Origin of the sequence: Pedobacter alluvionis (assembly GCF_003664035.1) — a bacterium.
In the GTDB taxonomy this organism is placed as follows: Bacteria; Bacteroidota; Bacteroidia; order Sphingobacteriales; family Sphingobacteriaceae; genus Pedobacter; species Pedobacter alluvionis.
Genome location: NZ_RCCK01000012.1, coordinates 519,044 through 634,386, shown reverse-complemented (window position 1 = coordinate 634,386; position 115,343 = coordinate 519,044). Strand labels below are relative to the sequence as shown.

General features: G+C 38.8%; 88 protein-coding genes (2 of these 88 running past the window's edge). 35 read left to right on the top strand and 53 right to left on the bottom strand.

Annotated features, from left to right (window positions below):
• Together BCL90_RS16580 and BCL90_RS16575 are read left to right on the top strand one after the other, a co-directional pair.
• A protein-coding gene (locus BCL90_RS16580) for a DUF262 domain-containing protein (protein WP_121285106.1) crosses the window boundary here: on the top strand, positions 1–1,585 show its 3' portion. Its footprint begins 1,514 nt before the window's first position; 1,585 of the gene's 3,099 nt are visible here — the last part of the coding sequence; its start codon lies beyond the left edge, outside the window; its stop codon occupies positions 1,583–1,585.
• A gap of 42 nt (positions 1,586–1,627) precedes the next feature.
• On the top strand, positions 1,628–3,523 hold the full coding sequence (locus BCL90_RS16575) for an AAA family ATPase (protein WP_166792229.1): 1,896 nt from the start codon (positions 1,628–1,630) through the stop codon (positions 3,521–3,523).
• A gap of 88 nt (positions 3,524–3,611) precedes the next feature.
• Here BCL90_RS16575 and BCL90_RS16570 read toward each other — a convergent pair whose 3' ends face one another.
• Both BCL90_RS16570 and dinB read right to left on the bottom strand, forming a co-directional pair.
• Positions 3,612–6,665, bottom strand: a complete 3,054-nt coding sequence (locus BCL90_RS16570) for a DNA polymerase III subunit alpha (protein ID WP_121285104.1) — start codon at positions 6,663–6,665, stop codon at positions 3,612–3,614.
• A gap of 2 nt (positions 6,666–6,667) precedes the next feature.
• Positions 6,668–7,825, bottom strand: a complete 1,158-nt coding sequence (gene dinB, locus BCL90_RS16565; protein ID WP_121285103.1) for a DNA polymerase IV — start codon at positions 7,823–7,825, stop codon at positions 6,668–6,670.
• 75 nt (positions 7,826–7,900) lie between these two features.
• On the opposite strand from dinB, the gene BCL90_RS16560 reads away from it, so the two are divergent.
• From BCL90_RS16560 to BCL90_RS16550, 3 genes are read left to right on the top strand one after another with little or no spacing between them, the layout of a single operon-like run.
• Positions 7,901–8,686, top strand: a complete 786-nt coding sequence (locus BCL90_RS16560) for an XRE family transcriptional regulator (protein ID WP_121285102.1) — start codon at positions 7,901–7,903, stop codon at positions 8,684–8,686.
• 56 nt (positions 8,687–8,742) lie between these two features.
• On the top strand, positions 8,743–8,982 hold the full coding sequence (locus tag BCL90_RS16555; protein ID WP_121285101.1) for a hypothetical protein: 240 nt from the start codon (positions 8,743–8,745) through the stop codon (positions 8,980–8,982).
• Between the two features lie 18 nt (positions 8,983–9,000).
• A complete protein-coding gene (locus tag BCL90_RS16550; protein ID WP_121285100.1) occupies positions 9,001–9,426 on the top strand; it encodes a MerC domain-containing protein in 426 nt (141 codons plus the stop codon).
• A 238-nt stretch (positions 9,427–9,664) separates the two neighbouring features.
• On the opposite strand, the gene BCL90_RS16545 is transcribed toward BCL90_RS16550, so the two are convergent.
• Complete coding sequence (locus BCL90_RS16545; protein WP_121285099.1) at positions 9,665–10,450, bottom strand: hypothetical protein; 786 nt, start codon at positions 10,448–10,450, stop codon at positions 9,665–9,667.
• A gap of 582 nt (positions 10,451–11,032) precedes the next feature.
• On the opposite strand from BCL90_RS16545, the gene BCL90_RS16535 reads away from it, so the two are divergent.
• Positions 11,033–17,089: an NACHT domain-containing protein gene (locus BCL90_RS16535; RefSeq protein WP_121285097.1), complete on the top strand. Its 6,057-nt coding sequence runs from the start codon at positions 11,033–11,035 to the stop codon at positions 17,087–17,089.
• Positions 17,090–18,422: 1,333 nt separating this feature from the next.
• Here the strand turns inward: BCL90_RS16535 and BCL90_RS16530 are convergent.
• Positions 18,423–22,703, bottom strand: a complete 4,281-nt coding sequence (locus BCL90_RS16530; protein WP_121285096.1) for an NACHT domain-containing protein — start codon at positions 22,701–22,703, stop codon at positions 18,423–18,425.
• A gap of 331 nt (positions 22,704–23,034) precedes the next feature.
• Positions 23,035–23,286 carry a hypothetical protein gene (locus BCL90_RS16525; RefSeq protein ID WP_134380685.1) on the bottom strand — a complete coding sequence of 84 codons (252 nt, stop codon included), beginning with the start codon at positions 23,284–23,286 and terminating at the stop codon, positions 23,035–23,037.
• Between the two features lie 304 nt (positions 23,287–23,590).
• On the opposite strand from BCL90_RS16525, the gene BCL90_RS16520 reads away from it, so the two are divergent.
• The 5 genes from BCL90_RS16520 to BCL90_RS16500 all read left to right on the top strand — a co-directional run bounded on the left by BCL90_RS16520 (position 23,591) and on the right by BCL90_RS16500 (position 32,184).
• On the top strand, positions 23,591–24,112 hold the full coding sequence (locus BCL90_RS16520; protein WP_121285094.1) for an RNA polymerase sigma factor: 522 nt from the start codon (positions 23,591–23,593) through the stop codon (positions 24,110–24,112).
• Between the two features lie 96 nt (positions 24,113–24,208).
• Positions 24,209–25,033 (top strand): FecR family protein, encoded by an 825-nt coding sequence (locus BCL90_RS16515; RefSeq protein ID WP_121285093.1) that lies wholly within the window; start codon positions 24,209–24,211, stop codon positions 25,031–25,033.
• Between the two features lie 146 nt (positions 25,034–25,179).
• Positions 25,180–28,287: a SusC/RagA family TonB-linked outer membrane protein gene (locus BCL90_RS16510; RefSeq protein ID WP_121285092.1), complete on the top strand. Its 3,108-nt coding sequence runs from the start codon at positions 25,180–25,182 to the stop codon at positions 28,285–28,287.
• 13 nt (positions 28,288–28,300) lie between these two features.
• Entirely contained in the window at positions 28,301–29,677 is a 1,377-nt protein-coding gene (locus BCL90_RS16505) for a RagB/SusD family nutrient uptake outer membrane protein (protein WP_121285091.1), read from the top strand.
• 239 nt (positions 29,678–29,916) lie between these two features.
• Positions 29,917–32,184, top strand: coding sequence for an alpha/beta hydrolase family protein (locus tag BCL90_RS16500; RefSeq protein ID WP_244214196.1), 2,268 nt, complete (start codon positions 29,917–29,919; stop codon positions 32,182–32,184).
• 20 nt (positions 32,185–32,204) lie between these two features.
• Here the strand turns inward: BCL90_RS16500 and BCL90_RS16495 are convergent, their stop codons facing one another.
• The 17 genes from BCL90_RS16495 to BCL90_RS16410 form a co-directional block, all read right to left on the bottom strand.
• Positions 32,205–32,462 carry a hypothetical protein gene (locus BCL90_RS16495; protein WP_121285089.1) on the bottom strand — a complete coding sequence of 86 codons (258 nt, stop codon included), beginning with the start codon at positions 32,460–32,462 and terminating at the stop codon, positions 32,205–32,207.
• Between the two features lie 13 nt (positions 32,463–32,475).
• Entirely contained in the window at positions 32,476–33,999 is a 1,524-nt protein-coding gene (locus tag BCL90_RS16490; protein WP_121285088.1) for a MauE/DoxX family redox-associated membrane protein, read from the bottom strand.
• A gap of 155 nt (positions 34,000–34,154) precedes the next feature.
• Positions 34,155–34,928, bottom strand: coding sequence for a helix-turn-helix domain-containing protein (locus BCL90_RS16485; RefSeq protein ID WP_121285087.1), 774 nt, complete (start codon positions 34,926–34,928; stop codon positions 34,155–34,157).
• Between the two features lie 157 nt (positions 34,929–35,085).
• Complete coding sequence (locus BCL90_RS16480; RefSeq protein ID WP_121285086.1) at positions 35,086–35,931, bottom strand: hypothetical protein; 846 nt, start codon at positions 35,929–35,931, stop codon at positions 35,086–35,088.
• Positions 35,932–35,934: 3 nt separating this feature from the next.
• The gene (locus tag BCL90_RS16475) at positions 35,935–36,357 is read right to left on the bottom strand and encodes a DUF3805 domain-containing protein (protein WP_121285085.1); all 423 of its coding nucleotides are present in this window, start codon (positions 36,355–36,357) and stop codon (positions 35,935–35,937) included.
• 38 nt (positions 36,358–36,395) lie between these two features.
• A complete protein-coding gene (locus tag BCL90_RS16470; protein WP_121285084.1) occupies positions 36,396–39,806 on the bottom strand; it encodes a DUF6443 domain-containing protein in 3,411 nt (1,136 codons plus the stop codon).
• 473 nt (positions 39,807–40,279) lie between these two features.
• Positions 40,280–40,747, bottom strand: a complete 468-nt coding sequence (locus tag BCL90_RS16465; protein WP_121285083.1) for a TraQ conjugal transfer family protein — start codon at positions 40,745–40,747, stop codon at positions 40,280–40,282.
• A 15-nt stretch (positions 40,748–40,762) separates the two neighbouring features.
• Complete coding sequence (locus tag BCL90_RS16460) at positions 40,763–41,326, bottom strand: conjugal transfer protein TraO (RefSeq protein WP_121285082.1); 564 nt, start codon at positions 41,324–41,326, stop codon at positions 40,763–40,765.
• Between the two features lie 19 nt (positions 41,327–41,345).
• The gene (gene traN / locus BCL90_RS16455; RefSeq protein WP_121285081.1) at positions 41,346–42,272 is read right to left on the bottom strand and encodes a conjugative transposon protein TraN; all 927 of its coding nucleotides are present in this window, start codon (positions 42,270–42,272) and stop codon (positions 41,346–41,348) included.
• 24 nt (positions 42,273–42,296) lie between these two features.
• Complete coding sequence (traM, locus tag BCL90_RS16450; protein ID WP_121285080.1) at positions 42,297–43,607, bottom strand: conjugative transposon protein TraM; 1,311 nt, start codon at positions 43,605–43,607, stop codon at positions 42,297–42,299.
• 278 nt (positions 43,608–43,885) lie between these two features.
• Positions 43,886–44,314, bottom strand: coding sequence for a hypothetical protein (locus BCL90_RS16440; RefSeq protein WP_121285078.1), 429 nt, complete (start codon positions 44,312–44,314; stop codon positions 43,886–43,888).
• Between the two features lie 10 nt (positions 44,315–44,324).
• Positions 44,325–44,948 (bottom strand): conjugative transposon protein TraK, encoded by a 624-nt coding sequence (traK, locus tag BCL90_RS16435; RefSeq protein WP_121285077.1) that lies wholly within the window; start codon positions 44,946–44,948, stop codon positions 44,325–44,327.
• Between the two features lie 25 nt (positions 44,949–44,973).
• Positions 44,974–45,966 carry a conjugative transposon protein TraJ gene (gene traJ, locus BCL90_RS16430; RefSeq protein WP_121285076.1) on the bottom strand — a complete coding sequence of 331 codons (993 nt, stop codon included), beginning with the start codon at positions 45,964–45,966 and terminating at the stop codon, positions 44,974–44,976.
• A 26-nt stretch (positions 45,967–45,992) separates the two neighbouring features.
• The gene (locus BCL90_RS16425) at positions 45,993–46,616 is read right to left on the bottom strand and encodes a DUF4141 domain-containing protein (RefSeq protein ID WP_121285075.1); all 624 of its coding nucleotides are present in this window, start codon (positions 46,614–46,616) and stop codon (positions 45,993–45,995) included.
• Positions 46,617–46,652: 36 nt separating this feature from the next.
• Positions 46,653–49,151 (bottom strand): TraG family conjugative transposon ATPase, encoded by a 2,499-nt coding sequence (locus BCL90_RS16420; protein ID WP_121285074.1) that lies wholly within the window; start codon positions 49,149–49,151, stop codon positions 46,653–46,655.
• Entirely contained in the window at positions 49,148–49,480 is a 333-nt protein-coding gene (locus BCL90_RS16415) for a DUF4133 domain-containing protein (RefSeq protein WP_121285073.1), read from the bottom strand. Before BCL90_RS16415 ends, BCL90_RS16420 begins: the two co-directional genes overlap by 4 nt.
• Before the next feature lie 11 nt (positions 49,481–49,491).
• Positions 49,492–49,797 carry a DUF4134 domain-containing protein gene (locus BCL90_RS16410; protein WP_121285072.1) on the bottom strand — a complete coding sequence of 102 codons (306 nt, stop codon included), beginning with the start codon at positions 49,795–49,797 and terminating at the stop codon, positions 49,492–49,494.
• Between the two features lie 209 nt (positions 49,798–50,006).
• Here BCL90_RS16410 and BCL90_RS16405 point away from each other — a divergent pair, with 209 nt between their 5' ends.
• Positions 50,007–50,813 carry a hypothetical protein gene (locus BCL90_RS16405; RefSeq protein ID WP_121285071.1) on the top strand — a complete coding sequence of 269 codons (807 nt, stop codon included), beginning with the start codon at positions 50,007–50,009 and terminating at the stop codon, positions 50,811–50,813.
• 306 nt (positions 50,814–51,119) lie between these two features.
• Here BCL90_RS16405 and BCL90_RS16400 read toward each other — a convergent pair whose 3' ends face one another.
• The 4 genes from BCL90_RS16400 to BCL90_RS16385 all read right to left on the bottom strand — a co-directional run bounded on the left by BCL90_RS16400 (position 51,120) and on the right by BCL90_RS16385 (position 53,916).
• A complete protein-coding gene (locus tag BCL90_RS16400) occupies positions 51,120–51,932 on the bottom strand; it encodes a hypothetical protein (RefSeq protein ID WP_121285070.1) in 813 nt (270 codons plus the stop codon).
• A 56-nt stretch (positions 51,933–51,988) separates the two neighbouring features.
• Positions 51,989–52,621, bottom strand: coding sequence for a conjugal transfer protein TraD (locus tag BCL90_RS16395; RefSeq protein ID WP_121285069.1), 633 nt, complete (start codon positions 52,619–52,621; stop codon positions 51,989–51,991).
• Between the two features lie 112 nt (positions 52,622–52,733).
• On the bottom strand, positions 52,734–53,138 hold the full coding sequence (locus BCL90_RS16390) for a DUF3408 domain-containing protein (RefSeq protein WP_121285068.1): 405 nt from the start codon (positions 53,136–53,138) through the stop codon (positions 52,734–52,736).
• A 10-nt stretch (positions 53,139–53,148) separates the two neighbouring features.
• Positions 53,149–53,916, bottom strand: a complete 768-nt coding sequence (locus BCL90_RS16385; RefSeq protein WP_121285067.1) for a ParA family protein — start codon at positions 53,914–53,916, stop codon at positions 53,149–53,151.
• Between the two features lie 695 nt (positions 53,917–54,611).
• Between BCL90_RS16385 and mobA the strand changes: the two genes are divergently transcribed.
• Together mobA and mobB are read left to right on the top strand one after the other, a co-directional pair.
• Positions 54,612–55,049, top strand: a complete 438-nt coding sequence (gene mobA / locus BCL90_RS16380; protein WP_121285175.1) for a conjugal transfer protein MobA — start codon at positions 54,612–54,614, stop codon at positions 55,047–55,049.
• Between the two features lies 1 nt (position 55,050).
• Entirely contained in the window at positions 55,051–56,358 is a 1,308-nt protein-coding gene (gene mobB / locus BCL90_RS16375) for a conjugal transfer protein MobB (protein ID WP_121285066.1), read from the top strand.
• A gap of 41 nt (positions 56,359–56,399) precedes the next feature.
• On the opposite strand, the gene BCL90_RS16370 is transcribed toward mobB, so the two are convergent.
• Positions 56,400–57,059: an SMI1/KNR4 family protein gene (locus BCL90_RS16370; RefSeq protein WP_208529888.1), complete on the bottom strand. Its 660-nt coding sequence runs from the start codon at positions 57,057–57,059 to the stop codon at positions 56,400–56,402.
• A gap of 146 nt (positions 57,060–57,205) precedes the next feature.
• On the opposite strand from BCL90_RS16370, the gene mobC reads away from it, so the two are divergent.
• On the top strand, positions 57,206–59,206 hold the full coding sequence (gene mobC, locus BCL90_RS16365; protein ID WP_121285065.1) for a conjugal transfer protein MobC: 2,001 nt from the start codon (positions 57,206–57,208) through the stop codon (positions 59,204–59,206).
• 44 nt (positions 59,207–59,250) lie between these two features.
• Here the strand turns inward: mobC and BCL90_RS16360 are convergent, their stop codons facing one another.
• From BCL90_RS16360 to BCL90_RS16345, 4 genes are all read right to left on the bottom strand, one after another.
• Positions 59,251–60,171: a WG repeat-containing protein gene (locus BCL90_RS16360; protein WP_121285064.1), complete on the bottom strand. Its 921-nt coding sequence runs from the start codon at positions 60,169–60,171 to the stop codon at positions 59,251–59,253.
• A gap of 143 nt (positions 60,172–60,314) precedes the next feature.
• Entirely contained in the window at positions 60,315–60,821 is a 507-nt protein-coding gene (locus tag BCL90_RS16355) for a hypothetical protein (protein WP_121285063.1), read from the bottom strand.
• 171 nt (positions 60,822–60,992) lie between these two features.
• Positions 60,993–66,404 carry an N-6 DNA methylase gene (locus BCL90_RS16350; protein WP_121285062.1) on the bottom strand — a complete coding sequence of 1,804 codons (5,412 nt, stop codon included), beginning with the start codon at positions 66,402–66,404 and terminating at the stop codon, positions 60,993–60,995.
• Entirely contained in the window at positions 66,391–66,828 is a 438-nt protein-coding gene (locus tag BCL90_RS16345; protein WP_121285061.1) for a DUF1896 family protein, read from the bottom strand. Before BCL90_RS16345 ends, BCL90_RS16350 begins: the two co-directional genes overlap by 14 nt.
• A 62-nt stretch (positions 66,829–66,890) precedes the next feature.
• Here BCL90_RS16345 and BCL90_RS16340 point away from each other — a divergent pair, with 62 nt between their 5' ends.
• Positions 66,891–67,787 carry a hypothetical protein gene (locus BCL90_RS16340; RefSeq protein WP_134380682.1) on the top strand — a complete coding sequence of 299 codons (897 nt, stop codon included), beginning with the start codon at positions 66,891–66,893 and terminating at the stop codon, positions 67,785–67,787.
• A gap of 175 nt (positions 67,788–67,962) precedes the next feature.
• Here the strand turns inward: BCL90_RS16340 and BCL90_RS16335 are convergent, their stop codons facing one another.
• The 10 genes from BCL90_RS16335 to mnmE form a co-directional block, all read right to left on the bottom strand.
• Positions 67,963–68,835, bottom strand: coding sequence for a helix-turn-helix domain-containing protein (locus tag BCL90_RS16335; RefSeq protein ID WP_121285059.1), 873 nt, complete (start codon positions 68,833–68,835; stop codon positions 67,963–67,965).
• 117 nt (positions 68,836–68,952) lie between these two features.
• A complete protein-coding gene (locus BCL90_RS16330; RefSeq protein ID WP_208529887.1) occupies positions 68,953–69,927 on the bottom strand; it encodes an alpha/beta hydrolase in 975 nt (324 codons plus the stop codon).
• Between the two features lie 193 nt (positions 69,928–70,120).
• Entirely contained in the window at positions 70,121–72,205 is a 2,085-nt protein-coding gene (locus BCL90_RS16325) for a type IA DNA topoisomerase (protein WP_121285172.1), read from the bottom strand.
• A 67-nt stretch (positions 72,206–72,272) separates the two neighbouring features.
• Positions 72,273–73,766, bottom strand: coding sequence for a DUF3945 domain-containing protein (locus BCL90_RS16320; protein WP_121285058.1), 1,494 nt, complete (start codon positions 73,764–73,766; stop codon positions 72,273–72,275).
• Between the two features lie 75 nt (positions 73,767–73,841).
• Complete coding sequence (locus BCL90_RS16315; protein ID WP_121285057.1) at positions 73,842–74,156, bottom strand: helix-turn-helix domain-containing protein; 315 nt, start codon at positions 74,154–74,156, stop codon at positions 73,842–73,844.
• Positions 74,157–74,436: 280 nt separating this feature from the next.
• Positions 74,437–75,270, bottom strand: coding sequence for an RteC domain-containing protein (locus BCL90_RS16310; RefSeq protein WP_121285056.1), 834 nt, complete (start codon positions 75,268–75,270; stop codon positions 74,437–74,439).
• 450 nt (positions 75,271–75,720) lie between these two features.
• Complete coding sequence (locus BCL90_RS16305) at positions 75,721–76,062, bottom strand: helix-turn-helix domain-containing protein (protein ID WP_121285055.1); 342 nt, start codon at positions 76,060–76,062, stop codon at positions 75,721–75,723.
• Positions 76,063–76,095: 33 nt separating this feature from the next.
• Complete coding sequence (locus BCL90_RS16300) at positions 76,096–77,292, bottom strand: site-specific integrase (protein ID WP_121285054.1); 1,197 nt, start codon at positions 77,290–77,292, stop codon at positions 76,096–76,098.
• A 154-nt stretch (positions 77,293–77,446) separates the two neighbouring features.
• Positions 77,447–78,034, bottom strand: a complete 588-nt coding sequence (locus tag BCL90_RS16295) for a helix-turn-helix domain-containing protein (RefSeq protein ID WP_121285053.1) — start codon at positions 78,032–78,034, stop codon at positions 77,447–77,449.
• A 249-nt stretch (positions 78,035–78,283) separates the two neighbouring features.
• A complete protein-coding gene (gene mnmE, locus BCL90_RS16290) occupies positions 78,284–79,642 on the bottom strand; it encodes a tRNA uridine-5-carboxymethylaminomethyl(34) synthesis GTPase MnmE (RefSeq protein WP_121285052.1) in 1,359 nt (452 codons plus the stop codon).
• A 541-nt stretch (positions 79,643–80,183) separates the two neighbouring features.
• Between mnmE and BCL90_RS16285 the strand changes: the two genes are divergently transcribed.
• Positions 80,184–81,308, top strand: coding sequence for an AI-2E family transporter (locus tag BCL90_RS16285; protein ID WP_121285051.1), 1,125 nt, complete (start codon positions 80,184–80,186; stop codon positions 81,306–81,308).
• A 259-nt stretch (positions 81,309–81,567) separates the two neighbouring features.
• Here the strand turns inward: BCL90_RS16285 and BCL90_RS16280 are convergent, their stop codons facing one another.
• Positions 81,568–84,186 (bottom strand): outer membrane beta-barrel protein, encoded by a 2,619-nt coding sequence (locus tag BCL90_RS16280; protein WP_166792227.1) that lies wholly within the window; start codon positions 84,184–84,186, stop codon positions 81,568–81,570.
• A 301-nt stretch (positions 84,187–84,487) separates the two neighbouring features.
• Here BCL90_RS16280 and BCL90_RS16275 point away from each other — a divergent pair, with 301 nt between their 5' ends.
• Together BCL90_RS16275 and BCL90_RS16270 are read left to right on the top strand one after the other, a co-directional pair.
• The gene (locus tag BCL90_RS16275) at positions 84,488–87,235 is read left to right on the top strand and encodes a glycoside hydrolase family 2 protein (RefSeq protein ID WP_121285049.1); all 2,748 of its coding nucleotides are present in this window, start codon (positions 84,488–84,490) and stop codon (positions 87,233–87,235) included.
• 63 nt (positions 87,236–87,298) lie between these two features.
• On the top strand, positions 87,299–88,303 hold the full coding sequence (locus tag BCL90_RS16270; RefSeq protein WP_121285048.1) for a 2-hydroxyacid dehydrogenase: 1,005 nt from the start codon (positions 87,299–87,301) through the stop codon (positions 88,301–88,303).
• A 75-nt stretch (positions 88,304–88,378) separates the two neighbouring features.
• On the opposite strand, the gene map is transcribed toward BCL90_RS16270, so the two are convergent.
• The 3 genes from map to BCL90_RS16255 all read right to left on the bottom strand — a co-directional run bounded on the left by map (position 88,379) and on the right by BCL90_RS16255 (position 90,961).
• Positions 88,379–89,179 (bottom strand): type I methionyl aminopeptidase, encoded by an 801-nt coding sequence (map, locus tag BCL90_RS16265; RefSeq protein WP_121285047.1) that lies wholly within the window; start codon positions 89,177–89,179, stop codon positions 88,379–88,381.
• Between the two features lie 87 nt (positions 89,180–89,266).
• Complete coding sequence (locus tag BCL90_RS16260) at positions 89,267–89,878, bottom strand: Crp/Fnr family transcriptional regulator (RefSeq protein ID WP_121285046.1); 612 nt, start codon at positions 89,876–89,878, stop codon at positions 89,267–89,269.
• A 174-nt stretch (positions 89,879–90,052) separates the two neighbouring features.
• Positions 90,053–90,961 carry a helix-turn-helix domain-containing protein gene (locus BCL90_RS16255; RefSeq protein WP_166792226.1) on the bottom strand — a complete coding sequence of 303 codons (909 nt, stop codon included), beginning with the start codon at positions 90,959–90,961 and terminating at the stop codon, positions 90,053–90,055.
• 581 nt (positions 90,962–91,542) lie between these two features.
• Here BCL90_RS16255 and BCL90_RS16250 point away from each other — a divergent pair.
• Positions 91,543–91,722, top strand: a complete 180-nt coding sequence (locus tag BCL90_RS16250) for a histone H1 (protein ID WP_121285044.1) — start codon at positions 91,543–91,545, stop codon at positions 91,720–91,722.
• An 84-nt stretch (positions 91,723–91,806) separates the two neighbouring features.
• On the opposite strand, the gene BCL90_RS16245 is transcribed toward BCL90_RS16250, so the two are convergent.
• Positions 91,807–92,532 carry a LytR/AlgR family response regulator transcription factor gene (locus BCL90_RS16245; protein ID WP_121285043.1) on the bottom strand — a complete coding sequence of 242 codons (726 nt, stop codon included), beginning with the start codon at positions 92,530–92,532 and terminating at the stop codon, positions 91,807–91,809.
• A gap of 123 nt (positions 92,533–92,655) precedes the next feature.
• Between BCL90_RS16245 and BCL90_RS16240 the strand changes: the two genes are divergently transcribed.
• The gene (locus tag BCL90_RS16240) at positions 92,656–92,877 is read left to right on the top strand and encodes a cold-shock protein (RefSeq protein ID WP_166792225.1); all 222 of its coding nucleotides are present in this window, start codon (positions 92,656–92,658) and stop codon (positions 92,875–92,877) included.
• A gap of 765 nt (positions 92,878–93,642) precedes the next feature.
• Here the strand turns inward: BCL90_RS16240 and BCL90_RS16235 are convergent.
• Both BCL90_RS16235 and BCL90_RS16230 read right to left on the bottom strand, forming a co-directional pair.
• The gene (locus tag BCL90_RS16235; protein ID WP_121285041.1) at positions 93,643–93,900 is read right to left on the bottom strand and encodes a hypothetical protein; all 258 of its coding nucleotides are present in this window, start codon (positions 93,898–93,900) and stop codon (positions 93,643–93,645) included.
• Positions 93,901–93,915: 15 nt separating this feature from the next.
• Positions 93,916–94,911: a C45 family peptidase gene (locus BCL90_RS16230; RefSeq protein ID WP_121285040.1), complete on the bottom strand. Its 996-nt coding sequence runs from the start codon at positions 94,909–94,911 to the stop codon at positions 93,916–93,918.
• 257 nt (positions 94,912–95,168) lie between these two features.
• On the opposite strand from BCL90_RS16230, the gene BCL90_RS16225 reads away from it, so the two are divergent.
• Positions 95,169–96,149, top strand: a complete 981-nt coding sequence (locus BCL90_RS16225; protein ID WP_121285039.1) for a helix-turn-helix transcriptional regulator — start codon at positions 95,169–95,171, stop codon at positions 96,147–96,149.
• Here BCL90_RS16225 and BCL90_RS16220 read toward each other — a convergent pair.
• Genes BCL90_RS16220 through BCL90_RS16205 form a run of 4 tightly spaced genes read right to left on the bottom strand, consistent with a single transcriptional unit; the run spans position 96,130 to position 99,278 of the window.
• Positions 96,130–96,480, bottom strand: coding sequence for a transcriptional repressor (locus BCL90_RS16220; protein ID WP_121285038.1), 351 nt, complete (start codon positions 96,478–96,480; stop codon positions 96,130–96,132). The two genes, BCL90_RS16225 and BCL90_RS16220, sit on opposite strands and share 20 nt — an antisense overlap.
• Before the next feature lie 13 nt (positions 96,481–96,493).
• Entirely contained in the window at positions 96,494–97,381 is an 888-nt protein-coding gene (locus tag BCL90_RS16215) for a heme ABC transporter ATP-binding protein (protein ID WP_121285037.1), read from the bottom strand.
• An 11-nt stretch (positions 97,382–97,392) separates the two neighbouring features.
• On the bottom strand, positions 97,393–98,436 hold the full coding sequence (locus BCL90_RS16210) for a FecCD family ABC transporter permease (protein ID WP_121285036.1): 1,044 nt from the start codon (positions 98,434–98,436) through the stop codon (positions 97,393–97,395).
• The gene (locus BCL90_RS16205; protein WP_121285035.1) at positions 98,436–99,278 is read right to left on the bottom strand and encodes a heme/hemin ABC transporter substrate-binding protein; all 843 of its coding nucleotides are present in this window, start codon (positions 99,276–99,278) and stop codon (positions 98,436–98,438) included. The genes BCL90_RS16210 and BCL90_RS16205 overlap by 1 nt, the downstream gene beginning before the upstream one ends.
• Before the next feature lie 325 nt (positions 99,279–99,603).
• Between BCL90_RS16205 and BCL90_RS16200 the strand changes: the two genes are divergently transcribed.
• From BCL90_RS16200 to BCL90_RS16160, 9 genes are all read left to right on the top strand, one after another.
• Positions 99,604–100,332, top strand: coding sequence for an HmuY family protein (locus BCL90_RS16200; protein WP_121285034.1), 729 nt, complete (start codon positions 99,604–99,606; stop codon positions 100,330–100,332).
• 7 nt (positions 100,333–100,339) lie between these two features.
• Complete coding sequence (locus tag BCL90_RS16195) at positions 100,340–101,098, top strand: HmuY family protein (RefSeq protein WP_121285033.1); 759 nt, start codon at positions 100,340–100,342, stop codon at positions 101,096–101,098.
• A 30-nt stretch (positions 101,099–101,128) separates the two neighbouring features.
• On the top strand, positions 101,129–102,094 hold the full coding sequence (locus BCL90_RS16190) for a hypothetical protein (RefSeq protein WP_121285032.1): 966 nt from the start codon (positions 101,129–101,131) through the stop codon (positions 102,092–102,094).
• Positions 102,095–102,184: 90 nt separating this feature from the next.
• Entirely contained in the window at positions 102,185–102,772 is a 588-nt protein-coding gene (locus tag BCL90_RS16185) for a hypothetical protein (RefSeq protein WP_134380679.1), read from the top strand.
• Between the two features lie 186 nt (positions 102,773–102,958).
• Positions 102,959–103,936 (top strand): hypothetical protein, encoded by a 978-nt coding sequence (locus BCL90_RS16180; RefSeq protein ID WP_134380676.1) that lies wholly within the window; start codon positions 102,959–102,961, stop codon positions 103,934–103,936.
• A gap of 6 nt (positions 103,937–103,942) precedes the next feature.
• Positions 103,943–105,220, top strand: coding sequence for a S41 family peptidase (locus BCL90_RS16175; RefSeq protein WP_166792224.1), 1,278 nt, complete (start codon positions 103,943–103,945; stop codon positions 105,218–105,220).
• 47 nt (positions 105,221–105,267) lie between these two features.
• Complete coding sequence (locus tag BCL90_RS16170; protein WP_121285028.1) at positions 105,268–106,554, top strand: TonB-dependent receptor; 1,287 nt, start codon at positions 105,268–105,270, stop codon at positions 106,552–106,554.
• Between the two features lie 3 nt (positions 106,555–106,557).
• The gene (locus tag BCL90_RS16165; protein WP_121285027.1) at positions 106,558–107,631 is read left to right on the top strand and encodes a TonB-dependent receptor plug domain-containing protein; all 1,074 of its coding nucleotides are present in this window, start codon (positions 106,558–106,560) and stop codon (positions 107,629–107,631) included.
• Between the two features lie 26 nt (positions 107,632–107,657).
• The gene (locus BCL90_RS16160; protein ID WP_121285026.1) at positions 107,658–108,224 is read left to right on the top strand and encodes a biliverdin-producing heme oxygenase; all 567 of its coding nucleotides are present in this window, start codon (positions 107,658–107,660) and stop codon (positions 108,222–108,224) included.
• 45 nt (positions 108,225–108,269) lie between these two features.
• Here BCL90_RS16160 and BCL90_RS16155 read toward each other — a convergent pair whose 3' ends face one another.
• Positions 108,270–108,536, bottom strand: a complete 267-nt coding sequence (locus BCL90_RS16155; protein ID WP_121285025.1) for a hypothetical protein — start codon at positions 108,534–108,536, stop codon at positions 108,270–108,272.
• 270 nt (positions 108,537–108,806) lie between these two features.
• Between BCL90_RS16155 and BCL90_RS16150 the strand changes: the two genes are divergently transcribed.
• The 4 genes from BCL90_RS16150 to BCL90_RS16135 form a co-directional block, all read left to right on the top strand.
• Complete coding sequence (locus BCL90_RS16150; RefSeq protein ID WP_244095099.1) at positions 108,807–109,430, top strand: RNA polymerase sigma factor; 624 nt, start codon at positions 108,807–108,809, stop codon at positions 109,428–109,430.
• 144 nt (positions 109,431–109,574) lie between these two features.
• Positions 109,575–110,693 carry a FecR family protein gene (locus BCL90_RS16145; RefSeq protein WP_121285023.1) on the top strand — a complete coding sequence of 373 codons (1,119 nt, stop codon included), beginning with the start codon at positions 109,575–109,577 and terminating at the stop codon, positions 110,691–110,693.
• A gap of 274 nt (positions 110,694–110,967) precedes the next feature.
• Positions 110,968–114,300, top strand: coding sequence for a SusC/RagA family TonB-linked outer membrane protein (locus tag BCL90_RS16140; RefSeq protein ID WP_121285171.1), 3,333 nt, complete (start codon positions 110,968–110,970; stop codon positions 114,298–114,300).
• Between the two features lie 32 nt (positions 114,301–114,332).
• On the top strand, positions 114,333–115,343 hold the 5' portion of the coding sequence (locus tag BCL90_RS16135) for a RagB/SusD family nutrient uptake outer membrane protein (protein ID WP_121285022.1). 480 nt of this gene lie beyond the right edge of the window; 1,011 of the gene's 1,491 nt are visible here — the first part of the coding sequence; it begins with the start codon at positions 114,333–114,335; its stop codon lies off the right edge, out of view.

Genomic DNA, 115,343 nt, shown 5'->3' with positions numbered 1-115,343 from the left:
GTCATTTGAAGGTTTGTCCAAGGATCAAAAGGACAAAATTAAAAACTTTGATTTGTGGATCATTGAAATTAATGAAAAAAACAATGAACATTTTGATCCGATAGATTTGTTTATTAGGTTAAATAATAAGCCTTACCCTATCAAAGAAGATACTTTTGAGATGTGGAATTCTTACATCTCCAGAGATATTATAGAATCGATCAAAGCTGTTCATAAAAATAACAAAGACTGGTTCTACTTTAGGAAGAACAATTCAAGGATGGAAGATGAGAACATCTATACATCCCTTATTTTCCTTCAATACCAAAAAATAAAAAATGTTTTAACTGATGGTGAAAAAGTAAAGGACCTTGATATTTACAAAATAGGCGATAAAATCAATTTACGACTTAAGGCAAAGAACGATATAACAAAGATCCTTGAAAGTAACGAAATTAAAAATGATTTCATTAATGCCATCTTTGATTTTGAATTTGATTTCTTAAAAAAGCTTAGAATTGTATTGAGTGATGATGAACCAACATCACAATCGGTAAGTAGCATGCTTGATGGCATTTTCGGAAAAGAAAATAATCGAAGAACACAGCAAAGTTTTTATGCAATTTGGTATTTTATCAATGATCTACCATTAAAAAATCTTGAAAGTAACAAGATTGAAGCTAGGAAGGGGCTCAATCATCTCTTTCGTGTAATGGATGATGTAATTAGTAAAACAGAATTTGAAGAATGTGTTAAGGACTTTAAAAAATTGTTTAATACGGTACCACACTCGATTGACAGAAATATTTCTGATATATTTTATGTCGCACCGATTAGGTTATCAGATATTGCAGAGATACATTCGGGTATCAACATTAATTTATTAAAAAAATACAATAAGATAGTCAACTCAAATCCTATCGACTATATTAAGGAGCATGAAATAAACCACTTCAAAATTAAACCACTTGGTAGTGCGAATTCTGTGGCATTAGATGATCGTTCCGAAGAAACAAGAAATTTTTATGAAAATCCCACCAAGATTATTATTAAAAAAATCAATCTAAATAATCGACGGTTAGCTGTTGGAGTTACATCACAAAGAGCCGTTTTTGGGAATAATAACATCATGCTTACGATCAAAAGAAGTGGTTATAATTACAAATTTATTACTTGTATATTGTCAAGCTCGCTTATTGGTTATTATGTTCATTTAAATTCTTCAGGCTCAAGCAACGCTACACAGATATCATCGCACTTAGTTAGAGAGATTCCTCTACCAATAGTAAATTTAGAAGAACAACTTCCTTTGATTAGAATGTATGATTATATAAGTAATCTTCCCGAAGGAACAACATTCCATGGATTTTTTATTCGGCTTATTGATGCTCTTACTTATGAAATATACTTCAAAGAAGAATTTACAAAATACGAATTAAACTTTTCGAAATATTTGAAAGATTTACCGGATATAACTCAAGTAGATCCAACCGAGTTTTTAAGCAAGCTCTATCATGAATTAAGTGACTCAAATCATGCTATCAGCTCCTCACTTTATAGACTCCTAACCATGGGGCTTGTTGTTGAAGTTGAGGGGATTGTGTAAGCCTTGTAAAACATAAAAGTTAACCTCTATATTTATTACATATTGAAAAGAATAATATCAATTCAACTTGAGAATTACCGAGCATTTCATAATATTTTCAAGGAAATAGCAATACCAAAAGGTCAGAACGTTTTAATCTATGGTGAGAATGGTAGTGGGAAAAGTTCGTTATTCAAAGCTCTAAACGATTACATAAATAGTTCTAGAATAGCAAGAAATTTCACCATAAACCGATATTCACAAAATCCACGCGGTAAAATTGAGATAAAATTTTCAGATTTTACAAGTAATCCTTGGACTGAAATACCAAATACAGCTCAATCGTTTATCTTTTCAGATACAAATACCCCAAATCAAATTGGATTTCTGCAAGTAGCATCTTTGGCTAAAGGTTTCTTAGAGTATAGAGATCTTCTTGACGTTTACTTACATAAGGAAGCTAGACCCAATTTGTTTAATTTGGTCGTACAAACACTTCTTGCGAATTACATACCAAATAATTTAGGAGCAACTTATCGAGTAGGAGCTAGGTGGGGACAATTACAAAATCTATTGATTGATGAAAGCTATACAAGACGAGACTACAACCATCAATATGCATTGAATGAATTGGTTATCTATGAAAGAAACCTTCGGTCAACTCTAGATGACATTTTTAGCGATCTTAACCAAATGCTTACAACTTATTTTACTGACCTGAACATACAGCTAAGCTATGATCTCGCTCCTTTAGACTTTCTTTATGGAAATGGGAAATGGGAATGGAAAACAAGGGCAGATCTTCGCTTAAACGTCATAAAGGATGGTGTAGTAATTATTGGTGATTATAGTGATATTTTGAACGAAGCAAGATTATCCGCCTTTGCAATTTGCTTATACTTAGCTTCTTTAAAGCGTAATCCTGTAGTTGATTATCAAATACTTTATTTGGATGATATTTTCGTTGGTCTCGATGCCGGTAACAGGTTACCTATTTTAAAAATCATTGAAGCAGAATTTCAGGGTTATCAAGTTTTTATATCAACATATGATAGACACTGGTACGAATTGGCATCGCGATATTTCAAAAAAAGTGTAAATAACAATTGGTTAGCTTTTGAATTCTATGTTGGAAAAGGGGAAGAAAATGCTATTACATTCGATAAGCCAATTATTACGAAAGGGGAGTCAAACTTTGAAAAAGCGGTAAAATACTTAAATCATAACACCGATCCCGATTATCCTGCTGCTGGAAATAATTTCAGAAAATATTTGGAAGAATTATTACCTAAATACATACCGATTATAGAACTGACCGATGCTAATAAGCAGCAATTAGCGGACTTTAAAACAACAAAGATTATCCAACTAAGCATTAGTTTTTTAAAAAGAACCTTTAATAATGCGACTTCTCTTGAAAGTATTTACAGCCTTTTACATGGTCTGGTTCATCCGCTTTCACACTACTCTATAAAAGGACCGGTTTATAAAGGAGAGTTATTAATAGTTGAGAGGTCTATAATGGCACTTGAATCACAGCTTATAGCCTTGGATTGGCAAAATAATTATAAGGCAATTCTTGAAAAAGGAAAGACAATTAAGCTAACATTTTGCGTGGATCAAGCGACTAATCATTATTTTTATTATGAAATATCATTAAAGTCTAACTTATGGATAAAAAATATTCCGGGACAAGTTCCTATAATATGCAATACTGGATGTCATGCAGTCCGTTATTATGGGCATAATGGCACAGTCTTATATCCTCCTGGCAGAGCCAATAGGAATCATGCGTACTACAATTATGAAACTTTAGAAACTGCTTATAATAATATCTACCAGTTTTTAAATAACACTCAGGTTGCCTTTCCAATGTCACAAACAGGCTATTTGAGCTGGTGCGAATGGGCTGGTCCTAGTGGTTGGGAACCTCTAGGCAATTTGATTGTCTGGCCATGATAAAAAAAATATAGTAATCAATAATAAGTAACAATTTCAGTAAAATTAAATTCAGAAGGATAAGAACTAAATTATACCATATATAACATTATTTCATTTTGATTCTCGGCAACCCTATCTCATGCGCCTGTGGATAGGGGGCACGGTGGGTCATGCTTATATCTTCCCTGATTTTTTCATGTGCATTGTATCTTTTATCTTCATCATGGTAATACCTCGGATCAGGAATGAACGGCATTTTCTCCATCTTTTGAATGGTAATATTTGGGAAATGAAAATCAACTTCAACTGTTCCCAGCAAAATGTAGCACCCACCACCTTTAAACGGATATGTTCTAAGGCAATCTGCAAAGTGCGCAGTATCAAAGTAATTTCCTTCCACATCGATCCACGTTCCGAAAAACATATCTCCCCTGTTAGTAGGAACATGCTTTCTGGAAATTAAATAAGCCACCATCTTGACTTGTTTTTTATGATATTTAATAAGGTCTTTTGCCATTACTGAACCCCTGTATTTATGAATCATCAGATCAAACGGGCTAACGGAAACAGGGAATCCCAAGATCTCAATTTCATCAAATGCGTCTTCAAAAACATCTCTTTTAAGTACCGGCAACTGATATTCTTTTACAGGTTCGTCAAATAATGTCTCCATTATTTTAGCCGGCTTAAAATCATTAACCAGTATCCTGGCTTCGATTAACAGTTCATTTTTCTGTTTGCCTGTAAACCGGAAAGCATCAATGAAAATAAGGATTTCTATGCCGGCTATGCCAATCGGTATTTTTTTTAGGAAGTCTTCCAAAGACTTATAGTTTCCGCTCTTTGCACGTTCTTCTACAATGAGTTCAGCTATGGATTTTTCCATCGACTGCAGGTGCATAAATCCTAAGTAAACGTCTTTTCCATATAGATTTGTCTGATATTCGCTGTGATTTACACATGGATTCAGGATATTGGCGCCTGACATCCGGGCTTCGTGGATATACACTTCCGTTCGGTAAAAACCTCCCTGGTTGTTAATCACGGCAACCATAAACTCTACCGGATAATGCACTTTTAAATAAAGACTCTGGTAACTTTCCACCGCATAAGAAGCCGAGTGCGCTTTACAAAAGGAATATCCAGCAAAACTTTCAATCTGGCGATATACCTCTGTACTTAATTCCTCGGGATGGCCCAACTGTTTACATGATTCAAAAAAATTGTCTTTCACCTTCTGCAAGGCATTCAGTGAACGGCCTTTGCCGCTCATGGCCCGGCGCAGAATATCCCCGTCCGTGGCCGGAAGACCACCAAAATGCAAAGCGATCTTAATTACATCTTCCTGGTAAACCATGATACCATACGTTTCACCGAGCTGTTCCTGAAAAACGGGATGGAAATATTCAAACTGATCGGGATTATTATGGCGGAAAATGTACTCCTTCATCATTCCGCTTTGTGCTACACCCGGCCGGATAATGGAAGAGGCTGCAACCAGCACTTTGTAATTGTCGCATTTCAGTCTTCTGAGTAATCCCCGCATTGCAGGACTTTCAATGTAGAAACACCCTATTGTCTTTCCCGTGCTTAAAAATTCATTGCACTGTTTTTCATTCTTCGATATTGTAGTATTGCGGATATCTACCTGAATACCTTTATTTTTTCTGATCAGCTTGACAGCATCATTGATGCTGCCGATCCCTCTTTGGCTGAGGATATCGAATTTTTCAAAACCAATTTCCTCAGCGGTATGCATATCAAACTGAACGATTGGGAAACCTTTTGGTGGCATGATCAATGCCGTATAATTACTGATAGGTTCTTCGGAGATCAATATTCCACAAGAATGCATACTTCTTTGATTGGGGAATTTATCCAGCATCTTGCCATATTTATGTACCTGCTTAACCACTGAATTATCATCATGCAACGCTATAGGCGCTGTGGTCAGCGCATCTAATTCATTTTTCGGCAGTCCAAACACTTTTCCGACTTCCCTTAATATCGACTTGTATTTAAATTCGACATTGGTGCCGCAAAAGGCTACGTATTCTTTGCCATACCGGTCAAAGATATATTGCAAAATTACATCCCGGTCCTGCCAGCTCCAGTCCAGGTCAAAATCAGGTGGTGTTTTCCGGTTAAGGTTTAAAAACCTTTCAAAATATAGATCAAGTTCAAGAGGGCATATATCGGTGATGCCCAGACAGTATGCAATGATGCTGTTGGCACCGCTGCCCCGCCCGATATGCATGAAACCCATACTGTTACTGTATCGAACAATATCCCAGGTGATCAGAAAATAACCGCTGAATGAAAGCTGGTCGATAACTTTAAGTTCTTTCTCCACCCTTTGCCGTGCTGCGATATGATGATCCCCATACTTTGCCGTTAAGCCCGCGTACGCGAGAGAAGTCAGTAATTTGATGTCATTCTGCTTATCACGGGTATAATGCTTTTTATTTCTGGGATAAGAAAAATCATAATCAAAACTGCACTCATCTAAAAGTTTTTGGGTATTGCTGATAATTTCGGGGTATTGCTTGTAATAGTTCAGGAGTTTTTCCTGACTCAGCATGGTTTCATCGGCACGGCAGTGCTGATGCGGTTGCAACAAAGTGATCAGCGTGTTCAAATCAATTGCCCGCAATACTTTATGAAGCTCGTACTCGTCCTCATTTTTAACGGTAACGGGCTGAAGAACGACCATTTTACAGATCATATTCCGCCACTGTTTTTTGTATAACATATTTACCTCCGACGGGCGTATACCGATATATTCATGATCCAAAAGTTTTTCAGGTGCCTGATCGAGCGGATAAATGGTAAAGGATTGGCGAAATTCGGGATGATGCCTTGGTAGGGGGAGACCTTCACAGTTATAATCGGTCAGCAATTGATTAATTTCTGAAAGCGCAGCTTCATTTTTTGCCAAGGCAATATATAAAAGTTCTCCTTCATCCCTGAATTCCATTCCCACAACAGGTTTAATCCCAACTTCTTTACAGGTTTTTAAAAACTCATAAACAGCCGTCATGGTGTTGATATCAGTAAGGCACAACCTCTCTGCACCTGATTCAAGGGCAGACTGTACGAGCTTCTGTACAGAAAATGTTCCGTAGCGCAAGCTGTGAAAGGAATGGCAGTTGAGATACATAATTAAAGCGGTTTAGTATTAAAATCGAATCCAGAAGCTCGTCCAACGGCATGTTTTCCGAACCTGTTTTTAATCTTATCCATAGATTGATAAAGGTTCATCATTTCCTGAGTATCCTCGAAAATATTCATCTGGTATTCGCCGTGTACAAGACCGGTAAGTTTTAATCCGACAAGGCGTATTCGCATTCGGCGTGTGTACAGCTTGTCAAATAGTTCTAGTGCATACTTACTGATGGTGTGATCTGCTGAGGTATAGCTTACCCTGCACTGTTTAATTTCTGTATCAAAATTAGCATAGCGGATCTTGACGGAAACGGTTGAAGTCAGCCACTTTTCTTTTCTCAACTTATGCGCCAGCTTTTCAGCCATGCCCGTGATCAAGGACTTTATTTCGATTATGTTTATCGAATCTTTTTCAAAGGTATGTTCTGATGAAATGGATTTTCTTTCGGTATACGGCACTACCGGATTTTCATCGATTCCATTGGCTTTACGCCACAGGTCAATTCCATTTTTTCCCAGGATCTTCTGCAAAACTTCTGCCGGCATTTCTGACAATGTGTGAATAGTCCTGATGCCTACACGGGAAAGCAGCTGGTAGGTCACTTCGCCTACCATCGGAATTTTTCTCACAGAAAGAGGGTTAAGGAAAGGCCTGATCATCGTGTCTTTTATTTCCATGTGCCCAACTGGCTTGGCTTCTCCGGTACCTATTTTTGAAACTGTTTTGTTGTTCGACAATGCAAAGCTGATAGGCAGGCCGGTATGATCCATCACCCTTGAAGCCAGCTCCTGCGTCCATTGATAACATCCAAAGAACCGGTCCATCCCGGAAAGATCGAGGTAAAACTCATCAATACTTGCTTTTTCCAGTAGAGGAACTTTTTCTTCTATGATCTCTGTAACCTCATGAGACATTTTAGAATACAAATCCATATCCCCACGGATAATCCTGGCATCAGGACAAAGCCTCATCGCTGCTTTGATAGGCATAGCAGAACGGACGCCATAATAGCGGGCTTCATAAGAACACGAAGCCACTACTCCACGGTCACCACCTCCAATAATGATGGGAATGCCGTTTAACTGCGAATTATTGCGCCGCTCACACGAGACAAAAAAGCTATCCAAATCCATATGTACAATCGCTCTATCCATCTTTCATAAATTACCTTGTAAAATTGCTAATATATTTAGCAAAATGAACTACATTTGTTGCTCATATTTAGCGCAATGTTGATATTAGCCAAAAATTTAAAGCATTTAAGAGAGAAAGTTCTCAAAACTACTCAGCACAAACTGGCTGACAAACTGCTGGTTACAAGAGCTTCTTATGAGAAATATGAGAACAATAAAGTACAGCCATCTATCGAAACCCTTTTGAGAATATCAAAGCTGTACCATATTAGTGTAGATATTTTGTTGACCGTTGAAATATCAAAATATTCATTAGATGAACTTTTGAAACTTCCGGATAACAGGATATTGCTTCCGATAATTGTTGATAATACCGGCGAAAATAAAATTGAAATCATACCCTATAAAGCTTCAATGGGTTACATTAGCGGATACGCTGATCCAGGATATATAGAAAGTTTACAATATATGTCTCTTCCGTTTTTGAGAAACGGAAAGTACCGGGCTTTTCCAGCCGAAGGAGATTCTATGCCTCCTTTCCAGGATGGTACCTATCTTATCGGTGATTACGTAGAGAGCATTGCGGATATCAAAGTTGACAAAACATACCTTCTTGTTTTGCAGAGTGGTTTTGTCTACAAAAGCATAGAGCAGATTAATAAAGATTCTCTAACTGTCCGTTCTAAAAACAGTTTCTATGAGACTTATGACATTCCATTCTCTGATATATTGGAAGTATGGAAATTTGTAAAAGCCATCACGGACGAACATGACCTGATTGATCTGACAGATAATGGAGTTAAGGAAATGTTTTGGTCATTAAAGGAAGATATGAAACGAATGGAAAAACGCTTGCTCCATAAACCCGATATGCCCAGATAGTATACAAGCGCATACATATTGAAAAAATAGTTAAATTTAATCCCTAAAACTAACCATTGACTTTTTTCAGTAGACATAACATTGAAAAAAGCTCCTATGAAGAACTCTATCATCGTTACAACCATGAGATATTTACCTGTATAGCGAATAAAATTGAAAACAGGAACGATGTACTGGATGTGATGCAGGAGGTTTATATCCATTTATGGAAATTCAGAGAAAAGATTTTATTGGGTAATGCCGAAAACATAATTTTCAATACCTGTAAACAGGAAATTTCAAAATTTTACCGCTGAACCGATAAGGAGCTACATATGCGACCTAAAAAAGGCTGGCTCAGGAGGATGAAAATTAGGCATCTGCTAAGTACCAATTTCTCATTTTTCTCAGCGGTTGTCATCGCCTTTTTTCCTAAGTGTCCTTTCTGCTGGGCTGCTTATATGAGTTTGTTCAGCTATTTTGGTTTGAGCAAACTTTCTTATCAGCCCTGGCTGTTGCCTTTGTTTATTGGCTTATTTTTTGTCAATCTTTTTTCCATGTATGCCAATGGCAAGCGGCATGGCTACAAACCGTTAATCTTAAGTCTGCTAGGGGGCATGTTAATTGTGGTCAACAGAATTTTTCTGGAAGTTCAGGGATTGATGATCGTTGGCGCATCACTTCTTATTGTAGTGTCTTTATGGAACAGCCTGCCGAAAAGAATGATTAATTCTATTCGTTCCTATGCTAGTTTTAATTGAGGTTTAAATGGTTTGCATTTGTGTAAAGACTTTAAACATTAGAAATACAAAATTAAGAACCCGCTTGAAATCAGGGCTCTTAAATAATTTTGTTACCCCCCCGTATTGAGCTGATTATGAGAAAAGATATATAGCTGAACCTCCCTGGGGATTATTCGAAATATTATTGCGACATTCCATTGCGCATTTTCCTACATTTTGTTGGGGATGAACAGGTGAAAGTTGAGTTTCAGGCCTGTTACCACTTGATTTTAGGGAGTCTACCTGCTAGTTTCTTGGCTTCCTTCTTTAATTTTTCTCCGCCTCTCTCCAGTTCGTTTCCTAAATTATTTGTAGTGGAAATGATGGGATCGACCATGATTTTATTTATAGGGTTAACTAGTGCAGTCAAAGGTTTATCCCACATCTTCTTAACCTCATTATAGTAATGACCGTCACTAAAATTCTTAATGACATCTTCAGACAACTTTTTTCCGGGGATTGCTCCAGGATAAAGGATAATGAGGGGGTCATTTTGTAAAGCGCTTTGATAATACGCTTCAATCGAGTACTTAGAAAGTGCTGTGGTAATACCCGTCTTATTTAAAATTTCACCCGCCGGCCCTGTCCCACTAGCAACAAGTGCTGGTGCAAACTCGGCTAATGCTTTTGCATAGGCAGTAGCGGTAGTTAATGTTTTTGTGTCAATCAAGTTAAATAATGCACGAGGCTTTCCGGATTCCTCAACAAAACTGATTTGAGCTTGGTATACCGCTGCACTGTCAGCATCAACAATCTTTGATAATTCATTCATTGTTTGTACAGCACACTTTATTTGACCCAATGCAACTAACATTTTTATTTTAGGGTCAGAGATTTTTCCCATACCTCCACTTTTGCTTATAAGATGGCTTAAACTATCACACGTTAATGCCTCATCTAAAGTGTTGAAGTCAACATAGGTTGAATCTCCCGAGACAATTTTATACTGAGCCTTTAAAGACAAAAAATTCAGGAGTAAAGCAAGAGTTAGTATTTGTTTCATAATGCGGTTTTTGGTAATTAAAATAGTTTGATATTATTTTCTTAAGGTCAAACAAGCTTATCATGTTCGCCGCTTACTAAATTCATGTTAAGTTGGATAATTATCAATACCCAGTAAGGGTGATTTTTCATAATTTGGTCGAATACTAGAAAACATGGGAAATTTTAAGGAATTTAACAAGAAAACACAAATATGTATCAGAGAAATAGCCTCAGTAGCTGAAATTTCCTGGAGCGGTTATCATTCATGACTTTACGAGACTGGTCCGTAGCTTGGATATCTAAGAGAGGGTTGCAGCAGTTAGGAATAAGTCTTAAGGAAATTACTAGGCTAACGGTGGATGAATATCATTCGCGTTACTTTAACGCCGAAGACGCTAAGGACTATGTACCTAAGGTACTCGGCTTACTCGAAAAGAACAACAACGATGACGTCACGATTAAAAAAGTGCGTTGCCATGTTTACCGTATAATAACTTCGAATAAGTCAAAGATATTCAAGGAATCATTATAGGCGCTAATCAGTTTTACTTTAATACTTATCTTTATGCTTAACCGACTGTTTAAAACCTTGCCAATATAAATGTCAATACAGAAAACACCTGGAGAAGTAGCCGCTATCGCCAGCTACTTCTTCCAATATGGAATATTTGCAACCGAGATATATAATCACTTGCTACAGAACGATCTCCAATGGATAGAGTTCGCCAGTAATGGCGCAGGTAAATTAGATGATGTGCTACTGGGTACCGATACAAAAGTGATTGCTTACCAGATTAAAGAGATCGGTTCATCAAATTTTAGCTATACTCAATTTACCCAGTCAGATACCGATAGCATTTTTCAAGGGGTGTTCAAAGGTTGGCAGTCTATTAAAACGAAGTATTTGGGAAAAGAAATAGATGCACGTTTTGTCACTACCCAACAGGTTTCGGAAGGTGATTCGATTACCGCCTTTGACGGCAGACCCAAACCCTCGTTCGCAAAATTTATCGCGAACTTTTGGCAACCTATACAGAAAGGCGCCTATAATGAAAATAGTATCCCTAAGGTATGGCAACCTGTTTTCGATGAATTGGTCGCTTTTGCGAATACCACTGATAAAGAGCTCATTGAATTTATAAAGGATTTCAAATTTGTCTTCAACTACAAGGCCGATCAGTTCCTTTACGATACGTATACGCAGACGAGGCGGAAAGCGCATATAGAACGGATTGAAATGCGTATTCCGCAGGTGATCGCTCAAAAAGGAAATGTTAAGTTTGACCGTTCGCAATTCCTAGTAGAATTTGGTTTGAAAGACCAATTTGAGACACGTTTTCAGCACGCCTTCTTTGTCGACGATCGCCATTACCTTCCGCTCACAAGCACCTTTGATCAGCTTAACTCTGTTGTTCAAAACAAGAACAATGGATATCTGGCCTTAGTGGGGAACGCTGGTTCTGGTAAATCTACCTTACTTACGAAGTGGCTCTCCAACAGCCCCTACAAAGTGTTGAAGTATTACGCTTATACTAACCTCGATATGAGCTATGACTTTGGTTATCGTGGCGAAGCTAAATATTTCTTGCATGACCTTCTTGTACAAATCAGGGAGGGTGGCTTAAATTTGCAGGACCGCCTGCCAGAAAAAGAACTATCGGATCTCCAGAAACATTTGGCTGAAGAACTTAAAAAACTTAGTTACAGAGGCGAGAAGGTATTTATTATTGTTGACGGTTTGGATCATATCGAACGCGAACAACATGTCGGGGATAGTTTAATAAGTGTGCTGCCTGCGCCGTCTGCTATACCAGACAATATTTACTTCATTTTAGGAAGCCGCACAGTCAACCAGCTTTCTGATTTGACTTACGAGATCAGGGAAGATCTCAAAAACACCAATAGTACGATCACAATCGATCCGCTATCAAAAGAGCAATTAAAAGAGATGACCGATTCATACAAGCTTATCTTAAGTGTTGGCCAAGTAGAATCTCTTTATCACAATACAAAGGGACACCCCCTTTTCCTTCGCTATACCATAGAAGAATTGAATCAGAGAAACGCAGAGGCTTACGATGAGATAATTGGTTCCAAAGATTTTTCAGGTGATATTTATAGAGAGTATAGCAAGTTTTGGGAAAAATATAAGGTGAATGATCAGTTTGTCCATATTCTGGGAATCATTGCCCGTTTTCGGTTTCCATATTTCGACCTCGAACTGTTAGGTCATTTTAAAATCAATGGCGCTGATGCTGACCGGGTCAATAAAACAGCCGAATATTACTTTTACAAGTCTGAGAATATTTGGCAATTCTTTCACAACAGCTTCAAAGAATTTTTGATCGAAGAATCAGCCAGAAACCGATTCAGCGGAAAATTCGATAAACGCACCGATCAGAAATTTCATCTTGAAATAGCAAATGCGATAAAAGATATTGACGACCAATACCGCTTCAACATCATCTATCATTGGTACAAGGCCGAGCAATATACCACGATATCCGACCTGTCCACGCAAAGCTTTTTTCGGCAGCAGTGGTTCCTTTACCGCAATTCGAGTATAATTAGGGAAGACATCCGCCTCGCATTGCTCGCAGGGGAGCAGAAAAAGAACTATCGCACGGTGGCTGCTTGTTTTTTTGCTCTTTTGGAGTTGGAACAGCGTACTGCAAATCTTTCATTCGGCAATTACTATGATATTTTCCTGAGCGCAGGCCTTTTAGATACCGCCTGTTCTTTTGTATTTGATTCGGCCAAATTACTGGTACCCCATACGGCGGCATTGGATTTCTCTAACTTGCTTTTTGATAAAGGCTACAAGGACTTGTCATTAGAACTTTTTAACCGGGCAACTCCAATCTATCTTTTTGAAGCCTCAGCTAAACTTAGCAGTAGACGACACGATCAGCGTACTTATACTGAAGTGAATGAGGTAGAGCTCTTAGAGACTTGGGCAAACGTGGCTAGCATCTTTCTTCCACTGGATGAGATTATAGAGAAGTGCCGGGGTATTGTCATTGGTGCAGAAGGAGAACAAGAGCCTGAGGAACCACTGTTGCCGCGATTGATATTATCTCTTAAAGATCATTTTATTATTCGTAAAGAGTTCGACAAACTGAAAGCATTGGCTGATCACGCAAAAGTTGACTTGGATAAGTTCTATCAATTCGACTTCTATTTCGATGTTATTTATAAACGCCAGACAACAGAGGTACTACGCAAACAGGCGCTGGACTTTTTTGAAAATTGGCAGAATGACGGTGATGACTGGCACACGCGAGCTTACGCATTGATCTATACCTTTGAAAAGGATGATGCATCAAAAAGGAAAGAAGCATTCAATTTAATGGTAACGCCAACAGAACTAAAAAAGAAAAATTCCTATGTACGGGCGGGCGGATTTGCCAACTATATATTCAACTACGCCAGACTTTTTTACATCATAACCAAAGACTTTACAGTTGAGCCGGAGATTTTTCTGCCACCAAGTGATAAGCCGACTGAACGCGCGTTCGACCTTGCTTTCGCTGAAATGGCACGAGCGAACGCCTGGTTTTTCCATGGTTACGCTGAAGCATCAACAGGCTTTTTTGGAAGTGTAGATAAGCTCTTTTCAATATTTCATCATCGTTTCAACGAACCATTATACGACCATGAGATAAACGCCGCAAAAGGAAAGTTTGTAGAGCAGATATTAGCAGTAAGCCTGGAGATATCAGACGAGGTCAGCGCAAGCCTGTTAAAGAAATTAACCAATGAGTGGAACGTCAATGGCTCTTATTGGAGCAATGAAGCGATACAGGGAATAATTGAATGGAGCATAGATCACCATGTAGATGTTAAATGGTGTAAGGATACTTTGCTTGGTATCGAGAAAGGAATATACTCCAACGGTTACCTCACACAACGAATTTCGGAAGGTGTTCAACAGGCGAGACTTTGGTCGAAGCTTAAAGAAACACCTCGGGTGGAATCTACAATCGATAAATTAATGTCTATTTGCCTGGGGATGTCGGGGGAAGATGATCAGCAGGTAGGTCAGATGGTTAATTGGATCGAAAAATATCAGCCAACGCCAATTCCTGATATTCAATATTATCTCGATCGGTTAGCTTCCATGAAAGATAAGGTAAATTCGTCTAATCATACGCCGGCTATTGCGATCCTGGAATTATCGTTTTACCACGGAAATGGCTATAAAATATTTGAACATCTATTATTTAAGGAGTTGGTCAACTTGCTTGATGGTTTTGAATACTTATTGATCTACCTGCTCAATAAAGGTTGGGTGCCGAAAAATGTGCTAGTTAGATTGTTTACCAGGATTATTGTAGCGTTCGATGATGCGCATTCTATCAGGCGACTCTTCATTCGTGCTTTTTTTCGAACAAAGCCCGACATTGGTGAGGTAGAAGAATTAATAAAGGAACTACACATCTTTTCTCTGGTAGAGATCAGGAACAGTTATTTACTAGAGATTTACGAGCAAATGATCCAACAAGGAAGCGCTCCTGCTCGGGTCGGATTATCAGATAAACCAAAAGTGAAGGATGAAGATCGGAGCAGTTCGGAACATCTCCGCTTGAAAGACAGCACATATCTTAGTCATGCCGATGTTTTAAATAAAGTGACATCGTTAGATGATCTGCTTGCTTTAAAAGGCGAAGAGGAAAGAAATGGTTACTTTAACTGGACTGAAGCTTTTATCAAAGTTATACCTACAGCCGATACTGCTGAGATCAAGGTGTTCTTAAATGAATTTAATATTGATATTGACACAAAACATATCACTAAGATTGCTGGTGTTCTTTCCGAGAATGGTAAAACTGAGATCGCGAAAGAACTGTTGAAGAGAACTATTGAAGAATCTCGGTATTGCCAATGGGGTGATGAATATTATGCTAAAGGAAAGATACTAGCTTATACCTTGTTGGAAAAGCTTACTCCTTGCGGCCGGGTTCCTTCCGATGCCTTGAAAGACTTTGTTGAAGCATTGCCGAACATGGGTACAAGGGTAAGGGAATCGGTCATCGCCGATCTGGATAAGGTTTTTACGCTTTTCGATAAAACTGTGGATCTTAACCTGATCTATGAAGAGCTCAATTTGTACCGTGATCAGTTATTGTCGAATGAAGAGGTCGTCCAGGGTGTTGAAGTTCAAGGCCATGAAAGCGATGATGCGCTATTTATCGATTTTTTGACTTTTTTAGTAACGACACCCAGCCAATTCACAGAGATAATCTATCCCGTTCTGATCGCCGAGTACAATCAATTGGATCGTATAATACCTGAGTTACTTAAGAGATTATATGATGGAGGATTCACCCTAAAATTTCTTAAACTGTTGCATGGGGTTGCCAATAAAACCGACAGGTATGTCGAGCGTTTCAAAAATGAACTTGAAGCATTGGTGAATTCTTCTAGGTTTGACCTGATGTTACTTGCCTCTGATCTGTTAAACCTTGGGGGATACGCAGCACAAAGAACCCAGCAGATATCGGAATTGCCACTCAGTTATACGCTAGAGCTTCCACCGGAGCGTGGGATTGTGGATGCCTCAAAAAACGCGATAGGAAATATCAGCGACGATGGCTATCTTAAAGAAACCAATGATCCGCTTGTGTATACGAAAATCATAGATATTGAAATAAGTATGCTAGCAAGGGTGACAGGGTTCGCTAAGTACAATATCGCTTACCGGATCAGGGTGTTAGGTGACGATCAACAGTTTCCCATTTGGTGTTCGAACTTGACCGAACAAGAATTACGTGGCCTCTATGAGTCCATGCTTGATCTGAAAGTTCCCTACAATCGTCCTCAAGTACAAAAAGTATATGTTGGCCTGGCGAAAGTCCTGATGGAGTTGCTGGAACTTGGATATTTGGATTTTGACACGGCAGAAGATTTTTTGCCCCATTTTGATCCGGCAACTTATCTAGTCGAGGTCGTCTCCCAACCCAGATCAATTGCATCTATATTAAAAAAATCTGGTTCCGCACCTTCCGTAGACCGCAAATGGGCACATGAATTCGACGACGCATATATTTCAAAAGTATTGACCGCGTACGATGGAGAACGTTTCATTCTCGCAGAGCGAACATTGATGCAGGGAATGGGCCATGGCAAAGCAATAGAGATTCGTGAGGCTTTTATAGAGGTGAAAGCTACTGTAGATGAGGATGAGGCAGCTATTTTTCGATCCAGGACACGTGCTTTGATACGAGACTATATTGATCATGAACAAGCTGGTATCATCATTTACAATTCAGCAAGGACGACGCAACCGAAAGAGAACTGGCTCGCGGTAAACCCATTACTTGCAATGGACATGGGCTTAAATTTCAATGAGCGCGAGGGAAATTTTAGGTGGGATAATGAAGCTGGAGAAGCCGTTATAGAATCGGTCTTTTGGCAGTTGGGTGATTCTGGCAATAAAGGCGGGCACCATGATTCAGAATCTGGTAACGGTTGGCAGGTTCTGATCACACGTGAAGGGCTTGAAGCGGTCATCAGGAAATTAGGCAGCAGACCCTTGTTTCATTACAAAAGAATTCAAAGGCATTTGGAATTTCATCAGCGCCGATACAACACTTACATCAATGAGGAGGATATGAAATTCCTTACAGAGGAGTTCAATTTGTCCGATTATACCTAATCAATTGGAATTATTTATTTGAAATTCAGATTCTTATCTAAGAAATACTAGTGTCCTTAGCTCGCTTCCATGCAAGTATTATTTTAGATGTAGACCAGCCGCAGAATTCCACCGTTTCGAATATCCAGGGTGGTATGTAGATAACTTAGGGAATATTCAAGAAGTGCAGGCTTTTATAGAAAAACTGAACGCCCAATAATTCAACCTGTTCGATTTTCCGAAAACTTAGTATCGGCAATACGAAATACCAGGTAATGATCAAACATAATTTCGATATCCTTTTGATTTGCCATAACCATTTTATGGTATTAAATGTGACGAAGATCACCCCATTCTGGGGGCGGATTTGTTAACAACTGTTCCAGTTTGCAATCGTCTTGCGTAACGGAACGGCGCTTCCTTTTTCAAGTTTCTTTATATGCGCAGCATCCATTCCGAAGATCATTCCGAATTTTTTATAACTCAGCCTGTGCCGATATCGATATTCCTTCAACCTGCCTTGCAATGTGCTATATCAAACAGCCATGGAGCGTATCCTAGAAACGTAAGGATCCGTGGATAGTATGAGACTTTGGGCTCACTCCGGGGCTTCTCCCAATACACAATGCAATCTTCGACTACGGCCGTGACATGTTTAAATCCATCCTTCTACGCCGTACATGTTAGCCTAACGTGACGGGCTTATGTGGATAGCTGACTAGGCGGCTTAGATGTACTCTTATAGTATCGCAAACAAGGCAACGCATGTATCAATGTTGCATTGACTTTTGTAAGACCCAAAAGATAGGTAAGTGTTATGTCTACCATTTTCCAGCCTACAGTGGTATATTTTGCTATAATCTCGGTAATAGCGTGTTTCTGAGGAAATTCCAAATGATAGCCATCTGAATGGGTTAACCAATTGAGTCCTAGCTAACAATTTTTCGGTAAAACCGTAACAAATGCGTAACGGAGCAAAATTTTGAAGTTTCAGGAATAGTCCATAAATTACTTTTCTAAGTCAGAAAAGCACATTTTGCCTCATAATATGGCGGTTAGGCTAGAAGACTTAGAATCTCTGACTCCGACCACAATCTAAACATCTAAGCCTTTTCCGATTATGTTCAATCTAGTGTAATAACTCATCACTGTCCTTTCAATTTAAAGTAAATCAGTGAAAATGATGGTGTTCATTTATAATGTTAAGTTATGCTTTATGACATCAAATGAATGGTTCGCTCAGCGGCGGTGCATAATGCGAAACATTTTGTGGACGAATTGATTGAATAGGGGGCTTTTTAAAAAGTTTGATGAGATGAAGATTGCAGTTTTTGTAACTGCAATCTTTAATAGCTTAATTCAATACATTTTCCATGGCTTCAAGTGCTTTATATCTTATTGAGGGAATGCCAAGAAGTTTATCGAAACAGTCTAATGCAGTCTTTTGCTCTTCACGGTATTTAAAGGGTTCAAGCCTTAGTCTAGAATATATCGATAATACCAGAACCAATGGTTCATCACCAAGATAGGCCTTCTTACTGATGTCAACTTTCTCTGGAGGATTCATTTTTACCAATAAATCCAAACATTCTTTTGGATACAAAGATGAACACTCCGTCAAAAACTCCAACAGATATCTCGGATCATTACTGAACTGAACAGTACCAATATACTTTTCCATGAAGCTGTAAAGCTCTCCAAAATTTTCAATTTTAAACACCCTTAATACTAAACCAGAAAATTCGCGGGAAAGATCGAATTCGGTGTGTGACAAACATCTTTCCAAGACTCGCATCGATCGTTGATCGACTATACCATCTCTAATCAAAAAACTTTCTGCTACGTCAATGGCACATTCTATCGCTTTTTGACCCAGTCCCATAAAATGATCATACATTTTAAAATCATCAATATTCTCAAAGATCCAACTGTTTACAAAAAAGTAGCATTTATCATATAATTCCTCGTGCAACAGCATTTCATCAAAATAAAAACCCATTCTATCATGGAACTTATTGTTAAAATACTGCGCAGGATTGATGGAATATTTTAAAACATGTGAGTCTTTCTGAGTGATAAGCTGCTGGAAAATAGCGAAGGAACGTTCGATATCAAAATAGTTTAAGTAGGCAAGCTGAGACATAACTCCTGCAAGAATTGTAGTAGAGGGGCTATTTTTTGGATCAATGACGAATTCAATTGTAGAAAGCACGTCCTCCTTATAATTTGGATAATCGAACAGGTAAAATAAGTTATAAATGGCTGACCCTCTTGGTGTATTGATAAAATCTGTAAATGGATCATTTGGATTCAGCGCATCATCTCGATACCCTTCCGATCTGGCGATGGCAATCAAGAAATCCTTGACATCCTTAGTAACCACCTTCGTATTGATTAGGTATTTGATGTGCCAGGTAGTATACAAGGTAAACTCTCTGTTTAGGGATAGCTTTATTTCTCTTCTAATAAGGTCGGCAACCTTCTCAGGATCATACTTTGCCTTGATCAATGCAGATATGCCGTGCGAGATGTAACTATTAGATATGCCTTTCTCATTAAATAACTGCCCAATAAAATCACAGAAATGTTCTGGGCGCTTTTCCACCACGCTTTCAAAAGATCTCGAATGCTCAAGTAAACCTCCCTTGAAAAAATCATCAGATTTAAAATCCTCATCAATTTTCCGCATACTTTTCAGCCAGGCATCAAAACTGAATTTGTTAAAATCCGCATTCGTCAACGGGGAACCTACAGCCCCAAACCTACTATTGCTTCTATCAAAAGCTTTATTATGATCGATGTGTCCGAAACGTCTTTCCAACACAAGATATAATTGCTTCAACTCATGATCATTTTCCAGAACTTTTCCCGGAAATGCCTTTAAAAATAAATATTTTTTTCGACCGATGTTCAGGTTGAACTTTTTCTTGCCATCTTCTTCATATATCCATATCTCATAAGGATGGGTGATATTGAGCAAAAGTTTTTTAATCCTTTGGTATTGTGCTGAATTAAATAAGGATATTACTTTAGCAATCATTCTGCGAATGTTAAGCTGAAAAAAATCATCTATCTCCATCAAACCGTTCTTGGTTTCGATGATCAATAATAGTTGGTAGATTTCTTCAATAAATTCACTAGCCCTATCCCGCATCAATTTTGCTAGAAGAACGAGCAAAGGAACGTAGTTGGTCGAGGAATAATTTTGGACAACCTTTTTAAGTTCACTTCTTTCGCAAGTGCTATAATATTTAATCAGGTAGAAATCTATAGATTTTTCATCTTCGCTGTCTTTATAGAACAGCCCGTTATCGAGCTGATAGGAACCTAGCAGTTCGGAGGAAATTCCTGAATACTCAGAATAATAGGCGTGTTTTGTTTCTTCCAGAATTTCCAATTGCACAGACAATAAAAATTTAGCGGTGCTTGATGGATTTTGTTGATACAAGTTATCAATAATTCTTTCAAAACGATGGTCGAACCTAAAACGTTCAGTACGAATTTTTGTCTTCAATATTACTGGCTTGAGCTTTTCAAATACATATTCCAGATCAAAAGGTGCTATTTTTTTTAGGGTCTCGAAATACCAAAGTTCTGTATTCTCATCATATAAAAAGTAGTTATCAAAAAAGTGTAAAAGTGTGGCATCCCAGTTTTTCACACTCGGTATAATGTCTGCTATTAACTTATTTTTTTCTTCAGACTTGCCATTTTCTAGATGATCCAAAACAAGCTTTGCATTATGGTTGATGTTGCGGTAAAGAATTCTGTACACATCATTTTGATTGCCATTAAGCAGATCATTTGAAATAAAAAACTCGATCCAACCTTTTGAATTGAACAAGTCAAGAAACAATTTTCCATATTGATTCGCTAGCACGTCGCAAACTAACTCTTTCTCCCTCTGCGATGGAATTTCTACAAGTCCAAGTTCCAGTACAAACAGATATTTGATGTGATACCTGATCTGATCTTGACCAATTATTTTTTTATAGAGTTCTATATATTTTGGATGGTCGGCCTCCCTAAGGTACTCAATAACGGTCTTAATCAAAGACCTGATATACAGGTTCTGGCCTTCCTCAAAAATATACTCGATTAGATTTCTATCAGAAATTACGAACCATCGAGCCAGGTAATACTCATAAAATGATTGATGAAAAAAAGAAAGTTTATTTCCGTTCTGCACCAGAATTTCATGGGAGACTAGATAACTTATTTCAGCTTTGAATTCTTCGAGATACGTCAGCTCTATCAGATTTGGATGCTGTTCGTACATCCTTTTCACAATCGCATTTAGGCAGTCGGTGAGCAAAAGTTCCCTCGGGGTCATCACTTGAGTCCACAATTCGGAATAAAGTTTAGTTAATGAAATCCTGGACTGTTTCTGCAAGAGCTGCTCCAAATTTGGAATCTTGGTAAAAAGTTCAAGATTATAAGGTATCGTAAGTAGCTCGATTAGCAGTTTACTTTTTGCTTCAATTTTAAGTAGTTTTAAAATGTCTGTTACTTCCGTCTCAGACAAATTACCAACCTCAATCTGCTTGATAAATTGCGTATCATTAAATTTTCTCAGATCGGCATCATAATCAAGATCGAAATTCCTGGTCGAGATTATAATTCTTGAATTTGGCAGCTTGAGCAGTTCCTGAATAAGCTTTATGTATGTCTGTAGCCATCTCCTGTCCGTTGACAACGTTTGGGACAGTGCGTCGAGTTGGTCAAGTACAACTACAAATTTTTCACCTTTGTCCCGAAGTACGTTAAAAAGTTCATTGAATGATGTTAAATCGGTAAATAACTGTTTGGAAAGGCCGTTCAAACTGACATCATAAAACTGGTCACACTTTATTGCAAGGACAACATATTCATGTTCATTTGCCAATTGACAGTAAACATCATGCAGAACTGTTGTTTTACCTACGCCTTTTTTACCTTTAACGACAAGCATCTTTTCTAAAATCGCCCTGCCAGGCAGACCTCTCTTTACCCACGCCACAATTTCCTGAACTGCTTGTCTCTCTATATGTGCTAGCTTTTCCTTCGAAAAATAATTTTTGAGGTTCCTAATGTAGTTCGAAGCAGACAAAACCTCCTCGTCCAGGTCAAACTTTTTTCCGACTACAGCGCTGTGAATCTCCCGTACCTCTTTTTTGATTTCTATTTCAAAAGCTTCATCATACAGACCGAAACTTTTTAATCCATCGATAAGATCGGCCCCATCCATAAGTTCGATGCAATCATTTGGCAACCCAAAGGTCTTCATTTGCTTGTTTTTCCAACCTGCCCACCATTTGTGCTCTTGGATGCTCAACTTTCCCGGCATACAGAGTATCCAATTACCGACCTGAAAATCAACTGAATTTATAGCAGTTTTAAAGGATTTCCTTATTTGTGCCTTTTGTGATTCCTCAATGCCATTAACAAAAAACTTGCACTGGATGACCTTTATCGGCTGACTTTCGATTTCACCAATAAAGACATCTACTCCTCCATCACCGATATCAACACGTACCGATTTCACACACTCTCCCTTATATTTATGTTTGAATAGCGTAGTACAGATATCTTCAAATTTGCTTCGGGCACCAGCTATGGTGTATCTGTTGACAAGGTATACCCATTCGTCGATCATATAATTATATTGGTAAATCCCTTAATGGATTGGTACGACCCTTTTTAATAGAACTGTGACTACAGACAATAAGGTTTACTCAAAAATAGCCAATTCACGAAAAAAAGCACAAAAATGATTTCAACATCACTCTGTTATCATAAAATTTTACAGTTCCGTAAGAAAGTAAATTCCAGCTAGAAGATTGGAGTGAAGTACAGAATAAGAACTACAGTTTTATTTTTTATATATCTCTTTGGCCTGAATTGGCGTTTAGCTCACTTTCAGCAATCAATTGGAATGGGTTAATGCTGCCCATATATTCAGCATGAATCAGAAATGGCATTCTACTTCATTCGGCTTCAAAAGTAGCAAAGAATTCTGGAATAATTGCCTTATATGCTTGATAAACCTTTTCATATTTAGCTGAAACCCTGGCAACGGGATCATGTTGCCTCAAATAATCAACTTCCCTAAGAAAACTCATCTCTTCGTCCAAACGGTGAAACTCATCTTTATCTGTTAAAATATTGAGTTCAATAGGTAATTGGCCTTTAGTATAATCATAAAGATGCATACTGCTGGAACAATTCCTGATAATCATGCCGCATAAAAAACACCGACCACAGTATATTCGTAAATACCCGCTATAAGGAAAGTGCCACCTTGGTTGAAACATTGGTTAGCAAAACACTTATTTCATCTAGCCTTAATTTCTTACATTAAAATTCAAATTGTATGAAAATGGACTCTATATTATCAATGTAGAAGGAAAAAGAAGTTGTGAAATCACTAAATATCTCACTTATGAAACATAATTATTAAAAAAGTCTATCCGTCAAACATGTAATACCTTAGTACCCTTTGCATTAAAAAAAAGCTTAAATTTAATCCTTAAAAAATAACGATTGACTTTTTTCAGCAGACATAACATTGAAAAAAGCTCCTATGAGAAACTCTATTATCGTTACAACCATGAGATATTTACCTGTATAGCCAATAAAATTGAAAACAGGGACGATGTACTGGATGTGATGCAGGAAGTTTATATCCATTTATGGAAATTCAGAGAGAAAATTTTAATTGGCAATGCCGAAAACATAATTTTCAATACCTGTAAACAGGAAATATCGAAATTTTACCGCCGAACCGATAAGGAGCCCTATTCAGAAGAGCTAACTTATGACCGTGCGGATAATTCTATAAATGAATTAAAAGCAGCAAAAAAGAAAGACCGCCGGTTAACAGAACTTGAAAGAAGTATTGAGCTCATTATTCCCCCATTGCGTAAAACGATTTTTAAGATGAGTAAAATAGAGGGAATATCACATGAGCAAATTGCCTCCCAGTTAAATATGTCTAAAAGTGCGGTTGAAAATCAGATCGCCAAAGCCATGACATTCCTTAAAAAACACCACTCTAATTCTTAAAAATAGTTAAACTCTCTTAAAATTAGTTAAATTTTAAAGTGAGGGGGGTGTGTTTTTTTGAGTTTCGTCCTAATATATAATAAAGGACCTCTCATCATGGAACAAAAACAACCCCGTTTACAGCCACCTACTCCACAGGAAAAACAGCTGATGTGGGAAAACATCATCAAAGAAATTGAAATCAGGGAACGCAGAAAGCGACTGGTTCGGGTAATTTCAATAGCTGCTACAGTTATAATTCTTTCAGTAGGGGGTATGGTTGGCTATAGTACAATCTCAAAACCGGATATCTATTTTGCTCAATCCGGAACTGAAAATGTATTGTTGAGAGATGGCTCACGGGTTACTTTATCAAGGGGAGCAAAACTAACCGTTGAAAAATCATTTCCCGCTGATACCAGAGATGTTTTCCTTGAAGGAGATGCTGTCTTCAATGTAGCAAAATCTAAGGATCACCCTTTCATTGTTCATGGTAAAGGATATGAAACAAAGGTACTTGGAACTGTTTTTAAGATTTCACAATACGGAAATACCTTTAAAGTTGATCTCTATGAAGGAAAGGTTTTGGTGTATAAACCGCACCATTCCAAAGAGACAATTGCATTAAAACCTAAACAGACCTTCACAAATTTTGGGATTCCCGAAGTGACGTCCGTAATGGAAACTGAAAATATCAATATTGTACCGCCAAATGAAAAACTGGCATCCCTGACGTTCAAGGCATGTCCAATAAAAGATGCATTTCAAATTATCGAAAAAACGTATGGAGTAAGCATACATTATCCAGCTGATCTGGAAAATACAAAGATTACAACCTCCGTATCAGACACAACCGCTGATATAGCAGTTCATATGCTGGCTTTTCAGCTTAATCTCAAATTTAAACATATCAATGATTCACTTTTTGAATTGGAAAAGTAGGCTTTGGTGCCTGATGACGCCAGCCTTGAAACCGGACAGATAACAAGGTAAGATACAAAACGACCGACGGGGGCAACCGTCGGCCACGTACTAAAACAATAACGAATCTTCACTCAATTATTAATTTTTAATACTCATGCAAAAATATGAAAAATATTTGCACGGCTGCCCTATTGCTTTTATCGGGAGTAACGCTCATTAACGGGCAGCAACAAGACCTTTCAAAAATAAAGGTTAATTATTCGGTTGGTAAAATCTCTGCCGAGGATGCAATGAAAGGTTTTCTCGCAGAAAACAAGATCAAATCCTTCGCTTATTCTAATAATGATCTAGAAAAACACAGAATTCAGGGGACAAAATGTATCAATGAAAGTGTACTTGGTTGCGCGAATAAGATACTAAAGGGCTTACCTCTTGAAGCCCTCATTTTTAATAATACACTTATTATCAGGCAAAAAATCCTCAAAGTATCTGAAATGGCAGATACCGAGGAACTCATTCCATTGGCGGCTATACCGCAAAAAAGAAATGACTCTATGGAGACTTCTAGGAAGGAAACAAAGATCGAGGAAGTCGTCCTCAATGCCGGTTATTACAAAGTAAAAGACAAAGAAAGGACAGGGAGCATTGCCAAAATTTCAGCCAAAGACGTAGAAAACCAGCCCGTGACCAATGTTTTGGCATCAGCTCAGGGCCGAATGGCAGGAGTTAATATTACCCAGAATGGAGGAACAGCAGGTGGCGGTTATCAGATTCAGATCAGAGGCCAGAATTCACTCAGAACTATTTCTAACAGTGGAATTGACGGGAATCAACCGCTCTACGTTGTGGACGGAGTACCCATAAGCGGTCAGGCACCCTCACAGTTTGCGGGTCCGGCCTTACCGGGCGGGAGCATCAATCCGCTCAACAGCATTTCCCCACAGGATATTGAAAGTTTCGAAATCTTAAAGGATGCCGATGCTACAGCCATTTACGGTTCAAGAGGGGCTAACGGGGTTGTCTTGATTACCACCAAAAAAGGAAAGTCAGGCAGGCTGGGTCTTAGTTTTAATAGCCAGTATTCTTTTAGCAAAGCTCTTTCCAATCTTGACATGATGGATACACAGGAATATATCGCCATGCGAAGAAAGGCATTCAGCAACAATGGAGTTTCGGTCTATCCTGCAACTGCCTATGACATTAACGGAACCTGGGATCAGAATCGCTATACCGACTGGAGAAAAGAACTGATCGGAAACTTAGCCTCAGCATCAAATACCCAACTCTCCCTGACCGGTGGAAATGAAACCACGACTTTTCTGGTCAGCTTCGGTCATCAGGAGCAAGGTACCGTCCATGCCAAAGATTTTAAATATAAGACCAACAACATTTCAACGAATCTGAATCATCAGTCTAAAGACAGCCGCTTTCGTTTAAATATCTCCAGTTTATTTTCTAACCAGAAAAATAATGTGATCAATGAAGACCTGACCAAGACTGCCTATACACTGGCACCCAACGCTCCTGCGCTTTATCATCCGGACGGAGGTCTAAACTGGCAGAACAATACCTTTACCAATCCGGTAGCGGCATATAATGCTTCTTATTCCAACAATAATGTTCAGTTCATGAATAACTACAATGCAGAATATGAACTGCTCAAAAACGTTAGCTTTAAATTCAATGGCGGTTTCAACTATCAGGGCTTTGAAGAATGGTCCTTAAGGCCTAATACAATATATAATCCTGCTTTTGTAACCGGACAGTCAAGTGCATACTCACAAGCTTCTAAATTCAATCAACACCGCTTTTCCTATATATTGGAACCTCAGCTCAACTGGAATTTCCAGAAAGGAAGCCATCAATTTGACATTCTTGTAGGTGCGACCTATCAGCAGGATGTCAGCAGGCAGGGCTCTATCACAGGAATTGGTTTTGAAAGCAATTCATTTATTGAAAACATAGCCGCTGCACAGACCAAGGTCATTGGCGATCAAATTTCCAGTAAATACCGCTATGCCGCATTATTCGGAAGAATAAATTACCAACTGAATAAAAAGTACATCCTGAATGTTACTGGGAGAAGAGATGGCAGCAGTCGTTTCGGACCGAACAATAAATTTGCTGACTTCGGTGCAGTAGGAGCCGCATGGCTTTTCTCTAAAGAAAATATTTTTAAAGATTCTAGGTGGCTCAGTTTCGGAAAACTCAGAGGTAGTATAGGAACTTCGGGAAGCGACAATATCGGAGATTATCAATATTTAGATACCTACACGATATTATCTACTTCAGTATACAACGGGGTGACCGGGCTTATTCCCTCACGGCTATACAATCCCGATTTCAGCTGGGAAAAAACCACAAAGATGGAAATGGCCCTTGAATTCGGACTTTTTAAAAGCAGGCTAAACCTTACCGCTGCCTACTACCATAACCGCTCATCCAATCAACTGGTAGGCTATCAGCTTCCTGCGGTGACAGGATTTACAATGGTCAATGCTAACCTTGATGCTACCGTACAGAATACAGGCCTGGAGCTTGAAGCGAATGCCCATCCTATCGTCACAGGTGACTTTCAATGGCAGACCAGCTTCAATATAAGTTTCCCTAAAAACAAACTTCTTTCCTTTCCAGGTCTTTCTGGTTCCACCTATGCCAATACGTATGTGATTGGTCAGCCTGTCGATATCATCAGGCTGTACCATCTTGAAGGAATACATACTCAGACAGGTCAGTACCAGTTCACGGATTACAATCAAGATGGTAAAGTTACATCAACGGACGACCGACAGATAATTGAAAATCTTTCCGTTCAGTATTTTGGCGGATGGAGCAATCAGTTTAGATATGCTAACTGGGATCTTTCCCTTCTTTTTCAGTTTGTGAAGCAGAAAAGCAGGAACTATAACGCTTCAATGGCCTCACCTGGACTGATGAACAACCTGCCAAAAGAATTGTTGAATGTATGGTCTCCCGAAAACCCTTCAGGATATTACATGCCCTATAGGTCTTCAGTCAATACCCTTCATTCTTTATTCCAAAACAGTGATGCAACAGTCTCCGATGGATCATTCATCAGGCTGAAAAATATCCAGCTTTCCTACAGAATACCTTTAAAAGAGTCCTCACTTTTCCGTGATGTCAAGATTTACTTTCAGGGGCAAAACCTATGGACCTGGACTCGGTATTTCGGAATTGACCCAGAATCAGGAACCAGTAGTTTTTTACCTGCGCTGAAGACCTATGCGTTTGGTATTCAGTTTAATCTTTAAAAAATAAAAAATAATGAAAACCTATATTAAAATAACCTTTTTAACAGCAGCCCTGTCCATTAAAGCATGTCTGATTTCATGTGAAAAATTATTAGAGGTGGATACTCCATCTAACCAGATCACTTCGGATCAGGTTTTTGAAAATCTTCAGACTGCAAACGCCGCGTTAGCAGGTCTGTATTCGGGACTTTGGGACAATTCTCCCATTGCAGGTGACCAGTCAGGCATGTTGATGAGTATGTACACTGATGAACTCAGTTACTACGCGAGTGCTTCCACAAATGGTTTGGCTGAATTGTACCAAAATACTGTAATCGACACAAACCCAGCCCTGTATACTTATTGGACTAATGCCTACCAGAAAGTATATATGGCAAATGCTATTATTGAAGGAATAGAAAAATCTACCTCGATACCTATTGCTGAAAAACAACGGATCAGGGGTGAGGCTTTGATGATCAGGTCTCTTTTGTTCTATTATTTGCAACAGCTGTATGGAGATATCCCTTACCCAGTCACCACCAATTACATGATCAATCAGTCCATTTCTAAAACACCTGCTCTGGAGGTTTTGCAGCGTCTTACAAGCGATTTAAATGAGGTAATTCCATTACTTCAAGATCAGTACCGCCATACAGAAAGAATTTATCCCAATCGCAAGACTGCACAGCTCATACTTGCCAAGATCTATATGCTTCAAAAAAACTGGAATGCTGCTGAAGGTCTCCTGAAAGAAATTATCCACAGTCCTCTGTATCAGTTTCAAAATGATATTACCAAAGTTTTTGACAAATCGGGAAGCCATATCATCTGGCAATTAAAGCCACGGAATGGTGGCGATGCCACCAAAGAGATAGCTGTCTTTTATTTCACCAACTCAGCGCCTACATCAGTTGCCCTGTCTCCACACCTGATCAACAGTTTTAGCGGCAGTGACAAAAGAAAACAATTTTGGACTTCTGCTGTAACCGTAGGGAACAATACCTGGTATCGGCCTAATAAATACAAAAATCTTAGCAACAATAATACTGAGTATTCTGTGGTTTTCAGGTTGGAGGAAGCCTATTTGCTATTAGCTGAAACATTGGCTGAGCAAAATAAAATAAATGAATCCCTACAATTTATCAATGCGGTCAAGCAGAGAGCAGGAATTCCATTGCTTACAGGTTCATCCTCAAAAGAAATGATCCTATCTGAGATCAGCGTAGAGAATTGTAAAGAATTTTTTACTGAGATGGGACACCGGTTTCTGGATCTGAAACGTCAGGGGAAACTATCAGAATTGTCGACTGTTAAACCTAACTGGAAACTACATTTTGTGGTATTGCCCATACCTCAAAAAGAGCTTTTATTGAATCCTAATATCCAACCTCAAAATTCAGGATACTGATGGTACAATATCTTTTAAAACTTATTGTTCTGTGGTTGACATGTCTATTCACCTGTTTGTCAGGTCAAAGTGAAACAGCGATCATCTACGATTCAATCCGTAAAACGTATGGACATTATTATAAGCCGGGCAATCTCCAGCTTTCCCCTGATGGCAGATGGATTTCATTGAAAAAACAGTTTAAAAACAGTCGCGATACACTTTTAATTTTAGACCGTAAAAAAGCCGATCAGCCTGTGATGGCGCTGGTAAAGCGGAACGATTATTTTTCATTCATAAAGGATCATAAACTTCTTGTTGCAGGTGAGCGCACAGCAGAGTTAATTGATTTGATCAGTTTAGAGAAAATGATATACAATGACACAAAACAAGCGTCTGCATTACCGAAGTATCATCACTTCCTGTTATGGAATAAGGACAATCGCTTGTCGCTGTACGGTTCGTCAGGAAATCTGCTGAATGAAATTGAGAAAGTTACGCATTACGTAACCGACAAACAGCAATTGATTTTTGCGGTATGCAAAGAGGGGGGGGCCAACAGGCTGACACTGCTAACAGACAAAAAAGCAATTCCTGTTTATGAGACGGATTCTGAAATCAGAAGAGTTGAGTTGACAAATTCCGGTAAATATGTTACCATAACGGAGATTTTGAAAGATCAGCCCCAATTGATAGTTACTTTAGTAAATACTAAGACTCATGAGATTACTCATCTGAAACTAGGAGATTCAACTTACCTCAACTCTGTGAAAATCGTTGAAACATTGGATGGAAATTCGTTCTTTATAGATGTAGATAAGCAGATCAGAACAGACATAGAATACGATATTCCTGATATATGGTATGCCAACGATGGAAATTTAAAAGCTAAAAAAACCGGATCAAACGCTAAGAATGAATACTATCTCTGGAAATTAGGAATGCTTGAGCCCCATAAGTTACCGAGTATTAAATATCCGTTGTTTGCACCGATACACAATCCCCGTTACCTGCTTGCATTTGATGCCTATCAGGATTATAATTACGTTACCCACTTCCCTGTTATCAAAATTCAGCTATATGATACGGTAATAAAGAAGTTTACTGAGATTTTTGATCAATCTGAAAATTTGGTCGCATCACCGGTGAGTGACCACTTGTTAAGTTTTAATTACTTGAAAAAGAAATGGGAGCTATTTGATATTAAGCTTCAGCAAAAATTAATGATTGACGCTTTAAATCTTGACCGCCCTTTTTTTGACGAAGAAGGCAAAAACATATATTTTGAAAGCAAAAACGGACTCTTAAGATTTAATATTGGCCTCAAAAAACTGGAAGTTATCAAAAACACCTCAGGTCTGAGTTCTACTGTGTTGAACTTTCAATCACCTTATATTTCTAATTACAACAGTATCCGAGCAAGTGGATTATATCCTGATAAAATTACAGTTATCAAACTTTTAGATTCAATTAATAAGACTTCCTTTTTATCTTATCATAAGGGAACATTTAAAGAAATTATTCCATCTGTTTCCAATCTTGTTAGCGAAATGGTGTTGACCGCAGAAGGCAATGATGCTTTCTCGGTTGAAGAAAATTTCAATTTGCCGACTGCGGTATATTATCATGATTTGAAGCGGAAGAAAAAGTCAGTATTATTCAGCGGGAATAAAAAAGATGATACCGCCGCATTGATGAGACAGGAAATTATTCACTATATTAATAGTGATGGTAAATCTCTAAAAGGACTGCTTTATTATCCGATGAGGTTTAATCCATTTAAGAAATATCCGTTAATCGTCAGTATTTATAAAATTCAACATAAGCTGTCAAATGTTTATTTCTATCCGAATGGTGATGCTGTTGGATTTGATCTGCGAAGCCTTCTTGACCAGGGATATTTTGTTTATTTACCAGACATCGTTTTTGGATCAAAAGGACCTGGATTATCGGCATTGGATTGTGTGGATAGTTCAATTGATGCACTGTCTTCCTACAAGAATATCGATATGCAGAAAATAGGCCTGACAGGCCATTCAATGGGAGGTTATGAAACAAATTTTATTGCAACATATTCCAAACTGTTTGCTGCATACATCGCAGGATCAGCAAACAGTGATATTGTAAGAACCTATTTTTCCTATCACAATGATACAGGAAATCCCTATTTCTGGCAGTTTGAAAATGGACAATATGAAATGCCCGGTGCATTTACCGATTACAAAGAGCTGTATGTGAAAAACAACCCCATATACAACGTTGACCAGATCAGTTCGCCGATCTTGCTCTGGACAGGAATGAAAGACGAAAACGTCCTATGGGATCATACCAGGGAGTTTTTTGGAGGAATGGTGAGAAACAGAAAACAAGCAATTGCGCTTTTTTATCCGAAAGGGGATCATAATCTCGGAAAGGACACGGCTGAAAGCCGGGATCTGAACCTTCGGAATCTGGAATGGTGGAACTACTTTCTCAAAGACATGCATGATGTGGAATGGATTAACAAACAAATTAAAAAAGGACGCTGATAGCGTCCTTTTTGAGTAAATTACTGAATTTTGTACAGCGGGCTTCCGCACATCGTAGGGGAGATAAAAGTTCTCAGTGTAGATCCATCCTCAGACCATTCGCAAAATGCAGCAGTCTCAACGGTATTACAGTCTTCCTGAGAATTGACACAAAGACCCTGTGCTGTGTCAAAGTGATATCCTTTAACGATAGCACTTTTAGTGTTTGCTTCTTTTGTAGCAAACGCTGCTCCTGTACCAATCAGTACAATGAATGCAGAGAAAAATAAATTTTTCATAATTAAAAATAGATTAATGTGTACCTACTCTTGGATCAGGTTTTCGGCTTCCCCTGTTTAGATAGTCCGTTAATGGTTTTCTATACTTATGTCTGATCAGCTCATTTCCGATGATCACAAAAAGGTACTGGTCGGTCATGTCATAATCTGACATTGCTTTTTTTCTCCTGTTGAAAATATGGAAACTGCCGATATACTCTTGTCGGTCCGTACGATAGATATCCATCACTTTCGCTTTCTTCCATTCTTCTGAAGATTCAAACTTCCCTTTGAGTTCGGATTGTATCAATGCAAGATTTCCATATGCAGCGATGTTTTGATTCACCTTTAATGGTGGAGCTGACATCTTATGCCTTCCGTCGGACATGCTCGTAATCTGAACTTTTGCTTTGCTGATTGTATCAATCGTGTTTAGTTTCTTTTTCACCTTAAACTGATGATCAATTGTCAGAAACTGATTTCGGTAACTATATAGGTATATGGGCCTTCGAGGATTTTCAGAAACCGCAAGTTGTCCATCACTATCAAAAACTCCATCAGCCTGTTTTTCGAGAATGTGGTCGAACAATTTTATCTTAGGCTCTTTATGTATGTCAAACGATGCGATTGAAAGTTGACGGCTATCTCTATTCATGGTCCGTACTACGAAGCTCCCTGAGTCCAAAGGAATCATCTGGCTGAAATAAGCTTCTTTATAACTGATTGTTTCGGCATTCCTACTTCCCACCTTTCCTCTGTAGATCACGGGAACAGTTCCGTCATATAAAAAATAATAGGGGTAGAGAACCTGCAATCGCAGATTCTTAAATAGATGATTAATACTGTCGGGAATAATTCTCATTTGAGTAATCACATTTAAATCATAATCAACAGTTGTAAGACGCTGTGGATATGACTTATTCCCGAGATAAATATGTTTCCCATCATTCCCTGCAAAGTAATACTGGTCATGATCTAGATTTTTGATTTTGTCTTCAACTACAGGATACAGCAAGAATCTTCTTGTGAAATTATTTTCATGTTTAATAATATCTTCTGAAGAAATAAATAAAAAAATAACAAGTAGGATACTCAGAATATTAGTTGATACAATTATTAAAAGCGTTCTTTTAAAGAGATGTTGCTCCTGTCTGGCTACAAGAATAAGTGAGAGAAATCCTGCAAATACACATATAATGTTAAAGATCAGATGCTCTGTCCAACCTAACTTCTCCAGAATACCACCGCACGAGCAAGGCACAAAATCACTGTAATTCAAAATAAGAAATATATATATGGTAAACGCTGACATTAAAGCGGTAGAAGCATATACGCCAACATTTCTGCTTTTTTCGAATAATAGTACAAATGAAATCAACAATTCCAAAACAATAACAGCGTAGGAGATAAATCCCGCATAGGCACTTAATAAGGGAGACTGTGCTAATTGCAACTGAAAATTTTCAAAGTCCAATATTTTGCTTACACTAGCGTAACAGAATAATAGCACAAAAAAGTAGGCAATAATAGAAGGCAGTATTTGAAGTTTCTTTTTCATCGGAACTTATTCGGTTAGTGAAGTAAAGCTCCTGATTTAAAAGATTTAAAAAGTTGAAAATAGTACCAAAAACACTGTAGAAAGTATCGATTTTATTGATAAAAATACCCCAAACATTGAAAATAGTACCAATCTGATAAATACCTAGTTCAAAACTAGCTTTCTGTCTTGAATCGGGGAATTGAATCTAATGGAAAATGGTACTTTTTATGGAAAAGTGTGTACATACTGTTGTAGCCCGCAAAATTATGTCTGTAGGCGATCTCTTTAAAGCTAAACGGGGTGAACATAATATCTTCCAATACATCCATCATTCTCAACTTATTTTGAAACTGATGAAAGGTGTCTCCAAAATATTCTTTGCAGTCTCTTTGAAAATGATTGTAATTTTTACCATACGCTGCCGCCAGCTCCCGAAGTGAATTTATTTTTGAAACACTCTCACTATTCAATGCATCTTCCAGATATCCGAGATCATGCTCGCTTTGAGAAAACGAACAGCAGGGAATGGAAAGTTCCTGCAGATAAAATCTGCCTGATTTCTCCATGATGTTTATTATTCCTGTTCCCAGATACTGAGAAATCTTAGCATTGCTACTAATATTAATATTCACCGGAATGATCGTTGTAGTATCTTGCAATCTTATAAGCCCTAAAAGCTTTTTGTCAATTCCTTCTGCCTGATCCAGGCTATGATCGGTAATTACAAGCGTTTTTATAATCGTTGTGCCATCGTAATGATAATCACCTTGTAATATCTTGACACTGCGAAAAAAATGGAAATAGGTATCTATTACCGTCTTAGTCTGATTTAAGAGAATTTCGTTATGACCGGCATTTAAAAAGTAAAGAGAATGTTGAAGTTGGGAGAGCCTGGCCATTACTCTTCCAATCCTTCTCTCGATGATTGAAAGTAAGAAGATATTCATAATAGGAGCGACCTTTAAGTTTGCGGAGACCTAAAAGGACTAATATAGTATATTTATTTTGTAAATCAAATTATATAAATACGTAGTTATATCCGAAGGTGTTGCCGGAATCTACTATCTTATGTATGCGTCCAGGTAGCTGATGATGAAATTTTAATTATTTATATTTATCATTAAACTCCTCCATTTTGTGATCATAATGCCTGCTATTGGTAAATGCAACATATTTAATTTCCGAACAAAGGCTTACATCACCATCAATCACCTTTGTATATAAAAAAGTAAAGTGCTTCACTTTTTTTAGGGACTTAAGCCATGATAATGATTGCATATCTCCACATCTGGTTAAAATGATTTTCTCCAAATTTTTGCAATATTTTAAATCATCATAGTTGGTAAGGTTACCGCAAGAACCTAATATGAAAGATTGCAAATTATCTGAACTTTTCTTTAACCCATCTAAAGAAGTTAATTTGCTGCAATAATGCCCCTCAAAGCTTTTTAAGTTTGGAAGTATTAAACCATCAAAATTTTGAATATTGGATTCTGTAATTTCGAAACTTTCGAGTGATGCTGGTAGTTTTATATAAGAGAACGATTTTGTTTTTGGTTTGAATTTCCAAATTATTAACCTTTTTAAATGTGTATTTTCTGACAAATCTATTCCATCATTATACCAGTCTACTGATAAGTATTCTAATTTTTTAAACTGAGTATAATCAATGTTCGGTTTAGGTTTTGGATTATGAATATTAATTGTAATCTTTTTTAAATTTTTTAGCTCATACAACCCTAAATAGTCAATATCAAATTTATTCAGATAGATTTCTTCAATGAAGTCAATCTCATTTAAAAAATTTAAATCTTTAATAGAAACTGAATTAATAGAAACCGATTTGATTTTAGTTACTTTTATATATTCTATTTCATTTTGCAAATTATCCCCACCTCTTATAGCTAAGGTTTTTCCATCTTTCGAAAAATTAAATCCATCTATATCCATAAATTAAGTAATGTTTAGATTTTCGATTATTTTAAAGATTTCTTTTCTTTCTGCATCTATTTCAGGCTCGTTGGTGGATTCAGTATCAATTGTATAACTACAATAAACTATCTTATTTTCGACAGCAAAAATCCAATTGTAGATAGTTAAATTCTCTGCCTCATCTTTGGAGTAAGAGATATAATAAACATAGTTATTAAATTGATTTTTTAAAATTTCAGCTTCATTTTCACCAGCCATTTTTTTTAAATAAGCATCTGCATCAAAATCACCTTTTCCTTCTAATAGTAAAGGAGTAATTCTAAAACTACCGGTTTGCTCAGTGTAAAATAAATAGGTACCTTCATCTTCCTCCGTACTAATTAAGTTAGAAGGATATTGAAAATTGATCCAACCTTGATTAGAAGTAAATTGACTATAATTCATAATGAGTGTGCTATAAAATTTATTGTTATTATATCTTATTATTGATTTCCAACAGGGTGTGTTTCATTAGGAATATTTAAATTTTTGTATTCTTCTTCACGCTTTTTATTTCTTGTACTATTTGGTTTTCTCTCTGCCTCATAAACTTTCTCTGTTTCTTGAGTTTGTGGATCTACTACTTGCACATCGGGTCTTCTGTTAGAGCCTGATTTTTTAATTTTTTTCTCAGTTACTACATCTTTACCTGGATTTTCTGCTTTCGCTTTTTCTTCTAATTCCTTAACTTTCGCTTGATGATCAGGTTTTCCCTTTGCCCCGTGAGGGTTAGGCGCTTTTTTACCTTCACTCTTTTCTTTCCCGCTTTCTGCCTTACCATCATCTCCCTCACTATTCAAGACACGCATTCCTTGTACAATAGCTAAAGTACCTCCTGCTTTAAGAATGTTGTAATTATAACCGGCATGTCTAACTATCCCGTTCCAATTATTGGTAGCATTACGCTTAGCTGTTTCATAAAGTCCCGGTCCTGAAGAAGAGGTTGCTCCTGCCGCACCGCTTGTAAAGATAATGTTTCCAAAAGGAGTATAAAAAGTGTAAGATTTTTCCAATCCTTCCAATTCCCTGTGCGCCACCACTGCATTTTCAGAGAAGTTAAACGGCGACTGATAAGCATACGTTTCAGCCAAAGGATCTATATTAAAGAACCTAACAAAGGAAGGATCGTAATTTCTCCATTTGAAAGAATGCCATCCTGTTTCCTGTTGCTTCTCCTGCCCCTGGAAGGCGTACAAATATTTTGGAGATAAAGAATTGTTTGTGTTCAGTTCTCCCGCAAACTCTAACCCGAATGGGTAAAAATCTGTTGATCTGTCAACAGCCGCATTCCCTAAAGCATCTTTATAATAGGTCAGCCTTACATTTCCTACCTGGTCTTTGTATTGGTAAAAATACTTATTTTGAATGAAATCATAATACCCCTCAGAAGTAGGAACAAACTGTAAATTCGTAAATACATGACCCGTTCCTTCAGCTGTGTATTGAAAGCCATCCAGATAATCCGTTGCTATTGAAGCATCCGATTGAGCACGACCTGAAAAATATTCATGAACTTTTTTAACTTTAATACCATCGGCACGATACAGATAGGTTGTGTTTTTGTATTTGGTACCCAACCCCGATCCAAAAGGATCGTTTCGCACTACATATTCATTAAATTTAATGTAGTTGGGAAGATTGAGAAAATTATAATTCAGCTGTAAAATGCTCTTGTCAACATGACTTTTCATATTGGCATTCTCATCATAGGTAATAGGATTTCCCGAACTGTCAGGATACCCCATATAATTTCCTGAGCTATCAATAACCGTGTTGAGCCTGTTTCCTGTATAAGTGTAGGTTAAATCATCGATTTGTTGGGCACCATGGTTTTCCAAAAACCGGGTTCTTTTAAGTGTTGTTACGTTACCGTTCAGATCATAAGATAAAATCTCATTATAGTAGTTGTTTTCAGGGATTGAAGCATTGGGTTCAGAATAAATACCGCTCTTAAGCCTTCCTATTGCATCATACTGATAAGAATAACGTTTTAAACTACTGGTAGAAGAAATCCAGTCAATTTCCGCAATATTGCCATTGTAATATGCAGGTGCCAGGGAAGTATTAATTGGATTTGTAAATTTTACCTCATAAGCGAATAATTTACCTCCTAAACTCTGTGGATTATTAACCTTTGTGAGCCATCCCTGAATATTATATTTATAATCGATACTCTGGATGGGAGTTGCTGAAGCAGTCCCCCCAATCTTTTTATTTTTAATTTGTGACAGTTCATTATAGTCGTTTTGAGCCAATATTTCAACGGAGTTATTGTCAACCTGATGTTTGTGTACCAGCAACCTGTTCTGGTCATCATATTCAAAAGTTTCAGTAACGATTCTTTCATTTTCAGCATTTAATCTTTTGTGATAGGTTTTCGAATGCTGAATAATTCCGGTAAAATCAAGATCATTTTCTTTTTTCGTATACCCACCTAAATGATTGATGGAATGAGTACTGGCAATCCTGCCTTTTTTATCGTAATAATTATAATTCTTAGTCCAGCCATTGTTTTCAATATTCTTTAATAAGGTAAGAACATGGAGCCCTTTGGTACTGTGATAAAGGGTCGCAGGATTGTTAGGAATATCGGTTAGTATTGCCTGCCCGTATACTTGTGTAGGAAAAGGAGGGTTAAAGCTATACGCTGGATATACATCGTAATAGTTAACACTTAATAGCGTCATGCTGCTCGTAGGGAAAGCATCCTTTGTATAAAATACATCCATACCGTTCAAATTAAACGGGGTGGTTGTGCGTGCTTCATAGTTTCCTGCATTGCCAGGCATACTATTTACTGCGGTTTGAATGGTCGATCTCGAATCACTACTGCCGAAAAAACCTGTGTAAAGTAGTCTGCCGAAACGATCATACTTGTTGAATATCCAGCCTCTTTGTGTAAAATTGTTGTTGGCGGTTCTCAGTACTGCGTCCTGCGTTAAAACCAATCTGTCCATCTTATCGTACACAAAATACTCCCAACCTTTATTCGGTATTTTCTTTTCTGCAACACGTCCGTCGCCATCCGGTCTGTATTGATAACAGAAGTTATTTAAAACATCATCGGGAATAGACGTTCCTGCTACAAGACTTTTAATAGCTTCAGAAGCTTTGGGCGGTATAATAAATGCTAAAAGATTATATTCATTATATACATAGTACGTATCAGCATTTTCCGTAGAGCTTAAAATCTTTCGCGACAATAAAACCTGATCATCTCCATTTAAAAACTCGATGGTTGTATTTCCGTCTTCATCCTTGGCCGTGTTTTTATAAATCATGTTTTCTTTATAAAAACCGTTGGTAGAACCTGTGTCATTAGCAACTTTAACAGTTGAATGCATCACACCATCAACGAACGTGGTTGTGGTAACATACTTTCTTATTTCGCCTGTTGAGTTTGCAGAGTATTCATATTTAATTGGTTTATTCGCCCAATCGTTACCCACCTTTTTTTGCTCCTGTAGTCGGTCTAAAGGTGAGTTTTCCAGCCTCTTTTCAGCATAGATCCTTTCACTTCCGTAAATGTTTGGATTAGTTGCATTGGCTAAGGGATTGGGGATAATTGCTCCGTTTTGGGTAGCTGACTGTGGTACAGGTAAGAATTCTTTTACCTGTCTTCCGAAGCCATCATATTCCAAATGGGTGACAACGTCTTTTCCTGCAGGTGAAGCCTTAACTTCAACTATTTGTTTTGATCTTCCTAAGCCATCGAAATATTCGACCGTTACGGATTTTTTGATGCAGTCTGCATCAAGACAGGTTGTAGATTGTATGTAGTTCTCGGTATTTGTTAGCTGTGCATTGCATAGGCCTGCCAAAAACAACAAGAGAAGGATAAATATATTTTTCATAGTATTTTATGGTTTGTAATGGTAGTTAATAGTGACTTGTGAGAGAAAATCCTGAGTGGAGGATTTGATATCTTTCTGCCATATCAAATCTTGAGTTGAAGACTCAAAGTGGAAGGATACCGCTAATACAGCAATAAATATTTTTTTCATGGATATTAGAGAGTGTTAATTTTGAAGCATTAAATTTATTCTAAATAGTCGTTTCAGTTACTGGGTATTTTGACGATATTTTATTATTTCTATATAAACAGCTGATTCACAGTTGTTAAATTTTTGTTAATATTACATGTTAACATTAGCTGTAACAAAGTTATAGTTGACGAGCGACAGAACTTGTCGCATTATATTTAATCATTTATAATTTTAATAATAGTCCAAAAAGCAATTGTTTTCAAAGAGGATAAAACAATTAAAAAGCCGCCTCACAATTAAAAATGAGGCGACTTTTCGATGTTGTGTTGGAAATAAATATTCTAACTTTTCTGCTTTGGATTAAACTGGAAAGTCATCTTCTGTTCATTTCCATTATTATCGAAAATCCATAGATCAATGGTATGGGTTGCATTAACTTCGGATCCGTAGTAGACTGTAAATACTTTCCCCGGTAACAGATAAGATTCATTGGGCTTCAATGTGACTGCTTTACCAGCAATCCCTATAAACACTCTTCCCTTACCATCCACTGGAAAATATCTCATGTAATACTGGGTGCCTGAATAATTACCCCCTGCTTTAATCGTACACTTGATCGGGACGGTTTCTCCAACTGCAATACTTTTGGGAACCGGCATGACTTCTACCTCAAAAGGAAAATTAGTCTTAACATCCAGTTCATCATTACAGGACATAATGGTAAACAGCAATGCCATGACTGTCACCAATGACAATACGATCTTCATCCGGCCTTCTACAAATTGATTTTTTATACTAAGATTTTTCATTGTTTGATCTTTAAATTAAAATTGATACCGTAATCCTATTCCTGCAGCAGGTCTGAAATGACCTGCCGAGGTTCCCCATATTGCTTTTGCTCTGCCTTGTACTAACAGTACAATATGGTCAGTCAGGTACGTTTCCAGCGAGAGCCTGCCGCCTGCACCATAAACAAAAGCATCTTCAGCCTCTATCAATGCTCCGTTGGGTAATGTGTTTTTGCTGTTATTGATGATTTCATAGCCGACTACTCCACTGATGCCAAGGTTTAAAGAAATATTCTTAGCTCTGTCACCAACAAGGGAAAAGCTGTATCCACCCTCAGCAAGAATGGTCTCAACAGGAATAGGATAACCTTCAAATTCATGGGTCCTGCGTGAATATTCAGCGGACCATAACTGATAGTTTCCGTTCTTTCCATTAATGGTCATTCCTGCCTGGATATAAAAATTGCTATGGATGGATTGCTCCTTTGAAACAAAACCGGCAGTAACTTCAAAACCCTTTTGTCCCCGGATTAAGCGTTGCCCGTACAAAATCGTATTGCCTACTGTAAGCAAAACGATGGTAAATATAATTCTGTTCATTTTTATTTAGCTTTTTGGGTTAAAAGATGAGCTTCAGCTCCGTCACCGGTTTAGCGTGGATGAGATCCATATTTTCAACTTCAATCCTTTGATGCCTGCCGCCATTCCGCTCAAAGATTTCAATAACAAAAATCTTATCATCGGCTAATGTAAACTGGTCCAGGAGAAACACATTGCGCTCGGAACCGCCGTCTTTAACATCTGTGAGTGGTAGATACAACCTCAGAGGAACCAGGTCGTTTTCCTGTACAGCGGTTCGTCTGGATGTTTTCTTGTCCGCAATTTTGAACGTCATAAAATCAATGGGAAAGGGTACGCTCGTTATGTTTTTTAGCTCCGTATGAAAAAAGTATTTTCCATTATAGATGTAGATCGATTTAAGCTGGAAACTGATCCCGAAGCTATAGGAACCGATATGTCGTATGATCTTTCTATTTTTATTGTATATCGATTTCATAGCGGCGTCAATCAAGGTAGGACGGTTGCTTTGTCCCAGATCTTCAAAAAGGACATCATTGAGTTTCTCCTTTATTTTTGTCTGCAGCATTTTTTCAACATCATAGTTTAAGGTCGCTGGATATTTGCTGTAAAAAACATCGAAGGAGTAAAAGCGACCATCTTCGGTAATGACTGAGAAATTCGTTTCTGTATCAAAATCTGCTACCGATGCTTTAATGCGCAGCACATTTTCTGATTCGTCCGCTTTACCTGCGATCAGGTTGTCACTGCCCAGATCTACATATTTGATTTTAGATGGAAAAATGATATGAGTCGTCTTATCGTAAGTTACGGTGAGCCAGTACGGCTCTATCTTTCCGGCTCTTAGCTTTGATTCTGTTTCGAGTGTGTCGCTTTTGGGTATTGTATCATGTTCCTGGGCACGAAGGTGTAAAGTCCATGCCGTCAGAAGCATGATCACTAACATATTTTTTAATAGTGGGTTCATATCTTAAATTGTATTGTGTTAATATTATTTTTTAGAAACCAGAAATAGTTTGTAACCGGCCTTCAGCGTAATTTTGGGCATTCTGACTTTTTTTGAAAAGTAGCCGGAGATGCCCTGTACAAGGCTTTTGCTCAGATCTGATTTAATCTGCTGACCTGCCGTTGAACTCATTGAAATGCTCGTTCCTCCGGTATTGCCCATATTAGCTGCGATATCAGTCAGCGCACTTCTTTCTGAAGAGTACGGGATCGCCAGCCCTGGCTGTCCATCTACATCATACACCGTCAGTTCTACCGCCATAATGTATCCTTTAAATTCCACTGACTGGATCAAAAGCTGAAGTCGTGTAGGCTGAAACTTAGCCATTGCGGTCAGCACAGTACCTTTAGGAATCACCATTTTATACAGCCGCACGTTATCTAATAGCCTTATCCGCACTGCATTGTCACTGGTGATGATTTGTGTGTCATGAATACAGGCTGCGATACTGTTAGCGATTTGATCATTGTCAGTTGCTTCTCCCGCTGTATAGAAATCCCGTGTATTCATCTGGCTTAAACCTGAAAGAAACGCGCTGTCAGAAGGTTCACGATACAAGGCAGAGACAATATTCTTGCGGGCAGGAAATAAAGCAGCAAAGGATGCATTCTGCTTTTGTTCTTTACCGGAATCACTAATGCCTGCAGCTCCAGGCTTGTCCTCTATTTTCGCTGCACTACCACCGGTAGGAAAATATTTAGCTGCCATCTGATACGATTTTTCCATCAGTTCCAATTGATTGGCTACAGGATTGGAAGGTGGTGTTTCCTTTTGAGCAAGTTCCGCTTTCAGAGATTTTATTTCATTTCTTAGTGCGCTACTCTCATCCCGGTCTTCATAGAAACTTCCCAGCGTATGCTGAATATTGCGGTAACTTCCCAGTGCCTCATTGTGATTGCTCTCCAAAGCAGCAGCAGGGGATGCCGGTTTTACACTTGAAGCAGTACTGTCTGCACTCCAATAGTCGGACAAGGCAGCCAGTGATTCCTTTTTCTCCTTTTCCTTCTGTTCAAGCAAATCAGCTTCGTAAGCTTTACTTTTGTCAGCCTGCATTCCTGCTTCGGTAGCTTGGGGAACAGCCTCATTTAATCCTGCCTTTTCGAGAAGTTTCCCATCCGATGAAGGCGCAAAGATCAGGTACATGCATCCAATAAATACGATCCCCATCAACACGAAAATCAGCGGCTTTTTAAGCTTCTTTATAGTATCACTCTCGTGCGTTTCTGGTTCAGGGACTTTGTTTGGGTCACCCTCCGTAATCCTTACCGTTGTCTTATTGTTATCATTGTCTTTCATGATCTTGATTTTTTTTAGTTAGCGAATCTTTTAGCTCTCTGTCTGTAATGGGATTGCTGATATGCCCCCTAACAGCAGTATTATTTACGGCTTCCGTTTTGGCATCGTACCAGACAGTCAGCACGACAATTAGCGTTAGCAGCAGGTACGCGGCAAAAAAACAGATGATCCATTTTCGCTGCTTTACGGGAGGGAGCTTTTGCCAATCTGAATTGAGATTGGCACATCGCTTTTTGATTATTGTCCTTATATTTTTCATACTTTTTTTATTATAAAGTTTAAAGCCCAAAACCCTTCTTTCGGGGAACTGTCTTTTGCTTCAATTCATCATTGACCATTGCTATTGCCTCCTTAACGGTAGGTACTGTAGAGACAGATAGCCCGGTTAATTCTGATTGTTTCATTAATTGTCCATATTGGTCTTTCTTTACAATCTCCATCCTGTCAAGCTCAAATGTCTCATGATGGTATTTGATCAGCATGAAGCAATTAATGTAGGGCTTCGATTCTCCGTTGTATTGCAGATAGGTATTCAGCAGCAATTCAGGTTTTCTCATATCTTCGGTTCCATTGCGACACGCTTCCAGGTACCTGCCTATACTTTCTTTCAGTTTGTCAGGATAGGCTGCCTGTGTATGGAAATAACCGCTGTACCCTTTATCTGTCAGGATTTTCGCGAACGTATCTAAGTCATATGCTTTTTCCATGATTCTTTTTTTAGCGTTCACTAACCCGTAGGTCTTTATTTTCTATGACACTGAATTTTTCAATATTAAATCCTTGTGGATTGCTGTCCGACCGGACTGAGTTCACGAGAAAGCATGAAGTGACCAAACTTCTTTCGGTCAGGTTACTCGCGCGGAGAATGTATTGCCTGGCAAAGGTCTTGACCCCATAGGGGTAAATTTCAAAATTGCATTGCACACTATCCACCTCAATACGCTGCTGGATATTTCCTGATATGATGCGGTTGTAATATCCTTTCTCCGATAAATCCTTGTAATAATTAAAGGCACTTTTATCGGCGAGGTCGAAAGCCCTTTTCATGTTACTTTCAATCGCACTTTTGTCCGGTGCTAGCGTAAAGAAAAGTTCATGGAAGCGGCGAACGTGTTCGCGCGCTTCTACAGGCCTGTTCGTCGCGGCATCCTGCGATAAGGCGAGCATCAGTGATTTGCCATTATCAAGAACGTAGATCTTCTGCCTTTGCTCTTCGGCAAAGCTGAAGGCTTTCCATATTGCATAGCCAACCACAAGGATACAGAGGACGGCAAATACAATGGCATAGAGCCTGATTTGCCTGAAACTGTTTTCCAAATTTCTTAAGGTTTTAAATTCCATTGTTTTATTGTTAAATGATCCTGATTTATTTTAGAAGCTGCCCGCCAATATTTCCCACTGTAGCTCCTGCACCGGCACTTGCTACATTAGTTGCCCCCCGAGAGACCTGAGTGACATTACGCATAAAGTTTCCTGCACCGCCTGCCTGAATAATCCATCCTGTCACGGTCGGTACCGTGAAGTACCCCACAATTCCGATGATCATGAAGATAATGTAGACGGTATTGGAACCATCCGGCACGAATTCAGGATCAGACAATCTTTCAATATCCTTTTCCAGCATCAGGGTCTGTAATTTGGCGAGAATGGCGCTGAAAATATCGGCGACCGGAAGCCACAAATACACACTGACATAGCGGGATATCCATTGGGTCATGGTCGATTGAAATCCATCCCAGACCGAGATTGCAAAGGCAATAGGCCCCAAAATGGAAAGGACGATCAGAAAGAAGGTACGGATGGTATCAATCACCAGGGCAGCCGACTGAAAAAGGATTTCAAGCAAATCCCTGAACCAGTTTTTGATCGACTGCTCCAGCTCGTATCCCTGACGTTCCAGGTACATTCCTGCCATGGTGCCCAGATCTTCAGGAGACCAGCCCAGCTCATCGAGTTTTTTATCGAACTCTTCATCGGAGATCAGATATGCCTGTTCGGGATTGCGAAGCATCGCCTCACGTTCCAGTTGGTCTTTTTGCTGTTGGAGCTTATTCAAGTCAAGAACCTGGGTTTCGAGCATACCGTGGGTTCCTTTCACTACCGGACTCAGCACGGCATTGATGGTACCCAGTACGATGGTTGGAAAAAACATAATGCAGATGCCCAGTGCGAAGGGTCTCAAAAGCGGAAACACGTCAATCGGCTCAGCTCGGCTGAGTGCCTGCCAAACTTTAAGGGCTACATAGAAAAGGGCGCCAAGTCCTGCTACTCCTTTGGCCACTGCCGCCATCGTGGCGGATAGGGGAAGCATCTCGTCATATAACGAGCGCAATATTTCGTGAAGATTTTCAAAATCCATAATACTATTTTTAGTGATGTTAAATGCTACCAGTATTTTTGATTGGCGGTACCATACAATTTGATCACACGTTGTGCGTCATTTTGCTTTTTGGCTCTTAAATAGCTGACCGAAATATTTTTATTCGTATAGTATCTAACTAGTTTGTGATACTCACTTACTTCTTTATATACCCGGTCAATTATTTCCATTCGCTCCTTATCGTTCATGGAAAGGGATGAGCTATTGACAATTTGTTTCAGTTCTGACAGCAGTCCTCCGCTTTCATTAAGAAGCTTACTATATCCGAATGCAATAGCAGTGAGTTCCTGCGGAGAGAAATTCGGATCGTTCATCATTTTTCCAAAATTCTCGACGTATAGTTCTGAAATATTGCCCACCATGAGTACGGTCTGCTGTACCTTTCGCGCATCCTTGACCAGGTTATTGACGGCCTTAAGCTTGTCGTAATATTCTTTGCCCTGGTCGTAAACTTTCTTGACTTCATTGAAGTTTTTGATCACATTAGAGACCGTACTGGAGGTCTGCACAATTTCATTGGCAGAATTCAAGATGCCTGAAGCCAGGTTGGTTGGATCTGTTACCACGAACTGGGCTTTGGCTGTGGCCATACTGATTAGTATCCCACAGCACAAGATTAATTTTTTCATTGTTCTGAATTTTAAATGTTAAGATTGAGTTGAATTTTATCGGTTTTCACTTTTGTACGCAGCAATCCTTTTAATCGACAGCTCTACATTGCCATCCAGCTCTTTAGCCAGTGCCATTACTTCGAGTTTTTCAGTTTCTTCAGTCGTATAAGTGAGGTATTCTTCCGGGGAAACCTCTGTCGCATAGACTGCTGAATGCGTTCCGCCGAGCCCGATCCACACTTCTTTATAAAAGCGTGAGGAATCGTTATTCATATTAATGGACAATACCTGACCTTTTTCTTTGTCGGTAAGACCGAGCATCGCCTGGATGTCATCGAACTTGTTCATATACTTGCGCTGGTCAAGCAGGATCTTGCAGTCAGAATTGTTGATGATACTTTCTCTGACGATAGGCGAGTGAATGATGTCATCAACTTCCTGGGTAACAACGATGGCTTCGCCAAAGAACTTTCTTACTGTTTTGAAAAGGTACTTAATGTATTCTGCCATGCCTTCCTTGGCGATTGCTTTCCAGGCCTCTTCGATCAGGATCAATTTTCTAATTCCTTTAAGCCTGCGCATTTTATTGATGAAAACCTCCATGATGATGATGGTCACAATCGGAAAGAGGATCTTGTGGTCTTTGATCGCATCGATCTCAAATACGATAAACCGCTTGGTTAAAAGGTCAAGCTGCTTTTCTGAGTTCAGCAGGTAGTCGTATTCACCGCCTTTGTAATAAGGCTCCAGCACATTCAGGAAGTTGGCGATATCAAAATCTTTTTCCCTGACCTGCTTTTCTTCCAGGATTGTACGGTATCCACCTCTCACATATTCATAAAACCCGTTGAAGGAAGGATTTTGATTATCTTTTTTGATCCTATCTATATAGCCACTCACAGCATTGGAAAGCGCCACCTCTTCCGCACGGCTGGGCGGTTCATCATCTCTTTTCCAGAGAGTCAAAATCAGGGTTTTGATGCTTTCTCTTTTTTCTATATCGAACACTCCGTCGTCGGTATAAAAAGGATTAAAGGCGATGGGATTGTCCTCGGTGTAAGTGAAGTAAACCCCGTCTTCACCTTTGGTTTTTCCTTTGATCAGTTCGCAAAGTCCCTGATAGGAATTACCCGTATCCACGAGCAGCACATGCGCGCCCTGTTCGTAATACTGCCTCACCATGTGATTGGTGAAAAATGACTTACCACTACCCGACGGTCCGAGGATAAATTTATTCCTGTTGGTGATAATCCCTTTTTTCATGGGTAGATCGGAAATGTCCAGATGGATAGGGCGTCCAGTAAGGCGGTCTGCCATCTTAATTCCGAAAGGTGAAAGCGAATCCTGATAATTCGTTTCCTCGGTAAAAAAGCACAGCGCAGGTTCGATGAAGGTGTAAAAGCTTTCTTCTGCCGGAAAATCACCAGCGTTGCCTGGAATTCCCGCCCAATATAATGTTGCTACATCAGTCGTGTTGTGGCGGGGTTTGCATTCCATGAGTGCCAGCGCACTTCCTGTATCATTCTTAAGCTGTTTAAGCTCATTAGGATTATCTGACCATGCCATTACGTTAAAGTGCGCCCGTATGGATGAAAGGCCGTAGGAGTGGGCTTCGTTCAGATAGCGTTCGATCCACTCTTTATTGATTTGATTACTTCGGCTATAGCGGGCAAGCGAGTGCATGTTCCTTGCAGACTTTTCAAACTTTTTAAGGTTTTCATCACTATTGTCCAGAAATAAATACTGGTTGTAAATGTGATTACAGTTTAAAAGCAGACCTACCGGTGCTGCAAAGGATAAACGGCAGTCACTTCTGTCCGTCGATAATTTTTCATAGCGAGTATCAGTCGATACTGTTCCCGGAAGATCATCGGTATCAGATACGGTATGGAGACACAACCTGTTATTACCGATCCTCATTTCTTCGGCGCCCAGGGCAATATCCTGAAGGGGTGTTCCATGCTGTCTCGAAAGCGTAAAGTACTGCTCCAGTAAGCCTTGCTTGTCATCAGTTCCGATAATATCATCTTCACTAAGCCGCTCCAGTTTCACATATCCCGAATCATTGACAATCCTTTCAAATTGGCTCACCGACTCCATAAACCTGGAGATCGCTTCTTTATCCCTTAATTCTTTTGGAACCAACACCCCTTTGCATAGCGATGAAAAGTTGCTTTGCATCCGCATTCTTTCCTTACTGGTCTTGGTAATAAAAACGTAGCAGTAATGATTTAAAAACGGACGCTCATTAAAATGCTGCTGGTAGGATTTGGCCAGAAAGCTTAAATCATGTTTAGCGATGTAAGGCTGATAATTTTCCTTGATGTACCAATCCTGTTTGTGGATTACCGTAAAATCGGGCAGCGTTTTCACAGCCTTGTGCCAGGCAGAATGCATGGCATCATATTCAGGTCCTGCTACCGTAAAAATTTCAGGAAGATGAACCCGGAAACAGGTCGTGATGTCAGCTTCCTTGGAAATGATACAATGGTCTTCAACTGCCAGTAGAGGAAACTTGCTTTCCAGCGTACTGGTTTTGCTTATATTTCTCATATGGCTGACGTTTTTGGATCTGATTTCAGATAGCGGTGGATGGACTTGCGGCAGATGATGTATCTAGGATGGCTTTTTTTCGCTCCAAGCTTCATCAACCCATGCTCACCATATTTTTTGTTGAGTGAAAAGGTTTGCCAGATAATCAATGACGCTCCGCTACCAGCGGTAAAAAGGCAGATGTAAGAATGAACTCCTGCCATGTAAAGGATCATCGTAAGGATCAGAATTCCAAGAAGCCCACCTGTGAAAATGAACAGGTACTGTGCTTTTAAACCTTTAAATTCCACGGTACGCCCAATGCCTTTGTTAATGTTATAGGTATTCATAAGGCTGGGGATTACAGGAAGAATGAACGGAGAATTGTTGCTGCGACAATCAAAAAGATACAGGCACCAAACCAACTTGCAGCAGTCTTGCTGGTATCCGGGTCTCCACTGCTGAATTTGTTGTAAACCTTAACGCCTCCGATCAGTCCCACAACGGCACCGATGGCATAAATTAGTTTGGTCGCCGGATCGAAATAGGAGGTGACCATCTGGGTAGCTTCATTGATGCCGCCTACTCCATTTCCCTGTGCAAATACACCTGTACCTGCCAGTAATACCATAGAGGTGAGGACCAGCTTTTTTCTTTGTTTTTCCATAATTAAAACAGATTAATTGTTAATTATTCCCTGCTTTTTGCAGGCTTGGAAACAAATGTATTGGGGTCATTAACCCGTCTTAATCAATTGGCATTCAGTGGAATTACTTGGCTTTCCATGACTTAAGTGGTGAAGAATTTATGTTGAAAATTAGATGCAATTTTGAGAGTGAATAGTTTTTTTTACTAAATTCATCCAAAATATTAGACGTGAAATACAGCCCTCAGGATAGGGAAGATTGGTTGGCATCAATTCATCCCGGATACGAAAATCAAACATTCATTTCTGAAGATGTAGCGCATCCAAGCCATATCCTACATTCAAGATTTTTTACGGAGAAGGAGGTTATGATTGAATACATATCTCCAAAAAAGATCTGTGGATTGGAATATGCCTGGGGTTATAATTGTCCTGCTTATAAGTCCAAAGAATGGAGAATGAAATGGATAGAGATGATTCATTCCCTTAGAAGATTAGATAGAGTGATTGATAATTTCAAAACCAAATCTGAAATCATAGCGCATATCCATGGGGATGAAGACCCAAAGGTTGTTATGCAATATGGGGATCATTATTTTACCACTAGCGGGCAACATCGACTCTGCCTAGCAAAGTTTTTGGAAGTTGATCAGGTGCAGGTTTCTGTACGTAAATATGTTTTTAATCGTAATTTGTTTTGTAGGGAAATGAGGCTAAAACGCTTTATGCCAAAGCTTATAGAGTATAGATTTCTTTCTAAATTTTATAAAGAAAACTTAGATCACGATTTTATTGGACTTAATACACAAAAAGATATTACGTACATTAAAAAGGAATACATAAAATTTCTCATTCATAGATATGAACTACTGATCTCTAATCCTCTAAAAGGAATTAAAAATGAATTAAAAGTATTCTTTTCTCCTGAAAGAACCTCATTTATCAATAATGATCTTGAGCTCTATCGATTAGATCGCATATTGCGAGAACAAATAGCTTATAACAGAAGAATTCACTGCAATAAAACTCAAAATTAGCCTTAAAACTGATTGTGGACCTTAATCCTGAAAACAGAAAAAAGAGAGTTGAAACATGGAGTGAAGAGAATCCCGATGGACGCTGGAGAAGATATAACAGTGCAGATTTATTATCAAGAGATAAAGCTAACCTAGATATCTTTTAGCTGAAAGATGATAATCTTGTTGATTTGGATAACCTACCTGAACCAGATGATTTAATCAACGATATCATCGAAAATATAGAAAGTGCTTTAGCAAATTTTTAAAACAATAAGAGATTCCGTATCCTAAAATATAGTTGATTAAATTACATAGTAAGTAAACCTACATCCTGCGGCCTTTAAGTTTTATCTGCTTTGGATGGGTTTGCTTTTTTTCTTCTATTTTTTTTGGCGTATCATCAGGTCTGATATTGATTTGAATCACACCTGCAAGAAAAGTTTTTTTCCACGGAACTCGCTTTGCAGTAAAGCGCAAATTCAAACCACATTTTAACAGGCCGGATTTAAGATCATCAAAATACTTCCTGTTCCAGCCAATTCTATCTAATAACCTTTCATGTGGAAAACTTACCGCAATTAAATCTTTTGGAAACTCTTTAATGTTTACGTAATCAGGCTCCTGGAATTCATATGTTTTTGGATTATAAGGTATGGTATATTCCCTTTTGTCACGATCGTAGTAAGATTCTATATCAGAGAACACGATACCCTTAGACAGAAATTCGTCCTTAGGGCGAAGTTTGTCCATTCGCATATCGACATAAAAGGTATGTCCTGCAATTTCAACAGTTGGCAACATTCCTTTCTTTACACGCAAATCGTAGGCTTCCTGGTCGACCATTACTTCGAAATCGGTCTTGCCGTTCACGTCATCAATGTTGTATTTAGCTGCCATGCCTTCCGGGTCTAATTTTACAAATTCCGGAATCTTAATGGTCACAACTTCCAGGTTAACGTTGATTGAAACATTTTTCTCCAGCCTGCTATATCGGAATGAATATCCATCATCCACTTCTTCCATGTCTTCATATGCGATAATGTTCTTCGGATTTGCTTTCTCTCTAAGTTCCAGCTTGTTTACATCTACAAGAAAGTCAGTTCCTTCGATAGTAATGAGCGGTAATTCACGTTCCATATATCTTTATTTTTAGGGTTGTTTTATCCCTTCAGTTCGAAATAAAGAGACCTGCCTCAAATGAATTCTCCAATATCAAAATCATCAAGATTATTCCGCAAAGTGGAAGAGCCGGAATCTACTCCCAGTGACAGCCTGCTGTCCAGAAGTTCGGCGATTTGCCGTGAAGCGTTTTCAGTCGAATTTTCCAATAGGGCGAAAAGCTCGGTTCCCTGTATTTTGTGAACGATGTCTGCCGCTTTTATTTGCATGGATGGTTCTCCGACTTCTTGTCGAAGTATCATCCCCACGGTTCCAAGTTCTTCAAAGGTAACCCCCTGGGCAAAACCGGCATCACCATCAGCAAATTCGTACCTGTTCCATTCTTCTTCCTCTTCTTCAAGATCAACTGTAGCCGTACTGAAAATTTCATCCAGCTCTTCCTGCGGAATTTGTCTTTTGAAATCTTTCTCCTTGATTTCTTCATCAAAATTATTCCCTTCCTCCACCAGGCTTTCTTTTTGGCTTTTAGAGGCAGTGTTTGGCACGATCTGTCTTTGCTGCCGCTTTGAATGCCCAATGATATCGGGTAGGATGCTATCCGTTTTACTCTCCTTTTCTACTTTTGTTGCTTGGCTATTGATGCTGATTTTATCGTGCAACAAAAGTGCGATGACTACCAAAAGGCAGATTACTATAACTGTTTCCATAATGCCATTTTTTAGAACAAACTTTTATATTTTTAGTCGAACTCCTGTGGAATCATATCTTCAAACATGGTAACATGATTTTCAGTGCTCTTATTTTTACTGAACTTTTTCATTATAAAATGGGCTTAAAACGTTCGTTGAAATAATGGGTGATATCTTCCCCAAACTCTCTGAAATGGTGTTCAAGGATATTATCAATGTAGGAGTAGAGTGTCGTCTTTTCTTCCCTGGTTAACTGCACAATACGCAGTAACCTTTCATGATATTCAGGACGTATATAAACGACCTTGCCGTTGCGTCCTGATGGGAAACGGTTGACCAGAAATAGTTCCTCATAGTCTGCTTTCTTAGATAAACCAGCCCGCACTTTTACCCTGGGTTTGTCATCCTTTTGGGTTTTCCGGTTCTGATCAGTGGTCTGTGGATTAAAAGTCTCATCCCCGCTGATCACATTCATCAGGTAGTCTTCATCGACATCAGGCTTTTCAAAGCCCTTGCTTTTATTATCAGATGCCATAACTTAATTTTTACAGATGAGTGATTTTTAAAAATTCGTTGACGAACAAATCCATTCGGGTTGCTTTCAGGAGCGGCATTTCAGCAGGCAACAGACTTGACCTGAATACATAACTTTCTGTGCCGTCTGTTTCCTTTCGGAAACGCTTGCTATCCATTATTTTCGTTTCCATGATAGGCAGGTTGATCCCATTAATAACACTTTCATAGGCATCATACAATCCAGTCTTTTCCCTGCCATCTACCTGGTTCCAGAACAGCCATATTTCTTGCTCCGTATTGCCATTGTCCGTTTGCGGAAGTCCAAGAAAAGCCTTCGTAAATCCCAATGTACTTTCCACGACCAAACGGTCAGCTGTCATAGGTGAAAAAATATAGTGCATTGCTTTCAATGTTGTCAGCACCCCTTTGGTGTTAGCAGTGCCTGGGAGGTCAAAAAATATAATATCCGGCTTAACCGCAGACTGGCTTACATATTCTGACGCCTGATCCAACGCCGTTTCGGCCTTGCATTTGAAAACAGGGTATGCTTTTTTATTGATGGAATGAAATTGCTTCATGGCTGCCTTCTTATGGTAGTCATTCTCCATAATAGTTTTCTTGTCACGTTCCCTCATACCCATCAGGCTGTACTGCGGAAAGTCACAGTCCATAACCACTACATTAAAGCCTAAACGGTAGTGAAGTACACTTGCCATTAAGGTGGTCATTGTAGATTTTCCCACACCGCCCTTTTGGGTGTAGAAGCTTATTTTTAAAGTTTTCGTTATGCTTTCCATGATGTAAAATTTTATTGTTTATTTCTTAACCTGTTATTTGGGAATAAATAATCGTGCATTTGCATATCCTTTCATTCATATATTCCAGCCAAGCCTTTTAGCTTTAATCCTGTACGGTGATCTGCATTCATATTTGCCGTGCCACCTATATTGTACAGCAGGTGTTAAACCCTGCAAAAAGAAAAACACCTTACTGTTTTTATGCTTTTGCGCTTTTAAAGTTTTATGCTTTTAAAACCTTATGCTTTTATTCCTTGCTGCCTGTGCGTAGTTCCTTTTTGTTTCCAGACTGACCTCCATTTTTTACTGCCTGCTTTAAAATTATACAGCAAATGAAGCGATTGATTTATCCACTGATTGATATGTGGCAGTGTTTAGCACATCAAAGGCAGTGTTTGGCGCTACTGCACAGTGCAATTCTTTTGTTGACAGCTCTTTACTTTGTAAAATGATTTTTAAAGATCGATTTAAACAAAAACAACCCGACAAAATGGACACTACGCTAAAGAGCATTGCGCCTTTTTCCCTGCTATCTGTAATCCGGTCCGAAGGACGGATTCTTGTGTTCACCGGAACACAGCAAGGTGTGTTTTGAGCTGCTGGAAATGAGTTCCGCAGCTCAAAACCCTTGCTCTTGCAGGGGGCTGGAAAACTTCTCCGGAGTCGAAGTTTATGTAATTTATAATGGATTGATTATGGAAGATAGTAGTCAAAAGAAAACAAGAAAAATTGGCCGTAAGCCCAAAAAAGATCCTGCTACCTTTCGGTATTCAATCAGTTTGAATTCAGAAGAAAACGCACGGTTCCTGTCTCTTTTTGAACAGTCCGGTATGAAAGTAATGGCCCATTTTATAACGGCTTGCGTTTTCGAAAAGGTGATTAAGACAGTCAAAATTGATAAATCTGAAATGGACTATTACATGCGGCTCACGACTTTATACGGACAATTCAGGGCGGTAGGGGTAAATTATAACCAGATTGTGAAGCTTTTGTATCGCAATTTTTCAGAGAAAAAAGCAGCTGCATATCTCTTTAAACTGGAAAAAGCAACGGTTGAAATGGCGAAATTATGCCAGGAAATCATCCGTCTGACACAGGAATTTGAAGCAAAGCATTTTAAAAAAGAGGAATAAGATGATCGCGAAAATCGGTAGGGGAGAGAATTTATTTGGTGCCCTTGCTTATAATAAGCTAAAGGTAGACAATGAAAATGGTCAGATCATCGCTACCCACAAAATGATCGAAACGCCAGACGGTAGATACACTGTGTCACAATTAGTCCGCTCTTTCGAGCCATATCTGATCGCAAATAATAAAACAGAAAAGCCGGTCCTGCATATCTCACTCAATCCAAATCCTAACGACCAGGTGAGTGATGAAAAGTTTCAGGACATTGCACAGGACTACATGGAGCAAATGGGTTATGGAAATCAGCCATATGTGGTTTTTAAACATACCGATATTGACCGTACCCATATTCATATCGTCTCGGTCTGCATAGATGAGGAAGGTCGAAAAATATCCGACAAATTCGATAAAAGGCGTTCTGTTAACATTACCAGGGAGTTAGAAATAAAATATGGGCTGCTACCAACAGTACCGAACGAGCAGTCGCAAAATCATAAAATATTCCGCCCGATTGATTACCGGAAAGGAAACCTAAAAAGCCAGATTGCTTCAGTAGTGCGTCATCTGCCAGCCTATTATAAATTTCAAAGCATGGGAGAATACAATGCCCTGCTATCGCTTTTTAATGTGACCAGCGAATTAGTTAAAGGTGAACTTGATGGAATAGAAAAAGAAGGACTTATTTACTCAGCCCTTAATGAAAATGGGGAGAAAACAGGCAATCCGCTAAAGGCTTCATTATTTGGTAAAAAGGCTGGATTACCTTTTCTTCGACAGCATTTCGAAAGATCCAAAGAAGAATTGAATAAGGAGCCTTCCAAAATAATGCTTATCAGTACGGTAGAGATGGCAATGCAAACCTCCACCGATGAAGTCAGTTTTAAAAAACAATTGCAGGAGCAGGGGATCAATACGGTTGTCCGTCGCAATGAAGACGGTCGTGTCTATGGGATCACCTTTATTGATCACAACTCGAAGACCGTGTGGAATGGTTCGCGCTTGGGTAAACAATGTTCTGCCAATGTATTTAATGAATGGTGGAACCATCAAAAAAGACCAAAACATACAACTGAAAAACAATCCCAAACTGCCAAAAATCCTCAAAAAAAATACGTCAAAAACACCGCTGAAAAGCCGCATCATCTGTTTGATTTTCTTTATGGAACTCAAAATTCAAATGCTCAGGATGAGGGAGGCTTTTTAGAAAGCCTAGATGGTTTGCTTCCACAATCTCAAGGCGAAGATTATGATGAGCTAATATTTGAAAACCAAATGAAGAAAAAGAAAAAACGAAAACCTGGTCGGCAAACTTAATTCCTCATTCCGGTAGTGGGTAATCATACAACAGCTCTCTTTTACTCCAGTACGTCTTCATTAATAAAGTCGTATTCTTTATCAATCAGTTGCTGTAAATATTCTTCAAAGCTGTCTGCAATGACACTGAACTCATCCGGATCATGTAAAAATCTTATAATCTGGCCCTTTGTTCCTGTTTCTGAAGGACTGAAATCAATGAACAACTGTGAAGTTCCGCCATTGTTCATGCAATCTGAAAAGTGAAGCCATTTCAGGCCTTTTGTTGTGCCGGTGATTTTTTTATTGATCTCTACTTCCTGATATTTACGGTCAATATAATCCGAATAATATTTAACTGCCATATCCTTATCTTCGATCATTTCTCGAGAGGACAGTAGGTAATATGGATATCCTTGCATGTCGGAGCCGAGAAAATAAAAAGCAATTTCTTCCCCCTCATATTCCCGCCAATACGTTCCGTCTACATATTTTAGCAGGCAGACAAGGGCATCCGGAATATCCGGGTAGATCCCGAAAAGCCTTTCAATATCTTCGTGGCTCGCTCCATGCTTAATTTTTTCAAAGTGATCCCAGGATTCTCCTGCCTGATTCTCGGAGTACGCTTTTTTCAGTCCGGATATATACTGTTGTGCTGTCTGATCCATGTTTTTAGTTTCTAAATTACGGATTTCTGGTGAAATCCAAAGTTCGTTATCCAAGTTAAATCCCGGATTGATTTTAATATCCCAAAAGCTTACCCTTAAGATCTAGCGCCATTTGACGCCAAGTACCGCCAACAAGTGCCAGTTTATAATACCCATTTATATCTTGATTTAGCTTGAGCTCCTAACATTAAAACAACAAAATGCAAGGAGAAGACGATTTAAGAGGTCTCGCTAAAATCATGGGATTTATGCGGGCAGTAAGCATAATTATAGTGCTCATTCACCTTTATTGGTATTGCTATGGATTTTTCCTTGAACAGCACTGGAACCTTGACCTGATCAATAAAGTCCTGGTAAACTTTCAGAATACAGCAGGCTTATTTTCGCATCCACTCTACACCAAGACTTTTTCGATCTTGCTGCTCGCTTTGAGCTGCCTCGGCACCAAAGGCGTTAAAAATGAAAAGATTACCTGGAAGAAAATTCACATCGCACTGGCGGCGGGGTTTATACTGTTTTTTCTCAACACCCCATTACTCAAGCTAGCTGTTGACACAGCAGTTTTCTTTTATACGCTTAGTTTAAGCCTGGGCTACATATGTCTCATGGTATCAGGTGTGTGGATGAGCAGGCTGCTTAAAGACAACCTGATGGATGATGTTTTCAATATGGAAAACGAAAGTTTCATGCAGGAAACCAAACTGATGGAAAACGAATATTCCGTCAACTTACCTACCAGGTTCTGGTACAACAAAAAACAGCATAATGGCTGGATTAACATTGTGAATCCTTTCAGGGCCACCATTGTGCTGGGAACACCGGGTTCTGGGAAATCCTATGCTGTGGTCAACAACTTTATCAAGCAGCAGATCGAAAAGGGCTTCTCCATGTATATCTACGATTTCAAGTTCGATGACCTTTCTACAATTGCCTACAATCATCTTTTAAAGCATACCGATAAATACGAGGTAAAGCCAAAATTCTATGTGATCAATTTCGACGATCCACGCAAAAGCCATCGCTGCAATCCGATCAATCCGGATTTCATGACGGATATATCAGATGCTTATGAATCAGCATACACGATTATGCTTAATCTTAACCGAAGCTGGATTCAGAAACAAGGGGATTTCTTTGTTGAGTCTCCGATAATTCTCTTGGCAGCTATTATCTGGTTTCTTAAGATCTATGATAATGGCAGATACTGCACTTTTCCCCATGCTATTGAATTGCTGAACAAAAAGTATTCGGATGTATTTACCATTCTTACTTCTTATCCCGATCTGGAAAATTACCTTTCACCTTTTATGGATGCCTGGCAGGGAGGAGCGCAGGATCAACTACAGGGACAGATTGCTTCTGCGAAAATTCCACTCTCCAGAATGATCTCGCCTCAACTCTACTGGGTAATGACCGGTGATGATTTTTCATTGGATATCAATAATCCAAATGAACCTAAAATACTTTGTGTCGGCAATAATCCTGACCGTCAGAATATTTACTCAGCTGCTCTTGGGCTGTACAATTCCAGAATTGTCAAACTGATCAATAAGAAAGGGCAACTAAAAAGTTCTGTGATCATAGATGAACTACCCACGATTTACTTCAGGGGACTGGACAATTTGATCGCAACGGCTCGTAGTAATAAGGTTGCTGTTTGCCTGGGTTTTCAGGATTTTTCACAATTAATACGTGATTATGGCGATAAAGAAGCTAAGGTTATCCAGAATACGGTAGGCAATATATTCAGTGGACAGGTGGTTGGAGAGACCGCAAAAAGTTTATCTGAACGTTTTGGGAAGGTTCTGCAGAAACGACAAAGCCTGAGCATCAATCGAAATGATAAATCCACTTCAATCTCAACACAACTTGACAGTTTAATACCGGCTTCCAAAATTTCAACACTGACCCAAGGTGTATTTGTGGGTGCTGTATCAGATAATTTTGAGGAACGGATTGAACAGAAAATTTTCCATGCAGAAATCATTGTTGATAACGAAAAGGTAGCGCAAGAAACCAAACAATATCAAAAAATCCCACAGATCGCACTATTCGAGGATAATGAAGGAAAAGACACCATGAAACAAGAAATTGAAGCCAACTATAAGCAGATCAAAACAGATGTAATCAAAATTATAACAAATGAGCTGGAAAGAATTAAGAATGATCCAGATTTGCAGCACTTAGTACCGAAAGATTAAAATAAATGGAGGTGTCATATATCATGATATGAGTATGGTTAAGATTACATACCCTTTTTAATAATAAAATCCCCGAAATCTACTGTTTTGCTTACATTATCTTTGATTACTTCAAGTTTTTTCTCCTCATTATCACTTTCGTCTATAGAAGTATAAGTCACAGGAACAACAATTTTAAATTGATTATCCATAATACCAAATAAAGGCTTACCATCTGCCTCTCTTTTAGATATTATAAAATAATGATTATCATAGGTATAAGGCACAATGCTTGAATACTCAAAAGGAGCCAATAATTTCAGATCTGAATTGATGATACCCACCTTACCTTTATCATTGGTAGCTGTAATTAAATTTGCTTTATCTGATAACAAAACAGCATCTTTCAAGCTGAAAGGGAGTATATCTTTTTTTAAATTTTGATCAAAAACATCTATACTACTTTTGCCACTTTGTTTTGCAAAATATTTATCGCCTATTTTTTCAATACTCTCATATTGAAAAGGTATCAGAACTTTTTTTCCCTCAGCAATTACTCCCATTTTTTGGTTCTTATCAACAACCACATCAATGTTTCCCCGCATATTTAAATGATGATCTATATAATCCGGAAGAACGATGAGTGTTTTGTTTTGAATATCCAGCCAAACAAGGGCATCCGGTTTGTTCGCATTATGAGACATATAATAAAAATCGCTTCGCTTTTCAAGCCCGTCGTTAGTAGCCTCTACAATAACATTTCCTTTGGCATCCGATATTCCATATTTATTGTCTGCGTTTTTAAATGTTTTATACAGTCCCTTTTCTTTGTAATTTTTAATGACCAAGCCGTTTATTATAGTGTCTGTACTCTGAACATCTGCATCTTCTGCAAATTTTTTTCCTTTTTCCTGAGAACAACTGTAAAGACTACCTAGTATAAGTGAAAGTACTATTAACTTTTTCATTTCTTTAAATAATTGCATTTTAAACTGATGGAAATATAACTTAATCTTTCAAGAAATACAGACTTAAGTTTAACAAGCTTGAAAAGGAAATTAGTAAGAAAACGTCAAATAAAGAAGATAACATCCTATCTTCTAAACTGAAATGATTTATAGAGGAAATATTAGTACCCAGGAACAGATACGGCGCGTAAAGTTTGACCTTTTATCTCCATGACTTCTCCAGATTCATTAAAAGAGATATCAAGCGCTCCTGATAAAAATGAAGCTAATTTTGCAGTACATTTTTGATTAGGTGAAGTAATTTTAAAAGATTGATGCCCCTGGTATACAGTTGTACTTCCATCATTCATTTTCATGATTTGATAAGTGCCTTTTATTGAACTTTTACAATTCTTTTGATTGATGTTAATCTGAAAGTTCTTAGCATCAACTAAGTATAAAACATCAGGTTTAGTTTTGTCTTTATCCAATAAAAAAGGTTCTGCTTCTAAATTTTTTAGGTCGAAATACCATTTTGAACCTTTTAAAGTCCCATTCAACAACTGATCTTGAGGAACTTTATATTCTGCGATTTGTTTGTACAAAGGAGGTTCTTTCTCCGCTTTCTTTTTATGTTGTGCAAAAATGGTTTGCGATAATAACAAAAGGACTAACAATATATTTTTCATTTTCTAAAGTTTAGTAGTTAGCAAAAAATATATAATAATTTTCGATGGGAACGCAGCCTATATAAAAATCAAGTTCCCGCAATTGCCCAACTTGTGATGAATCCAAAAGCAAAGATGATGAGCGGGAAATAAGTATGCAGTGGACTTGATTGAAACAAAAGATACTACCCTTCATAACACACCTCTGGATAAATGAATGCCTTTTGTTCGTACTATTGCTTCCGAACTATCAGAAACCGATGATTTTTTTTCGACCGTTTCAGCTGATTGTTCATTGTCTGACATTATAGTTAGCTGTATTTTTCTATCCACTGCCGAAAGTTCGGTTTTTAAATCAGTTAGTTTATTTTCCTTCGACCATGTGCCTTCTACAATATCGTGTAAAACGGGAAGATCTTTTTGCAGTTCGTCCAATTTCTTTTGTTGCTCACTCATCAGGCCCGGTATTTTATCGAGTGCATTGAGAAAGTTCATCGCTGCCAGCTTGGATTCTGTTGCCATGATGCCATTATTGTAGGTGTATTTGATATTATTCTCACCCGTAATAAAAAACTTATTGACTTTAACATCTGCTTCCTCTTTTTGAGAAACCTCTGTTTTAACGAGTAAGGTAAAACCGTATAAGCTTCCGATCTCCTGATACTCTCCCGAAGTCCTTGCTTTCTTTGCGATTTCGTTAAGTTTACTACCAATTAGTTTGACATCTGCATCTTGTGGTACGTCGTGAAGTTTAATCGGATTTAGCACTACTCCATCTTTATTTTTCATGATCCTTTTTTCAAGATTACTCCAATCCAGATTCATCCGATCCAACCGGGATTTTGCAGCTTCAATTGACACAGTAAGTTCCTCAAGCTTAAATTTAGAAACAAATTTGGACCGATTATATGCCTGGCGCTCACTTTCCAACCCGGCAATCTGCTTTTCCAGTTTTGCCTTTTCCAACAAATCGGTATTCCCTGAAAGGATAGCCACATATTCAGAAAAATTCATTCCTGACTTTTCATCCATGCTGCCTTCATCAATAGTCCGTTTTCCGAGGCTGTTATTCTTGAGCTGATCAATAAACAGTTGCTTATTGTACAACAGGTTGAACTTATAGCTGTCAAGCGACTTTTCCACCGCATAGATAATTACATCAACAGTGTTTTCAGCAAAGAACTTGGCTATTTCATTGCCTTTTCTAATCGCCCTGCCATCCCGCTGCGCCAGGTCACTTGGTCTCCACGGCGTGTCCAGATGGTGGATGGCTACTGCTCTTTTCTGAGCATTAACACCGGTTCCAAGCATTTCAGTTGATCCAAACAATACCCGGATCGTTCCTTCATTCATCCACCTGATAAAATCTTTACGCTGCTTATCGTTCTTCGCTTCCTGAATGAACCTAATTTCATGAGCTGGAATATTATGGTCTTCCACGAGCTTACGTTTAATTTCAGAGTACACATTCCATTCTCCAGGCTTATAAGTGCCCAGGTCAGAGAAAACGAACTGCGTTCCTTTCTGTGCATCATATTTTTTGTAGTATTTGGTAAGATTTGCGGCACAATGGGAAGCTTTATTATCGGGATCATCTTGATATTTTTGGCTGATCATCCGCATATCCAAAGACATTTTCCTGGCATAATCCGTTGCAATCAGCATTTTGGCTTTTTCTTCGCTTTTGGAGAGCGGTTCTCTTCCCAATAAAAGGGCGTTACCTGTCTTGGCAAACTCCATCAGCTTTTTGATGAAAACCTCCTGCTCAGGAGTAGGAGGAATGTTATAGAGGATTTCTTTTTTTTCAGGACGGTCAATACCGATGTCCTTTGCTGTTCGGTAATCCGTGATCTCCGAATAGAATTGCGCCAGCTCAGGAACTTTGATGAAGTAACGGAACCGTTCTTTCTGTACGATATTATTCGCTACTGAAAATTCGTAATCTGTCGTTTTCCTTGCATAAATGGCAGCCCATGCATCAAAACAGGTAATACCTTGTTTTTCCAGGGCTTTGGGACGGAGGTATTTGAATAATAAATACAGCTCAGTCAGTGAGTTGCTGATGGTAGTTCCGGACAGGAATGTAGCACCGAGATCTTTTCCTGTTCTTTCCTGAATGGTACGAATAGCAAAGAGCAGGTTAAGCGCTTTTTGGCTTCCCTGCATATTACCCAATCCTGCCACACGGTCGTGCCGGGTATTGAACATTAAATTTTTAAAGCGGTGGCTTTCATCAACTAAAAGGTGATCAATGCCCATCATTTTAAAATCTACCACATCATCTTTTCGATTTTCAATGTCATGTTCCAGGGTTTTCAACCTTACTTCAAGATTTTGTTTTCTGACAAGTACCCCTTTAAGCATCGCCCGCGATATGTCTTTACCTTGCGCCTCCAGTGCATCCAGATTTTTTTCAACGCTATCCAGTTCCGCTTCTAAAATTTCCTTTTGCAGTTCCGGTGACTGAGGGATCATTCCAAACTGATCGTGGGTCAGAATGATGCAGTCCCAATCATTATTCTTAATGTCGCCGAAAATCTTCAGACGTTTTTGTGGTGTAAAATCCTCTTTCCCCGGATACAGGATTTTGGCATGGGGATAGGCAGTACGGTAGGTTTCTGCTATTTCATGGACATTTGCTTTCAGGCCAATGATCATGGGTTTATGTACCATTCCCAAACGCTTCATTTCCTGTGCAGCGGTACACATAATCAATGTCTTTCCGGCTCCGACCTCATGGTCACAGATCGCCCCGCCATTGAGTTTGATCATCCAGACCGCATCTTTTTGACTGGCATAGAGGTCGTCAATTCCGAGTGCCTTTCGGTCCAGGCCTGGGAACTCCTGATGAGCCCCATTGTATTGGGGACGTACAAAACAGTTAAAAGTATCGTTATACGAATCGGTCAGGCGTTTTTTAAAATCGTCATTCTGATTGTGAAGCCACTCACTGAAAGCGGTACGAATTTCATCAATCTTACTATTGGCCATTTGGATCGCCTCCATATCACGAACGGTAACTTCCTGACCCCCGATTTCTACTTTTTTGGTGATATTAGGCGTGGTGTTGACCAATGCATTTTTTAGCAGAGCAATTCCATCGAATGTTCGGCTCTCTGACTGTATCGCATACTTTTGGGTGATCTGCGCATTCTTTTTATCACACGCAATCGAAAAATCATCACTGGCTTCTGTATAATTGATTCGTACTTCGGTCTCGAAAAGGTGAGAGGCAAAGTGTTCATAAATCTTTGTCGGTATCCAGCGTTCGCCAAGATTAAAGTCCAGTTCTTCAAATTCAATTCTTCTGGGTCTTGCTTCCTGTAGTGCGATAAGACTGGCTCTGCTTTCAAGGTCACCTGAATTTTCAGCCAAATAAGCTTCAGTCTGTTGTGCTTTTTCCACCACGTTTCCAGAAACCCATTTTTCAGTGATCTCGTACTGCTGAATGAGTGGATTGTAAAAAATCCTGCCTTTCAAAGCTGTTTTAAGATCTTCAATCGGCATTTCGCTGATCTGGTACATAAAGTCCAGATTGACACTTCCATATCGGTTAAGACAAGCAGCCAGGGCTTCTTCGGGATTATTGGTCGTAAGTGTCGTTGTCGAGAAGGTAACAGGGCGGTGGAAGATGTCGGCTTTGTGCACTACTCCACCCAATACTCGCTCTAAATAAGGAACTTCTTTTCCGGAAGCATCTGTTTTGATTAGCTTGATATTTTCTGCACTGTTGAGATTACCGTATTTTTTGACAAAAGCATCATACAGGTTATTAAGCATCTGTCTTTCATGTTCATGCTCGGTTTGTTGTTCCGCTTCTTTTTTATAAAGTTCTGAGTAAATATCACGAACAGATAGGTAAGCCTCGGCCCTTGCTTTCTGCGTTGAAGGCAGGAGCAGTGGATGAAACTCCGCTGCTGATTTATCCTTGTTCAACTTTTTCAGGTAACCGACCTGACCGTTTTGAAGTACAAGAGAATCATTTCGATGGCAGTCCATAAGAGTACTTGTAAAAGCCGTCGGCTCGGTATTGTTCGAAACCGTTGATGCTGTTTCAGTTTGTCCATTGTAGTTCTCAGAGAATAAATCACCAATGAATGCTTCCTGCTGTGTTAAACCTGGTTTTATTTTCTGGGCATTTGAGGAAGCAGGAGCGTTACTTTGCGCATCCGGCAGGTTGAATAAACTGGGCTGATAGCCAGCTGGTTTTCTCTTTGTGGCTGATTTCTTTTTTGGATTTACGCTTTTTGTGGGAGCTTTAGAAGCAGGCTGTAACTGATTTTCATACAGGTCAAAGAGGCTTAACTGTACTTCACCTGAAGAAGTCTCATCAGTTTTTTCTATTACCGTATTTGCCGGATGCTGTGTTTCCTGTTTCTCAATAAAGGTTGTAGCTGCCTGTGCAGTAGTTTCTTTACTAGTAATTTGCTCTATAACAGAGTCTTGATGAAGCCCTTGTTTGTATAGCTCTACATTCAGATAGCTGCTAAGATCTTCAGAAAGCATTTTGCGAAGTTCCACAGAGATACTATCCACGCCGCCAAACTGCGAGTAAGTAAGAGCAGGTTTCCCATATCCATCCATCGCTAATGTCCGGCTCGTATGAATAATTCTTTCACTGCCATGAAACAAAGCATTGCCAGGTGTTTTGTATTCTGTCAGCTGGCTTTGGCAGAATAATTCCTCTCTTGCAGTAAGGCTATTTTTATGGGTATTCTTTTGAAGAATAATCAAGTCACTGCCAACATCAGTACCCGCATTTTCACTAAAGAGATTGTTTGGAAACCTTATCGCTGAGATCAAATCACATTCTTTCATTAAGGCTTGCCTTATAGGTTCATTACTTGGGCTGTTCAATACGCCCTGAGAGGAAATAAAAGCAAGCAAACCACCATCACGCAGCATATCGATCCCCTTTAAAAAGAAATAATTATGAACCGTTTTAGCGGATTGCTTTCTTGACTCATCCTTTCCTCTGCTGTAAGAAAGGTCGAAAACTGCGGTTTCTCCAAAAGGGATATTGCTGGCAACGACATCATAACTGCCATTTACTTCTGCCGGTATTTCTTCAAATTCGCTAATGTTTACCTCCGCATCAGGATAAAGCTGTCTGAGTATTTTACCCGTTAGCAGGTCTTTTTCATAGGCAGCAACAGCAAATGCTTCCTGTTGGGTAAACGAATGGATGAAAGCACCGACTCCTGCGGAAGGTTCAAGGAATTTTTGGATTTTAACATCGTGTGCTCTTAGAGTATCCGATATTGCGTCAATAATTTTGTCAGGAGTGTAGAACGCTGTTAGTACGGAACTGCGCATACTTTCAACGTACCTTCGGTACTCTTTTTCATCGACCGAATGATCAAGTAAAATCTGCCTCAGCTCTTGGACCATAGGGTAGAAATCATGGTCGGTTTTTCTCCAGTGATTAATATCAACAGGCTCTTCAAAAGGATTCAGGATAAACTTGAGTCCACCAAACCCTCCATACTGCATTAATGCACGTTTTTCCTCATCTAATGCAGATCGTTTACTTGTTTCAAGCTCAAAGACTATACGGAGGGCATCAATGTTCGATCTAAGCTGCTGTCGTTTATTGAAGCCCATTTTCCTCGATCCAGATTTGAATGATGCCCGTTAACTCTGTATAAAGGATGTCAAACTCAGGACTGTCGGCAAACTCTTCGGTTAAGGTATATTGTGCGAAAACAGTTTCGCACACGGTCAGCATTTTTATGGAAAAAGGACGAAGCTCTTCATCCGCCATAAGCTGATGGAATTCGTTACAGACTACTTTGAAAACCAAATCAAATTTTGAGAAGTGTAAATCCTCAAATAGAACTTTTTCAGCAATTTCTGTGCATATATCTATACGATTACCGTTAAGGAAAGCTTGCTCGTAGGTATTCTCGGCCAACTTTAAGCGTTGGTCAATAAATTTTAAATCATTTGCTAGTTCAGGAAAACTAATGTGTAGTAACTCCTTAAGCCTTAATGCAAAATAGGAAAGGTCCTTTCTCTTGTTATCCATTTTATTTTTTATGATGGATAAAAATATATTGGAGAACTACTCTCTTTATTATAATGCTTTTAATGGCACCATTTGGCTTAGAATGTCCTTTTCGAACAGTAATAAAATTATTAATATATTATACCCACAAAAATTATAACCTGCGAACTATGGAACATCCAGCAGAAATCTATAACAAAGCCAAGCGCATTATTTTCAGCATTTTTAACAAGGACGGAACTTTGGAAGCTTATAAAATGTTGGATAATTATCGTAACAAACTAAAACCAACAGATTGGTTCGGTCTCAAAGCGGAGCTAGATTTCTATTCCAACCACAAAGATGAATTTACTCTTGACCCAACTTTTGATTTTGGGATAAAATGTGATTTTACAGGGAATTTTGACGGGGTTGATAATTGTAGAATTGATATTACGACAAATCTTGATTACAAAAGACTTCATGATTACGAAGCCATCCAACGCAAGGATAACAGAAAGTATAAAATCGTTGTGATGGATAAACAAACCGGTAAAATTGCCGATATTTTCGATCTGAATTTTCCTATTGACAGCTCCGGCGAAGGAAGAATATTTGATATTGCACTATTTATGCCATCTGATTCAGACCCGGATGGTCTAAGATATAATTTCTACCAGGATATCTGGGAAATAGGCAGTATTGATACTGCTTATTACAGTACTCACAAAACAACTTGTACTGATTGGTACATTCCTGATTTCCAATATCTGACTCAAAATTTACCCGATGAAGTTAATTATGATGAAGAAATTAAGAAACATGCGGTTTCGAGTTCTAAAGTTCTTGACAGATCTACCAACAGCAATATAGTTGCTTGTGCACAACCTTTTTACGCTATTACCGATCCTCATACCGGAGAAGGAGACTGGGTGACCAAGGTTTATTGGAAGCACCCGGTCGTCGCTGATTATATTGATGATATTCTGTTTGTGATCTAAAAGGATAGATTTAATCAATAGGAACATGACTTATAGTCTTTCTGTTGAGATACCCTTTTATCAGGATTCTTCCGAATTTCTCTGTGTAAATTTTAAAAGAAACTATTCCGACTTTAAGAAATTGAAAGATAAAGCACAAACAGATCTCTGTGTTTTTTTACAAGGTCAAGTTGAGTTAAAAGAGATGAATATTAATGTTTTGAAAGCTTTGCCGGTACTCTGTTGGCGTATATCCGGAGTATCTTTTAAAATACTTTCCAAAAGATGATGGATCACTAAACTGCAGCATGTCGGATATTTCTGAAATATTATTAAACTTGTTAGACAATAATATCTTAGCTTCCCTAATCAAGCCTTCATTGATGACAACACTTGGCGATTTACCAAGTACGTTTTTAATAACTTTTGAAAGGTGCCTCAATGATATATGAAGTGAATCAGCGTAAAATTGTACACTACGTTCTGTTTTTATATATGTGTTCAGAAAAGCAATAAAATTGTCAGCAATCTCCTCACTGCGATTTAGTTTCATCTTCGGCACATCGTTCCCTCTATAAAATACTAATGAAGATGTGTACAAAAATGCAAGAAAAGAATATTTTAAAATCTGATTCAAATATGGGGTATTAACATCATATTTCGTCTTCCTGTATAAACTAGTGAGATCAGAGCAAACGTCTCGTGATTCCTCAGTAGTCAACATACAATGCATTTGAATTTTATCGGAAAATATACGTGCCATTTTTTCACTCTCAGTATATATTCCTATAGATTGCAAATAACTTTTTGTAAAACTACACCCTATAAATGAACAGTCTTCTGATTTTTTTCTAATTTCATATTTTGATCCCGGTAATGCAAAAAATAAGCTATTACCATTTAGAATATAAAATTTAGCATTACATAAAAGGTGCAGGGATCCCCTTTCAATATGGATTATAGAAAAATTAGCGGATTGGAAAGGGTACTCTAATCTAATATTTTCAAGGACGTCTTCCTGACAGAAAACAGTCAGCTCTGGTGAAGTTTCCAAATCATCAGTCTTCATAGTGTGTTTAGTGTTAATTATATATCATCAACAAAATTACACGTTTTTTGAATTTGCTTATCAAATTAAACATTAATCTTTCTTTTAGTTCTTTCAGCTAAAAGAAAGATTAAAATATTATTTTAAGTTTTTACCAAAAAATTCTGTAAGTTTTTCCAGTGCGGAAGAAACAAAACAATCAATATCATAGAGGTCGAGGTGAGTTGCATTATCAATGATGAATAATTCCTTCGGTTCTTCAGCGGTTTCGTATGCAATCTCATTTTGTTTTCTACTTCCAGCTTTACTTCCAGCAATTAATAGAATTGGATTGGGCGATATCAACTTAATTGTATCCAATGCTGAAAAAGTTGCTAGTTTTTCCATTGAAGAGGGTAATATCTTATTCTCCCAATTAGGATGTGCACCTCTAGAAGTATTAAAATAGTAGTCTGGTGCCTGTTTTAATAAATCCATTACATTCGGTGCGTCAGCAGGAGGTATCAATGGATAATAGATAGGTTCTTTGCCTAAAGCAATTTCACTTCTAGTATGAGAACATGCATCTAACACCGAAATTAAAGTTTTGTGGTCTCCAAATTGCTCCGCCATCGCTCCACGTTGATCCGTCATTCCACTAACAGTAGCAACAGCTTTAATTCGTCTGTCAGTTGCTGCTGCTGTTGGAGCTACACCGCCACCTCCACATATTCCCATTACCCCTATGCGCTCAGAATCTACTTCAGTTCTTGTTGTCAAATAGCTCACAGCATTCTTCGTGTCCTCTACTTTCGTAAATGGATCTTCATCAAAACGAGGATAACCTTCACTTTCTCCATAAGAACGATGATCAAAGGCCAACGCTATAAATCCTTTTTTTGACAATTCACTGGCGTAACGTCCAGAAGTCTGTTCTTTAATGCCACCTCCGGGTGATAGAACAATTACTGCGGGTCTTTTTTCTCCCTCTTTAAAGTCAAAGGGAATATATAAATGACCAGCTAAGGTTAAATTACCACTTCTGAAATGTACACTCTTAGGTTCTTGAATACCTTCATCCATTTTTGAATCGATTATTGAACCTCCTTCTATTGAAGAATTATTCTTTTCCATATTTTAACTTTTAATTTGATGTAAAATTATCATTTAAACCTTCTTATGGTTAAGTCAATATTCAGTAGAAAATAGTCAGATAGTAGCAATTTGTAATAGTAGTTGTTGGAGGGTGGCTATTTTCTATTTAACTGATTTTGAAAATTCTAAATCGTCTCCATATAACATTGGCGAGAGGTCGGAAAAGAGCATACTATTTCTTTTTTTTTGGTTTGCGCTGCTCAAATTCAAAGCCGGTTTCGCCGTTTTCATTCAATTTGATAAATGCATTAAACTTATTTCCGGCTTTACTCTTCATTCCTTTTATCAGTGAGGTTTTTCCTTTGACCAGTAAGCTTTCTATATCTGAAATGCTCAATTGTACGCCACACACATAGCGGTACTGCACCCAGCCACATTCCACATCCTGACATTTAACAATCTTATCGCGTATCAACAGTTGATTTCGGCATTTAGGACATAATAGCTCAGGCAAATTTTCATGGATAACGGAAGTATTAAGCAATTCCTGCGTTATAGCTGAGGCATAGTTTTCCATTTCTTTTTGAAATCTTGGGGAATCAGCTTCACCATTTTCGATTTTTTGCAGTGACAGTTCCCATTCAGCAGTCATCAAGACATCACCAATTTTTTTGTCTTTTACGAGCTCATACACCTGCAAGCCTTTTTCGGTGGGTATTAAAGATTTTTTATCTCTTTTCACATAATCTCTGGTAAATAATGTTTCGATGATCGATGCCCTGGTAGCAGGCGTACCTATCCCGACTTGCTGTAAAATCTTACGCGCCTCATCATTTTCAATCACTTTTCCTGCATTTTCCATCGCGGACAGGAGCGAAGCTTCGGTATAAAGTGGTGGGGCTGCTGTTTTCTTTTCCATAACTAAAGCTTCCTTAATCTTCAGTTCATCACCCACATTGAAATCCGGAAGATCCTGCACTGTTTCATCATCTTCCTCTGAAAACAATCCTTTGACGGCACGCCATCCCGGTTCAATGATTTTGCAGCTTTTCAGGTAAAAATCACAATCCAGTATTTCTGCTGTGATATCAGTTATTTTTTTTGAACATACACTGGATACAGATTCCAGCAGGCGGAAAGCAATCAGATCATAAATTGCCTTTTCATTTCCGGTCACCGAAGAAGGTACTTTTTCAGTGATCAACAGGCCATGATGGTCAGTTACCTTTAAGTCGTTCACAATTCGCTTATTGAACCGACCCCAGTGTAATGTGGAAACCGCGTCTTTAAACCGTTCATGATCGCCCAATGCCCTAAGCAGGTTCGGAATTTCCGGCCAAAGGTCTTCAGGGATATACTTACTGCCGGTACGAGGATATGTGATAAATTTGTTTTCATATAGACTTTGAGCAATCGTTAAAGTCTCATCTGCTGATAAATTCAGCTTTTTATTGGCTTCCTTTTGTAAACCTGTCAGGTCAAATAATAATGGTGGCTGCTCGGAAATATTTTTGCTTTCCACAGATGTAATTGCTGCAATGCCTTTGCGCTGAATAGCCCGTAACAATTCTTCCGCTTTTTTCTTGTCGTCCCACTTTGTTTTAGAGGTGCTTTTAAAGTCAATAAAGTCTTTTCTGTGCTGCAGGACAATCTGCCAATAAGGAATCGATGAAAAATTCTTATTTTCCAGATACCGTTTGCAAATAAGTGCCAATGTAGGTGTCTGTACTCTACCCAGAGAATAAATACCCGTTCCTGCCGCTATGCTCAATGCCTGCGTAGCGTTGATTCCAACCAACCAGTCTGCACGGCTTCTACTTTTTGCCGCCTCAAACAAACCGTCAAAATCCCTGCCGGGCCTGAGGTTGGCGAAACCCTGCTTAATGGCTTTTTCTGTAAGCGAGCTTATCCATAGCCGTTCGAAGGGTTTATTGCAGTCTAAGTACTCGTAGATGTATCGGAAAATCAATTCGCCCTCGCGACCCGCATCGGTAGCAACAATTAGAGTGTCGCATTTTTTAACGACCTGCTCAATGATATTCAACTGCTTTAACGCACCGGAATCTGTTATATAGCCTTTATCCTTCTTCACTTTTCGAATGGTAAGTACGAAAGGATCAGGTAGGATGGGTAGGGCTTCTTTTCTAAATCCAACAACTCCATAATCTTCAGGCATCCCCAATGCGATCAAATGACCAAAGGCCCAGGTGACCATATAACCATTACCTGTTAAAAAGCCATCTCTTTTTTCAGTGGCTCCCAGAAGTGCTGCTATCTCCCGCGCAACGCTTGGTTTTTCTGCTATTACTGCTTTCATTTTGTAAATTTTTGGGTAAAAAAAATGCCTGGTAACAGGCATTTAAGAATGGTATTTTATAGGATGATTAAATTTTTCTGCCTTTCGATTTGGTGGGTGTATTTCTAGTGTCCTGCTTTTGCTGCTCCTTCGCCGTATCAGGGTTGGCCTGACCGGATTTCAAAGGTTCATTATTTTGTTTTGTAGACTCATTGGTTTTTCCATCCGAATTAACTGCCACCTGTGTCTTATGTGCTTCTGTCGGTTGTAGCTGATCCTTCATTTCATTTGGGTTTTTGAAGGCGAAATCTGTATTTCCGGTTTCTTTGTTATAAGTGATATAGCCCTGATACGCTTTACCTTTTTTATCTACTAAGCCATCAATATGAATGGTCTGGCCTTCTTTAAACTGATTGTATTGCTCATCAGTAAGTCTTTGACCTCTGAATTCAGCCGGCGCTTCCCTGGGTTGATTTTGTACTTGAGAAGTATTCTGCGTCTGCCTGTTGTCTGTTGTCCGGTCAAAGAGAAATTCAACATATCGCTTGTCCGCGTTGAATTGGACAGATGCATCGAAAGATGCTCCCTTAGATGAAATCATCCCTTTCAATTGCAAAGGCTGCCCTTCTAAGAGTGTTTGCTTTTGGTGTTCATTGAGTACTATGCCTTTTATTTCATCCGGAACCTTAATTTTATCTGCCCTGAGTGCAATCAGTTCATTCGTTAACCGGTCTACACTGATGATTGAAGGGATCTTTTCCCCTGTCTTACCGTGTGTCAGCTCGACAATCCTGCCCATATTTCCGGTTTTGAGCAAATTGGCTTTATCCTCTTTGCTAAACTCATGTCCGAAAAATGAATAATTTAAATTGGGTTCCTTACGGATACCATGAATAGCCACGACAACCTTTCCTTCTTCATTGGCCTGCAGTGACAGTCTCGCATCCAGGCGGGTAATGGCCGTGCCTAAGTTTAAGCTGATGGGAACCAGCTCATTCGTTTTATATCCTTTCAATAACGGTTCAAGGATTTTCATTTTCTCCATTTTCTCCTGGCTAAGGCCTAGATTGGACATTGTTTTCCAGTCAATATCTTCTGCTTTATAGCGGTATTCTCCAGTAGATTGGCCTCCCTCAGAGGCTGTTGCTGTTTGTTGATTTTCCATTGTATTTTGATTTAATGATTCATTTTGTTCTTTCTGCTCCTGGGATATTTTTCCGTCAGGTTTCACTTCGTGTTCTGACAAAAGCTTATTGCCTTGAGGCGATGGCTTTTCAACTGCCTCTTTGATATCAGCGGCTTTCTGTACTGCCGAAACTGAAGGCACCTTGAAAAATGAAAACTTGGTGGGGTTTTTAAGCTGGCTTAGGAAGTTTTTAAAAAAATTGGAGAAGATGTCGCCGTTTTTATCAACCCGCATAAACTGATTTTCATTTTCTTTATTTGGTGGTACTGTTTCCAGCTTGCCATCTTTTCCGACGCCCTTCACCGCCTCAAGTTTCATGGTTTCCTTGTTCAGGACCAAGAGAATGTCAGAAAGCTGGTCAGGGCTTTCCTGTTGAATGTTTTGTTCTTCGCTCATAATGCTTGGTTTTGTAATTTGCTTTCAAAACTACATGCATCATATTCTCCGATATTCAAAAGTCGCTCAATGGCGTTACTTGTCTTTCTTTGTCCCTAACTTTTCCAGGGAATTGGAAAAGCTGTTTCGTATAAACTGATGGACATCGGAAAGCTTATAGTAGATCTTGCCGCTGATCAGGAAGTAAGGAAGCTTACCGGACGAACGGTAACGCTGCAGGGAGCGGGAACTTATTTTAAGTTTCTGTAAAACATCCTGGTTATCCAGAAGTTCTTCGCCGTCTATAGCACTCAAACCTTTGCTATTGCTCCTGATCTGGTCGCTCAAAACATCGAACCTTTCCAGAAGCCTTTTCATCCAATACTGGAATTCCATTTTGTCGATTTCCATAGCATTTTCGTATTTAGAGGTTATTGTTATTTCCTTCCAAAGTTGAAAATCAGGTTTTGACTGAAACGCCAAGTATTACCAATGGAAAAGTAATGTTTGTTGAAAAAAATGAAATTGCTTAGCTGGGTCAGAAGAGCATAGATGCTCATTTAGAGCTGTGATTTTTTACCAAATGAGTACCAGCCAATTGGCAGGGATTGGCAATACGAAGACATTGCATTGCTTAGAACAATACAAAAAAACTGTTACATTAAAGGTTAGCTATTGTGTTCGAATGAACTTAGGAAGCTTCCTTATCCATATATTCCTCCAGTGAAGTTTTCAAGCGGTCCAGAAATGCAGTTCTGCTGCCGCCCCTTACTTTCATCCGGTGAAATGCGTGGTGAATATCGCCGAGCTTTATTCTGAATAGAACCTGCAAAACGGCTGTTATCTTACGGATGCCTACTCTGCCGCCTGATATACTGTGTGCTGCATGTAGCGCATAAAGAAGTTCAATCAGAGCATTTTTGGAATCGCTCCAGTAAAACTCTTTGTCATGAGGGACCTCTACAAAATCAGGTTTGATCTTAGACATCAAGTGTGAATACATCAGCTCACTGGCAACAATACTGGCTACTTTATAATCATAATATGTGGAAAATTGGGAATCTATTTCAAAGACGTAACTGTCTAATCCACTGTCAAAGTTTATTTTTCCAAGTTCAAAATACTCATGGTCCAGATCAGTCCGCCCTGAGCGATAGTAGCGAAAAAAATCTGAATTGACGATCTGGTCCTGGTATTCGTGTTTTAAAAGCTGCAATTCTCCGGAGTAATATTTCTGCCGGCACTTGCCTTCTGCAACAGGGCATGATATTTCAACCCGGTACACCCTGTTGTAATACATCAGTTTGCCCAGGATCTGTGGTTTAACTTTCCTGAAGAACTCAATTTCTTCGGCTTTATTCGTAAATCCTTTCATTAAAACGTGCTGTTTCATTTGGGCAAGCAGTTCCCTGAGGAAGCTGGTCATGCGGTAAGAATCGGCAATGATGTTCGAGGATTCAAGACTTGTCCTCTGCTCTTGTTCTGAGATGCGTAAAATCGCATCTTGGTAGATTCGTTGTGACATGGTGTAGTAGTATAAGTGAATAATTACTATTCCCTAAGAGGGTTATTTCATCAACTTAAGAAATATAATTCACTTTTTGATACTGAAATGTATCATTATTATGATTTATTATATCCACAACATAATACATTATGTATTATTAATATATGTTTATTCTGCATTCTCACAAATGCATTAATACTTTAATTTTATATTTTTAGCAAGGATTTATATTTGAAGCGAGAGAATTCTAATGGAAAAATTTATCTATCACTCTGTAATTCAATTCGAATTGGTTTACATAGCCAGTGGCAGTACATTTACTCTATTTTTGTATTTTTGTGAACTGAAAAATAAGCCAAACCATGACTGATCCGGTAAAGCCCTTAAATTTTGAACAGTTAATCAACATCCTTTCATTCAGCAGTACCGCCACTGCTGTGCATGTTGGTGAAGATGCGAGGATTGAATTTAATATCGATTTCTTTTTCCCATCTTTTTAGCTATTTCTATAGCGCTAGAATTAATCTCACTTAATGATTTTTTTTTGCCTTCCTGAATCCAATTTAGTAATTCTACTCTTGAAAAGTAGAGCCGATTTCCTTGTTTGTAAAAAGGAACTTCACGCTTGCAAACTTTCGTGTATAGTGTTGGCAGGGTGAATTTTAGAATCTCACACGCTTCTTTGGCTCCTATAAAATCATTTTCTGGTAAATCTTTCTGATAAGTTTCTAAAAGAACTTCGATTCTATCTAATTTTTCTTCCATCCTTGCCATAAACTTAGGCAACTGCTCAAATGAATACTCTTTCATAATTTTTTTCTCAATTGTAATTAAATTGGAAGCTTATCTAACTGAATTGGCAGAGCAAGGATGTATTTGGCTATCATTGTCATCCATTACCGATGGAGCTGAAATTAGTTTTTCTCCAATATTGAAAATACTTAGTTTGATCTTTTCTGATGCTTCTTTTTTCAGACTATCTACAATCTTAGTATATATTTCAGTTGTTTTAATATTTTTATGTCCTAGTAATTTTGAAACTGTATAAATCGAAGTGCCGGACGCAAGTTGTAAGGTTGCGAAGGTGTGTCTGAAACCATGAAAAGTAAAATGTTTCTCTATACCCGCATTTATAAGCCATTTTTTTAGTTCTTTAACGACATGGTCATACTTTAATCCATCAAAAACCTTTGCATCTGCAGGACCTGGAGGGCCAAGTAATTGAATTATTTGATTGGAAACTGGATAATACTCGGCACTTTCAGTTTTTTCCTGATTATACAAAATATAATAATTGTCTTCAGCACCTTGAATTTCCTTCCATAACAGGGTTTCAACATCAGAATATCGGAACCCCGTCATGGCTGAAAATAAACCTGCTTTTTTCACTACTGGCAGATCACAAGGTGATGTCGCCAATTTCTCCAATTCATGCATAAAGAGAAATTCCCTATGGGTGTCTTCAGGTGTTATACTGTCCACAATTCTACCCAGGTCAACAGGTAAGAACCTTTTTTTATAAGCTTCTTTTAAAGTACTTTTAAATTTAGCAAAGTAACTAACGGCAGTATTAGTTTTTATCTTTCGTTTTGCCCGGCCTATTCCAGGCGATGACAGAAGGAAATCGGCGTATTCTTCGCAGAAAGTTTCATTCAAATGGGTGAACGGAAATTCTTCACCTACGAATTCCTTAAAGTAGTTAACAGACATCCGCCAATTTGCACTCCCTGCTCTTTTTGCGGCTTCATCTTTAAAAAAATCAATGAAATTAGATTTCAATTTTGATTCAGACAGAAAATCGAATCTTCTATTTTGGACATCAAGTTGACGTTTGGCCCGCAGATGCTCTCCCAAACTTAAAGTTTCTTTATTGTGATCCCTTTCCAATTCGGTTCTCGGACGCCCATAAATAAATATTTTTAAATAATACTTTCTTTGCATTTTCCCAGTTTTTGGATTTGGGACAGGAGGGTAGATATCTAGAAATAAGGTTTGTCTTCCTTTACTAATTGCCTTCTTTCTGAGTGTAACTTTTGACATATTAATAGCAGATTTAGTGTTAAATTAATGGGTAGAAGTGAGTAATACATTGCAATTGCACTCAAAGGCATTATTTGGCTTTATCCGGCCAATAAATTAGATATGCAATAGTACCCGCACACGAAGTACGCTTTAGAAATAAAAGATTGATTACTTATGGTTCCGCTAGAATAAATCTTTTTAAAATAGGATCAATATCCTGTTTGGCGACATAAACAAACTTACCGACATTATATTTTGGAATACTGTGCAGAATGATTATACTTTGCAGCGTCTTTTCAGCAAGTGAATATTTTGCAAGTATTTCACCGATTGTATAGCAGTTTTTGAGGGATGGGCGTTTGTTGCCACCCAATGCATTGTTGCGCTCTGTTATTAAATTTGCTGGATCGGAGAATATGGCATCAAGATCTTTTTTAAGAATGCGGATTTTTCTTAGAGAAAGATTTATAGCGTTGAGCCTGCCGGAATTTACCATATCATAGACCGTTCTCGGATCGCATTTCAACATGCCTGCCACTTCCTTAACTGTCAAATATTCTAAACTTTGGACAGATATATAAGGAACTTCCCTTTGTTTCTGGGTTTCGATCTCACTTTTCTCGATCTTTTGTTCTTTAATTCTTGCCTTATATGCTCTCTTCGCACATGTATCACCGCAGTACTTGGTAACTGTAGTTTTGGCAACGAACTCGTGCCCGCAATGCTGGCAGATTCTTCTAATCTTAATATTTGAACTCATAACATTTTATTTTGCGGATACTAAGACACATTAAGATACATTAAAGTGCAATAAGCTACATTAAGATACCTTAAGCGAAGTTATTTCTCCGTTATTTAAAATTTATAAGAGTTCAGTTTTTAAGGGACAAATGGGGGACAAAACTGACCAAAACAGATCAATACATTAAAAATTCAATCAAAAACAATTTTAATTAAATTACTAATTATCAATGATTTAGTTTGCTTTAATTTGTTCTGTTTTGCGTACTTACTTGCCGATACAAAACTTAGTAAATATATTCTCCAGCAAGTCATCGGTGGTTACCGTACCGGTTATCTCACCAAGATAATGCAGCGCCTGTTTAATGTCCATTGCTAAAAAATCGGAGGTAACCGGATTATCTACATTGGCCAAAACGTTTTGTAAAGCATGTTCTGTTTGTTTTAACGCTTCTACATGGCGGATATTGGTTACCAGGGTTTCGCTGGTGTTAATATGATGCAAGTTAACCTGCTCCAGTAAAGTGTTTTTTAATTCATCGATGCCCTGTTTCTCTTTGGCAGAGATAAAAACAACATTTAAAGCTTCAAAAGCTTTACGTTGTGCATCGGCAAGGAGATCGGCTTTATTGACTAAAATTAAATAGGGGATAGCCAGCTGTGCCAAACCCCGGATCTGCTCTTCAATTTCTAAAATACTTTGAGCGGCATCGGCCATATAAATGATCAGTTTAGCCTGTTTCATTTTCTCCAGCGTGCGTTCTACTCCTAAAGCTTCGATTATATCTGCTGTATCGCGGATTCCGGCGGTATCGATAAAACGGAAAACAATGCCGCCTATGGTGAGTTCATCTTCAATGGTATCGCGTGTGGTGCCGGCAATGTCAGAAACGATAGCGCGTTCCTCGTTCAGGAGGGCATTTAACAAGGTAGATTTGCCTACATTGGGTTTGCCAGCAATAACAATGGGAACCCCATTTTTAATTACATTTCCCATTTCGAAAGAAGAGATTAAACGTTGTAAAACGTAATTGATCTTGTTCACCAGGTTTTTCAACTGCTCACGATTGGCAAATTCTACATCCTCTTCGGCAAAATCAAGTTCCAGTTCGATCATCGAAGCAAAATGGATCAGTTGTTCGCGTAATCCTTTTAATTCATTGGCAAAACCACCTCGCATCTGTTGCATGGCCACATCATGTGAAGCTTTAGAATTAGAGGCAATTAAATCGGCAACAGCTTCTGCCTGACTCAGATCGAAAGCCCCGTTTAAAAAAGCACGTAAGGTAAATTCGCCGGGTTTGGCGGCACGGGCACCTTTGCTGATTAACAGGTTAATAATCTGCTGAATAATATAGTTAGAACCATGGCAGGAAATTTCTACCACGTTTTCTTTGGTGTAGGATTTAGGAGCAACAAATAAACCCGCCACCACTTCATCCACAATATGATCGCCATCTTTAACCAGGCCGAAATGTAAAGTATGCGAAGCCTGTTTTTCTAAATCTTTTCCTGCAAATACGGCATTGGTAAGGGAGATAGCCTCCGGACCAGATAAACGGATTACGCCAATGGCGCCAGAACCTGAAGGGGTAGATAAAGCAATAATGGTATCTTGATTGTTCATGTGCGGTATTAAAGCTGCAAAAATAAGGCTAATCTATGGGTATATGGTGTAAGGGAAGTAATTTTTTTCAGATTGGTTCATTGGTTAATAGTTCATAGTTGATGGTCTGGCGGATATTCGAATTAAGGTTACAGGCTTAAAACTATGAACTGGCAGAAAGCCTGTCAGCCCTTCGACGCCACTCAGCGTAACACAATAAGGGAAAATAATTAACATTAAGCATGGGTTTGAAAGTACATTACAGGCAGAAAACTTTCATTATAAACCCGATAACAGTGGACGCCGATCATTCATCGGCTGGAACGAATAGCGGGACTACCAGAGCCCACGAACTACTGACATTCATTTTCAAAACCTAAAAACGTCATTTATACTTATTTTTATGCAATAAATTATCTCTCAAAGTGACCTATCGAGGAGAAATAGATTAATTTACTCCCAACTTATTAATCGTTTAGACTTATGACTCCTGACTACAACTAATTATTTAAAACATTTTATCAGCGGCTGTGTTTAGAATTCAAATCAGAATAAGATTTTTATGACGAATAATTTACCCCTCACCGTAAAACGATCGATAGAATTATTGGGGCTAATGGCCATTGCAGCTGTGATGGTAATCGGACGAGATATTATCATGCCGATATTGATGGCTTTTTTTATCAGCATCATGTTGCTTCCATTGTATCGTTTTTTAAAAAGAAAAAAAATACCAGAATCGCTGGCCATTATTTTGCCAATTTTATTAGTAGCGCTATTTGTGGCTTTGATTATTTGGTTTTTTTCTAACCAGATTGGTATTTTGGTTAAAGATTTTCCTCAGATAAAGGCAAATGTAACACAGCATATCGATTCTTTAAGCGATTGGATCAGCCGCATTACCCATTATGATGATAAGCAGCAAAAAGCATTTATACAGACCAAAAGCGACGATTTAATGAATATGGGCACCTCGCTTGCAGGCGGTGCTGCAGTTACTTTAAGTGGCATTTTTGTATTTATCGGGTTGTTGCCTATTTATATTTACCTGATGCTCTTTTATAAAGACATTATATTGCGCTTTATTTTTATGTGGTTTAAAGCAGACGACCACCCAAAAGTAAAAGGAGCGATTTATGAAACCGAATCGATTATTAAAAGCTACCTGATCGGGCTGTTAATTCAGATTACCTATATGACCATTTTACTGGGTGGCATATTGATGTTAATCGGTATAAAACATGCCTTGTTAATTGGGGTAATTTTTGCCATATTAAACCTGATTCCTTATGTGGGTGCCTTAATTGGTAACTTAATAGGGGTATTGTTAACACTTACATCGTCGCAGGAGTTATGGCCGGTGCTTACGGTTTTGGGGGTAATTGCATTTGTTCAGTTTCTGGATAACAACATACTTATGCCGCGTATTGTGGGTTCTAAAGTGAAAATTAATGCTTTATTTTCCATTCTAGGGGTATTTATTGGTGGAAGCATAGCGGGTGTTTCGGGGATGTTCCTTGCATTACCTATTGTGGCTGTCCTCAAAATTATCTTCGATCGCACAGAATCATTCAAACAATGGGGAGTGTTACTTGGAGATGAACGCCCGGCTAAAAGTCCGATGACTTTCCCCGTTTTTAGAAAGAAAAAAGCAGTAGCGACCAAATCGGGAACAGAAAAAGGATAGGGATGGGAAATGTAAGATGGATGATGTGAGATGTAATGAGTTCTGCGCGATCAGCGTAATCTGCGGGAAATAGTTTTAGGTGATGGAAAATATAAAATGTAATGAGTTTTGCACGATCAGCGTAATCTGCGGGAAATAGTTATAGGTGATGGAAAATATAAAACGTCATGAGTTCTGCGCTAATCAGCGTAATCTGCGGGAAATAATTGGAGAATAGGTTTCCCGCAGATCTTAAGAAGATAGCAAATGATATTTAATCTTAACCACCAAATTTACGTACCCTATAAATGAGCGATAACATAAAATACCTGCCCAACCGGTTAACTTGCCTGTCTACAATTACGTTGTCGAACACATCTCTTGATATGCCTGAATTCTGATCAAAAAGATCAAATCCTTCTACACGGATTGCAGCCATATCATTTTTCATAAACTTATATTCCATTGATAAACGAAGCAATGTTGGATTACGCACTGTACCATTATCAAAACCTGAGTTAATCTGTTTGGTGAAATCGTAGCCCAGGGTAAGATCCTTAAAGAAATAATTACGGCCCTCTATGCCACATTCAAAACGATTGGATTGGCGGTCGGTAAAAGTATCATTCGAGTATCTGGTCAGATTTTGAGAATAAGCGGTTTCTATTTCAAAGTTGACAATATCTTTCAAATCTACTCTGAATTCGAGTTCCTGACGCCAGGCCATATTCCGTGCTTCTATTTTGCTGTTATCAGTAAAAGTAATGTTGTTGTTCAGTTGCCCCGAACCGGAATAACCAATGGTAAATTTCCGCGCGGCTGAAAGTGGTTTGCTGATATCGTAATCGCCCTGCAGGGTATAATATCCATCTGTGTTGATGTAGCTGGTAAGCTGATTAACGGTATTAGGTACACGCTGTTTAGTGGTTACAATCCTGTCGTTAGTACGTTCGTATTTGAAATTGGCTATAATCACTTTTCCAGCACTCCAGTCGGCTTGCTTATAGTGCGCATTAATACTTTGGATAAACTCGGGTTTTAGATTTGGATTGCCCGTAATAATGTTCTGCAGGTTAGAATTGTCGGATATGGGTTGCAATTGCAAAAAACCAGGCTGGTTGTTTCTTCCCCAATAATTCACATCAAGCGATTGCTGGTTAGAGAATTTATACGAAAACCGGCCAGAGGGGATGAGGTTAAAAGTACGGTTAACAGTTTCAATATTGGAGCTTAAATTTTGTCCCTTAAGTAAGGCAGGCTGTGCGTTAAGACCCAGGGTGTAGTTTAGCTTTTCGCCGATGTACCGGTAATTCAGCCCCACTTTATTGGTGATGAACTGATAATCGTAAATGTTGCTCAGGTTAGGGTTAAGTACCTGGTTACCATCGGTCAAGTCATAAGCTTCTCTCGAGTTATTGGTTGATGATCGGTTCCAGCTGTAGTTTACCTCTAAAAAGGTTTTTTTCCAAAGCGGCTCCATGTACGATGCCCCAACATTAAGACCTAAATTCCGGTTATGTTGGTTGTTCAGCTGGTTTTGGAGCACAGAATCTGCTGCGTTAGCATAAATGTTGATGTAGTTGTTATACACATTACCAAAATTTTCGCCCCTGGTATAATTGATGCTACCCCAGGAAGTCAGGTTACGGCCTTTCTTCGCAAATTTATGGTTATAAAAGATATTGGTACGCGCATTTAAATTATTCGAATTAGTGAAATTATTGCTTTCTCTCCGGGTGGACAAAGTATCTTGTGTAATAAGCGAGCTACCCGTATTATTGCCGTTATTGGTATTATAAGAAAAGTTAGGAGAAATTTTAAGGTAATTCATGGTATCTATCTTATACTCTAAATTACTGCCAAACCAATGGCTATAGTTATCGCTTTTACTGTTGTTACTGGCATCTTCCAATCTGTTTAACGGGTTTTGCCCAACATCCTGTAACACACTTTGGGTATAGGTAGAACTAATGGTGTTGTTTTTATTGTTGTTGAAATTATATCCGGCATCTGCAGAGAGTTTGGCGTTAAACTCATTTTTATAGTTAAGCCCGGCCACATTTCTGGTGGTAATGCCATCGCCGCCGCCACCACGCATATTGGCATTGGCCGAAGTGCCATCGAATGAAATCTGCTGTTCACCTTTCATGCTGTTTCCCCGGATATTGGTGTTGTAGCGATCGGCATTACCCACACCTGCAGAGGCCCTGGTAAAATAGCCCTTCTTTTTATCTTCTTCAATAGTGAGGTTCAGCACCTTTTCAGGCTCACCTGTTTTAATACCGGTAAGTTTAGCCTGATCGCCATAATCATCAATAAACTGAAGGTTTTTGATAATATCGGCCGGAAGATTTTTGATGGCTGTAGCCACGTCTGTTCCGAAGAAATCTTTACCATTAACCCGTATTTTGGTTACCGGCGAACCCTGACTGGTTACATTTCCATCCTTATCTACCTTAATACCCGGCAGTTTCTTCAGCACTTCATCTACGGCATCACCATCCCTGACAGGAAAGGCCTTGGCGCTGAAACTCACCGTATCTTCGGTTACCTTAACAGGAGGGACGCCCGAAATTGTCACGCCCGCTAAGGTGTTCGATGATGGTTTAAGCTTAATATCGGTGATGTTTAATATATTACCCTTTTCGATCCGATAGGGTTTAATAAAAGTATCAAAGCCAATAAATGCTGCTGATAGGGTAAATTCTGTAGCTTTAATTTTATTAAATGCAAATGTGCCATCGGGATTGGCGGAGGTACCTGAACTATCGGTCCCAAATTTAATTCTCACTACTGCACCGGGTAGCGGCAAACCGGCAGTATCTAACACAATACCTTTTACGGTATAATTTTGTGCAGAACTGTTTGCGAAAATCCCTGCAAAGAACAGGAGTAGCAAAAACGTTTTAGTAAAAACCCTCATTGAATTATTTGTGTGTGGCATAAAAATACGGCACAGCATGCTAACCCTGTTCAGCGTAATCAACATGTTACTGATTTTGTCTGTTTTGGCTTTCTTTCCCCTGGCTCAGGCAGAACGCAGATTTAGGTTCATGCGCGATGATATTTAAGGTTGAATTTTACTGGTGTTAATGGTCACTAAGTTTAGGCAGATGTAAAATGCTGGTTATCTTGTCTCATCTCAGCGCAAATTCTATTATCTTGTGAATCAGCTTGCTAATACTAATGCCAGATAGATCATGATCAAAAAACTAATACCATTATTGTTGCTGTTGGTTTCTTCTGCCAGCTTTTCGCAGGAAACAACCAAAACCTATCTTTCAGGAAGAGATAAAGACCATACCGTACAATGGGACTTTTATTGTACCGCTGGTCGTAAAAGTGGTATATGGACTAAAATACCTGTACCATCGAACTGGGAATTACAGGGCTTTGGAAGTTATAACTATGGCCATGATAAGGTTAAAGCCAGCGAACAAGGCATGTATCGTTATGAATTTAGGATCGGGAAAATAACCGGGAAAAAAGTATTCCTGGTTTTTGAAGGCGCGATGACCGATACTAAAGTAAGTATTAATGGAAAGCTTGCAGGTGATGTGCATCAGGGCGGTTTTTATCGTTTTAAATACGATATTACGGCGCTGTTAAAACCTGAAACCAATAATTTACTGGAAGTTACGGTTGATAAAGTATCGGCAAATGCATCGATTAACAAAGCTGAAAGAACGAGTGATTTCTGGGTTTTTGGTGGTATTTTCAGGCCAGTTTACCTGGAAACAGTTCCAGACAAATTTATCGAAAGGGTTGCCGTTAATGCCAAAGCCGATGGGAGCTTTCAGCTTGATGTTTACGGGCAGAATTTAACTGTTAACGATATGCTTGAAGCCCAGGTGAAAAAACTGAGTGGTGAAAATGTGGGTAAAGCATTTGCCATAAAGGCGAATGCCTCGAATGATGCACAAACCTTGAAGGCTACTTTCACCAATCCTTTATTGTGGAGCAGCGAATTCCCTAACTTATATCAAGTGGTGGTACGGATCAAAAACAAACAGAAGATTGTACATCAGATAAAACAAAAATTCGGTTTTCGTAGCCTTGAACTCCGTAAGGGCGACGGCTTTTACGTTAATGGATCGAAAATGATTTTAAAAGGTGTTAATCGCCACAGCTTTTGGCCCGAAAGCGGGCGCACACTTAGCCGTGAAATACATTTAATGGATGTGAAGTTGATGAAAGAAATGAACATGAACGCTGTCCGAATGTCGCATTACCCGCCGGACGCAGAATTTTTGGATATTTGCGACTCCTTAGGTCTATATGTAATTAACGAATTAACGGGCTGGCAGGCAAAATACGATAATACCGTAGGGCACAGGCTGGTAAAAGAACTGGTCATCAGGGATGTTAACCACCCCTCTATTATTTTCTGGGCCAATGGCAACGAGGGCGGTTTTAATACGGATCTCGACAATGATTACGCCCTTTATGATCCGCAGAAACGTACGGTAATACATCCCTGGGAGAAATTTAACGGAACCGATACCAAACATTACCCTGATTATAGTTATATGGTGAAGGCTGCTACTTCCGGGCAGGAAGTTTTCTTTCCTACTGAATTTATGCATGCATTATATGATGGTGGTGCCGGTGCCGCTTTAGACGATTTCTGGAACCAGATGCTGATGCATCCGCATGGTGCCGGTGGTTTTATCTGGGCACTGGTGGATGAAAACGTAATCAGGACAGATAAAAATGGCATTTATGATGGTGATGGCAACCATGCACCTGATGGAATTGTTGGTCCACATCGCGAAAAAGAAGGCAGTTTTTATGCCATAAAAGAGATCTGGTCTCCTGTTTTTATCGATCTACCCAAAATTGATGGTAATTTTAAAGGTGAAATCGCTGTAGAGAATCGCTTCAATTTTACCGATCTGGATAAATGCACGTTTAAATGGAAATTGGTGAGTTTTCCATCGGCTAATACAAAAGGAACAAAAGCGATTACAAATGCCAGTGGCACAAGGGTTACCAAACTTAAACCTGGCCTAAAAGGTACACTTGATCTGGCTTTGCCAAAATCGTGGACAAAAAGTGATGCCTTATATTTAACTGTATACGGGGCTGACCAGAAAGAAATATTTACCTGGAGCTGGCCGATAAGAACGGCACGTTTAGCATCACAGGATGTGGTTAGCTCCACTGCAGCAGTAAAAACAGAAGAAAGTAATCAGTCGCTTGTGATTAAACAGGATGGCATTGGCTATTATTTTGAAAAGACATCAGGTTATCTGGAAAAAGTGGTTAAAGGCAACACAGTTATTTCTCTATCCAAAGGCCCGGTATTGGCTGGTGTAAATACCGAATTGAAAAAATTTAGTCATAAAGCAGAAGGAGCAAAATATATCGTTGAATCTGATTACCAGGGAGCTGGCGATTTGCATGCAAAGTGGACATTTGAAACCGGAAAGCTGGTTAAACTCGAATACCAATTTACGCAGCAAGGCGATGCTGAATTTATGGGCATTACGTTTAATTACCCTGAAGATAAAATTACCGGAATGAAATACCTTGGCCGAGGACCGTACCGGGTTTGGAAAAACCGGTTAAAAGGCCAGCAGTTTGGGGTTTGGCATAAGGATTACAATAATTCGATCACAGGCGAAACCTGGGGTTACCCAGAGTTTAAAGGTTATCATGCTGAGGTGAACTGGGTTATGGTAGAAAATAAGGAAGCGCCATTTACGGTTTATATACCCGATGAAGATACCTATCTGCAGATGTATAAACCCGCGCGTGAAGCTGCAGCATTAAAGAACAACAATGTAGAACCCGCCTTCCCCGAAGGGAGTATCGGTTTTTTGAAAGGGATAAGTGCCATTGGTACCAAGTTTCAGTCGGCCTTATTAATGGGACCACAAAGTCAAAAAAACAAAAATGATGGTAAAACTTTTAAAGGAACTTTATTATTCGACTTCGAAAAATAAGCGTTTTGCCACTAAGTTAAAAGAGCACAGCAAAACACCTATTTAATCCGTATTTTTAACGATATGAAGATTGTGTTTTTTTCTGCGAAGCCTTACGACCGTGAATTTTTTGAAAGCTGTAATAAACAGTATGATTTTGAATTAGAATTTTGGGAAACTCATCTGGGTCCTCACATTGCCGACGCGATAAAATTAGGTACGGATGCTGTTTGTGTATTTGTGAACGATAAACTAACGGCTGATGTTATAGCCATACTGGCACAAAAAGGGGTGAAAATTATTGCTTTGCGTTGTGCAGGCTTTAACAATGTCGATCTGAATGCGGCCAAACAATACGGGATCCGGGTTTGCCGCGTTCCGGCTTATTCGCCACAGGCCGTTGCAGAACATGCAGCAGCCATGTTGCTTACCCTAAACCGTAAAACCCATAAGGCCTATAACCGCGTACGCGAACAGAATTTTTCGCTTTCAGGTTTAATGGGTTTCAATCTTTCTGGCAAAACAGTTGGCGTAATCGGCACAGGGAAAATTGGTGCCGCTTTCTGTAAAATTATGCTTGGTTTTGGCTGTACTGTACTGGCTTCTGATCCTTTTGTGAATAAATCATTAGAAAGTGGGGGAGTACAGTATTTGCCTTTTCACGAAGTGATAAAAGACGCTGATATTATTTCGCTGCATTGCCAGCTTACACCTGAAAACCATTATCTGATTGGATCAAATAGCTTATCGGCGATGAAAAAAGGTGTTACGCTAATCAATACAAGCAGAGGCGGATTGATTAATACACGTGAAGTGATTGAAGCACTAAAAACTGGTCAACTTGCAGCACTGGGAATTGATGTATATGAACAGGAAGAACAACTCTTTTTTAAAGACCTTTCCGGAAGTATTATTGGAGATGATGATATTCAGCGATTAATTAGTTTTCCGAATGTTTTGCTTACCGGGCATCAGGCATTTTTTACGCAAGAGGCCTTAACAGAAATTGCAGAGTCTACCCTAAAAACGGTTAAAATATTGTTAGATGATCATGCTGAGGAGATCGTTTCAGATGCAATATTGGTGTAACAAGATAGATGGTTACATGGAGTTTTTTTGAGAAGCTGGTCTGTCGAAAATCTCCATGCACCCATTGTATGTTATTTAGTAATAAGATGTATTGAGGTTGCTGTTCTGCTTTTCTGCAGCCTCGATTGGTGCATAATTAGAAAGAATAAGTGCTTCTCCCTTTTTAACACATACATCATGTTCGAAATGAACAGATGGACTTCCATCCGCTGTTCTGATGGTCCAGCCGTCTTCATCCAGAAACACATCTTTTTTACCCATATTGATCATCGGTTCTATGGCCAATACCAGATTTTCTCTTAAGAGTAAACCATTACCTTTTCTTCCATAATTTGGAACCTGTGGGTCTTCGTGCATATCTTTACCTAAACCATGGCCTACCAGGTCTCTTACTACGCCGTAACCCTGCTTTTCGTTATGACTTTGGATGGCCGCGCCAATATCGCCGATGCGTTTGCCAACAACAGCTTCTTTAATTCCAAGAAAAAGCGATTCTTTAGTTGTTTTTACCAGGTTTAATACCGCTGCTGATACTTCGCCGATAATAAAGGTATAAGCATGATCGCCATGAAAACCGTTTTTTATGGTACCTACATCTACCGAGATAATATCGCCATCTTTCAGTTCATCTTTAGTTGGAAAACCATGTACAACCACATCATTTACCGAAGTGATAATATGAAAAGGAAAACCATTATAGTTATAAAAGGAAGGTACTGCGCCATTATCCAGTATAAATTCGTTGGCTATTTTGTCAATTTCGAGGGTGTTAACGCCAGGCTTTAATATTTTAGCTACTTCTGCAAGGGTATCGCTCACCAGCAGGGCACTGATTTGCATCAGTTCTACTTCTTCATTGGTTTTATATAAAATCATTGCTGCAAATTTAATAAAAGAAGCGGGAATGAAAAAAACGAAGAGTTGAATGATAAAATGCCTGAGTGTTGGCTGTTCTGCGCTAAATTAAGAGCACAACCGGTAATCAGCTGTTACAACTTTATTTCTAATTCTGCTCATGGTTTCTACACGCATACCCAGGTAACTGGCCAGGTAACACTGTGGTATCCTTTCGATATCCAAACCGCTTTCCTGTAATTTGCGGTACCTGCCAGTCGCTTTGGGTATCCGCGCAAGGATAGCCCTTTCTGATGCAGCATAATACTGAAGTGCCAATAGCTTTCTGTCGATGAGGTTAGACTCCGGATATTTCGTATACATTAAATCGATTAAAGTATAGGGAATGCAGATGAGTTTGCAATCTTCAAGGGCCTGAAGATATTCTATAGAATAACCGGGCTGCTGATCGGGGTGGCGTATAGCCCCTATTAATTCATTTTCAAAACTAAACCAGGTGCTGATCTCTTTTTTACCATCGCGCACAAAGCCACGCACAAGACCATCGACCAAAAAATACAGAGAAGAATTACTATCTATCGGAGAGAGAATGTGTTTGTTTTTTTTGATACGCATGAGTTTGCAAGACCTTTCATATTCGGCTTTAAAAGTATCAGATAAAGGATAGAATTGCTCAAGATAATCGAAAAGCGGGCGTAAAAATGATACTGTATAGGGCATAGCTAAGGCTTGTTTTGATTTCAAAAAAAGATTTAAGCATACTCATTTGAAACGTGATATGCCTGTCATAATCTAAAACCAAAGGTATCTGGTATTTTACCGTGCTCTAAAAAATAGCACAGTTATGGCCTCTAACGATACGATCGTTAGACTAAAAATTGGCCTTATGACAGGTTAATGGCTTAGTTCCTGTGCAAAATAGGCAGTTGGCATTAATCCTGTTTCTTTTTTAAATGCATTATAAAACGTAGCCACACTTTTAAAGCCAGCTTCAGATGCAATGGCTTCGATGGTGATTTTATCTGATTTTAAGGGATACTGTTTTAAGAAATGATTAACCCGGTAACTGTTTATCCAATCTCTGAAATTTTTTCCGATATGTTTGTTAATGACGAAAGAGCAGTGGTGAATCGGGATATTGAGTTTTGCGGACAGATCAATAATCTGGAAATCGTGAAGCAGATAAAGCTGTTCCTCCTCCATTATTTCTTTCATGGCAAGGGCATAGTCAGACAGTTGTGCATCTATGAGGTTAATTTTTTTTACTGCTGTTCGGTTAGGTTTTGGATCTTCTGCTATCAGGGGAATTAAAATTGCGTCAGTTTCTGTTTTCAGCACTGTGGGTTTTTTAGTCCAGTCTACCGCTACCAGCAGATAGCCATAAAAAATATAAGGCCTGTGGAGCGCATATAATAAAATGACAAACAGGACTAAACAATTGACCACAACAAACGAAGCGTTAACATACGGGATATGTAAGTTTCTTAAAATGATAGGTGCCAGGGTAAACAACTGGAAGAAGGTAGCAATCCTAAGAAAAAAGATAATCCACGTCCTGCTTTCGGCTTCGAGCAGCTGTATTGGTTTGTTTTTTAGACGCAATACAACCATCCATGTGGTGCATAAATAAGCCATTACCAATACAGGCCTGAATAGGTAATGGAAATATGGCGGGAAAAGACCACTTCTTTCTTTTAGTGAGAAGTAACCGTTTTCGGCCAGTTGGCTACCTATCAAATCCCAATTGAGTGAGGTAGAGAAATGCCAGGGGATAACATGGATAATGGCCAGTAATGCAGGCAAAAAGTGGAGCCATTCTATTTTTTGTAAATTTTTGCGATCCTGAAGAAACCCTGTGATGTAGAGATAAAAGCAGGCTGGGGCAGCATAATAGAATGGAGTAAAAATTTGATGACAAAAAGCTAAGGTATTGGGCTGTCCTGATTTAAAAAATAAGGAAGTTAATATTTGCCCAAATCGGGCAAAAAATATAACCGAAAGGAAAATGTTTAACAGTTTATTCCCCTTTTTTGAAAAAAAAAGATGCATGGAGAATAAAAGCAAGAATAAACAACTGGTACTAATGAGAAGGTTTAAGGACTGCATATTTCCAGCCAAGATAAAACATAATAGCTGAATTAAATTTCCTATTTTTTTTATGTTGAATGCGCCATCCGTAAAAGGCTAAAAATGAGGACAGATTGGTTAAAAATAAGGTATGCGTAACTGCCTTTGCCCGGATATTTCATGCTATTTACAATAATGATTTATCATAAACGTTTGTTTAATTTATAAAAAGCAATAGTTTTGCGGCTCGTTTATTGTTAGCGGAAAGGAATATTGTTTAATTAACGGATGTTTACCATCCTTATAAAAGAAAAATTATGGACAAATTTAAAAAAGTGCAAGATCTAATCTCTTCTGTAGAAGCAGACGTAACTAAATTTTATGATGGTGGTAATGCTGCAGCAGGTACACGTGTACGTAAAGCAATGCAAGACCTAAAAGTTTTAGCCCAAGAAATTAGAGCTGAAGTAACTGATAAAAAAAATAGCGATAAATAATTTATTCGCTTAAAAAGAAAGCCCTTCTAGTTTTAGAAGGGCTTTCTTTTTGGCTTTTGTTTTAGTTTTTGTGCGCTTAAATGTCTATTTGTTACGTTTACTCGTAATAAGTTTATCGGTGAAAAAGTCACGGAAATCATTGTGGTAAAGATCGCCTACTGTAAAGCTGGTATGATTAGAAAGCGTTACCCTCGTGCCTTCAACATGTAAAATATGATTGATGGAAATAATATACCCCCTATGTAGTTGTATAAAGCCTTTTTCTATATTCAGCTGTTCTTTAACATCCTTCAGACTTAAATACGCTATAATTACTTTTTCTTTTGTATGGATTTTGATGTAGTTATGGAAACTTTCAAAAACTATTATATCTGCATATCGTACCAAAACAGCTTTGTGCTCCTCAGATTTATTTTTGACGAAAAAATAAGCTTCCTGCGCAATATCTTCTGTTTCATCTTCAAACATCCGGTTTACGGTTAAGGCAAATTTTGCATAACCATAAGGTTTAAGCAGGTAAGCATCTGCTTCGGCCTCAAAGGCTTCAAAGGCATATTCCTCATGTGAGGTAGTAAATATCAGTTTTCTGGTTTTGGAGCGGATTGCTTTAGAAAGTTCAATGCCCGAAATCTGCGGCATTTGAATGTCCATAAATATTACATCTACCTGATCAATCCTTTTCAGTTCGTTCAAGGCTTTCATCGGATCGGTGTAACTGGCCAATAGTTCCATATTCGGGGCATCCGCTATATATTTTTCAATACCCGAAATCGAGTTTTGTTGGTCATCAATGGCTATACACCTAATCATTTGTTAATCTTCATTGTATATATAACGAAATTACACCTTTTTATACCGAAAATAAAACGATTTATCCTGTTTCGCCTCAAATTTTGTTTGATAGTGGCTAATTTGATGAAAAAAGATAGGCTTATGAGGTACACTGGAGTAATTAAATGGTATAATCCGGTTAGAGGTTTTGGATTTATTGCACTTAATGATGGAAAAGAAATGGTTTATGCAGATAATCAGAAATTAATAGGGATTTACCGTCCTGCTTTACTTGTAGGAACCAAAGTTCGTTTCAATTTGGAACACGGAAAGCTAGGATGCCAGGCTACCAATATTATAGTGTTGGATATTGAATCTGACTAATATTTGCACCTATCTGTAATGAAAACAGACCGATCTGTGTAACTTAGTTCACAAAAGTTAAATCAAATGCGATCTTTGCTATCAATAAAATCAAAATTTGATTCTTGTCGCAATTTTTAGCTGAACTGCACATCAAAAATATTTACATCTACCTGTCAAGCATGTAATTTAACCCTCTTCCTATCTAAATAGACAAGTTCTTTTTAGATAGGATTTTTTTTGCCGGATTGCGGTTGGCTATAAATTCACAACGTTACCTCGTATGCAGACTCCAATAGAATGGTCGTCATCTCGACCGAAGCAACGCGAAGAGATCTTTGTACTATTTGTTGAAATCAATTTAAATGATTTTGCTTCGCAGAGCCTTCGGGTTCTCGACTGCGGTCGAAATGACGCCCCTTGTTATCTGTCATCAACCCTCCGATGTATTGAAAAATTCTAACTCCTACCATTGACAGATCTTATAAGAAAGGTCGTCATTGCTGAGGCACGAAGATAACCGAACGATTGAGCTCATGAATGCCTTTAAAAACATATGCAAAAATGAATAATCTTAAAGCGCACGCTATTAGCGATCGTTGTAAGATTGCTTCGTCGGCTGAAAAAGCCTTCTCGCAAAGACGATTCTTCACGGCCTATTAATTCGCTAAAATCCCCCGTCATTCATATTGACTTTTATACAATAAATTATCCCTCAATTTGACAGCAAAAGGCCATTAATATTTGTTGTAAAAATTAAACAGGCTCTAGGTTAAAATGATTTTCTTAAAAAATAGCCAGCATTTTTTTTGCCCGGTTAAAGGATATCGGCCAGGCATCAGTGCTGCTGGCTGCAGCTATTGCATAATATTCTTTCGCCTGAGGCTGATTGCCCTGAATAAGCCTTACATAAGCACTTAATTCATAGATGAAATTCTTTAATTTGGGATCTATTCCTTTTTCAGTGCCTAAATAATCGAATATTTCTGCAGCTGCATTTATACGTTCATCATTAAAATTTTCTATTTTAAAACCGCCGGGCATTGCGAACCAGTATTCTCAAATTCCACCCTGGGCATGCTTGTTATATCCGTCTTTAACAAGTTGGATACCCACTTCTAATAAGGTGTTGGTGATTGTGCTATCCTTTGGCATCTTTTTACCCAGATCGAAATAACGGTTTATGGTAGGCCGTAATCCTTTTTCGTTGATCTCATCCAACATCATTTCTTTCCTGTACATAGGTTTATCGCTCATCAAAAACTGTTCGTACGCAAAGCTTGCAGGAAAATGATCGCTTATTTTCTCTAGCCTGTAGCCTTTGGCCAGTTCTTTCTTTAAATCGATTATATAAGGGTATTCAAAGTCGTGAAAATGATATACAGTAATGATGCCCCGTTTAAGATCGTAAATGTTACTATAAATAGTAGATAGTTTTCCTTCTTGTCGGGTACGGTTTAAAATATCGCGAAAAAAAGGAACGTGTATAGTTTTTGCCTCTTTTAGCATCTGTTCTGAAATATCATATCTCCGGCAAGAATAGTTTTTAGTTTTTACCGCACTAATGTCAAAATTTGTATTGATCTGGTAATACCCTGATTTGGGTAATTGAGTACCAGCATTAATAATGATTGAATTGCCAAGTGCATCTGCAATTAATACCTGCGAACTGATTGCGTAATCGTATTTTTCCAGATAAACCAAAGCTTCCTTTACGGTTTTACATTTGCCAAGAATTTCAAAAAAAAGATCTCCTTTGTAGATGTTTTTAGGATGATATTTAGCCGGATCGATATTTTGTGCAGTAAAATCGTAGAACAGGCCATACTCATTCATGGCCGCCTGTGCTTGCAGATCAGGGAGCCCAAAACAAACCGAACCATACCTTTCTGTGGTTTTAGGGTTAAACCACATCCTAGCAAAGCCCATATAATCATCTTCATTGGCTGCAGCGAATACTTCGCCTTTTAATGCACAGGAAATTACTGTGCAGGCTTGGCTGGGTTTAATTAAGGTGGAGATGGCAATAACAGTTAGCGTTAATATTTTCTTCATTTTTAAATTTTCTTTAGTGGTGCTAAGTTTGTGCCATTAAGGAAAGTATGGCTCTAAAGCTATTTCTGACTCTCTTTTTAGAAAACCAAAACAAAACATGTCCATAATTGAACGGTTTTCGTTCGAAAACGAACAGGGCTAGAAAACATCTTCCATTTTACATCATTCTCCTTAAAGAATGTAGAATAATCATTCTTATTTAGAATTGATATAAATAATATTATTATATTTGTCTTTAACATTAACCCAGACCGGAAATGATTGTAAAGGCAAGAATAGAGCATCAGAAAGATTTTCTGTTCATGGAAGAAATTCCAGATAAGTATGTTCTCGATCACCGATTATCCGAAAAATCGATAACGATTAAAGATGCGCCGGTAGGCATTAAAAATTATCAGCTCTCTACCAATGGTCTCTTTTTGGTGCATTCTGAAATGAAATTTGATGGACCTGCCAGGATCCTTACCGAGGTAGAAGGAGAGGCCATTACCTGTCAGTTTATTTTTAGTAATAAAAACGGTTCGGACGCTTCAGGTAAACAATCGGCTAAATATGGCCTGAGCAGGCATAATATCCGCTATATCCCCTCGGCAAAAGAAGCTTACGATGTTAAACCCGATGTAGAATTTGTATATTTTTTAATTGTACTCTCTAAAGATTATTATTTACGTTTAGTGGATTTGTATTCTCCGTTGCATGAGCAATTTGTGCAGGAGATTGAAAAAGGGATATCGACCTCTTTTGCCGAACACGATCTTTTTATGACACCGGAAATGCGCAGATCAATCGAAGCGATTGTTACCTGCAGGCAGGACGGGGAATTGAAACGCCTGTTTACCGATGCCAGGATTACTGAACTGATTATGTATCAACTGGAACAATTTAGTCAGCATATACAAGGCGGTAAAGAAGCGCTACTTGATCGCGATATCCCAAAACTTGAAGAAGCCAGGGAAATTCTGGAACGTGATTATATTGATCCGCCAACCCATAAGCAGCTTTCTAAAATGATCCTGCTTAATGAATTTAAACTGAGAACAGGTTTTAAAAAATATTTTGGCAGTACCATTTACGATTTTGTAACCCGTTTAAGAATGGAAGAGGCCAAAAGATTGATTTTAGAAGAAGGCAAAAATATGTACGAGGTAGGCGTAAACATTGGTTTTAAACATCAGGCCAGTTTTACCAATGCTTTCAAAAAATACTACGGCATTTTGCCTAGTGATGTACGGCTCTGATCTTATACAGGATTAGTCTCGATCCTGCACTTTGCGCTTCCGCTATACCTGCTGCTTCCATTAGCTTTAGGTTGGTATATACACAACCGATGCTGATGGGTGTTTTATCTTCCTTAAGCATTAGCCAAAGTGATTCGGGATGAATAAAATCGCTTACCTCCATCAGTTTAAACGCAATCCGTAATCTTTTTTCGGAAAAGGCCAGGCGTTTTAATTTACAGTAATCATTTATTGTTTTTAAAAGCGTTTCTTTAAATGCGTCGGTACATGTTGAATCTGGTAACTGGCTAATAGTTTGTGCGGTATTAAGTAGTTTTTGAATGTTTTCCATAGGTAGCGGAGATTTAAATCTTTACAGATTGGAGGTTCATTAATTCATCGGTTTCGATAGTTTTTAACTTATATATGGGCTGTTGTGTCGTTTTCAGATTGCTGTTAAATTTTCCGGCATCGAGTTTAACTTCCTTTGGTACAATAACCGTTTTTAGGCTGCTTTGGTCTGTATACGCCTGTGCATGGATGCCAAATGCGGTATACAAATGCTGAGGGGTAAGTACCTGTACAGGCGTTCCATCCCACCATTTTCTACCATCTTTTAAAATAATAATGCGGCTGGCATACTGCGCGGCCAGGTTAACTTCATGCAGCACTACAACAACCATGTAACCTTTTTTTGCCATGGCAGCGGCTATGGAAAGGGTTTGGTGCTGAAACTGAAGATCCATATTGTTGGTCGGTTCATCCAGGAGCAATACCGAATCTTTATTGTTCCACAACTGGGCCAGAACCCTTGCCAGGTGTACACGTTGCTGTTCACCTCCCGAAAGGCTTAACATCGACCGGTCTGCAAGGTTCGTTAATCCACAGATTTCCATCGTTTCGGAAAGTGCGAGCTGATCATTTTTTGCCGATGATAAACTTTTAAAACCATAACGGCCCATCATCACGATTTCTTTCACAGTAAAGGCCATGGTAATAGGATTGTGCTGCTGTAGATAAGCCCTTTTGGTAGCCAACGTTTTTCGGTTGTAATCTTTAATATCTGCTCCGCATAACATAATCCGCCCGCTATCAGGCTTTCGTTCACCAGAAAGCAAGCGCATTAAGGTAGACTTGCCTGCACCGTTCGACCCTAAAAGTGCAACCATTTCGCCTGGCCTGATACTAAACGAAATATCTTTTAATAGCGGCCTGTTGTTTAATTTATAGCTGATGGATTCTACTCTGAGCATAAACCGATTATTTAATTAACTAATTTCTTTTTGTCTTTAATGAGGATATATAAAAATATGGGCGTACCCATTAAAGCAGTAACCACGCCAATCGGCAATTCGATTGGTTGCACAATCAATCTCGAAACCATATCAGCCAATGTAAGTACCAATGCACCCATTAATGCCGAAACAGGAAGCACAAAACGATGATCAACACCACCCAACAAACGTGTAAGATGAGGGATGAGTAAGCCAATAAAACCGATAATGCCCGAAACGGCAACAGAAGCACCAACGGCCATGGTAGCCAATACCACCACCAATATTTTAATGCGGTTGGGATTCAAGCCGATCAATTCTACCTGATTTTCTCCAATGGCAAATAGATTTAAACCTTTGGCTAAAAATGGGAGCCCGATTAAAGGGATAAGTACAAAAGGAAACAAGCAGCTTACATTTTGCCAGGTTGCCCCACCCAGGCTGCCCATCATCCAGAAGGTAATGCTCCTGAGTTTTTGTTCATCGGCCAGGTAAGTAACCAATCCGGTTAAAGCGCCTGCCATTGCATTGATGGCAATACCCGCGAGCAACATGGTCGAAACATTGGCCTGTCCATTGATTTTGGAAAGATTGTACACCAACATAGCCGTAATACCTGCACCGGCAAAAGCGCCAAAGGCCAAAAGGTAATAACCCAGCAGCTGACTCAAACTGGAAAATAAAATTGTTTCGAAAGCAATAATCAAAACCGCCATTAACGATGCCCCAGCCGATATACCTACCAAACTGGGTTCGGCCAATGGATTCCTGAATATTCCTTGTATGGCTGCACCAGAAATGCCCAAAGCAGCACCAACCAGTACACCCATTAAGGTGCGGGGCAGCCTGATCATCATAATTACCCCTTCATTTATACCGTGATCGGCACTGCCAAAAACAGAAAATCCCATGGAATGGGTTAGCGTGTCGATCACTTCTTTTATGGGAATGCGCATGGCACCCAAGGCTAAGGAAAAACAGATGGAAACCAATAAACCTACACTAAGGCAGGTATAAATAACAGTTACTTTCATTATAAAATACGGTTATTTAGTGCTTTAATGGCTTCGGGTAAACGATTACTGAAATTGATGAGCAAAGGTCCGTTCATTTCTACGATCTTTTTATTTTTTCCAGCATTGGTATAACTTACACCAGGGAGATCTAAAAAGGCTGTTCTTCCACCTAAACTGCTTAATCCGAAATCGAACATTAAAATCACATCCGGATTGCTTTTAATCAGTGCTTCGGTGGTATAAGGTTTAAAGTCGCTAAACTCCTGAATGGCATTTTTGCCTCCGGCCAGTTTAATAATCTCATCTATGCTGCTGCCTTTGCCGGCTACATTCATGGTGCCAACGCCCCGTGCATAAATAAATAAAACCTTCGGGCTTTTATTGCCTTTTTTTAGCTGACTTAAAGTGGTATTGATGTTACTTACTGTTTTTTGCACCAGTTGTTCTCCGCGTGCCTTATCGCCTATGGCAGCAGCAATTTGCCTGATAAATTTTGTTGCACCCTGAACAGAAAATTCCTGACGAATGGCAACCACCCGGATACCCAATGATTTAAATTGGTAAAGGTTTTCTTTAGAAAAATCTCCTTCAGGTACCAAAATAAGATCTGGACGGTAAGCGGCAATACTTTCAACAGAAAAAGAACGGTTTCTGCTCACTTTAGGCAATCTGTTGATCTCTTCTGGCCATACACTGGTTACATCAGTAGCCAGAATATTTTTGCCATAACCCAATGCATTCACCGTTTCACTAATGGCACTGCTTAAGGTAATGATGCGCTTCGCCTGTGCAACAACATATTGCTTAGCGCTAAAAAAATAAACGATAATCAATAGAATATAATACTTTTTAATCCTCATGTAAGTGATGGTTATAGGAGCAAAAAAAGTGTTTAATTAATCTAAATACAAGTAATTAGAGGGGCAAGATATTTACCAAGATTGAAATTTTTAATACCTATTTTGATTTTTTGTTTTATTATCCATCTGTTTTTCAATTATTTATGATTATTTTTAGATCAGGTAACCAATATATCTTAGTTAAAACTGGTGATAAATAATACGCTTTGAACAAAAGAAAATACGGATTGCACAAATTAAAATACGGATTGCACAAACCATTTATCGGGGACAATATGGATGTTTGCAATATTCTTATTTAGAATGATTAAAAATAATATTTGTAATGAAGTATATAAATAGCCGACCAGTAAAGAGAAGAACAGTTTTAGCTGTTGGTTTTTTGTTATTGGTGCTCTCCCTTGGTTCGTGTAAAAAAGATGAGCCCGATCCAAACGAAGTTTTACAGGACGGTAAGAGTATTGTGGTAACCGATCTGGCTGGCGATACACAGGCAGCCATGGGAAATGGAACGCCAGGCAAAGAAGTCCGTGCATTTTATACTTTTCTTTTTCGCCTTAAAGATCAAAAACAGATCTGGATCCGTAATGCAGCTGATTCGGCACAATGGCTAAAAACAAAAGACTGGGACCTCGCCTTTACTGGCCCCTACAATAGCGAGGTTTATGTAAATGATAAAGATTATCAATTTAACCCCGGTTATGGCGGAACGGCTAAAAGTGCGGTTATCATGCTTGAGCAAAGTTACGACACTGTTAATCAGGCCCCTTCTGATCAGGCTTTTAGTGCGAGCGAAGTAACTAAAATCGGCTGGGCATCGTCCGCAACCTCATCCGGATGGTTTTTCTATAGCCTTAGTTCGCACATTATGCAGGCTATACCTAACCGCACTTACGCCATTAGGTTACCTGATGGTAAATATGCCAAACTACAATTAATTAACACCTATAAAGGCAATCCGCCCAGTGTTACCGATTTAAACTGGCCTGCGCCTTATTATACTTTTAAATATTACGTACAGCAGGATGGAAGTAAAAATTTACAGACCAAGTAATTGAAAAATGAAGAATATTACGATAATAAATAAAGTGCTGTTTAAATGGGCATCAACCTTTTTAGTGCTGGCTGTACTCTTTACGGGATGCAAAAAAGATGAGGTTATTCCTCCGGAGCCTGGAAAAGAAATACCGACCAAAACAGAGGGCGGTACAGCATATTATAAATTACAGCGTATCGAAAACCTTGCTGTAGAAACGGATGATGCCAATCCAACCGTACCACCAACAGCTGTGCTGTTCAGCCTGGAAACAAAAGAAATAGTACCCCTGCTATATGCCAAAACCAATCGCTGGGATGTTGGCTTTAACGGCCTTTATAATAGCTTTTTAAGCCCCAACAACGGTCAGTCATCAACAAGTTTAGGATCGGGAAGCACAGGTTCGGGTGCTATTGCCATTTTGGAAAAGCCATTTGACCAGGTAGTTGATGTGCCTGCAGATGCTGCATTAAGCATCAACAAATTTATCGGAACCGACAATGAAGGCGATTTTGGAGAAGGCATTGGTTGGTACCTGTACGATTTTGGGGGCACCAAAAGGGGAGATGGAAGTTATGATAAACAACATGTGGCTTATGCCATGCCTGAGAAAAGAACGATTATCATCCGTACGGCCAAGGGCGATTATGCCAAGATTAAAATGATTAGTTGTTATAAAGATGCTTTTACTGCCGATAAATGGTTCAGAACAACACCGCACATGTATTTCACTTTTGAATACGTCATTGTGCCAAAAGGAAGCACCAAATTCGAAATCAAATAAACCTACAAATAAATCAATACAAGTATTAAAATGAAAAATAAATTAACGCAACTGCTTTGCCTTTTAATAACAGCTGCTACGCTTGCTGCTTGCAAAAAAACAATTGGTCTGGACCCACTTCCGGCAAATAAAATCACCGAGTTTAAGGTTGCCGTATCGGATGGAAACATTTTCGGTGCCATTGATGAGACTGATAAAACGATTACACTTTACTTACCTTATTATTATGAACTGGATGTAATCGAACCTGCAATCAAACTTTCGGCAGGAGCTAAACTGAGCGAAACGCTTGCACCGGTAGATGTATTAAATACCCAAAAGACCTATACTGTTATAGGCGCTGATCAAAGTACTTCAACCTATAAACTGATTATCAAACTAAATCAGATCTCGCCATTGGTATTAACTGAATTATCAATTGCGGCTGCAACCTATACGATAGCCATTGGTACTTATGATATAAGAGTTCAGGGTAATTTTAATGTTTCTGACCTTAAAAAGATCAAAGCCTTTTTGGTTGATAAAAACGATAAGGAATATGAGTTAACGCCTAGCCTTTCGCTTGGAACGCCAGGTGTATCGGTAGCCATGATAGGTGGTGTTAAGACCTATACTTATGGCTATCTACAGGTTCCACAAACTTTAGATGCCGGAACTTATAAGGTAAGGGTAAAAGTACAGGCCTTAACCGCCGAAATGAAGTATCCGGTAAAGGTAGTTTATGGCAGGCCAGGGATAAATTATGGGCCTGTTACGGTAAAACAGGGCGAAACATTTAAAATCGTTACGGGAGGCATTGTATTTAACGACTTTAATGAGTTTTATATTATGGTTAACGGCCAGAAAACACTTTTGCCTATTGTTTCCTACAACCGTACAGAGGCTACGATCCATGTTCCTGATACCGTTCCGCCTGGGGTATATACACCAACAGCCGCTTTTGGAACATGGCCACTGCTCACGCTAAACTGGGCGGTTACCGTAATTGCAAAATAACAGCCTATTTTATTATTCAATCATGAAAAACGATTCGGGAAGATTATTCCCATTTATATAACAAAAATCATAAATCTAAAAAAAATGAAAATGAAATTTTTAAAACTTACGTTCGCAATTGCAACTTTAGCCATATTAGGAACCGCCTGTAAAAAAGAAGCCGTTCAACCAGATAACAAACTTGCTTTACAAAATACAACTGCTGCCCTTGCGGTAGGCGATACCGAAGCAGGTGTGGTAACCAATTCATCAACTTCACCTACTTCGTGGACTGCGGTTGGTTACGATTTATTGAACAATGTTGTTGCAAGTTCTGGAAACCAGGTTAATTTCGACAGCAACTTTAACGGGAACATTACCATTGCAGGAACAAATAGCCTTGGTTATTACGATTCTCCTTCTGTAACCAATGTTACCGGCATTACGTTAACCGATGTTTCTTCGGTTACATTGGGTGCAATTAGTACTTTGGGTAGCAATAGCACAACTGTAGTTGGATGGTATAATTACGATAGGGTTAACCGTACCATTACTCCTGTGGCGCAAAGATATGCTGTTGTAGGTAATGGTTCTACAATTGCTGGTTCAACCAGGCTTTATGTGGTTCAGCTTGATGGTGTAACTACTTCTGGTACTTACAATACAACCGTTAATTTCCACACTAAGAGATTAAAATAAGGAGTAGTTTAATCAAAGAAAATCCTTAATTAAAAAGATAAAAAAGGGACGAAAACACGACTTATCGTCCCTAAAAATCATAAATAAACCCAAATAAGGGAATAATCCCGAATCGTTTTAAAAATATAGCCTTGGGTAAAACCATATTTGCGGGCGCTAAAAATGCAAATCTAACAATAATTGATTATGAATACAACATATAAACGCTTCTCTGCCAGCTCATACTACCTTTTTCTTTTTTGTTTACTAAGCCTGTTTAGTGCCTGCAAAAAAGAATACGAAGATTTTCCTTATGCCGATATTGTAAGCTTTACAATAAAAGATGCACACGGAAATCCATTGAAGGCTGTAATCGACGAAAAGAACCTAATCATATACTGGCCATCAGGTCAGGCTGTGCCAGATAATATTGTGCCTACCATCGTGGTATCAGAAAGGGCAAATGTTAGTCCTGCTTCGGGCCTAAGTGTGGCTTTTAAAGAAACAACCAGGTTTGTGGTAACCGCGCAAAATGGTACAACCAAAGAGTACCTGATCAAAAAAGTGATCAATCAGCCGCTGCTTAAGATTAATATCTCTTCGGGGATTTCGGTATATAACACTAAAAATTTTGTAAACAGAGGGAGCAATATTAATGTTACCGGCGATAATATTATTGCCAATAAAGAACAAACCAAAGCTTTTTTGGTAAATACGGCTAATAATACCGAAAAAGAAATTGCCATTGCAACAATAACACCAATTGCACTCAGCGTAACAGTTGATAATACCGTACCGGATGGCACCTATCAATTAAAAATCGTATCAGGACAGAGAAGTGTGGTTTTTGAACGTACATTCGGTGTAACTGATAGCCGCCCGGCCATTACCCCTATAGAATTGAGTGCGATAAAACTCACGTTAAAACTCGGCGAAGAGTTTGTACTTAATGGCGCAAACAGGATTGAACTGGTTAATAAATTTTCTATCCGCAATGCTGCCACCAAAGAAACTTACGACCTGATTATCAAGGAAACCAAAACAGGTCAGTTAACATTAAAAGTACCCGATAATTTACCCACTGGTAATTATGATTTATATAGCTATAACTATCCTGCAGGAGAATATTATGCAGCTGGTATAGCCTCAGGGTATTTTGATGATATAATTACTGTTGTTAACTAGTATATCGTGCAACATTATTTCAAGATATATTTCGCGCTTCTTACGCTGATTCTAACAGGAACCTCTGCCTGTAAAAAGGCACAGGTTTCTGTTGATGATGCGGAAGAAATTGTTTCGCCAACAACGGGTACGCGTACCCAGTTTACGCTAGATTCTATTTTTCTATATGCCAAACAGGTATACTTATGGAACGAGGCACTGCCAGGTTATGCCGAATTTAATCCGAGGCAAAAATATGTAGGTGTCGGTTCTGATATTACCACTTTCAGGAAAGAGTTGTTCGATATTTCGCAGCTTAAAATAAATGTTGCTACCGGTAGTCCTTACGAATTACCTGTTTACTTTGAGAATCCAAAATATTCTAACCTTCAGTTGGGAAGGAGTATTCCTGGAAACACTGCGGGGATAGGACAGCCAGACGCTGCTGTATTGACCAGTAAAGTAATTAACAATGGAAATACGCTTGTAGCTTATCTGGCTTTGAGTTCGTTCCCTTCATTAAATAGTAGTAAAGCGGCCTTAGATCAGACTTTTGCAGAATTTGCAGTTTCTAATCCAAAGGTGATTATAATCGACCTGCGGAGCAACGGAGGCGGTTATCTCGAAACTGCAGAATACGTGGCCGATTTAATTGTTCCATCCAGCCTGAACGGTAAAGTAATGTACAGCGAGGCATTTAATCCAGCAATGCAGAATGGGACCGTTCCGATACTAAAACATCAACCTTATTTAGATGCCAATGGAAAAACAGCTGTTTACAATGGCCGGAGTGCCACCATGGCCGATGTAGATTATACCATTGCGGGCAATACCTATAAATTTAACAAAAAAGGAAGTTTACAAACCATTCAATCCGTTTATTTCATCGTTTCAGGCAATACCGCCTCGGCTAGTGAAATGCTGATCAGCAGTCTGAAACCCTATTTTGATGTGAAACTGATCGGAGAGAAAACCTATGGCAAACCAGTAGGCTTTTTTGGAATCAATATCGATCAGTACAGCGTTTACCTCAGCAGTTTTTTGATTAAAAATGCCAATGGCTGGTCTGATTATTTTACAGGTATGCAGCCAGACGTAATGATAAAAGGAATAGATAATCCGGTTTTGGGTGATCCGGATGAGCTGTGCTTAAATACCGCACTTTCGCTGATTAACGGAACCAGAACACTAACCGCAAACAAACTGGCCACAACAGGTAAAATTGCCAATGTTAAAGCTGACATTTTACCGATAAATAATGTAGAAAGCGTAATGCTTGAAAACAGGTTACGATTAAGAAAATAAACAGGAAAGGTAAAAACCTAATCCTAAATAATAACACCTAATTAAAAATGTTTAAACTATCCACCATCATATTACTTCTTGTCACTTTACATTTAACAGTTACCGCACAAGATTATGGAAGTTTAAAAGGCAAGGTTACCGATGAGTTTGATAAACCTTTGCGTGGTGCAACCATAAGTTTGGAGCCTGACGGGCATAGCAGCGAAACCGACGCTAAAGGAAATTTTAGCTTCAACAGGATATTTACCGGTAACTATAACATTACCGTGAGTATGGTCGGCAAAATCAATCATCAAGCCAATATTAAAATCGGTTCTGTGGCTGCAAATAACTTAATAATTAAACTATCAGACGATGAACGAGCACTTAACGAGGTTGCCGTATCCGAAAACCGTGCTGCTCCAGATAACTTGTTAAAGTTAGAACGCAGTGCAATGCCTGTTACCGTAATCAGCAGGCGAACCATCGAATTAATGGGCAGTAGGAGGTTAGATGAGGTATTGAAAGAACAGACCGGGATTGCCATAGTAAACAACATTGGTGGTGGCGCAAGGTCTGTTGGTGTACAGATGCAAGGTTTTAGCAGTGAATATGTGATGATTTTAATTGATGGACAGCCCATGGTTGGCCGCAACAGTGGAAATTTTGATCTGTCCAGGATCAGCGTTTCCAATATCGAACGGATTGAAATTATTAAAGGTGCGTCTTCCTGTCTCTTTGGAAGCGAAGCGCTCGGCGGGGCGATTAATATCGTAACCCGCTATGGCGCTTTACAGCCGCAGGCGTCGGTTGCCGCAAATTATGGAAGTTTGAATATTGCCGATATTACCCTCGAAGGAGAAACGCCATTTGCCTCGCAAAGAGGATCGGCCAATGTATCTGCAAATTATTACCGGACAGACGGTTTCAATACCAATCCAAAATATATTCAACAGGGTACTACTGCACCACCTTACGACAATTATGCTTTGCAAGGGAGAATCCGTTACCGCCTAACGCCAAAAAGTACGATTGGTTTTAGTGGTCGCTACGGACTACGAAAATCGTTTATGTCGAAAGATTTTGGTTTGGGCATTATTTCAGGCGACAGTCAGGATGAGCAGGATTTAAACCTTTCGGCCATATATGACCATAACTTTAGTTCGGGTTTGCGCAGCATGAGCCGTTATTATTATACTAATTTCCGGTCAGACCAAAGTATAGATTGGCAACAGACCAATAGCTCCATTACAAAAGATATTTTCGCACAGAACTTACACCGTTTCGAACAGCAGTTTGCCTATGGTGTAAACGATGAACTTAAATTAACAGGCGGTTTGGGCAGTAGTATCTAAAGTATGAATGATGTTTCGCTAACCAATCCAGCTTCAGTAAGTTCAGGTTTTGCTTTTCTTCAGGGCGATTGGCAACTCACTAAACAATTGGGGGTGGTTGCAGGGCTGCGTTACGACTTAACCAATACCTACGGCAGTAAACTTAACCCCAGTTTAGGCCTGCAGTATAAAATTATCCCAACTTTAACCTTTAAGGCCGGTGCAGGCACAGGATTTAAAGCACCCGATTTTAAATCGAGGTACCTTGTTTTTTATAATCCAGCAGCAAATTACCTGGTTATTGGAAATGAAGTATTGAGGCAAACGCTAAATCAGCTGCAGGCTCAGGGACAGATTAGTGAGATCAGACAATTTCTGCTAAATCAGCTGGATCAAAATTTACAGGCAGAAAGAAGCACTTCGTTAAATTTAAGTCTGGAGTGGAAACCTAAAGAAAACATAAAAGTAGAGGCAGGGATTTTTCACCACGCCTTACGCAACCAGATCAACAGCATTCAGGTAGCTACGGGCAGCGGAAACCGGAATATTTATACCTATCAAAATCTTCCTGAGGCCGTAAATAAAGGTATAGATGTTTCTTTTTCCATTAGTCCGCTTAAAAATTTAGAATTGAGTGCAGGTTATCAATACCTCATTGCGAAAGATTTAAGCGTAATTGATAGCATTAAAACCGGGCATTATCCTTATAACCAGAATATCCATGATCCCGCAACCGGAAACTCCTATGCACCAAAACCTTCCGATTATTGGGGGATTGAAAACAGATCGCGTCACATGGCCAATTTTAAAGCTTTTTATAATTACCGTCCCTGGGATGCCAGCTTAAACATACGCGTAAATTACAGGGGTAAATATCCTTTTGGCGACCGCAATGGAAACCATTTTATCGATCGCTATGACACCTTTGTAAATGGTTTTTTTATGTTTAATGCTGCTTTCGAAAAGAAATTAATGAAACAGCATTTGAGCATCAGACTTACAGCAGATAACATTTTAAACTATACTGACCGGTTAATGCCCGGACAGCCGGGGCGCGTACTGCTGGCTGGTTTAACGTACCGACTATATAAAGATTAAATTTCAAATACCATAAATTACAAAACATGTTAAGTACAAATATTAAAGAGGCTACAAAAGCCGAACACCAGAATTTAGAGAAACAGGTTGTTTTAAAGCTGAAAGCAATCAGAAGCAATCAGGACTATGCAGATTTATTGAAACATTTTTTTGCGTACTTCAGCCATATTGAGGCAACGATTAAACCTTTTATCACGGCATCGGTTTTACCGGATTATGCCCAGCGTAGAAATTCGGACTATATTAAAGCTGATATTTTAGAACTCGGTGTAGATATTACTGATCTTCCATTTACAACTGTACCAAAAATTGAAAATGCCGTACAGGCTTTAGGCGCATTATACGTATTGGAGGGTTCAATTATGGGCGGAAGCATTATTGTTAAAATGCTCGAAAAAGGAGGGGTAACCAAAGGTGTTTCCTTCTTTTCGGGTTATGGAGAAGCTACTGGCATGATGTGGGGCAATTTTATAGCTGTTTTAAATGCACAGGCAAAAACTGAGCAAGAAGAACAAGAGGCTATTGTTGCAGCAAACGAAACCTTTAAACATTTTGCTTCTGTTTTCGAAAAAGAGCGGGTAGGTACGGTTTAATACAACGTGATTAAGTTAATTCCTTTAGGCAAAAGTAGAAATAATTTAACCACAGATAAAAAAGATGGACACAGCTATCAAATCCCTGTTGATCTGTGTGCATCTGTGGTTAAAAACTTTTAATCCATCGGTCAATATCCCACCAACCAAAACCAAATCTTCAACTTCATCTATTGGTGTTTGTGTTGAAAGATAAGCCTGGATTGCACCTGCTACTTTTTGCAGCAGGCATTCAGGCTTATCTGTTTTATGTTTAACCACAGATAAAAAAAGATGGACACAGCTATCAAATCCGTGTTGATCTGTGTGCATCTGTGGTTAAAAACTTTTAATCCATCGGTCAATATCCCACCAACCAAAACCAAATCTTCAACTTCATCTATTGGTGTTTGTGTTGAAAGATAAGCCTGGATTGCACACTATTTTTAGCTTTGTGCATCAAGTTTGTCCAGTTTATGACTGTTTTTCTTTACTAAACCTGCCAAAATTGTTTAATTACTTTTTTCGCTTTAAAAATCGCTATTTCCATGTAAAAAGTTACAACTTTCAAGAGATAAGTAAGATATACCCTGATACAAGCCAATGAAACCGATTGTATTTGTATTATCTTTGTTTATCTCTATGCGTGTTTACCGTTCATATTCTGATAGCGAATTGGCATACTTGTTAACTCAAGGTGATGAGCTTGCTTTTACTGAAATTTACAACCGTTTTTATGGCCTGCTTTTCATTCACGCCAACAAACGCTTAAATGATGATGAAGAAGCAAAGGATGTATTACACCAGTTATTCGAATCACTTTGGGTTAAACGTTTACAGGTAGCACCTGACGGTAATTTATCAGCATATTTATATACAGCAGTGCGTAACCGTGTACTGGATGTCTTTGCGCATCAAAAAGTAGAAAGTAAATACGTTGATTCTTTGCAGGATTATATAGATCAGGATCATCTGTCTACTGATGATATGGTGCGTGAAAAGCAAATGGCAGTACTAATTGAGCAAGAAATTGATGCTTTGCCGTCAAAAATGCGCGAAATATTTATTTTAAGCCGTAAAGAAAACAAATCACATAAAGAAATTGCACTCCAATTAGGGCTTTCTGAGTTAACGGTCAAAACGCAGGTTAAAAAAGCGCTCCGAATTCTTAAATCGAGGTTAGGAGTAGTTATTTATGTTGCTTTCCTTTTAAAAACCTATAGGTAATCTGCCATAAAAGACTTAAATTCAGACTTTTCTCTTCAAATTAAGCTGTATTGAAAATATATTTGAAAAAAAATAATTTTCGATACCCCCAAGGCTATAGCTTCGCCGTATATATACTAACCAACTAAACTAGATTTCTTTGTAATGGAGAAAAATGCAAAAAAGCTTTTAGATAAATACCGTTCAGGCCATTGTACGCCCGAAGAAATCGCTGTTGTAGAAGCATGGTACCTTCAGTTGCCTTTCCAAAAAGAGGCTCCTGATCATTTACTGATTGAAACCAGCAAAGAAGAAGTATGGAATCGGTTAAAACCAGGAAGACAATCTGTAAAATTGGTTACGGTTAAGCGCATTGCGATAGCGGCCAGTATTATTTTATGCTTTAGCATAGGGCTCTATTTTATAACAGGTCGTAGTACTCTTCCAGTAACAGCTAAAACAGAATTAAAAGATATTCTTCCAGGTGGAAATAAAGCGATGTTAACACTGGCCGATGGAACGGTGGTAAATCTGGATGATGCTAAAAACGGTCAGATTGCGAGCCAGAGCGGTATCATCATCCACAAGACTAAAAACGGTCAACTCGAATACATCATTAAAGAAATTCCAAATGCACCGGTTACAGGCTCAAATACCATTAGCACGCCTCGTGGCGGACAATACCAGGTAAGCCTGCCCGATGGAACAAAAGTTTGGCTTAATGCGGCCACAACATTAAAGTACCCTTATGCCTTTGCAAAAAAAGAAAGGGTAGTAGAACTTAATGGTGAAGCTTATTTTGAGGTTTCAAAAGACCATACCCGTCCTTTTAAGGTAAAAACAGATGCACAAACCGTTGAAGTTTTAGGTACGCATTTTAATATTAATGCCTACAGGGATGAAGCTCTTGTTAAAACCACGCTTTTAGAAGGAGCAGTAAAAGTGAGCAATGCCTCTGGCACTGTAAAGCTGCACCCGGGCGAACAATCGAAGCTAAATATAAGCACAGCTAAATTAACGCTCAATCAGCAGATTGATCTTGACAAAGAAATGGCCTGGAAGAATAATATTTTCTCTTTTGATAATGATGATCTGCAAATCATTATGCGGCAGATTTCGCGTTGGTATGATGTAGATGTAGTTTATCAGGGCAAAATTTCAACAGAAAAATATGTAGGCGAAATTCCTAGAAACAGCAACCTGGCAGAGGTATTTGAAATATTAGAACTTAACCACGTTCATATTGATATAAAAGGCAAAGTGCTTACCGTAACAAGAAATTAAACAAGAATGGCTTTCTTTAAACAGCCAAGAAATCAACCAACCAATTCACGAACTAACTAAACTTTATGATGAAAAAACTACCAGAAATTTAGCATCCTACCTTAAAAAAAAACCGAAAGCGCGACAACGCTTCCGGTAGAAATTTGGACAAGCAGCTTGCTTCGAAACCCAGCTGCTATTTTTTAACCTCATTCATTACAAAGGTATGAAATTAACTACCCTTTACAACCCCGTGTGCGACATGCGGAGGGTAAAGATTAAATTTTTATTGGTCATGAAATTGACTACGATTTTACTACTGGTTGGCGCCTTACATGTTTCGGCAGCCACCTTCTCGCAAACCGTAACGCTCTCTCGAAGAAAAACCTCACTTAAACAAGTTTTTAAGGAGATTAAAAAGCAAACGGGCTATTTTTTCTTTTACAAAGGACAATTGCTACAGGATAAACCAGAGGTAATGGTCGAGTTCAATAACACATCATTGGTAGATGCTTTGAATGTTTCTTTAAAAGATCAAAACCTGAGCTATAACATCGTTAACAAAACCATCGTGATCAGCCGCAAAGAGAATTTGCCAGTTGTTGCCGTAAGTTTAGCGGTAAAAATTGAGGTTAAAGGTGTTGTTGCTGATAAAGCTACGGGGGAAACGCTTCCGGGGGTTAGTGTTTCCATTAAAAATGGTGCAAGCGTAGGTATCACCAATGATAAGGGCGAATTCAAAGTCAATGTTGACGAAGGAAGCATTTTGGTTTTTAGTTATGTAGGCTACGACTTGTTTGAAGCCAGGGTTACAGGCACTAAAACGTTAAACGTTAAGCTTACCTCAAAGATGACCCAGATGAACGATGTGGTGGTTACAGGTTATCAAACGATTAAAAAAGATAACTATACCGGTAACGCAGTTACGATATCCGGAGATCAGCTGAGAAGGGTAAATCCACAAAATTTGTTGCAAAGTATCGGAACGTTCGATCCTTCCTTTAAACTGATCGATAATAACCTGGCAGGCTCCAATCCTAACAGAATTCCTTCTATTAATGTTAGGGGAGCTTCTGCACTGCCAAGTGGCGATGGGCAGGTATTGAGAAGGGACGATATTCAGGGTAGCGTGAACATGCCTGTTTTTATGCTTGACGGGTATGAAGTAAGCGTGCAGAAAGTATTTGATTTGGATGTGAACAGAATTGCATCGGTTACCTCATTAAAAGATGCAGCTGCAACGGCAATCTACGGTTCGCGCGCGGCCAATGGTGTAATTGTGATTACCACTAAAACTCCTGTAGAGGGGAAATTAAGGATAGAATACAATTATGAATTGAATCTAACCGCTGCAGATTTAAGTGATTATCAGGTTTTAAATGCAGCTGAAAAACTAGATTATGAAGTATTGGCAGGTTTATACAATTCTTCGAAACAGCAGGTATCTCAGGATCAGCTGGATGAGATCTATTACCATAAAAAAGCCAATGTGGTTGGTGGTGTGAACAGTTATTGGTTATCGCAACCCTTGCGTAATACCATAGGGCATAAACACGCTGTAAATCTGGATGGAGGTTCACAAGCATTCCGGTATAATGTAAATCTTCGTTACCAAACCAGGCCGGGAGCAATGAAAGGCTCGGCAAGGGACCAATATTCGGGAGGAATGAGTTTCCAGTATAATGTGAAGAAAATTCAGTTTAGAAATGAATTATCCATAACACAAGTAGGCGCTACCGAATCTCCTTATGGCGATTTTTCTAATTATGTACGGATGAACCCTTATTACCCCTTGCAAGATGCTAATGGCATGGCGATGAGGATTTCTGACATATATGAAAAATCAGACCGATCCAGAGAATATGTTTTTAATCCACTGTTTGATGCTGGCTTAAGCAGTTTCAATAAATCTAAGTACACCGAAATTATTGATAACCTCTCTGCCGATCTGGAAGTGGCAAAAGACCTGAGGTTAAGGGGCCAGATGAGCGTAACCACACGATCAAATACAGATGACGTATTCACTTCTCCTATGGCAAATAAGTATTACCTGTATACAACAGATAAAATAGATGAAAAGGGAGAATATACAAATAGGGAGATGAAAGAAACCTATTGGGATAGTAATATCAGATTAACCTGGTTAAAGCAAATTGGTGGTAGTTATTTTAATGCTTTAGTTGGTGTAAATGCCCGTACAGAGCTGCGCGATCAAAAAGAATTTACCGCTATTGGATTTGCTAACGATCGTTTTACCAGCATAGGCTTTGCCAAAGGCTATGCTGAAGACGGGAAACCGCAAAGCAGACTCGAAAATGCGCGGCTTTTTGGCTCTTTCTTTACGATGAACTACTCGTATAAAAACCGGTATCTTATGGATGGAACTGTTCGTATTGATGGTTCTTCAAAATTCGGTGTAAACAATAAACTGGCTCCATTTTGGTCATTCGGATTAGGGTGGAATGTACACCAGGAGGAATTTTTGCAGGGTAATCCTGTAATTAGTCAGCTAAGAATAAAAGCCTCTACAGGTCTTACCGGTTCGGTAGAGTTCGATCCTTACCTATCAAAAACCATTTATAAATACAATACAGGAAACTGGTATTCATCTGGTATTGGTGCCGGTGTAAGCAGTTACGGAAATGAAAACCTTGGATGGCAAAAAACAAGGATGACCGATATCGGTATTGATATCGGTTTATTTAAAGATCGGGTAATGATTATGCCAAGGATATATAAGAAGTTTACCAAAGACATTTTAGCCGATATCACTTTACCTCCGTCAACAGGCTTTTTATCTTATAAAGAAAATCTTGGCGACATGGAAAACAAAGGTGCGGAGTTGGGGATAACCGTAGATGCCTTAAGAAGCAAAGACTGGTCGGTAAATCTGAATGCGAATATGGTTACCAACAGAAATAAGGTGGTAAGGATCTCAAACGCTTTAAAGAAATACAACGACAGGGCAGACGAACTGCAATCTGTAAAGCCGGGGGACGGTGGCTACAGGGGAATTCCTTTGCTTAGATTTAGCGAAGGGCAACCATTTAATGCCATTTATGGCGTACGTTCATTAGGTATAGATCCGGAAAATGGCCGCGAACTTTACCTTAAAAAGGATGGTACACTTACATATGATTACGATAAGAGAGATTATGTTGTAATCGGCGATCCTAATCCTAAAGTGAGCGGTTACTTTGGTGGAACGGTTAACTACAAAAGGTTTAGCTTGTATGTGCAGTTTCAAACCTATTTCGGTGGTGATAAATACAACCTAACCCTGGTAGAACGTGTTGAAAATGCCGACCCAAGATATAACGTTGATAAACGTGTATTTGAAGAAAAGTGGAAGCAACCAGGCGACCTCTCTTTTTATAAAAATATAGCTGATAATGGCGAAACCGATGTCAGCTCGAGATTTATACAACCTGATAATCTAATCAACCTTCAATCAGTCAACTTTTCTTATGATATGAATAAAAAAATCGCGTCAAAATTATCGATGTCGAGTCTCATGTTTCAGGTAACAGCAAATGACGTGGTGCGTTGGTCATCAGTAAAAGAAGAACGAGGAATTAATTATCCGTTTACCAGGAGTTTAACCTTTTCTGTCAGAGCAGCTTTTTAAGCTATTAATGAACAGATTTAAAATATAAAAACATGAAAATTAGATTGTTAATCTGCCTCATCTTAATAACAGGAATATTGAGTTCCTGCAAGAAATGGCTGGAAGTTGAGCCGGAATCAGAAATAGCTGCTTCAATTTTATTCAGTACAGAAAATGGCTTTATGGAAGCCATTAATGGTGTATATAACCGCAGTACAGAATCAGATCTGTATGGTAAAGAGCTTACATTTGGTACAACAGAAGTATTGGCGCAAAATTTTTCGATGCGTGATGACGGACAGGACTATAGGCAAACCTCCTTGTACAATTACAAACATGGCGAGTTTATCAAACGGAAGGATAGAATATGGGCTGGTTTATACAATGCAATTGTTAACTGTAACCTGATTCTGGAAAATGTAGATGCAAAAAAGAACATTTTTAACGGCAACAATTATGCTATTGTTAAAGGAGAAGCGCTTGCCTTAAGAGCCTATTTGCATTTCGATCTGTTGCGTCTTTTTGCTCCTTCTTATTTGAGAAATCCTTCTGCAAAAGGAATTCCTTACGCTAACAAATACACGAAAGAGATTACACCGGTTTCTAGTGTATCAGAAACCATTAATCTGATCATCAAAGATTTGGAAGAGTCGAAACAATTATTAATCGCTGATCCGATTCGGAGTGCCGGTTATATTGTAAATTATCCCTTAGTTACTGATACACTCAAAAATACAGAAGAGAAGAATTCAAGTCTTTTCTTGCAAAACAGAAGGCACCGTTTAAATTATTATGCAGTATGCGGAACGCTTGCCAGGGTTTATCTGTATAAAAACGATAAAGTTAAAGCCTTACAAAATGCTAAAGAGGTAATCGACTCAAAAAAATTCCCATGGACATCAAAAAGTGATTTTGAGGCATTCGAAGATTCAAAGAAAGATCGTATTCTTTATAAGGAACTTGTTTTTGGATGGTATATACCAGGCGCTGCAAAAGAGATAAAAGACAATTGGTTTCAAAGTGGCACCAGCGGATTTTATTTGATTGAGGATGCCGCAGACTAT

What these genes read in the sequence shown, in the direction of transcription:
- BCL90_RS16495 (WP_121285089.1), bottom strand. Translation starts at nt 32,462, where the DNA reads ATGAAAAATTTATTTTTCTCTGCATTCATTGTACTGATTGGTACAGGA.
- BCL90_RS16355 (WP_121285063.1), bottom strand. Translation starts at nt 60,821, where the DNA reads ATGAAAAATATATTGTTAGTCCTTTTGTTATTATCGCAAACCATTTTT.
- BCL90_RS16465 (WP_121285083.1), bottom strand. Translation starts at nt 40,747, where the DNA reads ATGAAAAATCTTAGTATAAAAAATCAATTTGTAGAAGGCCGGATGAAG.
- BCL90_RS16325 (WP_121285172.1), bottom strand. Translation starts at nt 72,205, where the DNA reads ATGAAAGCAGTAATAGCAGAAAAACCAAGCGTTGCGCGGGAGATAGCA.
- traK (WP_121285077.1), bottom strand. Translation starts at nt 44,948, where the DNA reads ATGGAATTTAAAACCTTAAGAAATTTGGAAAACAGTTTCAGGCAAATC.
- BCL90_RS16155 (WP_121285025.1), bottom strand. Translation starts at nt 108,536, where the DNA reads ATGCACACAGATCAACACGGATTTGATAGCTGTGTCCATCTTTTTTTA.
- BCL90_RS16165 (WP_121285027.1), top strand. Translation starts at nt 106,558, where the DNA reads ATGAATGATGTTTCGCTAACCAATCCAGCTTCAGTAAGTTCAGGTTTT.
- BCL90_RS16170 (WP_121285028.1), top strand. Translation starts at nt 105,268, where the DNA reads ATGTTTAAACTATCCACCATCATATTACTTCTTGTCACTTTACATTTA.
- BCL90_RS16150 (WP_244095099.1), top strand. Translation starts at nt 108,807, where the DNA reads ATGAAACCGATTGTATTTGTATTATCTTTGTTTATCTCTATGCGTGTT.
- BCL90_RS16295 (WP_121285053.1), bottom strand. Translation starts at nt 78,034, where the DNA reads ATGAGTTCAAATATTAAGATTAGAAGAATCTGCCAGCATTGCGGGCAC.
- BCL90_RS16335 (WP_121285059.1), bottom strand. Translation starts at nt 68,835, where the DNA reads ATGAAGACTGATGATTTGGAAACTTCACCAGAGCTGACTGTTTTCTGT.
- BCL90_RS16385 (WP_121285067.1), bottom strand. Translation starts at nt 53,916, where the DNA reads ATGGAAAGCATAACGAAAACTTTAAAAATAAGCTTCTACACCCAAAAG.
- traJ (WP_121285076.1), bottom strand. Translation starts at nt 45,966, where the DNA reads ATGGATTTTGAAAATCTTCACGAAATATTGCGCTCGTTATATGACGAG.
- BCL90_RS16235 (WP_121285041.1), bottom strand. Translation starts at nt 93,900, where the DNA reads ATGCCCGGCGGTTTTAAAATAGAAAATTTTAATGATGAACGTATAAAT.
- BCL90_RS16250 (WP_121285044.1), top strand. Translation starts at nt 91,543, where the DNA reads ATGGACAAATTTAAAAAAGTGCAAGATCTAATCTCTTCTGTAGAAGCA.
- BCL90_RS16285 (WP_121285051.1), top strand. Translation starts at nt 80,184, where the DNA reads ATGACGAATAATTTACCCCTCACCGTAAAACGATCGATAGAATTATTG.
- BCL90_RS16490 (WP_121285088.1), bottom strand. Translation starts at nt 33,999, where the DNA reads ATGAAAAAGAAACTTCAAATACTGCCTTCTATTATTGCCTACTTTTTT.
- BCL90_RS16340 (WP_134380682.1), top strand. Translation starts at nt 66,891, where the DNA reads ATGGCACCATTTGGCTTAGAATGTCCTTTTCGAACAGTAATAAAATTA.
- BCL90_RS16350 (WP_121285062.1), bottom strand. Translation starts at nt 66,404, where the DNA reads ATGGGCTTCAATAAACGACAGCAGCTTAGATCGAACATTGATGCCCTC.
- BCL90_RS16320 (WP_121285058.1), bottom strand. Translation starts at nt 73,766, where the DNA reads ATGAGCGAAGAACAAAACATTCAACAGGAAAGCCCTGACCAGCTTTCT.
- BCL90_RS16315 (WP_121285057.1), bottom strand. Translation starts at nt 74,156, where the DNA reads ATGGAAATCGACAAAATGGAATTCCAGTATTGGATGAAAAGGCTTCTG.
- BCL90_RS16145 (WP_121285023.1), top strand. Translation starts at nt 109,575, where the DNA reads ATGGAGAAAAATGCAAAAAAGCTTTTAGATAAATACCGTTCAGGCCAT.
- BCL90_RS16200 (WP_121285034.1), top strand. Translation starts at nt 99,604, where the DNA reads ATGAAGTATATAAATAGCCGACCAGTAAAGAGAAGAACAGTTTTAGCT.
- BCL90_RS16360 (WP_121285064.1), bottom strand. Translation starts at nt 60,171, where the DNA reads ATGCAATTATTTAAAGAAATGAAAAAGTTAATAGTACTTTCACTTATA.
- mobB (WP_121285066.1), top strand. Translation starts at nt 55,051, where the DNA reads ATGATCGCGAAAATCGGTAGGGGAGAGAATTTATTTGGTGCCCTTGCT.
- traM (WP_121285080.1), bottom strand. Translation starts at nt 43,607, where the DNA reads ATGAAAGACAATGATAACAATAAGACAACGGTAAGGATTACGGAGGGT.
- BCL90_RS16230 (WP_121285040.1), bottom strand. Translation starts at nt 94,911, where the DNA reads ATGAAGAAAATATTAACGCTAACTGTTATTGCCATCTCCACCTTAATT.
- BCL90_RS16215 (WP_121285037.1), bottom strand. Translation starts at nt 97,381, where the DNA reads ATGCTCAGAGTAGAATCCATCAGCTATAAATTAAACAACAGGCCGCTA.
- BCL90_RS16475 (WP_121285085.1), bottom strand. Translation starts at nt 36,357, where the DNA reads ATGAATTATAGTCAATTTACTTCTAATCAAGGTTGGATCAATTTTCAA.
- BCL90_RS16550 (WP_121285100.1), top strand. Translation starts at nt 9,001, where the DNA reads ATGCGACCTAAAAAAGGCTGGCTCAGGAGGATGAAAATTAGGCATCTG.
- BCL90_RS16225 (WP_121285039.1), top strand. Translation starts at nt 95,169, where the DNA reads ATGATTGTAAAGGCAAGAATAGAGCATCAGAAAGATTTTCTGTTCATG.
- BCL90_RS16500 (WP_244214196.1), top strand. Translation starts at nt 29,917, where the DNA reads ATGGCGCTGGTAAAGCGGAACGATTATTTTTCATTCATAAAGGATCAT.
- BCL90_RS16415 (WP_121285073.1), bottom strand. Translation starts at nt 49,480, where the DNA reads ATGAATACCTATAACATTAACAAAGGCATTGGGCGTACCGTGGAATTT.
- BCL90_RS16180 (WP_134380676.1), top strand. Translation starts at nt 102,959, where the DNA reads ATGAATACAACATATAAACGCTTCTCTGCCAGCTCATACTACCTTTTT.
- BCL90_RS16190 (WP_121285032.1), top strand. Translation starts at nt 101,129, where the DNA reads ATGAAAAATAAATTAACGCAACTGCTTTGCCTTTTAATAACAGCTGCT.
- BCL90_RS16420 (WP_121285074.1), bottom strand. Translation starts at nt 49,151, where the DNA reads ATGAGAAATATAAGCAAAACCAGTACGCTGGAAAGCAAGTTTCCTCTA.
- BCL90_RS16210 (WP_121285036.1), bottom strand. Translation starts at nt 98,436, where the DNA reads ATGAAAGTAACTGTTATTTATACCTGCCTTAGTGTAGGTTTATTGGTT.
- map (WP_121285047.1), bottom strand. Translation starts at nt 89,179, where the DNA reads ATGATTTTATATAAAACCAATGAAGAAGTAGAACTGATGCAAATCAGT.
- BCL90_RS16425 (WP_121285075.1), bottom strand. Translation starts at nt 46,616, where the DNA reads ATGAAAAAATTAATCTTGTGCTGTGGGATACTAATCAGTATGGCCACA.
- BCL90_RS16400 (WP_121285070.1), bottom strand. Translation starts at nt 51,932, where the DNA reads ATGGAACGTGAATTACCGCTCATTACTATCGAAGGAACTGACTTTCTT.
- BCL90_RS16240 (WP_166792225.1), top strand. Translation starts at nt 92,656, where the DNA reads ATGAGGTACACTGGAGTAATTAAATGGTATAATCCGGTTAGAGGTTTT.
- BCL90_RS16545 (WP_121285099.1), bottom strand. Translation starts at nt 10,450, where the DNA reads ATGAAACAAATACTAACTCTTGCTTTACTCCTGAATTTTTTGTCTTTA.
- BCL90_RS16530 (WP_121285096.1), bottom strand. Translation starts at nt 22,703, where the DNA reads ATGATCGACGAATGGGTATACCTTGTCAACAGATACACCATAGCTGGT.
- BCL90_RS16470 (WP_121285084.1), bottom strand. Translation starts at nt 39,806, where the DNA reads ATGAAAAATATATTTATCCTTCTCTTGTTGTTTTTGGCAGGCCTATGC.
- BCL90_RS16345 (WP_121285061.1), bottom strand. Translation starts at nt 66,828, where the DNA reads ATGGATAACAAGAGAAAGGACCTTTCCTATTTTGCATTAAGGCTTAAG.
- BCL90_RS16205 (WP_121285035.1), bottom strand. Translation starts at nt 99,278, where the DNA reads ATGAGGATTAAAAAGTATTATATTCTATTGATTATCGTTTATTTTTTT.
- BCL90_RS16185 (WP_134380679.1), top strand. Translation starts at nt 102,185, where the DNA reads ATGAAATTTTTAAAACTTACGTTCGCAATTGCAACTTTAGCCATATTA.
- dinB (WP_121285103.1), bottom strand. Translation starts at nt 7,825, where the DNA reads ATGGATAGAGCGATTGTACATATGGATTTGGATAGCTTTTTTGTCTCG.
- BCL90_RS16300 (WP_121285054.1), bottom strand. Translation starts at nt 77,292, where the DNA reads ATGTCAAAAGTTACACTCAGAAAGAAGGCAATTAGTAAAGGAAGACAA.
- mobA (WP_121285175.1), top strand. Translation starts at nt 54,612, where the DNA reads ATGGAAGATAGTAGTCAAAAGAAAACAAGAAAAATTGGCCGTAAGCCC.
- mnmE (WP_121285052.1), bottom strand. Translation starts at nt 79,642, where the DNA reads ATGAACAATCAAGATACCATTATTGCTTTATCTACCCCTTCAGGTTCT.
- BCL90_RS16505 (WP_121285091.1), top strand. Translation starts at nt 28,301, where the DNA reads ATGAAAACCTATATTAAAATAACCTTTTTAACAGCAGCCCTGTCCATT.
- BCL90_RS16140 (WP_121285171.1), top strand. Translation starts at nt 110,968, where the DNA reads ATGAAATTGACTACGATTTTACTACTGGTTGGCGCCTTACATGTTTCG.
- BCL90_RS16270 (WP_121285048.1), top strand. Translation starts at nt 87,299, where the DNA reads ATGAAGATTGTGTTTTTTTCTGCGAAGCCTTACGACCGTGAATTTTTT.
- BCL90_RS16195 (WP_121285033.1), top strand. Translation starts at nt 100,340, where the DNA reads ATGAAGAATATTACGATAATAAATAAAGTGCTGTTTAAATGGGCATCA.
- BCL90_RS16245 (WP_121285043.1), bottom strand. Translation starts at nt 92,532, where the DNA reads ATGATTAGGTGTATAGCCATTGATGACCAACAAAACTCGATTTCGGGT.
- BCL90_RS16395 (WP_121285069.1), bottom strand. Translation starts at nt 52,621, where the DNA reads ATGGAAACAGTTATAGTAATCTGCCTTTTGGTAGTCATCGCACTTTTG.
- traN (WP_121285081.1), bottom strand. Translation starts at nt 42,272, where the DNA reads ATGAACCCACTATTAAAAAATATGTTAGTGATCATGCTTCTGACGGCA.
- BCL90_RS16510 (WP_121285092.1), top strand. Translation starts at nt 25,180, where the DNA reads ATGAAAAATATTTGCACGGCTGCCCTATTGCTTTTATCGGGAGTAACG.
- BCL90_RS16525 (WP_134380685.1), bottom strand. Translation starts at nt 23,286, where the DNA reads ATGATTATCAGGAATTGTTCCAGCAGTATGCATCTTTATGATTATACT.
- BCL90_RS16410 (WP_121285072.1), bottom strand. Translation starts at nt 49,797, where the DNA reads ATGGAAAAACAAAGAAAAAAGCTGGTCCTCACCTCTATGGTATTACTG.
- BCL90_RS16390 (WP_121285068.1), bottom strand. Translation starts at nt 53,138, where the DNA reads ATGGCATCTGATAATAAAAGCAAGGGCTTTGAAAAGCCTGATGTCGAT.
- BCL90_RS16480 (WP_121285086.1), bottom strand. Translation starts at nt 35,931, where the DNA reads ATGGATATAGATGGATTTAATTTTTCGAAAGATGGAAAAACCTTAGCT.
- BCL90_RS16560 (WP_121285102.1), top strand. Translation starts at nt 7,901, where the DNA reads ATGTTGATATTAGCCAAAAATTTAAAGCATTTAAGAGAGAAAGTTCTC.
- BCL90_RS16440 (WP_121285078.1), bottom strand. Translation starts at nt 44,314, where the DNA reads ATGGAAAAAGCATATGACTTAGATACGTTCGCGAAAATCCTGACAGAT.
- BCL90_RS16535 (WP_121285097.1), top strand. Translation starts at nt 11,033, where the DNA reads ATGTCAATACAGAAAACACCTGGAGAAGTAGCCGCTATCGCCAGCTAC.
- BCL90_RS16310 (WP_121285056.1), bottom strand. Translation starts at nt 75,270, where the DNA reads ATGTCACAACGAATCTACCAAGATGCGATTTTACGCATCTCAGAACAA.
- BCL90_RS16460 (WP_121285082.1), bottom strand. Translation starts at nt 41,326, where the DNA reads ATGAACAGAATTATATTTACCATCGTTTTGCTTACAGTAGGCAATACG.
- BCL90_RS16330 (WP_208529887.1), bottom strand. Translation starts at nt 69,927, where the DNA reads ATGGAAAAGAATAATTCTTCAATAGAAGGAGGTTCAATAATCGATTCA.
- BCL90_RS16220 (WP_121285038.1), bottom strand. Translation starts at nt 96,480, where the DNA reads ATGGAAAACATTCAAAAACTACTTAATACCGCACAAACTATTAGCCAG.
- BCL90_RS16305 (WP_121285055.1), bottom strand. Translation starts at nt 76,062, where the DNA reads ATGAAAGAGTATTCATTTGAGCAGTTGCCTAAGTTTATGGCAAGGATG.
- BCL90_RS16515 (WP_121285093.1), top strand. Translation starts at nt 24,209, where the DNA reads ATGGAACAAAAACAACCCCGTTTACAGCCACCTACTCCACAGGAAAAA.
- BCL90_RS16260 (WP_121285046.1), bottom strand. Translation starts at nt 89,878, where the DNA reads ATGCCCTATACAGTATCATTTTTACGCCCGCTTTTCGATTATCTTGAG.
- BCL90_RS16570 (WP_121285104.1), bottom strand. Translation starts at nt 6,665, where the DNA reads ATGTATCTCAACTGCCATTCCTTTCACAGCTTGCGCTACGGAACATTT.
- BCL90_RS16485 (WP_121285087.1), bottom strand. Translation starts at nt 34,928, where the DNA reads ATGAATATCTTCTTACTTTCAATCATCGAGAGAAGGATTGGAAGAGTA.
- mobC (WP_121285065.1), top strand. Translation starts at nt 57,206, where the DNA reads ATGCAAGGAGAAGACGATTTAAGAGGTCTCGCTAAAATCATGGGATTT.
- BCL90_RS16160 (WP_121285026.1), top strand. Translation starts at nt 107,658, where the DNA reads ATGTTAAGTACAAATATTAAAGAGGCTACAAAAGCCGAACACCAGAAT.
- BCL90_RS16275 (WP_121285049.1), top strand. Translation starts at nt 84,488, where the DNA reads ATGATCAAAAAACTAATACCATTATTGTTGCTGTTGGTTTCTTCTGCC.